The sequence below is a fragment of the Methylobacterium sp. TK26 genome, assembly GCF_055361565.1.
Window position 1 is genome coordinate 3,879,724 of sequence record NZ_CM143965.1, and the last position, 108,958, is coordinate 3,988,681.

Genomic DNA, 108,958 nt, shown 5'->3' on the forward strand with positions numbered 1-108,958 from the left:
ATCGTCGTGTGGGACACCCTCGCCATCACCGCCTACCTGCACGAGACCTTCCCGGAGGCCGGCCTGCTGCCGGAGGGGCGGGCCGAGCGGGCGCATTGCTTCTCCATCGCGGGCGAGATGCATGGGGGCTTCGTGAACCTGCGCTCGGCCCTGCCGATGAACCTGAAGGCGTTCCACCCCGGCTTCCGGGTGTTCAACGGCGCCAAGGCCGACATCGAGCGCATCGTCACGATCTTCGACGATTGCCTCGACCGCTACGAGGGCCCGTACCTGTTCGGCAAGACGCCCTCCCTCGCGGACGCGATGTTCGCCCCCGTCTGCACCCGCTTCCGCACCTACGACGTGACGCTGCCGCCGGGCGCTGCCGCCTACCGCGACACGATCCTACACTGGCCACTGATGGTCGAGTGGGCCGAGGCCGCCGCCCAGGAGCCGGAGGAGATCGAAGAACTCGACATGGAGTTCTGAGCGATGGCATTTTCCTGCATGTCTCGCGGCAAGCTCGACAGCCTTTCGCCGTGACCGGCGACGCCGGCAGCCCGCTGGAAACGCTCGCGAAAGGTTTCGTCAGCACTGGCGCCCGCTGAGGGCGGACGGACCGATCGGTCGCCCGCAAGGTAACAGTTCAACAGACGTCCTTTGTCGGCCCACCGGACAGCGCGATTGAAGCGCACCTGCAATTCTGTTCCACTTCGACTTAGAACAGGAACAGACTGGGCAGGAAACCTATGCCGCGTCACGAGCCCTGGAGCCACGAGCGGGCCTCGGGCATCATCGCCGAGCACAGCCATCTCGAAGGCGCCACGCTGCCGATCCTGCACGCGCTGCAGGAAACCTTCGGCTACGTGGATCACGGCGCGATCCCCCTGATCGCCGATGCCCTGAACATGTCGAACGCCGAGGTGTTCGGCTGCGTCAGCTTCTACCACGACTTCCGCAAGGCGCCGGCCGCCGGCCGCCACGAGGTGAAGCTCTGCCGGGCCGAGGCCTGCCAGGCGATGGGCTCGGACTCCCTGCACCGCGAGATCCTCGGCCGCCTCGGCTGCGATTGGCACGGCACGGCCACCGACGGCTCCGCCACGGTGGAGCCGGTCTATTGCCTCGGCCTCTGCGCCAACGGCCCGGCCGCCCTGGTCGATGGCGAGCCCGTCGCGCATCTCACCGCCGACGCCCTGGAAGCCGCCCTGACGGAGGTGCGCCAGTGAGCGTCACGCTTTACGTTCCCCGCGATGCCGTGGCCCTCGGGCTCGGCGCCAACAAGGTCGCCCGCGCGCTGTTCGCGGGCGCCGAGCGGCGCGGCCTCGACGTCACCATCGTCCGCACGGGCTCGCGCGGCCTGTTCTGGCTGGAGCCGATGGTCGAGGTGGCCACGCCCGAGGGCCGCGTCGCCTACGGGCCCGTGACCCTGAAGGACGTGGACGCCCTCCTCGATGGCGGCCTCCTGACCGGCGGCGAGCATTCGCTTCGCCTCGGCAACCCGGAAGAGATCCCCTTCCTCGCCAAGCAGCAGCGCCTGACCTTCCACCGCTGCGGCGTCATCGATCCGGTCTCCGTCGAGGATTACCGGGCCCATGGCGGCTATCGCGGCCTCGACGCGGCGCTGAAGCTCGACGCCGAAGGCATCGTGACGGCGGTGCGCGAGTCGGGCCTGCGCGGGCGCGGCGGCGCCGGCTTCCCGGCGGGCATCAAGTGGAACACGGTGATGCTGGCCAGGGCGGACCAGAAATACGTGGTCTGCAATGCCGACGAGGGCGATTCCGGCACCTTCGCCGACCGGATGATGATGGAGGGCGACCCCTTCAACCTCATCGAGGGCATGACCATCGCCGCCGTCGCCACCGGTGCGACCCGGGGCTACATCTACCTGCGCTCCGAATATCCGCAGGCCTTCGAGACCCTGAAGAAGGCCATCGCCAACGGCGTGAAGGCGGGGGTGCTCGGCGAGAACATCCTCGGCTCGGGCAAGACCTTCCACCTGGAAGTCCGCCTCGGGGCCGGCGCCTACATCTGCGGCGAGGAGACCTCGCTGCTGGAGAGCCTTGAGGGCAAGCGCGGCATCGTGCGGGCCAAGCCCCCGATCCCAGCCCTCAAGGGCTTCCTCGGCAAGCCGACGCTGGTCAACAACGTCATGACCTTCACGGCCGTGCCGTGGATCCTGGAGAACGGCGCCAAGGCCTATGCCGATTACGGCATGGGCCGGTCGCTCGGCACCCTGCCGATCCAGCTCGCGGGCAACATCAAGCATGGCGGCCTGATCGAGCTGGCCTTCGGCATCACCCTGCGCGAGGTGATCCAGGAATACGGCGGCGGCACCCGCTCGGGCCGTCCGGTGCGGGCCGTGCAGGTCGGCGGGCCGCTCGGGGCCTACTTCCCCGATCACCTCCTCGACACGCCCCTCGATTACGAGGCGATGGCGGCCAACAAGGGCCTCGTCGGCCATGGCGGCATCGTCGTGTTCGACGACACCGTCGACATGGCCTCCCAGGCCCGCTTCGCCTTCGAGTTCTGCGCCACCGAATCCTGCGGCAAGTGCACCCCCTGCCGCATCGGCGCGACGCGCGGCGTCGAGACGATGGACAAGGTGATCGCCGGCATCCGGCCCGAGGCGAATCTCAAGCTCGTCGAGGACCTCTGCGAGGTCATGACCGACGGCTCGCTCTGCGCCATGGGCGGCCTGACGCCGATGCCCGTGATGAGCGCCATCACCCACTTCCCCGAGGATTTTCGCCGCGCGGGCTTGCTGCCTGCGGCGGCTGAGTGAGGAGGCTTCCATGGCCCTCATCAAAGAGATCGACTACGGCACCCCGATCCGGGTCGCCGAGCAGACGGTCACGCTGACCATCGACGGCATGGAGGTCACGGTTCCGGCCGGCACCTCCGTCATGGCCGCCGCCATGACCGCCGGCACGCAGATCCCCAAGCTCTGCGCCACCGACAGCCTGGAGCCGTTCGGCTCCTGCCGCCTCTGCCTCGTGGAGATCGAGGGCCGTCGCGGCACGCCGGCCTCGTGCACCACGCCGGCCGAGAACGGCATGGTCGTGCGCACGCAGACCGACAAGCTCGCCAAGATGCGCAAGGGGGTGATGGAGCTCTACATCTCCGACCACCCGCTGACCTGCCTCACTTGCGCCGCCAACGGCGATTGCGAGTTGCAGGACATGGCCGGTGTCGTGGGCCTGCGCGACGTGCGCTACGGCTACGAGGGCGACAACCACGTCGTGCCGAGCGCCGAGAAGTACCTGCCGAAGGACGAGTCAAACCCGTACTTCACCTACGATCCGTCGAAGTGCATCGTCTGCAACCGCTGCGTGCGCGCCTGTGAGGAGGTGCAGGGCACCTTCGCCCTGACCATCGCCGGCCGGGGCTTCGACAGCCGCGTCGCCGCCGGGCCGACGAACTTCATGGAATCGGAGTGCGTGTCCTGCGGCGCCTGCGTTCAGGCCTGCCCGACCGCGACCCTCCAGGAAAAGTCGATCCACGAGTTCGGCCAGCCCGAGCATGCGGAGCTGACGACCTGCGCCTATTGCGGCGTCGGCTGCTCGTTCAAGGCGGAGATGCAGGGCACCCGCGTGGTGCGCATGGTCCCCTACAAGGGCGGCAAGGCCAACGAGGGCCATTCTTGCGTGAAGGGCCGCTTCGCCTACGGCTACGCCACCCACAAGGACCGCATCACCAAGCCGATGATCCGCGAGAAGATCACGGATCCGTGGCGCGAGGTCTCCTGGGAGGAGGCGATCGGCCGGGCGGCCTCCGAGTTCAAGCGGATCCAGGCCCAGTACGGCAAGGATTCCGTCGGCGGCATCACCTCGTCGCGCTGCACGAACGAGGAAGCCTACCTCGTCCAGAAGCTGGTCCGCGCCGCCTTCGGCAACAACAACGTCGACACCTGCGCCCGCGTCTGCCACTCGCCGACCGGCTACGGCCTGATGTCCACGCTCGGCACCTCGGCCGGCACGCAGGACTTCAAGTCCGTCGAGCATTCCGACGTGATCCTCGTGATCGGCGCCAACCCGACCGACGGCCACCCGGTCTTCGGCTCGCGGATGAAGAAGCGCCTGCGCCAGGGCGCGAAGCTGATCGTCGCCGATCCGCGCAAGATCGACCTCGTGAAGTCGCCCCACATCAAGGCGGACTTCCACCTGCCGCTGAAGCCCGGCTCGAACGTCGCCTTCATCAACTCGATGGCCCATGTCATCGTCACCGAGGGCCTGATCGACGAGGCCTACGTCCGCGAGCGCTGCGACCTGCCGGAGTTCGAATCCTGGGCGCGCTTCGTCGCCGAGGAGCGGCATTCGCCGGAGAGCCAGGAGCAGTTCACCGGCCTCGACCCGCAGGCCGTGCGCGGCGCGGCCCGGCTCTACGCCAAGGGCGGCGCGGCCGGCATCTATTACGGGCTGGGCGTCACCGAGCACAGCCAGGGCTCCACGATGGTCATGGGCATGGCCAACATCGCCATGGCCACCGGCAACATCGGCAAGCTCGGCGCGGGCGTGAACCCGCTCCGCGGCCAGAACAACGTGCAGGGCTCCTGCGACATGGGCTCGTTCCCGCACGAGCTGACCGGCTACCGCCACGTCTCGGACGACGCCACCCGCGAGAGCTTCGAGGCCCTGTGGGGCGCCAAGCTCGACAACGCGCCGGGCCTGCGCATCACCAATATGCTGGACGAGGCCGTCGAGGGCGCGTTCAAGGGCATGTACATCCAGGGCGAGGACATCGCGCAGTCGGACCCCGACACGCACCACGTCACCGCCGGCCTGATGGCGATGGAATGCATCGTCATCCAGGACATCTTCCTGAACGAGACGGCGAAATACGCCCACGTCTTCCTGCCGGGCGCGTCGTTCCTCGAAAAGGACGGCACCTTCACCAATGCCGAGCGGCGGATCAGCCGCGTGCGCAAGGTGATGCCGCCGATGGGCGGCTACGGCGACTGGGAGGGCACGATCCTGCTCGCCAAGGCGCTCGGCTACGAGATGCATTACGATCACCCGTCTGAGATTATGGACGAGATCGCGAGCCTCACCCCGAGCTTCACCGGCGTGTCCTACGCCAAGCTCGATGAGCTCGGCTCGATCCAGTGGCCGTGCAACGAGAAGGCGCCGCTCGGCACCCCGATGATGCACGTCGACCGCTTCGTGCGCGGCAAGGGCCGGTTCATGATCACCGAGTTCGTGCCGACCGAGGAGCGGACGGGGGCCAAGTTCCCGCTCATCCTCACCACGGGCCGCATCCTGTCCCAGTACAATGTCGGCGCGCAGACGCGGCGCACCGAGAACTCGCGCTGGCACGAGGAGGACGTGCTGGAGATCCACCCCTTCGACGCCGAACTGCGCGGCATCGTGGACGGCGATCTCGTCTCCCTGGAGAGCCGTTCGGGCGACATCGCCCTGAAGGCCAGCGTGTCCGAGCGGATGCAGCCGGGGGTGGTCTACACGACCTTCCACCACGCCAAGACCGGCGCCAACGTCATCACCACCGACTATTCGGATTGGGCGACCAACTGCCCCGAATACAAGGTGACGGCGGTGCAGGTGCGGCGGACCAACCGGCCCTCCGACTGGCAGGCGAAGTTCTACGAGGAGGACTTCTCCCTCACGCGGATCGCTCAGGAAGCGGCGGAGTAGGCCCGATGGCGGCGGCAACCCAGGAAGACAAGCTCCTGCGCATGGCGAACCAGATCGCCTCCTTCTTCCGGTCCTACCCGGATGACGAGGCGGTGGCGGGCATCCACAAGCACATCGAGGCGTTCTGGACGCCGAAGATGGTCCACAAGCTCGAAGCGGCCCTGCCAAGCTTCGGCGAGAAGGCGGACATCCTCGTCCGCCGGGCGATGCAGATCGACGAGCCGGTGGCCGAGAGCCCGATCCGCGCGGCCACCCGCGATCCGCAGAAGCTCGGTGAGGGCGCCAGCGACGCCGGTTGAAATGACGCGCCGCCATGCAATCGCTGGCGGCGCGATCGGCGAAATCTCGTTTCCCCGTGGGATTGACCCCGGGATGTCATTCGTAAGCTAGCCTCGTCTTGGCCTCTGCGCTAAGCGCATTTCGTATGACGGCCCGTTCAACGAGGCCGTTACGAGAGGCGACGGATGACGACTGGGTTTGCGGGTGCTGTCGCGCCCGGTGAGACGCATGGCGTCCTGTCGCGAGAGCGCATCGTCGCCAAGCCCGGCTTCAACCGCTGGCTCGTTCCCCCCGCCGCCCTGGCCATCCATCTCTGCATCGGCATGGCCTACGGCCTGTCGGTGTTCTGGCTGCCCCTGAGCCGCGCGCTCTCCGTGGGCAAGCCCGCGGCGGCCGCCTGCCCCGACATGGGCGTGATGACCGCCCTGTTCACCACCACCTGCGATTGGCGAGTGAGCGACCTCGTCACCGTCTTCTCCATCGGCATCGTGGTGCTCGGCCTCTCGGCGGCCCTGTTCGGCGGGTGGCTGGAGCGGGCGGGCCCGCGCAAGGCTGGACTCGTGGCGGCCCTGTGCTGGGGCGGCGGCTTCCTGCTCGGCGCGCTCGGCGTCTACATCCACCAGCTCTGGCTGGTCTGGCTCGGCATGGGCCTGATCGGCGGCGTCGGCCTCGGCCTCGGCTACATCTCGCCGGTCTCGACGCTCATCAAATGGTTCCCCGACCGGCGCGGCATGGCCACCGGCATGGCGATCATGGGCTTCGGCGGCGGCGCGATGATCGGCTCGCCCCTCGCCGACCTGCTCATCAAGACCTTCCGCACCCCCGACACGGCCGGCGTCTGGCAGACGCTGGCGGTGTTGGGCGTCGGCTACCTGCTGTTCATGACGGCGGGCGCCTTCGGCTACCGCGTGCCGCCGGCCGGCTGGAAGCCGGAGGGCTGGACGCCGCCCGCCGCGTCCACCAACGCGATGATCGCCGCCGGACACGTCCACCTGCGGGACGCGCACAAGACCGTCCAGTTCTGGATGATCTGGCTGGTGCTCTGCCTCAACGTCTCGGCGGGTATCGGCGTGCTGGCTCTCGCCTCCCCGATGCTGCAGGAGATCTTCGGCGGCGCGCTCATCGGCCAGCCGGGCACGGCGCTCGCCGCCCTCGACGGCGGCCAGAAGGCGCAGGTCGCGGCCATCGCGGCGGGTTTCGTCGGGCTCCTGTCCCTGTTCAACATCCTCGGCCGGTTCTTCTGGGCCTCCCTCTCCGACCGGATCGGCCGGAAAGTCACCTACGCCACGTTCTTCCTCCTCGGCGCCGTCCTCTACGCCGCCGCGCCCTCCGCCGCGACGGCCGGCTCGCAGGCGCTGTTCGTGGCGATCTTCTGCGTCATCCTCTCGATGTATGGCGGCGGCTTCGCCACCATCCCGGCCTACCTCGCCGACATCTTCGGCACGCAGTTCGTGGGCGCCATCCACGGGCGGCTGCTCACCGCGTGGTCGACGGCGGGCATCGTCGGGCCCTTCGTGGTGACGAAGATCCGCGAGGTCCAGGCGGCGGCCGGCGTGCAGGGCGCCGACCTCTACGGGCGCACCCTCTACGTGCTGGCGGGCTTCCTCGTGGCCGGCTTCGTCTGCAACCTCGCCGTCCGGCCCCTGGCCCAGTGTTGGTTCATGGCGGATGCGGAGGTCGCCGCGCTCGGCGCCGGCCCCGGCGCCCGGCCGCTGCCGTCGGGCTCCTTCGGCATCGGCCGGGGCGGGTTCAGCCTCGGCGCACTGCTCGCCTGGGCGGTGGTCGGCATCCCGATCCTCTGGGGCATCGGCATCACGCTCTCCAAGGCGCTGATCCTGTTCCGGTAAGGGGGCCGGCGCCCGCCGCATTGTGCCGGGGCGGGCGGGCGCTTACCTCCCTGGAGGACGGGGGCCGGGAATGACGGCGTGATCGACAAGCTCGACTTCCTGCTCGCGCTGGCCCGCGAGCAGCATTTCGGCCACGCGGCCGAGGCCTGCGGCGTCACGCAGCAGACGCTCTCGGCCGGGGTGAAGCAATTGGAGAACCGGTTCGGCGTGCAACTGGTGCTGCGCGGCTCGCGCTTCCAGGGCTTCACGCCGGAGGGCGAGCGGGTGCTGGCCTGGGCGCGGCGGATCGTGGCCGATGCCCGCGCCATGCACGAGGAGGTCACCGGCCTGCGCCGGGGCCTCACGGGCCACCTACGCATCGCCGCCATCCCCACCGCCCTGCCGATGGTCGCGCGGCTGACGACGCCCTACCGGGAGCGCCACCCGGACGTGCGGCTGACGATCGAGTCCGCGACCTCGACCGACATCTTCTCCCTGATCGAGAACCTGGAGGCCGATGCCGGCCTCACCTACCTCGACAACGAGCCGCTGGGCCGCGTCGTCTCGGTGCCGCTCTATCAGGAGCGCTACCGCTTCGTGACGGCGGCGGGCGGGCCCTACGACGGGCGCGAATCGGTGACTTGGGCCGAGACCGGCCGCGTGCCCCTCTGCCTGCTGACGCCGAACATGCAGAACCGGCGGATCATCGACCAGCAGATCCGCGCCGCCGGGGGCGAGCCCGCCGCGACCCTCGAATCGAACTCGATGATCGTGCTGATGAGCCATGTGCGCACGCTGCGCTGGGCGTCGATCATGCCGGCGGTGCTGGTCAACGCGCTGGGCTCCATCGAGGGGCTGCAGGCGATCCCGATCACCGCCCCCGACGTCGTGCACACGATCGGCCTCGTCGCGCCCCGGCGGGAGCCGTCCACGCCGATGGTGACGGCGTTGGTCTCGGTGGCGCGGCAACTCGCCCAGTCCATGGCGCAGGAGGCGGAGGCCTGAGGCCAAACAAAAAGGCCGCCCCAGAGGGACGGCCCGTCGTGCGGCGCGGTGAGGCGCGCTTACTTGATCTTGCTTTCCTTGAAGTCGACGTGCTTGCGCGCGACCGGGTCGTACTTGCGCATCGTCAGCTTCTCGGTCTGCGTCCGCGAGTTCTTCTTGGTGACGTAGAAGTAGCCCGTGTCGGCGGTGGAGACGAGCTTGATCTTGACGGTGACGGCCTTGGCCATGGCGGTTGCTCCTGAGCGGGTGGCATTCCGCCGCGTGAGCGAAACGCAAAAGGGCCGGGGAGGCCCGGCCGAATACGGCGGGTGGCATGCCCGATCGGGGCGGTCAGGTCAAGGGGAGCGACGCCTCAGGGTCCCGGCCAGGGGCAGGGCGTAGGCCAGGAACAGGCCGAGCAGGGCATAGGCGAAACCGTCCGGCGGGATCAGGTCGAGCCCGCCGCCGATGACCGGCGGGCCGAGGATCAGGCCGACATTGTAGAGCACCACGAAGGTCGCGTTGGCGCCCGCCAGATCCGCCGCCGAGACCCGCGCCCCGAGGGCGGCGAGCCCCACCGTGTAGAGCGTGCCCGCGAGCCCGCCCCACAGGAACAGCAGGACCGCGAGGGCCGTCGCGGACCCGGAGGCCGCCGGGATCAGGGCCGAGCCCACGGCGCAGCCGAGGCTGGTGCCGAGGAGGACGAGGGTCCGGTCGAAGCGGTCGGCGAGCCAGCCGAAGGGGATCTGGAACAGCACGTTGCCGAGCGCGATCAGGCTCAAGAGCCCCGCCGCCCCCTGTGCGTCGTAGCCGATGCGCAGCCCGTAGAGGGGCAGGATCGCGAAGATGCCGGTCTCGACGGCGCCGTAGAGCAGGGCGGCGCAGAGCGCCGCGGGGGCGAAGCGGACATAGCCGAACACCCCGCGCCCGGTCCCGCCCTCGACGGCGGGCGACAGGCCGCGCGCGAGGAGCACGGGCAGGAGGCCGGCGAGCACGAGGAGCGCGCCGGTCAGGTAGGGCCAGACCCCCGTGGTGCCGACGAGGGCGATCAGCACCGGGCCGGTGGCGAAGCCCAGCGCCAGCACGGTGGTGTAGATGCCGAGCACGAGGCCCCGCCGCTCCGGGGGCGCGGCCGCGTTGATCCAGTATTCCGACAGGACGAACAGCGCCCCGAGCCCCGCCGAGAACACGAAGCGCAGGGGGAACCACGGCCACAGGCCGGGCAGGAGCGGGAAGGCGACGAGGCTCACCGCCGAGACGACGAGCGACAGGGTCAACAGGGGCACGACCCCGATCCGCGAGGCCACGCGCGGCACGAAGGGTACGACCAGAATGCTGCTGATGCCGGCCATCGCCGTGTTGAGGCCGATCAGCGTGCTCGACGCCCCCCGCCGCTCCATCTCCAGGGAGAGGAGCGGGATCGACAGGCTGAGGCCGATTCCCACCACCGCGACGCAGGCGATGGCCGCTGCGATGGCCGCGACGCGCTCCCGTTCGGTCGGCATCCAGCCGCCGCGCCCTCCGGCCGCCGCGACGGGGCCGGATCCCTCGACCTGTGTCACAGAAACTCCCGCTCGCGGCGGCCGTAGCGCTCGTAATGGAAGGGGATCTGCCGGTGGGGCGCGAAGTCCACGGCGATCTGCGCCTCCAACTCGTCGAGGATGGCGCCGGTGATATAGGGCAGGTCGAGCTTGCGCGCCGCATCGAGGCGCACCCAGGCGAGTTCGGTGAACTCGCTGTCCTCGCTCACCCGGCCGGTCTCCTCGGCGGCGACGCCGGTGCGGTCCACCGCGAAGAAGCGGGTGTCGAACCTCCGCACGCGCTTGGGCGGCGTGATCGCGCGGGCGACGAGGTGAAGGGCTTCGAGGTCCGGCAGCACCCCGTGCCGCTGGAACGCCTCCCAGCCCTCCGGCACGTCCTCCGGCGGGCCGTACTCGGCGGTGCCGAGCATCAGGCCGGTCTCCTCGTAGGTCTCGCGGATCGCCGCGAGCGCCAGGGCGCGGCCGAGATGGTGCGGCGGGCGGGAGATGCGGCGGGCCAAGGCGGCCTCCGCGTAATCGGGCAGGGCGCCGGCCACGGTCATGGAGCGGTCGCCGAGTTCGATGCGGCCACCGGGGAAGACGAACTTGCCGGGCATGAAGGCGAGCCGGGCGTTGCGCCGGCCCATCAGCACCTTCGGCCCGCCCCGTCCGCGCCGGTCCAGGACGATCATCGTCGCGGCGTCGCGGGGGCGCAGGCTCGCGGCCGGACGGGGGGCCTCAGGTGCGGCTTGCGGGGCCGCCGGGTCCGGCTGGGGCAAGGCGTGTCTCCTCCCGCCCCGGTGCGGGGCGGGCCTGCGGTAGCGCGGCGAAGCCGTGCATGCCAAGGGCGTATTGCAGGCCGACGACCGCCCCCTTCACCGGCTGCAGCAGCCCGAGGGCGAGCACCAGGGTGAAGACCGGCCAGACGCCCATCTCCACCCACAGGGGCACCTCGTAGGCGCTCTCCGTCTCCAGGATCAGGTAGCCCACGATGTGGGCGACGATGAAGATCACCACGTAGGGCGGCAGGTCGTCGGCGCGGTGGTGGTGCAGTTCGAGGCCGCACGCCTCGCAATCCGGCCGCACCTTCAGGAAGCGGCCGAACAGCTTGCCTTCCCCGCAATAGGGGCAGCGGCCGATGAAGCCGCGCGCCAGGGAGCGGATCAGCCCCGTGCGGGCGGGCGTCTGCGTCGTGGGCATTCTTTCATTCCCAAACGAACTCAGCGGCGCGAGCCGCGATGGCGCGTGCCGGTGTTGCGGATGCCGGAGGGGCGTCCGGGCGAAGCCGCCTTGAACGGCCGTCCGGGGCTCCGCGTCGTCCCGCCGCCGCCCCTCTTCCTGCCCTCGCTCAGCAATTCGAAGCGAAGCGCGCCGGCCACGGGCGCGGCCTCCACGAGGCGGACCTCCACCCGGTCGCCGAGGCGGAAGGTCTCGCCCGTGCGCTCGCCGACGAGGGCGTGGCGGCCCTCCTCGTGGCGGAAGTAGTCGGCGCCGAGCTGCGAGATCGGCACGAAGCCGTCCGCCCCGGTCTCGTCGAGCTTGATGAACAGGCCCGCGCGGGTCACGCCGGAGATCTGCCCGGCGAAGGTCGCGCCGACCCGGTCGGCGAGATGGCCCGCGATGAGCCGGTCGATGGTCTCGCGCTCGGCGGCCATGGCCCGGCGCTCCGTCGCGGAAATGCTCTCGCCGATGGCGGCGAGGTCTCCCACGGACACGTCTGACGAGAGCCCGCCCGATCCGAGCCGGCAGGCCGAGATCAGCGCCCGGTGGACGATGAGGTCGGCGTAGCGCCGGATCGGCGAGGTGAAATGCGCGTAGCGGCGCAGGTTCAGGCCGAAATGGCCGAGGTTCTCGGAGGCGTAGACGGCTTGCGCCTGCGAGCGCAGCACGACCTCGTTGATGAACACCGCGTGCTCCGTCTCGGCCACCGAGCGCAGGATGCGGTTGAACAGGTCGGGCCGCAGCGCCCCCTCCTTCGGCAGCTTGACGCCCACCGAGGCCAGCACCTCGCCGAGCGCGCGCATCTTCTCCAGGGCCGGCTCGTCGTGCACCCGGTAGATCAGCGGGTGCTTGGCCGCCTCCAGGGTCTCGGCGGCGGCGACGTTCGCCTGGATCATGAACTCCTCGATCAGCCGGTGGGCGTCGAGGCGCTGGGGCACGACCACCCGGTCGACGCCGCCCTCCGGCGTGAGGAGCACCTTGCGCTCGGGCAGGTCGAGGGCGAGCGGCCCGCGCCGGTCGCGCGCCGTCCGCAGGGCCGCGTAGGCGGTCCAGAGGGGCTTGAGCGCCTTGTCGAGGAGCGGGCCGGTCTTCTCGTCGCCATGGCCGTCGATGGCGGCCTGGGCCTGCGCGTAGGAGAGCTTCGCCGCCGAGCGCATCATCACCCGGTGGAACGTGTGCTTGCGCTTCGTCCCGTCGGCGGCGATCACCATGCGGACGGCCAGCGCCGGGCGGTCCTCGCCCTCGCGCAGGGAACACAGGTCGTTCGAGATGCGCTCGGGCAGCATCGGCACGACGCGGTCGGGGAAATAGACCGAGTTGCCCCGCTCCAGCGCCTCCCGGTCGAGGCTGGTGCCGGGGCGGATGTAGGCGGCCACATCCGCGATGGCGACCGTCACGACGAAGCCGCCGGCATTGGCCGGGTCCTCGTCGGGCTCGGCCATCACCGCGTCGTCGTGGTCCTTGGCGTCGGGCGGGTCGATGGTCAGCAGCGGGCGGTCGCGCCAATCCTCGCGGCCCTTCAGCGTGGCGGGCTTCACCGCGTCGGCCTCGGCCAGCGTCGCGTCGGCGAAGACATGCGGGATGCCATGGATGTGCAGGGCGATGAGGCTCACCGCCTTCTCGGAGCCCAGCGAGCCCAGCCGCTCCTTCACCCGGCCCCTGGGCAGGCCGAAGCGGGTCTCGCGTTCCAGGGCGACGCTCACGAGGTCGCCGTCGCGGGCCTCGCCTTCCTCGCCCGGCGGGATCAGGATCTCCTTGCCCTGGGCCTTCTTGTCGACGGGCACGATCCGTCCGCCCTGGGCGCCGGCCCGGTAGACGCCGATGATCTCGGCCCTGTTCTTCCCGATGACCTTGATGACCCGGCCGGAATAGCCGCCCTCCGCATCGCGCTCGACGCGGATCAGGGCGCGATCACCGATGCCCGGCGCCGGGCGCTTGGCGCCCCGCCCGCCGCGCACGGGCATGAGCACGATGGAGGGCGGCTTGCCCTCGCCGGTCCATTCGGCGGGCACCGCCAGGAAATCGCCGTGGCGGTCGCGGGAGCGGATGTCGGCGAGCACGACGGGCGGCAGGCGCCCGGCCGCCGCGAGGCCGCCGCGCCCGCGCTCCAGGGCGCCCTCGCCCTCGATCTCCTTGAGGATCGCCTTCAGCTCGATCTTCGCCGCGCCGCCCTTCACGCCGAAGGCCTTGGCGATCTCGCGCTTGCCGACGCGTTCCTTCGATTCGGCGACGAAGGCGAGGATCTGCTCGCGCGTGGGGAGCGTCTGGGGGAGGGCGGTGTCCGCCTTCGCGCGGGTGCGGGGTGCCAAAGATCCGTGCCGTATCTTGAGAAAGGACGAGCGGGCCGTGCGGCCCGCGCTTCCCCCCGAAGGTGGTGGCGCAGACGGCGCACGGCAACGACTCATCCGTGTTCGTCAACAGATGCCGCAGGTTGGCTCCGGTCAAGTCGCCGCGTCAGCCGGTCGAGGCCGACTTGCGGATGGTCTCCACCGCGCCGTCGATGTCGAAGCCCGGCGCCAGCAGGTCGCCGAGGGCGAACGGGCACTGGCGCGGCAGGGTGAGGTTCACCTGTCCCTCCTCGTCGGCGAGGTCCGGCGTCTCGGCCGCCTGGATGGCGAGCGTCCAGGCGCCGTCGATTCGGACATGGGCCGGGTCCGGCGGGTTCGCGGCCAGCGCCTTCAGCCGGGCGGCCCCTTCCTCCCGGCAGGCGAGGCTCTTGGCGTCGTCCGAGAACAGGGCCGCCTTGATCAATTCGGCCAGGGCATCCCTGACCCGTTCCACATCCGCGTTCATGCCTTGTCCCGGTGAGTGACTCCTGCGACGGACTGGCAAGGGCGGTGCCAGCCGCCTCGGCTTCCCTCGCGGGCCGCCGGGTGTAGAACGCGCGGCATGATCCCGGTTCTCACCCGCACCGCCGACGCGGTTCCCCTCTACGAGGCCGCCTGCGCCGAACTCCTCGCGCGCGGCTTCGCGGGCGACCTGTCGCTGACGCCGGCCGACCGGACGGTCTTCTCCACGGACAACTCGATCTATCAGGTCGAGCCCGGCGCCGTCGCCTTCCCGCGAAGCCGCGACGACCTCGTGCGGATCGCGCGCCTCCTCGACGATCCGCGCTTCACGGAGATCGTCATCCGCCCGCGCGGCGGCGCGACGGGGACCAACGGGCAGTCGCTGGGCCATGGCCTCGTGGTCGACACCTCCCGGCACATGAACCGCATCCTGGAGATCGACGTCGCGAACCGGGTGGTCCGCGTCGAGCCCGGCGTGGTGAAGGACCAGCTCAACCGCGAGTTGGCCAAGCACGGCCTGTTCTTCGCCCCCGAACTCTCGACCTCGAACCGCGCCACCCTCGGCGGGATGATCTCGACGGATGCCTGCGGCCAGGGCTCCTGCCTCTACGGCAAGACCCGCGACCACGTGCTGGCGCTGACCTGCGTGCTCACCGACGGCACCGTCTGGACCGCCGAACCCCTCGACGCCGAGGGCCTCGCCGCCGCCAAGGCGCAGCCGGGCCGGGTCGGGGACATCCACCGGACGGTGGATGCGGCGATCACCGCGAATGCCGCACTCATCGCCGAGCGCTTCCCCAAGCTCAACCGCTGCCTCACCGGCTACGACCTCGCCCATGTGCGTGACGGACAGGGGCGTTTCGACCTGAAGAGCCTGATCTGCGGATCGGAGGGGACGCTCGCCCTCATCGCCGAGGCGCGGCTGAACGTTCTGCCGATCCCGAAGGCGGCGGCGCTGGTCGCCCTGTCCTACGTCGATTTCGACGCGGCGCTCCGGGACGCGCAGGCGCTGATGCCGTTCGGCGCAGCCTCCGTCGAGACCATCGATTCGACGGTGCTCGGCCTCGCCCGCAAGGACCCGATCTGGGCCGAGGTGCGGGCCTTCTTCCCGGACGATCCGGCGGGCCGCACGGTCGAGGGCATCAACCTCGTGGAGTTCGTCGGCGACGACGAAGGGGCCGTCGCGGCGGCATTGAGCCGGCTCACGAGCGTTCTCGACGCGGAGCGCGAGAGCCACGGCAAGCGCGTCGGCTACACCATCGCCCGGGGCGCGGCGATCGAACGGCTGTGGACCATGCGCAAGAAGGCGGTGGGCCTGCTCGGCGCGGCGAAGGGCGAGGCACGGCCGATCCCCTTCGTCGAGGACACGGCGGTGCCCCCCGAGGTGCTGGCCGATTACATCGCCGAGTTCCGCGCCCTCCTCGATGCCAAGGGCCTGCGCTACGGCATGTTCGGACATGTCGATGCCGGCGTGCTCCATGTCCGCCCGGCCATCGACCTGAAGGACGAGCGCCAGGGCCCCCTGATCCGCGAGGTGACGGAGGGGGTCGTGGCGCTGACGAAGCGCTACGGCGGGCTGCTCTGGGGCGAGCACGGCAAGGGCTTCCGCTCGGAATTCGTGCCCGAGACCTTCGGGCCGCTGATGCCCGTGCTGGAGACGGTGAAGCGCGCCTTCGATCCCGGCGACCGGATGAACCCCGGCAAGATCGCCTCCGCCGCCGGCCGGTCGCTCACGCGGATCGACGGCGTACCCCGCCGGGGCGAGGCCGACCGGACGATTCCCACCCCCGTCCGGGCCGCGTTCGATGCGGCGCTCCATTGCAACGGCAACGGCGCCTGCTTCTCCTACGACACCGACGAGGCCATGTGCCCGTCCTGGAAGGCGACCCGCGAGCGGCGCCATTCGCCCAAGGGCCGCGCCTCGCTGATGCGCGAATGGCTGCGGCTTGCCACGGCCGCCGGGGCGGACCCCGCCGCCGCGCTCCGGGCCGAGCGCCCGAACTGGCTCGGCGATCTCCTTCGCAGTTTGCGCCCCGCCGGCCACCGGGACGACTTCTCCCATGCGGTGAAGGAGGCGATGGACGGCTGCCTCGCCTGCAAGTCCTGCACGGGCTCCTGTCCGATCAAGGTCGATGTGCCGAGCTTCCGGGCGAAGTTCCTCGCGCTCTACCACCAGCGCTACCCGCGTCCGCTGAAGGACCATCTGATCGCGGCCCTCGAACCGCTCCTGCCTCTGGCCGCGCGGGCGCCGCGGCTCGGCAATCGGCTCGCCGCCAACCCCCTCGCGCGGTCGGTGCTGGCGCGGCTCGGGCTGGTAGCGATTCCCGCCCTCTCGACCTTCGATCTCGCGGGGGCGCTCGGCCGGCTCGGCGTCGCCACCGCGACCCCGCTGGCCCTGCGCGGCCTCGGCGCGGAGGAGCGCAAGAAGTCCGTGGTGATCGTACAGGACGCCTTCACCACGCATTTCGAGGCGGAGCTCGTCGCCGACCTCTGCGCCCTGCTGGTGGAACTCGGCTTCCGGCCCTGGCTGGCCCCCTACCGGCCGAACGGCAAGCCGCTCCATGTCCACGGCTTCCTCGCCCGGTTCGGTCAGGTCGCAGCCGAGGGCGCGGCCTCCCTGCGGGCGCTCGCGGCAGAGGGCGTGCCCCTCGTCGGGATCGACCCGTCGATGACGCTCACCTACCGTTCGGAATACGCCGCCGCGCTGCCCGCCGGGGCGGTGCCGAAGGTCGAGATGGTGCAGGAATGGCTCTCCGGCCGGCTTGGGGAGATCGCCCCGCGCCAGGGCGGTCAGCGCTACCGGCTGCTGCCCCATTGCACCGAGCGCACCAACGCCCCCGGCGCGGTGAAGGACTGGCAGGCGGTGTTCACCCATCTCGGCCTGAGCCTCGACGTGCCGGCTTCCGGCTGCTGCGGCATGGCCGGGACCTACGGCCACGAGGCGAGCCACCGGACGACCTCCGAGACGATCTACCGGCAAAGCTGGGCGCACCACGTCGCCGCGTCGGCGGGCGATCTCCTGGCGGATGGCTATTCCTGCCGCTCCCAGGCGAAGCTCGTGGACGGCATCCGCCTGCGCCATCCGGTGCGGGCGCTCCTCGACCATGTGCGGACGAGCGCCGTCGCGGCACCCCGGAAGGCGGCGGCATGAGCGAGGCCCGCACGATGCGCGTCGCCGTGATGGGGGCGGGGGCGGTCGGCTGCTATTACGGCGCCGTGCTGGCCAAGGCCGGGCATCCGGTCACGCTGATCGGCCGGCCGGCCCTCGCGGAGGCCGTGGCCGAGCGGGGCCTTGTCCTCGACACCGCGCAAGGACGCGAGACCATCGCGCTCAACGCCGTCACAGGGCCGGAGGGCGTGGCCGGGGCGGATCTCGTCCTCGTCTGCGTGAAGTCGGGGGACACGGACGAGGCCGGGCGGTCGATGCGGCCGCATCTGACGCCCGGCGCCGTGATCCTCAGCCTGCAGAACGGCGTCGACAACGGCGAGCGGCTGGCCTCCATCCTCGGGCGGCCGGTCGTGCCGGTGGCGGTCTACGTCGCCACCGCGATGGAGGGGGCGGGCCATGTCCGCCATCACGGGCGCGGCGACCTGATCCTCGGGACGGGCGGCGAGGAGGTCGCGGCGCACCTGAACGCGGCCGGCATCCCGGCGACGATCTCCGAGCGGGTGCGGGACGCCCTCTGGGCGAAGCTCACGATCAACTGCGCCTGGAACGCCCTCTCGGCGCTGGGCGGCCAGCCCTACGGGCGGCTCTTCGCGGGCGAGGGCGTGACGGCTTTGCTGGCCGACGTCACCGCCGAATGCGTCGCGGTGGCAAGGGCGAGCGACGTGCGCCTGCCGGAGGACATGCTGGATCAGGTCCGCGCCATCGCGCGCACCATGGCCGAGCAGCGCTCCTCGACGGCCCAGGACCTCGCCCGGGGCCGCCGGACGGAGATCGACCATCTCAACGGCCTCGTCGTCCGCGAGGGCGAGCGATTGGGCATCCCGACCCCGGCGAACCGGGTGCTGCACACGCTGGTGAGGCTGGTGGAGCCCTGAGGGGCGCTACCCCTTCGCGGTCCCGGCCTTGGCCCGGCCCGATCCGCCGGGATGCTTGCCGCCGCCGTCGTCCTTGTTGACGGTCGCCCAGGCGCGGGCCTCGGCTTCCTTTTCCGGAACGCCCCGGCTCTCGTAGGACTCGGCGATGTGCTCGGCCTTGCGCTTCTGCTTGTCCGTGTATTTCGACTTGTCGCCCTGGGACATGGCGCGTCCTCCCGATGGAAGCGGCGGCCTCACGAGACTCCGGTGGGGCCGTCGAGGATCGCCCGCACCCGCCGGATCAGCTCCGTGCGGCGATAGGGCTTGTTCAGAATGTCGAATTCCGAACCCCCCACATCGGTTCGCTCCAGGCTCGCCTCGGCGTAGCCGGTGGCGAGCAGCACCTTCAGGCGCGGCTGGCGGCGGCGGGCCTCGCGGGCGAGCACCACGCCGTTCATGCCGCCGGGCATGATCATGTCGGTGAAGAGCAGGTCGATGCGCTCGCTGGAATCGAGGATTTCCAGCGCCTCCTTGCCGCTGCCGGCCATCAGCACCGTGTAGCCGAAGTCGCGCAGGATGGTGCGGGCGAGTTCGGCCACGTCCTGCCGGTCGTCCACCACGAGGACCGTCTCTGTGCCCGGCCGGTCGATGGTGCGCAGGGCGACCTTGGCGGGCATGGCCTGCTCGCCCTCGACCGCCGGGAAGGACAGCTTCACCGTCGTGCCGGACCCCACGGCGGATTCGATCTGTGCCGCCCCGCCCGATTGCTTGGCGAAGCCGTAGACCATGGAGAGGCCGAGCCCGGTGCCCTTGCCCTCCTCCTTGGTGGTGAAGAACGGGTCCATCACCCGCGCCAGCACGGCGGGGGGCATGCCGGTGCCGGTGTCGGTGACGGCGATGGAGGTGTAGCGCCCCTCGCGCAGGGGGCCGACCTCGTGGTCGGCATTCACCGTCACGGTGCGGTTGGCGGTGGCGATGCGCACGGTGCCGCCGCCCGCCATCGCGTCGCGGGCGTTGATGAGGACGTTGAGGAGCGCGACCTCGGCCTGGGTCGGGTCCACCCGGCAGTTCCAGAGGTCGTCCGCGAGGTCGAACTCCACCTGCACCGCGTCGCCGACCGAGCGGTCGATCATGTCCCGCATCCCCTCGACGAGGGTGTTCAGGTTCACCGAGCGGCCTTCCAGGCGCTGCTTGCGGGCGAAGGCCAGGAGCTGCTGCGTGAGGGTGGTGGCGCGCTCCGCCGCCTGCCGGATGTTGTCCGTGGCGCGCCCGAGCCGCGCCCGGTCGGCATCCGGCTTCTCCAGCCCGGCGGCGAGGATGTCGACGTAGCCGACGATCACCTGCAGCAGGTTGTTGAAGTCATGGGCGATGCCGCCGGTCAGCTGGCCGAGCGCTTCCATCTTCTGCGCCTGCCCCAGCGCCTCCTCCGCGTCGCGGCGGCGGGAGACGTCGAGCTGCGAGCCGAAATAGTAGACGAGTTCCCCTTCCGTGTTGTGCACGGGCGAGACGAACAGGGCGTTCCAGAAGGTCGAGCCGTTCTTGCGGTAGTTCAGGATCTCGGTGGCGAATTCCCGCCGCTCCGCGATGGCCGTGCGCACCTGGGCGATGGTCGCCCGGTCGGTCTCGGGCCCCTGGAGGAAGCGGCAATTGCGGCCGATCAGTTCTTCCGGCGTGTAGCCGGTCATCGCCAGGAAGGCGCGGTTGGCGAAGATGATCGGGTTGTCGGGCTGGCGCGGGTCGGTCACGATCATCGGCATCCGCGTCGTCTCGACGGCGGCGAAGAAGATTTCGCTCTTGGGGTCGGACACCTCCGCCGGGGCGTCGTCGTGGACGCGTGTCCCTTGGGACTCGGACATCTGTTCGGTCTCGCGCATCCCGCCGGTCGTCGGCGACGGTGGGAATCGCTCTGCCGACGCCAACGGTTCCCCCTAGCTTGGGCGGAAATCTGCGCAAGTGCGAAAGGGGATGCCGGCCCTCAGGCGAGGGCCAGCGCGGGCTCCTGCGGCGCCGGCTTGGCCAGGGTCGGGGCGGGCTGCGGCGCCCGGCTCGCCGCCAGAGCGGCCGAGAGGGCGTCGCTCAGCGAGGTGACGAGATAGTCCGCCGAGGTCGCCCGGCGCAGGCGGTCGAGGCTCGCCGGGTCGCGCTCGCGCCAGAAGCCCACGAGCACCTTCACGCCGGGTATGGCGGCGCGGGCCTGCCGCACGGTGAAGCGCACCTGCGAGAGGCTGACGGGTTCGAGGTAGGAGAAGCACACCATCGCGATGCCCTCCTGCTCCTCCGGCCGCTCGCCCGCGCGGATCGCGGTCATGGACAGGGTCTGTGAGGCGAGGCCGTGCCGGGCCAGGATCTGGCTCAGCATCAGCGTCGCCGCCTCGTCGAACGGGCCCCGGCTCGACACGCAGAGCACCGGCTTGGCGCCGCGCCACGCGGGGGCGAGGTCTTCGCGCCCGAGCACGATGGCCGCCTCCTGCCGGTCGGGGCCGACCGCGTCGAGGGCCGCCGCCGTCTCGGTGTCGGCGCCCCGGCTGGTCTTGCGCCGTGCCCGCCGGGCGACGGGGAGGGTGCCGAGCCGGGCGACCACGGCGCGGATCGCCGTGCCGACCTCCTCCTGCCGCTCGCGCACCAGCGTCCCGCGCGAGAGATCGTCCTGCGCCAGCAGCAGCCCCGCCTGCACCACCTGATCGTAATAGGTGACGAGGGCGCGCTCCTTCAGGAATTGCCGCCCCTGCTCGATGGCCTCGGCGGGGTCGTTCGCCAGCATCCGCTGGTAGAAGATCTCGGAGGGCGCCAGCGCCGGCCGGTCGCCGAGCAGCACGTCGAGGTACCAGAGCCGGTCGACATGGCGGCCGAGCACCACGAGGCAGACGGTGAGCGGCGTCGCCAGGACGAGGCCGATCGGCCCCCACAGGAAGGTCCAGATCGTCGCCGAGAGGATGACCGCGATGGGCGAGATGCCGGTGGAATGGCCGTAGAGCAGCGGCTCGATCACATGGCCGCACAGGGGCTCGACCACCAGGAACAGCGCCACGGTGGAGATCACCATCGACCAGCCGGGGTCCACCGCCGCCGCCAGGATCACCGGCAGCAGGGCGCTGATCGCCGCGCCGATATAGGGGACGAACCGCAGGATCGCCGCGAGCACGCCGAACAGGGTCGGGCTCGGCACGCCGATGAAGCCCAGCCCGAGGCCGATCACGAGGCCGAAGGCGATGTTCAGGGCGAGCTGCGCCAGGAAGAACTTGGAGAGCCGGCTCGTGGCGTCGTCGATGGCCGCCGTGGTCCGCCGCAGGTCTCCGGGGCCGATGAGGCGGATGGCGCGGTTCCGCAAATCCTCGCGCTGCATCAGGATGAAGATCGTGAAGATCAGGATCAGGCCGGTCGTGGCCAGCGGATGCAGCACCGGGCCGGCGAAGGTCTGGAGCGTGTCGAGGACGCTCGCCCGCGCGGGGCTCAGTTCCACGGTCAGCGGATGGGTGGGGGTGCCGGGCTCGCCCTTGTACTCGGCGGCCGGCGGCGGCGAGATCGCCGCGCCGAGGTCCTGCACCATGTCCACGAGGCGCGACAGGGAGCTCGACCCGTCGGTGGCCCCGCGCAGGTCGCGGATCTTGTCGCGCATCGTCAGGGTGTAGCGGGGCAGGTCGGAGGCGAGTTGCGATGCCTCGCTGGCGATGAGGCTCCCGATCCCGAACAAGGCGCCGAACACGATCACCACGACGAGCATCACGGCGGGCGCGCGCGGCACCCGCGCCCGGCGCAGCAGCCGCACGAAGGGCGCCAGCACGAAACTCAGGAGGATCGCCAAGGTGACGGGCACGAGGATCTCGCGCCCGAAATAGAGCGCGGCCATCACCCCCACGACGAGGAGGAAGGAGGCGAGCGCCACCATGATCGGCAGGCCCTGCCTCAGGCGCTGCGCCGTGACGGGATCCTCGCTCACTGACACCCTTCCCTCACCTCAGTGCTTCACTTGCGAAGCCGGCCTCAGCCGGTCTGCGCCGTCTCTCCGAGCGCCGTGCTGATCTGGCTGAGCAGCTTCGAGAAATCGACCGGCTTCGGGTGGTAGTCGTCGCAGCCCGCCTGGATCGCCTTGTCCCGGTCGCCGGACATGGCGTGGGCGGTCAGCGCGATGATCGGGATGGTGCGGGTGTCCGCCCCGGCCTTCAGGGCGCGGGCGGCCGACCAGCCGTCGAGGACGGGCAGGTTCATGTCGAGGAGAATCACGTCCGGCTGCCCGGCACGGGCCTGCCGCACGCCGGCTTCGCCGTCATGGGCCAGGATCACCTCGTAGCCCCGCCGCTTGAGGCGCCGGGACAGGAAGTCCCAGATCTCCTCATGATCCTCGACGAGCAGTATCTTCGCCATCCCCATCCCCCATCGCCCCGATCCTGCTCTGCGCCATCGCGCGGCGATGCACAATGCTCCGACTTCCTCCAACGTCCGCCGAGCCAATCCGGTCCCTCGATCCGTGACGGTTCCGTGCGGCTGAATTGATTATTCAGCGGTCGGGGGCGTCCGGCGCCTCCCACGATCCCGTCGCGGCGGTCTGGGGGCCCGGCTCCGGCACGCTCCAGCGGAAGGGCAGGGCGCCGGGCCGGCGCCAGCCCCGCGCGACGTCGAACCGCCAGGAGCGCTCGGCCCCTCCGAAGCGCGCGGCCTCGTTCCCGCTCCAGTCGATCTCGGCGCGGCCCTGGAGGACGAGGAGGTCGCCGGTCTCGAAATCCGGGATCAGGAGGGAGGCGCGCGGGTCGCCGAGGAGGTTGCCGAACGTGTTGAAGAAGCGGTTGCCGGAGAAGTCCGGCACGCTCAGCCCGTCGCCCTCCACGCGGACGAAGCCCGGCCGTCCGCCCCGGTGGGAGATGTCCACGCCCCCGCCCAACTCCTCGCGGGACCGGCTGGCGACGAACAGCGTGTCGGCGGCCCCGATGACCGCGCGGGCGGCCGCATCGAGGCCGGTGAGCGGCGTGCTCCGGCCCGTCCGCCGCAGGAGGGGCGTCGCCTCCCGGCGCTGGATGTATTTCGGGCAGTTCCCGAAGCTCTCCGCGACGTGGACCGTGAAGCCGTCCCCGTCGCGGGCGACGACCGTGCCGTTGGCGCGGTTGCGGCGGCGGTTCGACAGGTCGAGCCCGAGCAGGCCGACGGGGCGTCCCGCCACGAGGTGGCGGCCGGCGGGGTCGTCGGGGGCCGGCGTGTCGGCGATGCGCAGATGCGTCGCGTCGGGCGAGCGGATGAAGCCCGGCGCGCCGGTCGCCATCGTGGCGACGGGCCAGCCCGCCTCATCGACTGTCCCGACGAACAGGTAGGGCAGGCTGGCGAAGAAGCTCCGGTGCTGATCCGGCATGAAGGACCGGATCGCCGGGATGTCGCCGAGGACGTGGCCGGCAAGCGCCTGCGCCGCGCGCTCGTCGTCGTGGAAGGTGGCCATGGCGCTCACTCCTCCGGGATGGGCGAGGCGGGCATGGCGACGAAGCCCGGCAGGGCCTCGATCCGGCCGATCCAGGCGCGGATCGCCGGATAGGGCGCGAGCGAGACGCCGCCCTCCGGCGCATGGGCGACGTAGGAATAGCAGGCGATGTCGGCGAGCGTCGGGTGGTCGGCCGCGAGGAAGGCCCGGTCCGTCAGGTGCCGGTCCATGAAGGTCAGGACACGCTCGGCCGTCGCGTGGACGGTCTCGCGATCCGCCTTGGCGCCGAAGACGATCATCAGCCGGGCGAGTGCCGGGCCGGTGCGCACCTCCCCCGAGGCGATCGACAGCCAGCGCTGCACGGCGGCGGCCCCGACGGGATCGGCCGGCATCCAGCCGCTGCCAGGCGCGTAACGGGCCGCCAGATAGACGAGGATGGCGTTGCTGTCAGGGACGACCACCTCGCCATCCGTGAGCACCGGCACCTGCCCAAGCGGGTTGAGGCGGCGCAGCTCCGGCGTCGGCGGCAGGGCCTGCATGAAGCGGTAGGGCAGGCCGAGCAGCGACAGGAACAGCTCGGCGCGGTGCGAGTGACCCGAGAGGCGCAGGCCGTAGAGGGTGATATCGGGATCGGACATGGTGGATCCTCCTTCCACCGGTAAGATCGCCCTTGCACACGCCGCGCGAAACCGGGTCTCTTCGGCATTCAGAATTTCAGATGCCGCAACGATCATGGACCGCCTGGACGAACTCTCCCTCTTCGTCGCGATCATCGACGCCGGCAGCCTTGCCGGTGCGGCGCGACGCCTGAACCGCTCCGCTGCGGCCGCGACGCGGGCGCTCGCCGCGTTGGAGGCGCGGGTCGGGGCGCGGCTCGTGGCGCGCACCACCCGCCGCCTCGCGCCAACCCCGGCGGGGCTGGCGCTCGCCGAGCAGGCGCGGGGGCTCGTCTCAGGCTACGAGGCGGCGATCCTCGGGGCGGGCGAGGGGCTGGTGCGGGGCCTCGTGCGCATCACGGCCCCGGTCCTGTTCGGGCGGCGGCACATCGCGCCGGTCGTCGCCTCCTTCCTCGACGCCTACCCCGAGACGCAGGCCGAGCTTGTTCTGGCCGACCGCAACGTCGATCTCGTGGAGGAACGGCTCGACGTGGCCCTCCGCATCGGGGCGCTCGCCGAATCGCGCCTCGTCGCCCGCCGGGTGGGTCAAGTCCGCCGGATCCTCGTGGCGAGCCCGGCTTACCTTGCCGCCCGTGGTGCCCCGCGGAAGCCGGGCGATCTGGCCGCCCACGATACGATTCTCGGCCAAATCCGCTCCGGTCCCCTCGAATGGCAGTTCGGCCGCACCCGCGTCCGCCTCGCCCCGCGCCTCATCGTCAACGAGGTCGAGGCCGCGCTCACGGCGGCGCGGGCCGGGCGGGGCATCGCCCGCGTCCTGTCCTATCAGGCCGCCGAGGACATCGCGGCAGGACGGCTGGTGCGCCTCCTCCCCCGCCACGAGCCGCCGCCGGTGCCGGTGCAACTCGTCACCCCCGGTGCCGACCACCGCCCGGCACGGGTGAACGCCTTCCTCGACCACGCGAGCGCGGCCCTGCGGGCGCTGCCCGTGCTGCACAGCGAGGGAGGCAACAGCGGGGCGGAGATGTCCTGACTCCCGGGCGATGTGTGCCGCAGCACACTTTTGCTCCCCGCGCTGGCATGCCAAGGCGGCCCTCGCGCTTTCGCCGGGTCCCGCTGCGATGTCCGCCCCCTCCGCCTCGGCCGATCCGATCCCGAGGCTCATCGTCGTCCTCGCCTGCGCCGGATTCGGCAGCACCTTCGCGCTCCGGTCGTTCGAGCCGCTGGTCGGCGTCATCGCCCGCGACCTCGGCGGCGATCCGCACCGGGTCGCCCTGCTCTCCACCGCCTTCGCGCTGCCCTACGCCCTCATCCAGCCCATCCTCGGCCCGGTGGGCGATGCGCTGGGCAAGGCGCGGGTGATGACCGGCTGCCTCGCGGTGCTGGGTCTCGCCCTGGCACTCTGCGTCGTCGCGCCGGACCTGTCCTCGCTCTTCGGCCTGCGGATGCTCGCCGGGGCGGCGGCGGGCGGCTGCATCCCCCTGTCCCTCGCCCTGCTCGGCGACCGGGTGCCCATGGCGGGCCGTCAGGTCGCCATCGGGCGGTTCCTCGTGGCGGTGATCCTCGGGCAGCTCTCCGGCTCGACCGTCGCGGGCCTGATCGAGACCTCCATCGGCTGGCGGGGCGTGGCGGGGGTGACGGCCATCGTCGCCGGCCTCGCCTGCGCCGCCCTGGCCCTGGGCTTCCCCGCCGGGGACCGTGCCCCCGCCCGCCGCCCGGAATTCGGCGCGGCGCTCACGAACTACCGGACGATCCTCGCCAATCCGAGGGCGCGGGTGCTGTTCGGCGCCGTCTTCGTGGAGGCCATCGCGATCTTCGGGGTGTTCCCCCACCTCGCCCCCCTGCTCGAAGCGCGGGAGGCCGGGGGGCCGCGCGAGGCGGGGCTGGCGCTCGCGGGCTTCGCGGTCGGCGGGCTGGTCTACGCGGCCCTCGTCGGCGTGATGGTGCGCCTGCTCGGCATGGCGCGGATGCTGATGGTCGGCGGTGTGATCTGCGCCGTCGCCCTGTCGATCATCGGCCTCGCCGGGTCCTGGCAGGCGGATTGCGCCGCCCTGACGGTGATGGGGCTCGGCTTCTACATGCTCCACAACACCTACCAGACGCAGGTCACGGAGGTCGCGCCCAAGGCGCGCGGCTCGGCCGTGGCGCTCCACGCCTTCTCGTATTTCGGCGGGCAGGCGGTCAGCGTCGCCATCGTCGGCGAGGGGTTGCAGGTCTTCGGGCAGTTCTGGGCGCTCGCCGCCTGCGCGGCGACCATCGTCGCGCTGGGCTTCACCACCGCCACGTTGCTGTCGCGGCCGGTGGTCAGCCCCGTCCCATCGCCAGCGCCTTGAGGTCGAGGGCCGGGTCGGCGGCCTGATCGGGGGTGAGGGGCGTGCCGGCGCTCAAGAGGCGCCGGGCGATCATGTGGTCGCCCGCCCGGTTGACGGATTCCACCGCGCTCAGCCGCCCGTCCCGGAAGCGGAACACCGAGAACGCATTCCCCTCGCCCCGCATGACCGCCGCATCCCCCGGCGCCGAGAGCCCGGCGATCTGCAGCTTGTGCGCGCCCTGGTCGCTCCAGAACCACGGCAGCGCGGCATAGGCCGCCGGCTTGCCGGTGAGCCGGGCGGCGAGGCAGCGGCCCTGGTCGATGGCGTTCTGCACCGATTCGATGCGTACGGTCCCGTCCCCGTTGAGCCCGTGGGCGAAGGGGCTGGGGAAGCGGGCGCAATCGCCGATGGCCGAGATCGCCGGATCGGACGTGGCGAGGAAGGCGTCCACCCGCACCCCGTCGGCGGCGGGCAGGCCGGCCTCGGCCGCCAGATCCGCGTTCGGCAGGACGCCGATACCGATCAGGACGAGATCCGCCGGCAGTTCGCGCCCGTCCGCCAGGGTGACGGCGCGGACGCGGCCCCCCTCTCCGGCGATGGCCGTCACCCCCGCCGCGAAGGCGAAGCGCACGCCCAACGCTTCCTGTGCCGTGCGGAAGAAGGCGGCGGTCTGGGGCGAGACGGCCCGCGCCATCGGCCGGTCGGCGGCCTCCACGACGGTGACGTCGAGCCCCCGCCCGGCGGCCACCGCCGCGAATTCGAGGCCGATGAAGCCCGCCCCGATCACGACGATGCGCGGCCCCCCTTCGAGCGCCACCTTGAGGGCGTCCGCATCGGTGAGGCCGCGCAGCTGGCGCACCCCGTCGAGGTCGGCGCCCGGCACCGGCAGGGGCCGGTTGCGCGAGCCCGTGGCGAGGACGAGGTGGGCGAAGGAAAGCGCGGTGCCGTCCGCGAGGACGAGGCGGCGCCCCTCCCGGTCGATGGCCCTCGCCGGGCTCGCCGCGTGGAAGGTGATGCGGTGGTCCGCGAAGAACGAGGCGGGCCGTAGGGCGAGGCCGTCCGCGTCGGTCTTGCCCGCGAGATAGGCCTTCGACAGGGGCGGGCGCTGGTAGGGCAGGGCGGTCTCGTCGCCCACGAGGGTCAGGGGCCCGTGATACCCACCCTCCCGCAGCGAGGCGGAGGCCTGGAACCCCGCCTGCCCGGCGCCAACGATGACGATGCCCGGTTCCACGTCTAGGTCTCCCGCGCCGCCACGGGCGGCTTGACGAGGTCGAGGCCGGGGAGCCAGCGCGCCCCGTCGCTCATCAGGTAGCTCCACACCGCCGAGGCGGCGGGGCCGAGCACCTTGTCGGCGCGGCGCACGGCGTACCAGTCGCGCCGGATCGGCAGGCCCGCCACGTCGAGGACGGCGAGGCGCCCCGTCTCCACCTCGGCGGCCACGGAATGGGCCGAGAGCAGGGCGAGGCCGAGCCCGGCGATCACCGCCTGCTTGATCGTCTCGTTCGAGCCGGTGTCGATGTCGAGGAGGGCGCGCTTCACCAGCACGCCGCTCATGAATTCCTCGAACACGGTGCGCGTGCCGGAGCCCTCCTCGCGCATGAAGAAGGCTTGGTCCGCGAGGTCCGTGCGGGCGAGGTTCCTGCGGCCGGCGAGGGGATGGTCCGGCGCGGCCACCAGCACCAGCGGGTGCGGGCCGAAGGTCGCGGCCTCGATGGGGAAGTCGCGCGGCGGGCGGCCCATCACCGCGAAGTCGATCTCGTAGCCGCGCAGGGCTTCCACCGTCTGGCCCCGGTTGCGCACCGACAGGCTGATCTCGACGCCGGGATGCAGCTTGGAGAAGCCGGCGATGACTTGCGGCGCGAAGTACTTCGCCGTCGTCACCACGCCGAGGGCGACGCGCCCGCCGGAGATGCCGCGCAGGGAGCGCAGCCGGTCGGTGCAGGTTTCGAGGATGGTGTTGATGCTGTCGATCGCCCACAGCATCTCGCGGCCGGCATCCGTGGGCTTCAGGCCCGAGGGCGTGCGGTCGAACAGGAGGAGCCCGGCCTCCTCCTCCAATTGCCGGATGCGCGCGTAGAGCGCGGCCGAGGTGACGTTGAGCTCCTGCGCCGCCCGCGTCATGGTCCCGAGCTTGGCCACCGCAGCGACCGCCTGGAGCTGTTTCAGAGACAGGTTGCGCATGGCGGGCTTCTCGTTTTTTTTGACCCGGGCCGCAAGGCCGTGCACATTTCTTGACGAGTGCGTCCGCGGGTTCTTATCGATCCTCCCGCATGGCCGTCTATGATGGACGGCCCTGGACGGCTACAGATCCGATCCCGAACGTAACAGCCGTAATAAAGAAGGACAGGCCGATGGCGGATCTAGCGGTCGGGACACCCCTCGACGCCTATCTCGCGCAGGTGGTGCAGGCCGATGCGGGCCTGCGGGACACCGCCGCCGTGGTCGCGGCCGTGGCCGAGGCCTCCATCGAGATCAGTGCCGTCATCGGGCGCGGGGCGCTCGGCGGCGACCTCGCCGCCACCGGCGACCAGAACAGCGACGGCGACGTGCAGAAGGCCCTCGACGTGATCGCCCACGAGCGCGTCACGGCGGCCCTGCGCGGCGCCCCCGTCGCCACCGTCGCGTCGGAGGAGGCGGCCGACGTCATGGTGCTGAATCCGTCCGCGCCGCTCGCCGTCGCCATCGATCCGCTGGACGGCTCGTCCAACATCGGCGTCAACATGGTGGTGGGCACCGTGTTCGGCATCCGCCCGGCGGTTCCCGGAGACGACGTCGAGGCGAGCTTCCGCACGCCGGGCACGGCGCAGCTGGCGGCGGGCTTCGTGAATTACGGGCCGGCGACCACGCTCATCGTCACCTTCGGCCAGGGCACGCAGACCTTCGTCCTCGACCGGGAGGTGGGCCAGTTCCGCCTCACCGTCGCGGCCATGAAGATCCCGGCCTCGGCCAAGGAATACGCCATCAACGCCTCGAACGCCCGCTTCTGGGATCCGCCGGTCAAGGCCTTCGTGGAGGATTGCCTGCGCGGGACGGAAGGCCCGCGCGACAAGGACTTCAACATGCGCTGGCTCGGCTCCATGGTGGCCGACATGCAGCGGGTGCTGACCCGTGGCGGCGTGTTCCTTTATCCCGGCGATTCCCGGAAGGGCTACGCCCGCGGCCGCCTGCGGCTGCTCTACGAGGTCGCCCCCGTGGCCATGCTCATCGAGCAGGCCGGCGGCACCGCCACGGACGGGCAGGAGCGCATCCTCGACCTCGTCGCCACGGGCATCCACGAGCGCGCCCCGCTGATCTGCGGCTCGACCGAGGAAGTCGCCTGCGTCGGCACCTACTATGCCGGCGGCAAGCCGGATGCGGGCCGCTCGCCGCTCTTCGGCCAGCGTGGCCTGATGCGGCCCTGAGGGCGGATCCGTCCGGTCCAAGGCGATGTCCGCACGCCATCCCATCATCTCCGTGACCGGCTCCTCGGGGGCCGGCACCACCTCCGTCCGCAATACGTTCGAGCAGATCTTCCGCCGGGAGGATGTCCACGCCGTCTTCATCGAGGGCGACGGCTTCCACGCCTTCGACCGGGACACGATGCGCCAGATGATGGCGCGGGAGGCGACGCTTTCCCATTTCGCGCCGAAGGCGAACCTCCTGCCCGAACTGGAGGAGGTGTTCCGCGCCTATTCCGAATCGGGCGGCGGGCGCACCCGCCACTACGCCCACGACGCCCACGATGCGCGGCTCTACGGCATCCCCGAGGGCACCTTCTCCGAGTGGGAGGAGTTCCAGCCGGGCTCGGACCTCCTGTTCTACGAGGGGCTCCACGGCTGCGTCGTGAACGATCAGGTCGACATCGCCCGCTATGCCGACCTGAAGATCGGCGTGGTGCCGGTGATCAATCTCGAATGGGTGCAGAAGCTGCACCGGGACCGCTCGTTCCGGGGCTATTCCACCGAGGCGGTGACGGACGTGATCCTGCGGCGCATGCCCGATTACGTGCAGACCATCTGCCCGCAATTCTCGTGGACGGACATCAACTTCCAGCGGGTGCCGACGGTCGACACCTCGAACCCGTTCATCGCCCGCTGGATTCCCACCGCCGACGAATCGCTGGTGGTGATCCGCTTCAAGAACCCGAAGGGGATCGACTTCTCCTATCTCGTGTCGATGATCCACGACTCGTTCATGAGCCGGGCGAATTCCATCGTGATCCCCGGCGGCAAGCTCGATCTGGCGATGCAGCTCATCCTCACGCCGATCATCATGCAACTCGTGGAGCGGCGGCGGCGGCTCGCCTGAGCGCCCCCGCCCGATACCGGACCAGCCCCGAAAGACGCGACCCCATGCTTCCTCCCGTCATCGCCCCCTCGATCCTCTCGGCCGACTTCTCGCGGCTCGCGGAGGAGGTGCGCGCCATCGAGGCCGCCGGCGCCGACTGGATCCACCTCGACGTGATGGACGGGCATTTCGTGCCCAACATCACCTTCGGCGCCCCCGTGGTGAAGGCCCTGCGGCCGCACACGCAGAAGTACTTCGACGTCCACCTGATGATCGCGCCGGCCGATCCCTACCTCGCCGCCTTCGCCCAGGCCGGGGCGGACGGCATCACCGTCCACGCCGAGGCCGGGCCGCATATCCACCGCTCGCTCCAGACCATCCGCGATCTCGGCAAGCGCGCCGGCATCGCGATCAACCCCGGCACCCCGGCCTCCGCCGTCGAGCCGCTCCTCGACATCGTGGACCTCGTGCTGGTGATGACCGTGAATCCCGGCTTCGGCGGGCAGAGCTTCCTGAAATCCTCGATGGAGGCCGTCGCCCGGGTGCGGGCGATGATCGCGGGCCGCGACATCCGCATCGAGGTCGATGGCGGCATCGACGCCGAGACGGTGCGGCTCGCGAGCCGGGCCGGCGCCGACACGTTCGTGGCCGGCAACGCCGTGTTCGGCGGCGGCGAGGCGGCCTATGCCGAGCGCATCGCAGCGATCCGCGCGGGCGCGGAGGGGGCCTCCGGCTACAGCCTGTCGGTGTGAGGGCGAGCCCACCGCTCCTCCTGCCCGTCGCGGCCCTGCTGACGGGGATGGTCTCGCTTCAGGGCGGGGCGGCCATCGCGAAATCCCTGTTCCCCTCCGTCGGCGCGGCGGGGACGGCGAGCCTGCGCGTCGGCTTCTCGGCCCTCGTCCTGCTCGCCGTCTGGCGCCCGTGGCGGCGCAGCCTGACGCTGCGCGATGCCGGATGGATCGCCCTCTACGGCGCGGCGCTCGGGGTGATGAACCTGCTGTTCTACCTCGCCCTGACGCGGCTCCCCATCGGCCCGGCGGTGGCCATCGAGTTCACCGGCCCCCTCGTCCTGGCCATCGCCGGCTCCCGGCGGAAGGCGGATCTGGCCTGGATCGGCCTCGCCGTCCTGGGGCTCGGCCTGCTCCTACCCCTCGGGGGCGTGGGCGGGCTCGATCCCCTCGGCATCGCCCTGGCCCTGGCAGCGGGGGCGGCCTGGGCGCTCTACATCCTGTTCGGGCAGCGGGCGGGGCGCGTCGATGGCGGGCAGGCGGTCGCCTGGGGCATGCTCGCCGCCGCCCTCGTCGTGGCCCCGGCGGGCCTCGCGGAAGCGGGCACGGCCCTGTTCGCGCCCGCGACCCTGCTGCTCGGCCTCGCGGTGGCGCTCCTGTCGAGCGCCCTGCCGTATTCGCTGGAGATGGTCGCCCTGCGCCGCCTCGACCGGACGACCTTCGGCGTGATGATGAGCGTGGAGCCGGCGATCGCCGCCCTGCTCGCCTATGTCCTGCTCGGTGAGGCGCTGACGCCGGTGCAGTGGCTCGCCATCGGCTTGGTGATCGCGGCCTCGGCCGGCATCACCGCCACCCGCCGCCCTCAGCCGGCGGCCCTGCTCACTTCCCCGCCAGAACCCGCGACGCGACGTTGATGTACTTGCGCCCCGCCTCCTGGGCGTGAAGCACCGCGTCGCTGAGGCTTTCCTCGTCGCGTACGCTGGCGAGCTTGATGAGCATCGGCAGGTTGATCCCCGCCACCACCTCCACCGAGCCGCCGTTCATGCACGACAGGGCGAGGTTCGAGGGGGTGCCGCCGAACATGTCGGTCAGCACGACGACGCCCTCGCCCGTATTCACGCGGCATACCGCGGACATGATGTCCCGGCGCCGCAGTTCCATATCGTCTTCCGGCCCGATCGTGATCGTTTCGATCTGATCCTGGGGGCCGACCACGTGCTCGAGTGCGGCCTTGAACTCGGTCGCGAGCAAACCGTGGGTGACGAGCACCATGCCAATCATCGACACGTGTTCCGACATCCTGTGCGGACCGCCATGTTGTGCATCGCACAGTATCTCACAAGGCGATCGCGACTCTTTGCCCGCGCAATCATGGAATCATGCCATGGTACGCAGGCCGACGCTACGGGCTGCGGGGCAATTAAGCAAAACGCCGGACGTGTGCGGCTGCGAAGTCACGCTCCCCTCCCGCGCAGGGCGGCCCGCACGAGCATCGGCGCGAGCCCCGACGCTCTGGCGCCCCTGTCGAGGATTAGCCGGGGCAGGCCTATCCCCAGGATTCGCGCCTCCTCCGGCGGCTCGGGCAGGCGCGGCTGCGTCTCCACGAGGTCGATGGCGAGGCTCAGGACCGCCTCCGGCCGCCGCGCCAGGCCGAGTGCCTCGGCGGTCAGCAGCCCCTGGCCCCGGATCTCCACCCGCCCGGCCTCGGCGGGATGGGGACAGGCGACGAGGCGCCCCTCCCTGGACAGGACCCGCACCCGGTCGTCGGCGACGAGCGCCCCGCCGGGCGAATCGGCGAGCATGAGGGCGAGCGTCGACTTGCCCGCCCCCGAGGGTCCGAGAATCAGCACGCCCGCCTCGCCCAGCACGATGCAGGCGGCGTGCAGGCTCTGCATCAGGCCGCGTGCTGCGACAATTGCCGGGGCGCGGCCGGCAGGCGGACGATGAAGCGGGCGCCGCGCACGGTGGGCTCGCCCTCCTCGTTGGGGGCGCCGGGCCGGTTCTCGGCGCGGATCGTGCCGCGATGGGCCTGCACGATCTGGCGGGAGATCGAGAGGCCGAGGCCGGAATTCTGCCCGAAGCCCTGCTCGGGACGGTCGGTGTAGAAGCGCTCGAAGATCCGCTCCAGGGCGTGTTCGGGGATGCCCGGCCCCTCGTCCTCGCAGACAAGCTCGATCTCGTTGCGCACCCGGCGGAGGGCGACGCGCACCTTCGCGTCCGAGGGCGAGAACGAGCGGGCATTGTCGAGGAGGTTGTTCACCACCTGCCCCAGCCGGCTGTCATGGCCGATGATCGCGTAGGCGCCCTCGGGGTCGTTGGGGTCGAGGTCGAGCTGGATCAGGCAATCCTTCGGCCGCCGCCGCTCGTTCGCCACCGAGACGACGGTGGAGAGGAGCTTCTTGAGATCGACCCGCCTCGCCTCGGCGCGGGCGAGCTCGGCATCGAGGCGGGAGGCGTCGGCGATGTCGCTGATCAGCCGGTCGAGGCGCTTCACGTCGTGCTGGATGATCGCCATCAGCCGCCCGCGCGAATCCTCGGTCTTGGCCAGCGGCAGGGTCTCGACGGCGCTGCGGAGCGAGGTCAGCGGGTTCTTCAACTCGTGGCTGACGTCGGCGGCGAAGTTCTCGATGGCGTCGATGCGCCGGTAGAGCGCCTGGGTCATGTCCCGCAGGGCGCCGGAGAGGTGGCCGATCTCGTCGGTGCGCTCGGTGAAGTCGGGGATCTCTTCGCGGGTCTTGATGCCCATGCGCACCTTCTCGGCGGCCTCCGCAAGGCGCCGCACCGGCCCGGCGATGGCGCCCGCCAGCAGGAAGGAGAGCACCACCATCACCACGGCGGCGATCAGGAACACCTGGAACAGGCCGAATCGCTCGGAGGCGATCACCCGGTCGATGGCGTCCCCTTGCGTGGAGATGAGCAGCGCGCCGCGCACGGCGCCGGCCTTGTGGATCGGCACCGCCACCGAGACCGTGGTCTCGCTGAGGGCGTTGCGGCGCACGAGGCTGCCGCGCGCGCCGTTCAGGGCGGCCTGGACCTCGCGCAGGGAATGGCCGTTGACGGGGCCGGCCTCCTCCTGCGGCGTCGCGCGCCCGAACAGGCCGGTGAGCTTGGCGTGGACCGTGTCGAAGGCCGATTCGAGCAGCCCCGCCTTGTGCGGGCGTCCCGCTGCCGGCTCGGAGCGGACGGCATCGCCGCGCTTGAACAGGGTGCGGGTGTCGAAGAGCAGCCCGCCTTCCTGATCGTAGACGCGGGCACGGTTGCCGGTGGGCGTCACGAGGCGGGCGAGCAGCGGCGCCACCCGCTCCGGGTTCAGGGAGAAGGCGAGCGACTGCGCCTCCTCGTCGCCCTCGCCGGCCTGCTGCTGGAGCAGCTTGTCGGGGTCGATGCGGATCGTGTCCGGGTCCACCGAGGCCGAGGCGGCGATGGCGCCCGCGATGATCTCGCCCTGGATGGCGAGGCTCTGGACGCGGGCCTGGATCAGGCCCTGCCGGAACTGGTTCAGGTAGAGGAAGCCGACGAGGAGCGCGATCAGCCCGACGAGGTTGAGGACGACGATGCGCCGCGTGAGGCTCGACGAGGCGCGCTGGCCCACCCCGTCCCACAGGGCGCGCGGCAGGCGCAGCGGGTAGGACAGGGCGTGGCGGGTCCAGGGTCGGGAGGGGACATCGTCGGTGGCAACGTCGTGAGCCTGGGAGGCGTGCGGTGGCGACACGGGTGAGCGATCCATCCTGGCCCGGCCTACGCCTCCTTGAACCGGTAGCCGACGCCGTAGAGCGTCTCGATCATGTCGAAGCTCTGGTCGGTCGCCTTGAACTTCTTGCGCAGGCGCTTGATGTGGCTGTCGATGGTGCGGTCATCGACATAGACCTGATCGTCGTAGGCCGCGTCCATCAGGGCGTTGCGGCTCTTCACGACGCCGGGCCGGTGGGCGAGCGCCTGGAGAATCAGGAACTCGGTCACGGTCAGCGTCACCGGCTCACCCTTCCAGGTGCAGGTGTGCCGCTCGGGGTCCATCATCAGGGCGCCGCGCTCCAGGGAGCGGGCGGCGGCCTCGGCCTCGCCGCGCGGCGGGGCGCCGGGGGCTTCCTTCGCGAAGCGGCGCAGCACCGCCTTCACCCGCTCCACCAGAAGCCGCTGCGAGAACGGCTTATGGATGAAATCGTCCGCGCCCATCTTCAGGCCGAACAGCTCGTCGATCTCCTCGTCCTTCGAGGTGAGGAAGATGACCGGCAGGTCCGATTTCTGGCGCAGCCGCCGCAGCAGCTCCATCCCGTCCATGCGCGGCATCTTGATGTCGAAGATCGCGAGGTCGGGGGGCGAGTGGCGCAGACCGTCCAGGGCCGAGGCCCCGTCGGTGTAGGTCTGGATCCGGTAGCCTTCGGTCTCCAGGGCGATCGACACGGAGGTCAGGATGTTCCGGTCGTCGTCGACGAGGGCAATGGTCGGCATGCGCGGATCCCTGGCTGAACGGGGTCGGGCGCGGCCGCGCAAACGGCCGCGTCGCATCCCGGCCCCATCGGGGCTGGCTGTAGGCGCGAGGGCATTCCGCCGCGGGAAGCGGTTCCGGCTCGCGCCGAGGGGGACGGGTGCTTTAATATGTTCCCTGGGAAAAAGCGAGCGGCGGTCATAGCTTGGCCGTAATCTTCCAGATCGCTCGGGTCACGGAGGCGTGTGCATGGCTGACACTGGCGGCGTATCCGAGGGACCGCGGGGCCCGGCCCGGCCCCTGCCGGCGGCGGAGGCGCCCTTCGACGCGATCGGCCTCGCGCGGATGCTCCTGCGCACCATCCGCTCGGGGGCGCTGGCGACCATCGACGCGGAGGGCATGCCCTTCGCCTCCCTCGTCACGATGGCCACCGACGTGGACGGCACGCCGCTGATGCTGTTGTCGCGCCTTTCGGCCCACACCCGCAACCTCCTGGCCGATCCGCGCTGCTCCCTGCTGTTCAGCCAGGGCGGCAAGGGCGACCCGCTCGCCCATCCCCGCCTGACGGTGAACGGCCGTGCGATGCAGAGTGCCGAGCCCCGCGCTCGCGAGCGATTCCTGGCCCGCCACCCCAAGGCGAAGCTCTATGCGGACTTCCCGGACTTCGCCTTTTTCGCCCTGGCGCCGGAGGCGGGCCACCTCAACGGCGGCTTCGCCAAGGCTGCGACGCTGACGCCCGCCGAACTCCTCCTCGACCTGACGGGCAGGGAGGCCATCGTGGCGGGAGAGGGCGGCGCCGTCGCCCACATGAACGCGGACCATGCGGATGCCCTCGCCCTCTATGCGGCGGCGGCGGGTGAGGCGGAGGCGTCCTGGCGGCTCAGCGGGCTCGATCCCGAGGGCATGGACTTGATGGCCGGCGACCGGACGGCGCGGGTTCTCTATCCCGAGCCGGTCTCGGACATGGGTGGCTTGCGCAAGAGTCTCGTCGCCATGGCCACGCGCGCACGGTCGGGCAGTCCTGCGGAGGGTTCAACCGGCGCGTGAGAGGAATGCGTTGCCGGGATGGCAAAAGGTGGCGATCCGCCCCATATGGGCAGCATGAACGATACGCACTCCGACACCTTTCCCTTCAGCCTCGAGGTTCATCCGGTCGGCGAGAGCGGCGCGCTCTACCAGTGGAGCATCCGAAAGCACGGCAAGCTTCACCAGCGGTCGGACCGGAAGCACCCGACCGAGGCTAAGGCACGCTCCCACGGCGAGGCCGAGATCGAGCGACTGATCCGCGACCGCGGCCGGTAACGCTCGACCCGAACGAAACGCAAACCGCCCGGAGCCGCCCGCTTCGGGCGGTTTCGTTTGCGTGCTCGGACGTCCCGCGATTCCCTTGCGCTCGACGCTGTGGCCCGGCGCTGCTATCTCGCAGGCGCCCGGTCGGCCCCTGGCCCGACCATCGCGATTTGCCGGCATGCGCCCGCCTTGGCCGTGCGCCCGAACGGAACATCGATGACCGCCCCGATCGACACCATCCGCAACTTCTCGATCGTCGCCCATATCGACCACGGGAAATCGACCCTGGCCGACCGCCTGATCCAGGCCACCGGCACCGTCGCGCTCCGCGACATGAGCGAGCAGATGCTCGACTCGATGGACATCGAGAAGGAGCGCGGCATTACCATCAAGGCGCAGACCGTGCGCCTGGAATACTCGGCCAAGGACGGCCGGACCTACATCCTCAACCTGATGGACACGCCCGGCCACGTGGACTTCGCCTACGAGGTCTCGCGCTCGCTCGCCGCCTGCGAGGGCTCGCTGCTGGTGGTCGATGCCTCGCAGGGCGTCGAGGCGCAGACGCTGGCCAACGTCTATCAGGCGCTCGACGCCAATCACGAGATCGTGCCCGTCCTCAACAAGGTCGATCTCCCCGCCGCCGAGCCGGACCGGGTGAAGGAGCAGATCGAGGAGGTGATCGGCCTCGACGCCTCCGAGGCGGTGCCGATCTCGGCCAAGACCGGCCTCAACATCGAGGCGGTGCTGGAAGCCATCGTCACCAGGCTGCCGGCGCCGAAGGGCGACCCGGCCGCGCCCCTCAAGGCGCTCCTCGTGGATAGCTGGTACGACGCCTATCTCGGCGTCGTGGTGCTGGTGCGCATCGTGGACGGGGTGCTCAAGAAGGGCATGACCATCCGCATGATGGGCGCCGACGCGGTCTACGGCGTGGACCGGATCGGCGTGTTCCGCCCGAAGATGTCCGAGATCGAGGCGCTGGGCCCCGGCGAGGTCGGGTTCTTCACGGGCTCGATCAAGGAGGTCGCCGACACCCGCGTCGGCGATACGATCACCGAGGACAAGCGCCAGACGAGCGGCATGCTGCCGGGCTTCAAGGAAGTCCAGGCGGTGGTGTTCTGCGGCCTGTTCCCGGTGGACGCGGCCGAGTTCGAGAACCTGCGCTCGGCCATGGGCAAGCTCCGGCTGAACGACGCCTCGTTCTCCTACGAGATGGAGAGCTCGGCGGCTTTGGGCTTCGGCTTCCGCTGCGGCTTCCTCGGCCTGCTGCACCTGGAGATCATCCAGGAGCGGCTGGAGCGCGAGTTCAACCTCGACCTGATCTCGACGGCGCCGTCCGTGGTCTACCGCCTGCAGATGCGCGACGGGACCACGAAGGAGCTGCACAATCCGGCCGACATGCCGGACGTGATGAAGATCGAGATTATCGAGGAGCCGTGGATCCGCGCCACGATCCTCACGCCGGACGAATATCTCGGCGGCGTGCTGAAGCTCTGCCAGGACCGGCGCGGCGTCCAGATCGACCTCAACTACGTCGGCAAGCGCGCCATGGTCATCTACGACCTGCCGCTCAACGAGGTGGTGTTCGACTTCTACGACCGGCTGAAGTCGATCTCGAAGGGCTACGCCTCGTTCGACTACCATGTGTCCGACTACCGCGAGGGCGACCTTGTGAAGATGTCGCTGCTCGTCAACGCCGAGCCGGTCGACGCCCTCTCGATGCTGGTCCACCGCACCCGCGCCGAGAGCCGCGGCCGGGCCATGTGCGAGAAGCTGAAGGACCTGATCCCCCGCCACCTGTTCCAGATCCCGGTCCAGGCGGCGATCGGCGGCAAGATCATCGCCCGCGAGACGATCCGGGCGCTCTCCAAGGACGTGACCGCCAAGTGCTACGGCGGCGACATCTCGCGCAAGCGCAAGCTCCTCGACAAGCAGAAGGAGGGCAAGAAGAAGATGCGCCAGTTCGGCCGGGTGGAGATCCCGCAGGAGGCGTTCATCGCCGCCCTGAAAATGGACGATTGAGGTCGTCTATCCCGGCGGCAGCACGTCGATCTGGATGCCCGCGTAATACGCCGCGAGGTTCGCGATATCCGCGTCGGACAATTCCTTCGCGACGACGTTCATGATCTCGTTCTGGCGCTTGCCCTCGCGGTACTCGGTGAGCGCCTTCACCAGATAGGGTTCGATCTGGCCGGCGAGGTTCGGCGCCTCCGGCAGCTTCGAGAGGCCGTCCATGCCGTGGCAGGTCTGGCAGGCGGTCGCGCGCTTCTTGCCGAGGGCGGCATCGCCCGCCTGCGCGCTCAGTGGCACCAGCATGGCGGCGAGGATGAGGATCGGGCGGGTCATCGTCACGGGCTACTTGTCCTGATGGTGTTTCGTCTCCCAGCCTTTTCCTGCCCACCCCCCTCATCCTGAGGTGCCCGCCTCGGCGGGCCTCGAAGGAGGGCTCCAGGGATGACAGCGCTGGCTGGAACCCTCCTTCGAGGCCGCTTCGCGGCACCTCAGGATGAGGGGGAGGGATGGATGGTGGGTGGAACAGGCCCCTCCCAAGAGAGGGACCCGCTCCCAAAAACCTACTTCTCGTAGGAGATCCGATACACCGCCCCGGCGGAATCGTCGGAGACGAGCAGCGAGCCGTCGAGCATCACCGCCACGTCCACGGGGCGGCCGAGATACTCGCCGTCGCCGGTCAGCCAGCCCTCCGCGAAGGGCTTCACCGATTCGACCTTCCCGTCCGCGCCGAGCTTGGCAAACATCACCCGCGCGCCGATCGGCTGGGTGCGGTTCCACGAGCCGTGTTCGGCGATGAAGATGCCGCCCTTGTACGAATCGGGGAACGACTTCCCGTTGTAGAAGGTCATGCCGAGATCGGCCGCGTGGGGCGGCAGTTCGGCCATCGGCGGCACCGCGTCGGCGGGCGGGGTCTCGTCCTTGTACTCGACCGTGCGCACCGCGCCGCCGCCGAACCACGGGAAGCCGAAGTTCTGCCCGGCCTTGGTGGCGTGGTTCAACTCGCCCGGCGGCTTGTCGTCGCCCATCCCGTCGACTTGGTTGTCCGTGAACCAGAGGCTCTTGTCGGTGGCAAAGTCTATGCCCACCGAGTTGCGGATGCCGGTGGCGTAGACCTCGCGGTTCTTGCCGTCGGCGTCCATGCGGATGATCCCGCCGATGCCCTGCTTCCTGTACAGGTCCATCTTGGCGGCGGGCGGCACGTTGTAGGGCTGGCCGAGCGCGATGTAGGTCTTGCCGTCCGGCCCGACGCGGCAGACGCGGGCCGTGTGGTTGAAGCTTTCCTCGGCGGTGGGGATCAGCTCACCCTGCTTCACCAGCACGCCGGCGGCCACATCCGGGTTCTCGTAGAAGAACTCGGCCGCCGGGAAGGCCAGCACGCGGTTCTGCTCCACCACCGTCAGCACGCCGTCCCGCGAGAAGCAGACGCCGTTGGGAATCTTGAAGTCGATACCCGGCGCGAAGGCGCGGACCTCGTCGGCGACCCGGTCCTTGTCCCGGTCGGTCACGGTGTAGACCTTCGACTTGCGGGTGCCGACGAACAGCACGCCGGCATTCGGCCCCACCGCCAGGGCACGGGCATCCGGCACGATGGCGTAGAGGGCGATCTTGAACCCGTCCGGCAGCTTCACCTTGGCGAGGTTCTTGGCGATCGCGTCGGCCTTGCGGCCGGTCTGCGGGATCTCCGGCGCGGGCTGCGTCGAGGTGCTGCGGAAGCTCTCGAGCTTCTCAAGGTCGTCGGTCTTGGCCTTGGTCTCGGCGGGCGCGGCCCCCTGAGCCAGGGCGGGCATGGCCACGCCCGTCAGCAGCGCGGCGAGGATCAGCGTTCGCATGGGCGGTCTCTCCCGATCCGCCCTGTCACACGGGCGGCTGCATAAAGGATAGATCGCTGTAAATCGGGCACAAGGGAGTTGCGTGACGGGATGTGCGCTTCGTGATCCCTACCAGTTCCATTCCTCGAAGCCGGGCTCGCGGCAGCGGTAGCCGATCGGGCATTGCGGGTTGTCCCGCGTCGGCACGAATCGCAGCTCCGCGATGTCCGACAATTCGCACTGGTTGCGGTTGCGGACGAGGCGTTCCGGCGCGGCGCCGGCGGCGATCATGATGTCGCCCTCGTGCTGCACCAGCGCCATCGCCTCGGCACAGGTCATCCGGGCCGTCACGGAGCCCCGGGGCATGCGCGGGGGCTCGGCGCGGGCTGTGAGCCCGGTCGCGATCGCGGCGAGGGGGGCCAAAAGCAGGGTGAGGACCAACGGCCTCATCGCAGGTCGCACCGGATCCGGGTTACGCACGCCCCGCGAAGGGTCGCGGGTCTGGTTATCCTGCACGGGCGGGTGCCCGGCGACTGTCACCGGAATGCGCCACCCCACCGCTTTCGCCGTCTGACCGCCGCATTCAGCCGCCTAAATAGCCGGCGCGGGCACGGCGGCCCTAACAATTTGTGAACGTGATCCGCTTGCGAGGACACGCACCGCGTGATTCCCGTTCCGTACAGCGCGACACCCAGGGACACCCAGCGATGACGGCTCTCTCGATCCTCGACGTTCAGGCGATTCGCGCCGCGCCGCTCTCGCGGGAGCCCTATCCGTACACCCTCGGCACGAACGTCCTGAACCGCGAATCGATCGAGGAGATCCGGCGCGACTTCCCCGAGATCGGCAAGCCCGGCTACCTCACCGTGGACGAGGTCTCCCTCCAGGGCCGGTTCAAGGCGCTGATCGACGAACTGGAGAGCGACGAGTTCTCCCGCATCCTCGGCGAGAAGTTCGGGATCGATCTCGTCTCCTGCCCGCGCCTCACCACCATCATGAAGCGCAGCCAGCTCAAGTACGGCGCCATCCACACGGACGGCCCGTCGAAGGTGCTGACGCTCCTCGTCTACATGAACGACGCCTGGGACGCCCCGGCCGCCGGCCGCCTGCGTGTGCTCTACGACGGCAAGAACTTCGAGCCCTTCGCCGTCGAGGTGCCGCCGACCATGGGCACGATGTTCGCCTTCCTGCGCGCCGACAATTCCTGGCACGGTCACGAGCCCTTCGAGGGCGAGCGCCGGGTGGTGCAGGTCGCCTGGATCAAGGACGCCTCGGAACTGGAGCGCAAGCGCAAGCGCAACCGCACCGCCCAGTTCCTGAAGGGCATCTTCGGGCGGTGATGCCATGGAGATGAGGCTCGACAGGGCCCAGTGGCGGGACAACCCCCTGACCGCCGCCACCTTCCCCACGCCGCTCGCCCTCGGCGAGCCGGGGATGAGCGCCCTCGTCGTGCCGCCGCCTCCGCCCGAACCGGACGCCCCCGCCAGGAAGGGCGGGGCGCGCTACGCGATCCCGGCCCTGCTCGTCGCGGGCTGGGGCGGGCTGTTCGCCTATTGCGCCACCTATCTGCGGGAGGATTTGCCCTTCCGCCCCCTGGTCTCCGCCGAGGCGTCCCACCGGGCCGACGAGCCGCCCAAGCGCGTCACCGTGCTGCCCGAACTGCCGCCGGAGGCGATGCCGGCGGTCGCGCAAGCCCCCGCTGAAGTGCCGGCCGTCGCCGCCGCCATGCCCGCCCCGGCCGCGATCCAGGCCGTCGCCCCGAAGCGCCCCGGATTGCCGGTGGCGGAGTTCGTCGGCACCTGGGGGCCGACCCCGGCCGCCTGCCTCAGCCCCTCGCGGCGGCGCGGCTACCTGCCGGCGACGATCTCGATGGAGAAGGCGCGGGCGGGCAAGACCCTCTGTAGCTTCCGTGACGGCCACCGTGCCGGCGGCGCCTGGGTGATGGGGGCCGAGTGCAGCGACCGCGGCCGCCGCTGGTCGTCCCAGGTCCGCCTCCTCGTGGAGGGCGACCGCCTGACCTGGACCAGCAGCAAGGGCACCTCGACCTATGTCCGGTGCGGGCGCCGCGCCGGCTGAACCCGTCGCGGCCGCCGGGTGACGTAGGACACGCGAGACCCCTCGACGCTGCCGCGCGCCTGCGCGAGACGACAGGCACCTTCCCCGACACGGACGCCTTGCGGCGCCGCAGGAGCGCCCAGCATGGCCGAGACCGCCGCGCCGCAACCGCAGGACGGGTTGCCGCTGCGCGAGCGGAGGCTCGCCATGGCCGCCATCGCGCTGGCCATGACCATGGCGGTGCTCGACGGGGCCATCGTCAACGTGGCGCTGCCGGTCCTGGCCAAGGACCTCGCGGTGAAGCCGGCCGACGCGATCTTCGTGGTCAACTCGTATCAGGTCGCCGTCACGGCGAGCCTCCTGCCCTTCGCCGCCCTCGGCGACATCTTCGGCTTCCGGCGCGTCTATCTGCCGGGGCTCGCGGTGTTCGTGGCCGCCTCGCTGGCCTGCGCCCTGGCGCCGAGCCTCGGCCTGCTCGTCGCCGCGCGGATCGTGCAGGGGCTGGGCGCCGCCGCGATCATGAGCGTCAACATCGGCTTCGTGCGCTTCATCTACCCGCACAAGATCATCGGGGCGGGGGTGGCGAACGTCGCGCTGGTCGTGGCGGTGGCCTCGGCGGCGGGGCCGACCGTCGCCGCCGCGATCCTCTCCGTGGCGACCTGGCCGTGGCTGTTCCTCGTGAACGTGCCGGTGGGGCTGCTAGCGCTGGCCGTCGCGACCCGCACCCTGCCCGCGACCCCGGAGAGCCGCCGGCCCTTCGACGGGTTGAGCGCGCTTCTCAACGCCCTGACCTTCGGCCTGCTGATCGTCGGCATCGACGGGCTCGGCGATCCCGGCGGGGTCGTCCGGGGGGCGGCCGAGATCGCCGCCGCCCTCGTGTTCGGGGTGATCTTCGTGCGCCGCCAGATCCGCCTGCCGGCGCCGCTCCTGCCGGTCGACCTGCTGCGGATCCGCGCCTTCGCCCTGTCGATGGCCTCCTCGATCTGCGCCTTCGCGGCGCAGATGGCATCCTACGTCGCCCTGCCGTTCTACTTTCAGGACGTGCTCCACCTGTCGAGCACGCAGACCGGGTTTCTCATGACCCCCTGGCCCATCGCCGTCGCGGTGATGGCGCCGATCTCGGGGCGGCTCGCGGACCGCTACCCGCCGGGGCTGCTCGGCGGCGCCGGCCTCGCGGTGATGGCGGCCGGGCTCGCCCTGGTCGCCGCCCTGCCCACGGGGGCGCCGGTCCTCGACATCGTGTGGCGGCTCACCCTCTGCGGCCTCGGCTTCGGCCTGTTCCAGTCGCCCAACAACCGGATCATCGTCACCTCGGCCCCGCGCGAGCGCAGCGGCGGCGCCAGCGGCATGCAATCGACCGCGCGGCTCACCGGGCAATCCCTCGGCGCCGCCCTGGTGGCGGTGCTGTTCGGGCTGACCCATGGCAGCGGCGCGGGCTCGGCGGTAACACTCTCCCTGTCAACGGCCGTGGCGCTTTCCATGGTCGGCGCCTGCACCAGTGCCCTGCGCTGGCAGCGGAACGGGTAGGAGTGGTCTCCGGCCCGGCCGACCCCACCTTCGCGTCACGGGGTGAATGGCACAGGGAAAGCCGATCATGGATCTCGATCTCAGTGGACGCAGGGCCCTCGTCACCGGCTCGACCGGCGGCATCGGCTACGCCATCGCCCGGGCGCTCTGCGACCTCGGCGCCGAAGTGGGCATCAACGGGCGCACGGCCGAGCGGGTGGACGCCGCCCTGGCGAAGCTGCGCGGCGAGGCGAGCGGCGGGCGCGCCTTCGCGGCGGTGGGGGACGTCTCCGACGCTGCGGGCGCCGAAGCCCTGGTGACGGCCAACCCCGGCATCGACATCCTCGTCAACAACACCGGCATCTTCGAGCCGAAGCCGTTCTTCGAGATCCCGGACGCGGATTGGCAGCGCTTCTTCGACGTGAACGTGATGAGCGGCGTGCGCCTGTCCCGCGCCTACACGCCGGCCATGGTCGAGCGCGGCTGGGGCCGGGTGATCTTCATCTCGAGCGAATCCGCCCTCAACGTCCCGACCGAGATGGTGCATTACGGGATGACGAAGACGGCGCAGCTCTCGATCGCGCGTGGCCTCGCCCAGACGGTGGCCGGCAGCGGCGTCACCGTGAACAGCGTTCTGCCCGGCCCGACCCTCTCCGAGGGCGTCGAGACCTTCCTCAGGCAGATGAGCGACGGCGCGACCGGCGATAGCGAGGAACTCGGTCGCCAGTTCGTGACGCAGCACCGGCCGACATCGCTGATCCGACGTCTCGCCAAGGTGGACGAGGTCGCCAACCTCGTCGCCTATCTGTGCAGCCCGGCCGCGAGCGCGACCACGGGCGCGGCCATGCGGGTCGATGGCGGCGTCCTGCAATATCTCGCATGACGCCAGGATCTGCCGCGACCGGCCCGCGGGCCGGTCCGGCAAGAAGCGCCGTTACGACTTCAGGTGCGCCGCGAGGTGCTTGTTCATCTCGAACATGGAGCACTTGTCCTTGCCGAAGACCTTCTTCAGCTTGTCGTCGGCAACGATCTCGCGCTTGTTCTCGGGGTTCTGCAGGTTGTGCTTCTTGATGTATTCCCACACCTTGCTCACCACCTCGCCGCGCGGAAGCGGGCTGGTGCCGACGATGGCGCCAAGCTCGGCCGAGGGCTTCAGCGGCTGCTGAAGGGCGTTCGGCTTCGCGGCCGCCGCCTTCGCAGCTGGCTTGGCGGTCTTGGCGGGAGCGGACTCAGAAGCAGCCTTGGTGGTCTTGGCCGCCTTCGGCGCAGCCTTCTCCGTCTTCGTCGCCATCAATATCCTCCGATGCTCGGACCGCGCCGGGGCGAACCGCGCCCCGTCGCCGCGTCAGCATAGCAGCATCAACTAAGCGGTGACGCGCCCGTTCCAAGGGGAAAGTAGGTGCTAACCGCTTCAATCCACAGGGCGGACCGGCCTTCGGCCCGTTCGGCAAGGGTGCCGAAGCAGAATCTTATCGCATAGGTTGGGATATGAAACATTATCGTAACCGCGATTTGCAAGACTCGGTGACATGTTCGCACCGATCTTCTCCCTCGCGCTGGTGCTCTCCGTGGCGCTGGTCGTCGCCCTGGCGGCCGGAACGCGGTGGGACGACACCGGCCGGGCGCCGGAAGCCCGCGTCCTGATCTGACCGGGCTCCGCCCGCTCCCCCCGCGAATCACACGAACGCCGCGACGGAACCGGTTGCGGCGGTGCTCGTAACCCCTCCATCACCCCCGCCGCGTTTCCGCGGGGCGCCAGAGGAGGGACCATGCCCACCGATCTGCCGACCGAACGCGCCGTCAGGAAGCCGGGCACGCTGGAACTCGATCCGGCCGCCGAGGGCGTCGCCCTCGACGAGACGCCGCGCCTGATCGCCTCGAACAAGGTCGAGGGAACCGCCGTCTACGACAGCGAGGGCCGCCATCTCGGCACGGTCCATAATTTCATGGTCGACAAGGTGTCGGGGCAGGTGGCCTACGCCGTCCTGGCCTTCGGCGGCTTCCTGGGCCTCGGGGAGAACCACCACGCGCTCCCCTGGCGGGCCCTGCGCTACAGCACGGACCTCGGCGGCTACGTGGTGGACATTGACCCCGGCTCCCTGGCGGGTGCGCCGACCCACGGGCCGGGCGAGGACAGTTTCGCCGACCCGAACTACAAGAAGCGGCTGGACGAATATTACGGCAGCCGCCTCGCCTCCGCTTAGAACTTGCCGCCGAGGCCGACGCTGCCGCCGGGGGTGAGCGACGGAGCCATGCCGTTCGAGCCGCTGCCGCCGCGGGCGTCGCTGCCTTCCAGCTCGTCGCGGCGGATCCGCCGCTCGCTCGCATCGGCGGAGCGGCTCGCCGCGCCGGCGCTCTTCGGGATGTCGATGTTGCGGGTCGGGGCGGCCGGCAGCGGGCGGCCTTCGTCGTCCAGGGTCGCCGTCCGCGCCTGCCGGCCGGGGATGGTGCCGCGCATGGAGGGCGGCAGGCCGACATCGGTGTCGGGCATCACGCCATTCGTGCCGCCCAGCGCCTGACATCCCGCGAGGCCGCCGGCGGCCAGGGAGACGGCGAGAAGCAGGGCGGGCACGGGGGCCGGGAACGGGGTGCGGGACATTGACGGTTCCTCGCGCGGGCCGTGCAATGCCAGGGCCCACGAACTGTTTGGTGGGATCTAAGCCGGGGTTGCGGCGAAAAACAGACGCGCCGGGCGCGGGCGGGCCGCCCGCAGCCACGCCGGACGGGGAATGTGGCGCGGATCTCGCACCCTGTTGCCCTCAGCCCACAGACCTGATCCATAACTTCGCCCAGGTCGGACGGTATCGCCGTCATGCCGCTCCGGATTCGGGCGGCAGGGCTTCCGGCCTGGCCGCCCATTGGATTTCGCAGAGGACGACGCGTGCGTACTACCAGTCGGATGATCGCAGCCCTGGTGCTCGCCCTGGGGGCGACGGGGGTTGCCGCCCAGACGCCGCCCGCCGGCGGTGAGGGCGCCTCCGGCCCGGGCGCCTCACCCCCGCCTCCGCCCATGTCACCCGCCCCGACGCCCGCGCCGGCCGCGCCCCCCGCCGCCACGCCTGCGCCGCCGCCTGCGAACCCTCCGGCGCCCGCCGCCGGGGCGCAGCCGCAGCAGGGCACGCCCGCCACGGTCCTCGACACCTCGGATTACGAGAGCCTCCTCGGCCGCAGCGTCCGCAGCGCGCAGGGCGACGAACTCGGCCGGGTGATCGACGTGATCATCGACAAGGAGGGGCATCCCCGCGCGGCGATCATCGATTTCGGCGGCTTCCTCGGCGTCGGCACCCGCAAGATCGCCGTCGATTGGCGCGCCCTGCGCTTCGCGTCGGACGGCAAGGAGCGCCGTCTCTCGGTGGCGCTCACCCGCAATCAGGTCCGCGTCTCGCCGGAATACAAGTCGGGCGAGCCCATCGTGGTGCTCGGCCCGGCGAGCGGCATGCCGCCCGAGGGCGAGCAGGCCGGCGTGGCTCCGGCGGGACCGCCGGCCCCCGCCGTGCCCCCCGCTTCGATGTCACCGTCCGTGCCCCCTGCCGCGCCCCCTGCCGCGCCCGCTGCCGCGCCCGCCGCCGCACCCGTCGCGACGCCGGCCGCCCCTCCCGCTGCGCCCGCGCCCGAAAAGGCTCCGGATAAATGACGGTGGCCGGATTGAAGGCACGGCCCCCCGTTCCCGCGACACCGGCCCGAGACGTCCACCGCCCGGACGCGCGCAAGGAATCGGTGGCCGAGGCGCGCCAGCGGCTCGCGACGGTACCGGAAGCGGCTGCGGCGTCCGGGGCTCCCGCCCCGGCCGAGGCCGTCGTCTCCCGGGGGAGCCGGCGGGGCCTCGATGCCTTCGCCTTCTTCGTGGCCAACCTTCAGACCGGATTCGGGCCGTTCCTGGCCGTCTACTTCTCGCAGGCCAAGTGGACCCAATCCGACATCGGCTTCGCCCTCACGGTGGGGAGCCTCGTCGGCCTGCTCGGGCAGGTGCCGGGGGGCGCCTTCGTGGATGCCGCGCGCTCCAAGCGCTTCGCGGCGGCGGTGGCCACCCTCGCCGTGGCGGGCAGCGCCCTCGCGCTCGCCGTCTGGCCGAGCTTCCTCGTCGTGCTCCTCGCCATGGCGCTGCACTCGGCGGCGAGCTGCGTGCTCACACCGGCCATCGCCGCGATCAGCATCGGCCTCGTCGGCCATGCGCGGGCCGGCGAGCGCCTGGGGCGCAATGCCAGCTTCCAGGCGTTGGGCAACGCCGTCGCCGCCGCCGGGATGGGCGCCTGCGGCTACTACCTCTCGAACGGCGCCGTCTTCTACCTCACGGCCGCCCTCGGCATTCCCGCCGTCATGGCGCTCTCGGCGATCCGTGCCGACGAGATCGATGCCAGCACGCGCGTCCAGGCCGCCGCCGAACCCGCCGCCGCCTCGACCGGTGGGCGCGGGGCGCTGCGGGCGCTCCTCGGCAACCGGGGCCTCATGAGCTTCGGCGCCTGCATGCTGCTGTTCTTCCTCGCCAACGCGGCGATGATGCCGCTGGTCGGCAGCGTCCTGACGCTCCGCGCCAGCGAGACCGCGACCGCGCTGGTCGCAGCCTGCATCATGGTTCCGCAGGCGGTGCTCGCCGTCTGTGCACCGGCGGTCGGGCGGGCCACGGAGCGGTTCGGCCGTTACCCCGTCCTGCTCGTCGGTTTCGCGGCCCTGCCGCTGCGCGGCCTGCTGCTCGCCTCCACCACGAATCCCTACGCCCTGGTCGCGATCCAGGTGCTCGACGGCGTCTCGGCCTCGGTGCTCGGCGTGATGGTGCCCCTCGTCGTGTCCGACCTGACCCGCGGCACGGGCCGGTTCAACCTTGCCCTCGGGGCGGTGGGCACGGCCATGGGCATCGGCGCCGCCCTCTCGACCTCCCTGGCGGGCATCATGGCCGACCGGCTCGGGAGCCACAGCGCCTTCCTCGGCCTCGCCTTCCTGGGCTTTGCCGCCTTCATGCTGGTGGCACTGATCATGCCCGAGACCCGCCGGTCCGGCGGCAAGGAGCGGGAGATAGCGGGGCCCGCCTGACGGGCGCGGCATCGCTTTCGCTTATGCGAGACGATCAAGCTATGTTCAGCTTGAGCCGCTAAAAGCGCGCGATCCAGAGACTCACACTGCAACGTATGGCAACGCTGCTGCGTTGGCGCTACGGGACGGACTTGCCTTTAGAACCGCATGCTCGCACGGCTGCCGCCGGCCGGTCACGCGAGAACGGGATGGTCGCCACGATGGAAGAACTCCACCGCTACGCCGAACGGCCCTTCGCCTTCGTCGGACGGTACCTGCGCCGCCGCTGGCTACCGCACCTTGTCATCCTGATTTCGGTGCTCGGTGCGGTCGGGTTCTCGGTCTCGACCGACTACGCCCTGAAGGGCGTGGTCGACGCCCTCACGAAGGGGCCGGGGCCGGAGAACACCGGCATCTGGAGCGCGCTGACCGTCCTCATCGTCTTCATCGCCATCGACAACGCGCTCTGGCGCGTGGCCGCGCTGACGGGCGCCTTCACCTTCGTCGGGGTGACGGGCGATATCCGCCGCGACCTGTTCCGGCACATGACCGGCCATTCGCCGACCTTCTTCTCCGACCGCCAGCCCGGCACGCTGGCGAGCCGCATCACCGCGACCTCGAACGCGATCTTCACGGTCGAGAACATGTTCGTGTTCAACGTGATGCCGCCGACCGTCGCCGCCTTCGGCTCCATCGCCTACATCGCCTCGGTCAGCCTCACGATGGCGGGGATCCTCGCCGGCATCTTCGCGGCGGTCGTCGTGCTGATGTTCAAGATGGCCTCGGCCGGCAAGCCGCTGCACCACGACTTCGCGGCCAAGGCCGCGAGCGTGGACGGCGAGATGGTCGACCTCGTGGGCAACATGTCCCTCGTGCGCGCCTTCTCGGCCTTCAAGCGCGAGGGCGCCCGCTTCGAGGGCACCATCGCCACCGAGATGCGCGCTCGTCGCTCGTCGCTCCTCTACCTCGAGAAGCTGCGCATCGTTCACGCCATCCTCACCGTGCTGGCGATCCTCGGCCTGCTCTACTGGTCGATCCGGCTGTGGGAGGCCGGGCAGGCGACGAACGGGCAGGTGGTGCTCGTCTGCACGCTGGGCATCCGCATCCTGGCGGCGACCCGCGACCTCGCCGTCGCGCTGGTGGACGCCACGCAGCACACGGCCCGCCTCGCCGAGGCCCTGCACACCCTGCTGCAGCCGCACGACCTCGTGGACCACCCGGAGGCGAAGCCCCTCGCCGGCCAGGGCGCCAGGATCGAGTTCGAGCACGTCGCCTTCCATTATCCGGACGGGCGCACCGTGTTCGGCGATTTCGATTTGACCATCGAGCCCGGCCAGCGGGTCGGCCTCGTGGGCAAGTCGGGCGGGGGCAAGTCGACCCTGTTCTCGCTGATCCAACGCTTCTACGACGCGCAATCGGGGGCGATCCGCATCAACGGCCAGGATATCGGCCGCATCACCCTGGAATCGCTGCGCGAGGCCATCACGGTGGTGCCGCAGGACGTGTCGATGTTCCACCGGACGCTCCGGGAGAACATCCGCTACGGCCGGCCGGAGGCCACCGACGAGGAGGTCTGGCAGGCGGCCGAGGCGGCCCATTGCACCGACTTCATCAAGGCCCTGCCGGAAGGCTTCGACACCATCGTCGGCGACCGGGGCGTGAAGCTGTCGGGCGGCCAGCGCCAGCGCATCGCCATCGCCCGCGCCATCCTGAAGAACTCGCCGATCCTGCTCCTCGACGAGGCGACCTCGGCGCTGGACGCGGATTCCGAGCAGGCGATCCGCCACGCGCTGGCGAACCTGATGAAGGGGCGCACGGTCATCGCCATCGCCCACCGCCTCTCGACGCTCCAGGACTTCGACCGGATCGTCGTGCTGGAAGGGGGGCGCATCGCGCAGGACGGCTCGCCCGAGAAGCTCACGCATCTCGACGGCTTCTTCCGCGAGCTGATGAAGAAGGAATCGATGGGTACGGCCCTCGTGGCCGCGTGACGTGGGGCCCGGTCCTTGCTTAAAGGGCCGGGGTTCCGCAGGGCGCCGTCCTGCACCCCCAAAAGGTCCCGGACCTTTTGAAACCACGACTGGCCATGCCCGATCTCGATACCGTCGTCCGTGACATCGCGGAGGAAATGGCTGCGCGCACGGATCGCGGCACGGTCGCCGATTACATCCCCGAACTCGCCCATGTGGATCCGAACCGCTTCGGCATGGCGGTGATCGACCGGGACGGGCGCGTCAGCGCGGGCGGCGACAGCGAGACGCTGTTCTCGATCCAGAGCATCTCGAAGGTCTTCACCCTCACGCTGGCCATCGGCATGATCGGCGACCGCCTGTGGCGGCGCGTCGGGCGGGAGCCCTCCGGCAACCCGTTCAATTCGATCGTGCAGTTGGAGCGGGAGCGCGGGGTGCCGCGCAACCCCTTCATCAATGCCGGCGCCATCGCGGTGACGGATGTAATCCTCTCCGGCCACGCGCCGCGCGAGGCCCTGGGCGAGATCCTGCGCTTCATGCAGTTCCTCTCGCAGGATCCGAGCGTCTTCATCGACGAGACGGTGGCGGCCTCGGAGCGGCGCACGGGGTTCAGGAACAGCGCGCTCGCCTATTACATGAAATCGTTCGGGGTGATCGAGAACCCGGTCGACTACACGCTGGGCGTGTACTTCCACCATTGCGCCCTCGCGATGAACTGCCGCCAGCTCGCGACGGCGGGGCAGTTCCTGGCCCATAACGGCCTGAACCCGGCGACCGGCTTCAACGTGGTGTCGCCGGAGCGGGCGCGCCGCATCAACGCGATCATGCTGACCTGCGGGCACTACGACGGCTCGGGCGAGTTCGCCTACCGCGTCGGCCTGCCGGGCAAGAGCGGGGTGGGCGGCGGCATCCTCGCGGTGGCCCCGGGCAAGGCCTCCATCGCGGTGTGGTCCCCCGGGCTCGACGCCGCCGGCAATTCCCATCTCGGCCGCGTCGCGCTGGAACAGCTGACCCAGCGCATGGGGTGGTCGGTGTTCGGGGTGTGAGGGGCATCAGCCCGTCGTCGTGACCGCGAGGTTCACCCCGGCCGCCTTCTGGACGCTGCGGAGGATCGCGAACAGATTGCCCGCCGTGGGATTGCCGGCGGGGCCGAGCATCCGCATCAGGCTCTTCGAGGACGAGCCGGTCTCCTGCGCCAGTCGCTCGAAGCCGATCGTGGCGTTCACGCAGTCGCGCAGGACCGCCTTGCCGGTCTCGACTTCGCCCGCGAGCATCAGGTCCACCGCCTCGGTGAGCAGCGCGGCCCGGAAGGCGGGGTCGCTGTCGGCCCTGGCCTTGATCGTTTCCTTGAAGCTGCGCGTCAGAGCCATCATCCCTCCTTGCGGCGGCGTTTGTACGAGGCCCACAGGGCCTGAGCCTCGGCGATGTCGTCCTGTTGCCGGCGCTTGGTGCCGCCACAGAGCAGAATGATCAGCGTGGCCCCGTCGCGGCCGAAATAGAGCCGGTAGCCCGGCCCCCAGTCCATCCGATACTCCTCGACGCCGCCGCCGACGGATTTGGCATGGGCGAAGTTGCCCCCCTCCATCCGCACCAGCGCGACCGCGACCTTCGCGGCGGCCTGGGCATCCAGGCGTGAGAACCATTCGGCGAAGGGGCTCCTGTCGCGCTCATCGACGTACTCGCGGACGTCCATTTATGATAGTACCATATACGCTACTTTCAAGGTCGTCCGACGGCTGGGCCGAAGGACGGTAAACTCTTGCGCAGCCGCCCTTTCCAGGGCAAGCGGCGCGGCGATCCCACGAACGAGCCCTCCCCATGACGACCAGCGCGGCTTCCCATGATCCGGGCCTGATCGTCGCCCGGCTCGACCGGCTGCCCGCGACGCGGAGCGTGTGGCGCCTCGTGGCCCTGCTCGGCCTCGGCTTCTTTTTCGAACTCTACGATCTGCTGTTCACCGGCTACGTCGCGCCGGGCCTCGTGAAGGCCGGCATCCTCACGCCGACGACGCCGGGCCTGTTCGGGGCGACGGGCGTGGCGGGGTTCGTGGCCGCCCTGTTCACCGGCCTGTTCATCGGCACCGTCGCCTGCGGCTGGCTCGCGGACCGGTTCGGGCGGCGGGCGATCTTCACATGGTCGCTCCTGTCCTACACCGCCGCCAACGTCGTGATGGCCTTCCAGACGGACGCGTTCGGCCTGAACCTGTGGCGGCTCATCGCCGGGATCGGGCTGGGGCTGGAGATGGTCACGATCGGCAGCTACCTCTCCGAACTGGTGCCGAAGGCGATCCGGGGGCGGGCCTTCGCCCTCTGCCAGGGCATCGGCTTCTGTGCCGTGCCGGCCGTCGCCTTCCTGTCCTACCTGCTGATCCCGCTGTCGCCCTTCGGCCTCGATGGCTGGCGCTGGGTCGCGCTCATCGGCGCCTCGGCGGCGGTACTGGTGTGGTGGATGCGCTCCGGCCTGCCCGAGAGCCCGCGCTGGCTCGTGGAGCGCGGGCGCTTCGCCGAGGCCGAGGCGGTGATGGCCCGCCTGGAAGCGCGGGTGCAGGCGGAGTACGGCCGCCCCCTGCCGCCCCCCGGCCCGCCGCAGCCGACGCAAGGTCGCGGCGCCTTCCGTGACATGTGGGTGCCGCCCTATCGCCGGCGCACGCTGATGATGGCCGGGTTCAACGTGTTCCAGACGGTCGGCTTCTACGGCTTCGCCAACTGGGTGCCGACCCTGCTGATCGCGCAGGGCGTCACGGTCACGTCGAGCCTCGCCTACACGGCGCTGATCGCGCTGGCCGCGCCGGTCGGGCCGCTGATCGGGCTCCTGATCGCCGACCGGTTCGAGCGCAAGCACGTCATCGTAGCCGCGGCGTTCGTCTACATCGCCTGCGGCCTCGCCTTCGCGCAGGTGCGGGACGTGGCCGCCATCGTGGCGCTCGGCATCGGGCTGACGCTCGCCTCGAACGTGATGTCCTACAGTTTCCACGCCTATCAGGCGGAGCTGTTCCCCACCGGCATCCGGGCGCGGGCGGTGGGCTTCGTCTATTCGTGGAGCCGCTTCTCGGCGATCTTCACGGGCTTCATCATCGCCTTCGTGCTGCGCGAGGCGGGCGCGCCCGGCGTCTTCCTGTTCATCTCCGCCGCCATGCTCATCGCGGGGGGCCTCGTCGGCCTCCTCGGGCCGCGCACGCGGGACGTGGCGTTGGAGGAGATCGCGGGGTGAGGGCATCGTAAAGCCTTGATCCTGCGGACGGCCAATGCCACAGCCGCCGCAATCATCGGCAGACGGATCCTTGCATGAGCGCTTCCCTCGACCTCCTCGTCCTCGGCAACGCCATCGTCGACGTCATCGCACGCACCGACGAGTCCTTCCTCGAGAAGGAGGGAATCGCCCGGGGGGCGATGACGCTGATCGACGAGCCCCGCGCGGAAGCCCTGTTCCAGGTGATGGGCCCGGCGACGATCGTGTCGGGGGGCTCGGGGGCCAACACCGCCGTCGGCGCGGCGATGCTCGGCACGAAGACCGGCTTCGTCGGCCGCGTCCGCGACGACGAACTGGGCCAGCTCTTCCGCCACGATCTGAAGGCCACGGGCGTCTCCTACGAGGTCCCCGCCGCCACCGACGGCCCGGCCACGGCCCGCTGCTTCGTGCTGGTGACGCCGGACGGCGAGCGCACCATGAGCACCTATCTCGGCGCCTGCCAGGGCCTGGGGCCGGACGACATCCACAAGGAGACGGTCGCCGCCGCCCGCGTCGTGTATCTCGAAGGCTACCTCTGGGATCCGCCGGCCGCCAAGGAGGCGTTCCGCAAGGCCGTCGAGATCGCCCACCGGGCCGGCAACGCCGTGGCGCTGACCCTCTCCGACGCCTTCTGCGTCGGCCGCTACCGCGACGAGTTCCTGGGCCTGATCCGCGACGGCAGCATCGACATCCTGTTCGCCAACCTCGGCGAGTTGAAGAGCCTCTACGAGACCGACGACGAGGAAGCCGCCGTGGCGGCGCTCCGCGACGAGCGCAACGGGCGCGGCCTGCACATGCTCGGCCTCGTCACCCGCTCGGAGAAGGGCGCCCTCGTCGTCAACGGCGGCCATGTCCGCGAGGTGGCCGCGAGCCCGGTGGAGCATGTCGTCGACACGACCGGCGCGGGCGACCTGTTCGCCGCCGGCTTCCTCGCCGGCCATGCCCGTGGCCTCGACCACGCGACCAGCGCCCGCCTCGGCGCCCTGGCCGCGGCGGAGGTGATCCAGCATATCGGCGCCCGGCCGCAGGCGGATCTGGTGATGCTGGCGCGGGAGCAGGGGCTCCTCTGAGCCCCGCCTACACCCGCAGCAGCACCTTCCCCACGGCCTCCCGCCGGATGAGCACCCCGAACGCCTCGCGGTACTCGTCCAGCGGATAGACCCCGTGGACCTTGGCGCTGAGCTTGCCCTCCGCCACCCAGGCGAGCAGCTGTTTCTGGTCGGCCCGGTGGCCCTCCGGGTCTCGCTCGGTGAAGGCGCCCCAGTGGACGCCCTGCACGTCGAGTTCCTTGAGCAGGATCAGGTTGAGGGGCAGGCGGGGAATCGCGCCCGCCGCGAAGCCGATCACGAGGTAGCGCCCCCGCCACGCTAGCGCCCGAAGCGCCGGCTCGGCGAAGGCATCGCCCACCGCGTCGTAGACCACATCGACCCCGGCCCCGCCGGTGATGCGGCGCAAATCGTCCTTCAGGGTCTCGGGCGAGTAGACCAGCCCCTCGGCGGCGCCATGGGCGCGGGCGGCGGCGACCTTGTCCTCGGACGAGGCGCAGGCGATGACCTTCGCCCCCATCAGCGCCCCGAGCTCCACCGCCGCGAGCCCGACCCCGCCCGAGGCGCCGAGCACGGCGAGCCATTCGCCCGCCCGCAGCTTCGCCCGGTTGGCGAGCGCATGGAGGGTGGTGCCATAGGTGATGGTGAGGCCCGCCGCCTGTTCGTCCGGCACCCCGTCCGGCACGGGGGTGAGCTTCGTCGCGGCGATGGCGATCCGCTCGGCGCAGCATCCGTAGCCGGCATGGATCACGACGCGCTGGCCGACCGCGAGCCCGGTGACGCCCTCGCCCAGGGCCTCGACGACGCCCACGCCCTCGCCGCCCGGCGAGAAGGGCAGGGGCGGCTTCACCTGATACTTCCCGGCGACGATCAGCGTGTCGAAGAAGTTGAGCGCGGCCAGCGTGACGCGCACCAGCGCCTGCCCGGCGGCGGGGGAGGGCGTGGGCCTCTCCGCGATGGCAAGGGCGTCGGCCCCGTCGAGGGTGCTGCAGAGTAGGGCGCGCATCGTTGCCTCCCGGTCGGGCTCTTCCTGGTTGTCAGGATCGGCTGTGTCTTAGGGTCGAAGCCGCGCGCCTCAATGCGCCTCCTGCCAGTTCAGCGCCGCCTTGGCCTCCACCACCAGCGGCACCCGGAGCGTCAGGGCGGGGGCGGGGGCCTCTTCCATCACGGAGGCGATGATCGGGATCGCCGTGTCGACCTCATCCTCGCGGGCCTCGAAGACCAGTTCGTCGTGCACCTGCAGCAGCATCGTCACGCCGAGATGCTTGGCCTTCAGCGCCGTCTCCATGCGGGTCATCGCCCGGCGGATGATGTCGGCGGCCGAGCCCTGGATCGGGGCGTTGATCGCCTGACGCTCCACACTCGCCCGCTCGTTGGGGTTGTTGGAGCGGATCTGCGGGTAGTGGCACACCCGCCCGAACAGCGTGGTGACGTAGCCCTTGTCGCGGCAGCTGCGCTTCGTCGTGTCGATGTAGTCCCGGATGCCGGGGAACTGCTCGAAATACTGCTTGATGAAGGCCGAGGCCTCCTCCCGGCCGATGCCGAGGCGGTCGGCCAGCCCGAAGGCCGAGATGCCGTAGATGATGCCGAAGTTGATCGTCTTGGCCCGGCGGCGCAGATCCGGCGTCATCTCCTTGAGGGGCACGCCGAACATCGCCGAGGCCGTCGCCGCGTGGATGTCGATCCCGTCCTCGAAGGCTTTGCGCAATTCGGGGATGTCGGCCATGTGGGCGAGCAGCCGCAACTCGATCTGCGAGTAGTCGGCCGAGATCAGCTTCATGCCCGGCGCCGCCACGAAGGCCCGGCGGATGCGCCGTCCCTCCTCCGTGCGCACGGGGATGTTCTGCAGGTTGGGCTCGGAGGACGAAAGCCGGCCCGTCGTCGTCGCGGCCAGCGAGAACGAGGTGTGGACCCGCTGCGTCTCCCGGTCGGCATGGGTCTGGAGCGAGTCGGTATAGGTCGATTTCAGCTTCGAGAGCTGGCGCCATTCGAGGATCTTCTTGGGCAGCTCATGCCCGGCCTGGGCCAGCTCCTCCAGCAGCGTCGCGGGCGTGGCCCATTGGCCGGAGGGTGTCTTCTTGGCGCCGGGCAGGCCCATCTTGCCGAACAGGATGTCGCCGATCTGCTTCGGCGAGCCAACCGAAAACTTCTCTCCCGCGTCCTCCTGGATCTCCTCTTCGAGCCGCACGAGGATCTGCGAGAAATCGCCCGAGAGCCGGCTCAGCATGTCGCGGTCGACGCGGATACCGGCCATCTCCATCCGGGCGATGATCGGCAGGAGCGGCCGTTCCAGGGTCTCGTAGACCGCCACCCGCCGCTCGGCCGCGAGGCGCGGCTTCATCATCCGCCACAGGCGTAGGGTGACGTCCGCGTCTTCGGCGGCGTAGGCGGTGGCCTTGTCGAGGGCGACCCGGTCGAACGTCACCTTGGCCCGGCCGGTGCCGGCGACGTCCGAGAAGGTGATCGGCTGGTGGCCGAGATGGCGGCGGGCAAGCTCGTCCATGCCGTGCCCGCCCTTGCCGGCATCGAGCACGTAGGAGATCAGCATCGTGTCGTCCAAGGGCGCGACCTCGATGCCGTAGCGCGAGAACACGACCCAATCGTATTTCAGGTTCTGCCCGACCTTCAGCACGCCGGGATTTTCGAGGAGCGGCTTCAGCCGCGCCAGCGCCGCGTCGAGGGGGATCTGGCCGGGCAGGGGCTCGACCAGATCGGTCGCCGCCGCGCCTTGACCGAACAGGTCGCCGGCATCGGCGGGGGCGGAGACCGCCTGCACATGCGCCAGCGGGATGTAGCAGGCCCGGCCCGGCGCCACCGCGAGCGACACGCCGACGAGCCCGGCGCGGAAGGAATCCAGCGCATCGGTCTCGGTGTCGACCGCCACCACGCCGGCCTCCTCGGCCTCGGCGATCCAGGCGTCGAGATGTTCGAGGGAGAGGATCGTTTCATAGGCGGCGGTGTCGAACGGCTTCACCGACTCGCCCGCCCGCGCCGCCACAAGCCCGCCCGGCGTCGGCTCGGCGGGGCCACGGGGCTTGGGCGCCGCATCCGGCAGGTTGAGGTCGGCGAAGGGATCGACCTCGCCGCCCTCGGGGGGCGCGTCGCCCGGCGGGCGCTCCGAGCCGGCGGCGGCTTTCTCCGGGTCCGGGGGCACGCTGTCGCCGAAGAAGGGCACGGGCTCGCCCGCCGCGCCCTTGGCGCCCGGCAGGAGAGCCGGGTCCGGCTTCACCTTCTCCGGGTCTACATGCAGCATCTGCGCGATGCGCCGGGTGAGGGTGTTGAACTCCATCGCCTTGAGGAAGCCGACGAGCTTCTCCGGGTCGGGCTCCGGCACGGTGAGATCGTCGAGCGCGACGGGGACCGGCACGTCCTCCATCAGCGCCACGAGTTTTCGCGAGAGGCGGGCCTGATCGATGTTGGCAAGCAGGGTCTCCCGGCGCTTCGGCTGCTTGATCTCGCCTGCCCGCTCCAGCAGGGCCTCCAGGGAGCCGAATTCCTTGATGAGGGCGGCGGCGGTCTTCAGGCCGATGCCGGGCACGCCCGGCACGTTGTCCGACGTGTCGCCGATCAGCGCCAGCGCGTCGCCGATCTGGTTGGGGCTCAAGCCCTCCCACTTGGCGATGATGGCGTCCACATCGAGGTTGCGCTCGGGCCGGTAGCCCGGCTTGCCCTTGGCGCCCGATTCGAAATCGTAGAACCGCACCAGCGGCCCGACGAGCTGCATCAGGTCCTTGTCGGAGGAGACGATGATGACGCCCGCGCCCCGCGCCTCGGCCTGCCGGGCGTAGGTGGCGATGAGGTCGTCGGCTTCGTAGCGTTCCAGTTCGATGGCGTGCAGGCCGAAGGCCCGCACCGCGTCGCGCATCAGCGGCATCTGGCGCTTGAGGTCGTCCGGCGCGTCGGGGCGGTGGCCCTTGTAGTCCGGGAACATCTCCTTGCGGAACGAGCCCTCGGACTTGTCGAAGACGATGCCGAGATGCGTCGGCATGGTGCCGGCCGCGCCGTCCTGCAGGAATTGGGCGATCTTGGTGCAGAACAACCGCACCGCCCCGGTCGGCAATCCGTCCGAGGGACGGGAATTGTACTTCTGGTCCTGGTTGATCGACTGGAAATAGGCCCGGAAGATGAAGGACGAGCCATCGACCAGGATCACCTGATCGCCGGGGCCGACGGGCTTGGGGGTGGAGGCGGTCGTTTTTGAAGTCACGCTGTGTGCCGAATGTCCGAGGATGCCGAGGGGCGAGCGAGTTCAATGACGAACGATACGTTCAGTCGGGATGGCTCAACTCAACCTTACACACGACGATCAGATCTGACATTCTATGGCGCGCGACGCGCCAGACCATCTCGGCGGTGACGTTCTTGTAGGCGTGCCGGTAGACGTTGCCGGCATCCGCGATCTGCCGCCAGGGGATGTGGGGATGGCGGGTTCGGGTCCCGTCATCGACACGACGGCTCGCCTCCGAGATGATCTCCAGGCAGCGCGTCACGGCGTAAAGCCTCATGCGATCGTGGGCGAACGCATCTGCATCGATGCCGGCCGTGAATTCAAGCGCGGCTTCCGCATTGTCCAGGATACCGAGAAGCGCGTCTCGCCCCCGCTCAGAAAGCATGGATCGCGTCCCGTTCGGCCGACGGCCTCACGTAGGGCTTCAGCATCTCCCGGTTCGCGATATCGACCTTGATTGAGAATAGATCGCTGATGAAGCCGATCACACCAGCGTAATCGTAGACATCTTGAACGACCGATGTGTCGATATCGATCATGATATCGAGGTCGCTGTCAGGTGTTGCTTGGTCGCGGGCGACCGAGCCGAAAAGGGATGCATGGCTCACGCCACGACGGTGCAGCTCTTCTCGATGGGCGCGCAGGATAGCGAGGGCGTCGTCGCGGTTCATCGTATGAGACCGTCGGAGTCGTGTCAGCTCTGATCCATACCAAAAAACAAGCGGCGGGGCACTCGGGCCCCGCCGCCTCATGCCTGGGCGTTGGTGTGGGTCTCAGCAGCGGTTGCCGCCGGTGGTCTGGCCGTATTGCTTCACCGGCCGGGTCTGCTGGTTGGCGTTGCCCTCGGCGGCCGAACTCGGGCGGCAATAGCCGGGGTGGGCCTCGTAGAAGGGGGTGTCGTGGACGCCGATGGAGCCGGTGGTGAGCGGGCCCCTGTCATGGGAGACGGGGTAGGCCATGGCGGAGGTCACGGGGGCGGCGGCACCGATCACGAGGGCGGCGACGGCGGCGGCGATACGAGTCTTCATCTCTATTTCTCTCTCCTTGCGCAGGGCGGATCGGCTATTTTCGTCCGCTTCATCTGTCATGAGAGAGATATAGGATCGTCTTTCCCGGAGCGACGTGCCTCGTCGCACGCAGCTCAAGGGATTAAAACGCGCGCCTCATGCGGCGAGCTCGGCCCCAAGCGTGGCAATACGCTTCAGGTCGGTGATGAAGGCGGCATAGGCCTCCTCCTTGGCTTCGTCGGGCAGGCGCAGCAGGTAGGAGGGGTGGACGGTGATGTAGCCCTGGAAGCGGTTGTCCAGCCGGTCGAACCGGAACGGGCCGCGGGCGCGGGTGATCGGGATCGCCTTGCCCGTCAGCGCCAGCACCGCCGTCGCGCCGAGCGCCACGACGAGCTTCGGCGCCACGAAGTCGAGTTCGCGGTCGAGCCACCAGCGGTAATGGCTCACCTCGCCCGCCGTAGGCTTCTCGTGGATGCGGCGCTTGCCGCGCAGGGTGAATTTGAAGTGCTTCACCGCGTTGGTGAGGTAGCTCGCCTCGCGGTCGATGCCGGCTTCCGCCATGGCGCGGGCGAGGAGTTGCCCCGCCGGCCCGACGAAGGGGCGGCCCTTCAGGTCCTCCTGGTCGCCGGGCTGCTCGCCCACGAACGCGACCGTGGCGCCGATTGGGCCCTCGCCCAGCACGGCCTGGGTCGCGCCGGGCACCAGGGGCTCGGTCTTGCGGATGATGGCGTTGAGTTCGTCGAGGCTCTTCGGGTCCTGGTCCGTCATCGCGGCGACGGCTCGGGCGGGTTCGCGGCGTGCGGGCAAGGTGGGTTCCCTCTCGATCATCTGCGCGGTCCGGTCCGCCGCGCCCCGCAGCAGGGCGGGGATGGCGGCCGTCTCCGGCATGTTGCGCCAGTACTTCTTCGGCATCTCCGCGCGCATCGCCTTCGGGTTCACGCGGGCGGGGTTGAACGTCGTCTCGTAATAGGTCTGCCAGCCGGCCTCGAAGCCGTCGCCCTCGGGCACGTCGGCGCGCGAGCCCGGCGGCCCATAGGCGAGGGTGTCCCCGTCCCAGACGGCCCGGCCCTCCGGCGTCAGGATCGTCCAGCGCATGCCGGCGAAGCGGCGCACGAAGAATGGCGCGGCGGCTTCCAGGATGTGATGGTCGGGCTCGAACCACGCGACGTAGCGCTCGCCCGCCGGATCCTCGACCCGGCGGAAGCGCAGGAAGGCGTGCATCTTGTGCAGGTCGCGGCCGATGGCCTTGGCCATCCGGGTGAGGCGGTGGACCAGCGGGTCGCTCGCCACCTCCATCAGGTGCCGCTCCCCGTGGAGGACGCGCCAGATCAGGGCGTAGAGCAGGCCGTAGCGTTCGGGGTCGCGGTGGGGGACCACGCCCGGGATCAGCGACGCGACCGCCCGGGGCAGGACGAGGGGCGTGTCCGCACCCGGTGATGCGCCGTCGCCGAACAGGCTCGGCGCGGACTCGACGGAGAAGGTCACGGCCTCCGGCGGCACGTTCCCGGCGGCGAGGCGGCGGGCGGCATCGCGAAAGCCGGCGAGGTCGGCGCCGGGCCGTAGGAGGATGGTACGCCCGGACGCGGCGAGGGAGGGCGCGCCCGCCATCAGAACAGGCTCAATTGCTGGGCCGGCTCCACGAGGCGGGCGCGCAGGTCGGCGCGGTCGGTGAGCGCCACCGGCCGATGGTCGGCGGCGACGAGGAAGGGCCGCGCCCGCTTGAGGCTGGAGGTCAGCCGCGCCACGTCGTCGAGGCGCAGGGTCGTGTGCTTGCGCGCCTTCACGATCCGGTCCACCGCCCGCGCCCCGAGGCCGGGGACGCGCAGCAGCATCTCCCGGTCGGCCTTGTTCACGTCGACGGGGAAGCGCTCGCGGTTCTTGAGCGCCCAGGCCAGCTTCGGGTCGATGTCGAGGGCGAGCATCCCGCCTTCGGAGGCCGAGGCGACCTCCTCGGCCGAGAACTCGTAATACCGGAGCAGCCAGTCGGCCTGATAGAGCCGGTGCTCACGGGCGAGCGGCGGGGCCTTCAAGGGCAGGATCTGCGAGCCGTCCGGGATCGGGCTGAAGGCCGAGTAATAGACGCGCTTGAGCCCGACGCTGCCGTACAGATTCTCGCTTTTGGCGATGAGGGCGGCGTCGGTCGTGTCGTCGGCGCCGACGATCACCTGCGTCGAATGCCCGGCCGGGGAGAAGCGGCGGCGCTCGGCCTTGGCCTCGACGATCCGCTCGCCGATCTGCGCCATGGCGTTCTGAATGGCCGCGCCGTCCTTCTCGGGGGCGAGCCGGCCCAGGCTCGCCTCGGTCGGCAGCTCGACGTTGATCGACAGGCGGTCGGCATAGAGCCCTGCCTCCTCGATCAGCCACGGGCTCGCCTCGGGGATCGACTTGAGGTGGATGTAGCCCGCGAAGCCGTGGTCCCGGCGCAGGGACTTCGCGACGCGGGTCAAGAGCTCCATCGTGTGGTCGGGCGACTTGATGATGCCCGAGGACAGGAACAGCCCCTCGATATAGTTGCGCTTGTAGAAGTTGATGGTGAGGTTCACCACCTCCTCGACGGTGAACTTCGCCCGCCGGACGTTCGAGGAGCGGCGGTTGACGCAATAGGCGCAATCGAACAGGCACCAGTTGGTCAGCAGGATCTTGAGGAGCGACACGCAGCGCCCGTCGGGCGTGTAGGCGTGGCAGATCCCGGCCCCCGTGGTGGAGCCGATCCCGTCCTTGCCGGCCGCGCGCTTGGGCGCCCCGGACGAGGCGCAGGACGCATCGTATTTCGCGGCATCGGCCAGGATGCGGAGCTTCTTAGCGAGGGCGTCATCCATGGAACGGAAGATGAACGTTTCGGGGGCGGATACAAGGGCACCGCGCCCCTGCTCCCTAGCCGCAACGCCGCACCCCGTCAGACGGGTTCCTCGTCGGCCTCGACGATCCGCCGGGCCAGGCCGTAGGGGAAGCCCTGCCGGGCGAGGCTGCCGAGGTCGCGCTCCCGGTAGTCGGCCCGCCGGTCCGGCTGGCGGAAGGGGCCGAGGCGGCGGCGCTTGGCATAGGCCCAGGCCGCCTTCTCCTCGCTGTCCTCCTCCGGCGAGGCCTCGCGCTCGGCCTCCATCACCGCCGCGACCACCTCGCGCGGCACGCCCTTGGCGGCGAGCTTGAAACCCGCACCCCGGCGCGAGGTGCCCCGGCGGCGCAGCGCGGCGAGGCGCCCCTCGGCGAAGCGGGCATCGTCCACGAGCCCGGCCGAGAGGGCGCGGGCCACCGTCGCCTCGATCATCTCCGCGAAGGCGGCGGGCTCCTCCCCCCGCGCCCGCGCCCGCTTCTCGACACGCCGCGAGAGGGTGCGGCGGAGCATCTCGGTCGAGGCGCTGTAGCGCTGCAGGTAGTCGAGGGCGGCCCGCTCCAGCCATGCCGCGCTCACCGGGCGCGGCGGGGGCTTGGGTGTCTCCGGCCCGGAAGATGCAACGGAGGGAGGCTTCACGTGTTCTTCACGATCTGGACAGGTTTGCGCTTCATGAACGACCCATGGAACGCGCGCAACGCGACAGGCCGGGCGATGTCCCACCTCCTGATTCCAAACTCGGGGCACTGCAGCGAAAGCTGTGGGCGGCCGCCTCCGTCCTGATGCGGCGCGAATGGCTCCTCGTCCTGGTGGCGCTCGGCTTGATCGCGCTCGCGAGCGGGGTCGCCTACCTGTGGCGCCCGAACACCCTCACGGTGGCGGTCGGCCCGCAGGACGGGCCGGAAGCCGCGCTGATCGAGGCCTACGCGGCGGCCCTCGACCGGGCCCGCGAGGATGTGCGGCTGAAGGTGGTGCGCTACGAGGACGTGCGCGACAGCGGCCTCGCCCTCCAGCGCAACAAGGCCGACCTCGCCGTGGTCCGCCCCGACGTGTTCCTGCCGGAGAACGGCCTGACGCTGGCGATCCTGCACGACGAGGCGCTGGTGGTCGCCCGTCCCGAGCACAGCGACATCGACGAGTTTCCCGATTTCGCCCGCAAGCGCCTCGGCATCGTGGTGCGGCACGGGGCGGACATCCCCTTCCTCACCAACGTCCTCTCCTTCTACGATCTCCTGCCCGACACGCCCGCCGGCGACGACACCGCCGAGCCCGCGCCCGGCCACGTCCTCGTGGTGCCCCTGAAGTTCGGCGAGATCACCCAGGCCATCGCGGACAAACGCGTGGATGCCGTGGCGATCATCGCGAGCCCCGCCTCGAAGATGGCCGGCAGCGTGATCCGCGCCGTCGAGGCGGGCTCGCCCGAGCGCAAGATCGGCTTCGTCTCGATCCCCGATGGCGACGCGATCCTTCAGCGCTTCCCCGAACTCCAGGCCGTCACCATCCCCGCCGGCACGTTCGGCGGCCGCCCGAAGCGGCCGGACGAGGAGATCCGCACGGTCGGCGCCTCCTACCGGCTGATGGCGCGGGGCACGGTGAGCCGCGTCGCCGTCGCCTCGGCGACCCAGCACCTGTTCGAGTGGCGCTCGCGGCTCGCCGCCGCCGCGCCCATCGCCAAGCTGATGAAGGCGCCCGATTTCGACACCACCGTCGCGGCGACCTCGGCGCGCCTGCCGAACCACCCCGGTGCGGTCGATTATTTCGAGCGCGAGCAGCAGACCTTCCTCGACCGCTACGAGGATTACATCTACCTCGTCGCCTTCTTCGGCGGCACGATCGGCTCCGGCTTCGCGTGGCTCGGCCAGCGCCTCGCCCGCAAGCGGCGGGAGCGGATCGACATCGTCCTCGACCGGCTGCTCGACATCCTGCGCGAGATCCGCGCCGCCACGAATGTCGAGCAACTCGACGCCATCGTCCTGGAGATCGACGACCTCATCGCCGACGTGGTCTCGCATACCCGCAAGCGCACCATCGACCTTCGGACGGTGAGCGCGCTGATCCTGGCGGTGGACGGCGTCCACGAGGCGGTGGGCGATGCGAGGCGGCGGATCGGGGTGCCGCCCGAGGGCGAGCGCCGCCGCTCGGCCCAGCTCATGGCGCTCCACCTGCCCGCCGCCGAATAGGGCCGGGCACAGAACGGGTTCCGCCGCGTTTGGCCTGCGCACGACCGCAGGACCGAACCCCATGGCCGCGTTGACCCAGTTCCTGATGCGCCGGGACGTCCTGCTCGCGGCCAGCGCCCTGCTGCTCTGCCTCGGCGGCGCGGCGGTGTGGTACCTGCTGCGCCCGACGACCCTCACCATCGCGGTGGCGCCCAAGGACGGCACCGAGCCGGGCCTCATCAAGGCCTATGCCGACGCCCTCGACGCGAGCGGCGAGGGCATCCGCCTGAAGATCCTCTCCTTCGACGACGTACGCGAGAGCGCCGCCGCCTTGCAGGACGGGCGGGCCGACCTCGCCGTGGTGCGGCCCGACGTGCTCCTGCCGACCAACGGCCTTACCCTCGCCATCCTGCGCGATCAGGCGATGATCGTCGCCTCGCCGGAGCAGGCCGGCATCAAGTCCTTCGCCAAGCTCGGCGGCAAGCGCCTCGGCATCGGTGCGCAGAAGGACGCCGATTACTGGCTGCTCAAGAACCTGCTCTCCTATCACGGCCTCGCCCTGGAGACGGCCCCCGCCGCCGGCCCGGTGCCCGCCGGCACGGTGCAACTCGTGCCCGTGGACGAGGGCGCCGTCGCCGCGGCCTTCAAGGAGAAGCGGATCGACGCCTTCCTCAGCATCATCGCCCCCTCGGCGCCGAAGGCCATCGCCCTCGTCGGCGCGGTGCGCTCGGTGGCGAAGGACGGCAAGGTCGAGTTCGTCGCCGTGGAGGACGACGACGCCATCATCGAGCGCTTTCCAAAACTTCAGGCCGTGACGATCCCCGGCGGCCTGTTCGCCGGCCGCCCGAAGCTGCCCGCCGACGACGTGAAGACGGTCGGCGCCTCCTACCGGCTGATGGCGCGGGGCTCGCTCAGCCGGGTGATCGCGGCGGATTTCACGCAGCAATTGTTCGAGAAGCGCACGGCGGCGGCCCAGCAGACCGATGCCGCCGAATACGTCCTGGCGCCGGCCTACGAGACCACCGTGGCGGCGACCAGCGCCCGCATCCCGATCCATCCCGGCGCCATCGACTATTACGAGCGCGAGCAGCACGGCTTCGTGGAGCGCTACGGCGACACGCTCTACCTGCTCGGCGCCCTGGCGGGCGGCCTCGTCTCGGTGCTGGCCTGGGTGCGCCAGCGCCTCACGAGCCTCGGCCGGGAGCGGATCGACGACGTGATCGACCGGCTGATCGCGATCACCCAGGAGGCCCGCCGCCTCAAGGACCCGGAGGCCATCGAGGCGCTGACCATCGAGGTCGACGGGCTGGCGGCGGACGTGGTGCGCTATGCCCGCGAGCGCGAGCCGGAGCCCTCCACCCTCTCCGCCGTCTCCATCGCCATCGAGACGGCACGGGCGACGATCCACGATTGCCGGATCGCCGCCGCCGGTTCTCCCCGGGGGCGGGAGGAGGCGCCGCTCAGCGCGCCGCTGGCGGGTTGAAGGCCGTGTCGATCAGCCCGTCCACGGCGGAGGCCACGTTCACGTCCGCCGCGATCACGCCGGCCTGCTGCAGCGCCACGCCGGCCGCGCGGATCGCGTCGGCCTGGGTCGGGCCGATGGCCGGCTGGGACAGGTCCGTGCGCTCCAGCTGGCGGGCGACGACGGGCTCGGGCAGCTTCGTCGCGGTGACGAGCGCCGCCTTGAGGGCGGCTGGGTCCTTCAGCGCCTCGGCGCGCACCCGCTCGTAGGCAGCGATCACCGCCTTCACGAGGTCGGGATTCTCCTTGGCGAAGGCCTCGCGCACGTCGAGCACGCCCCAGGTGTTGGCGGCGGGGTCGCGGAAGAACAGCACGTCGCCATTCTCGATCTCGGCCGAGGCCATCATTGGGTCGAGCCCGGCCCAGGCGTCCACGTCGCCCCGGTCGAGGGCGGTGCGCCCGTCCGGGTGCTGCAACAGGACGAGCTTGGCGTCCTTCTCGGTCAGCCCGGCACCCTGCAGGGCGCGGATCAGGAAGATGTGCGGGTCCGTGCCCCGGGTGACGGCGACCCGCTTGCCCTTCAGGTCGGCGGGCTTGGTGATGCCGGTGTCCTTGCGGGTGACGAGGGCGGTCCATTCCGGCCGCGAGAAGGCGTAGATCGCCTTGATCGGGTTGCCGTTGATCCGCGCCACCAGGGCGGCGGCGCCGGCCGTCGAGCCGATGTCGATGGCCCCGGCATTCAGGAATTCGAGCGCCTTGTTCGAGCCGAGGGACTGCACCCAGCGGACCTTGATTCCCTTCGGCTTCAGGGCCTCCTCGACATAGCCGCGCTCCTTCAGGAGAAGGCTCAGGGGATTGTAGGTCGCCCAATCGAGCCGCACTTCCGTCGGCTCGGCGGCTTTCGCCGGGCCGGTCGTGCACAGGGCCAGGGCGAGGGCGGCTCCCAGGACGGAGCGGCGGGCGAGCGGCATGGAATCGTCTCCTCGGCTTATCTTTGACGCCGAGCTAAACCCATCCGTTCTTTATGTCAAACGAAACGTCCGTCTTGCAGGACGCCGGGGGCATTGCCGCCTGCGGCACGCCGGCACGACTGGCATCGTAGGCATATCATGCTAACGGACATCATGCTCGATCCCGTCGCAGAGCTCGAACCCATCATCGCCGGCCTCGACCGGGACATCCGCGAGCCGACACGGCTGCGCGCGGCCCTCGTGCCCGAACTCCGGCGCGTCCTCGAAGAGGGGCACCGGGCGGCGGAGGCGCAGCTCCTGGCCGACCGCAACGGCATGGCCTGCGCCCAGAGCCTGTCGCGCCTCACCGACGCGGTGGTGCGCGCCATCCACGATGCCGTGGTCTGGCGCCTCTACCCGAACGACAATCCCACCACGGGCGAGCAACTGGCGGTGGTCGCCACCGGCGGCTACGGCCGGGGGACGATGGCGCCGGGCTCGGACATCGATCTGCTGTTCCTGCTCCCCTACAAGCAGACCGCGTGGTCCGAGAGCGTCGTGGAGGCGATGCTCTACGTCCTGTGGGACCTGAAGCTGAAGGTCGGCCACGCCACCCGCTCGGTGGAGGAATGCCTGCGCGAGGGCCGCGCGGACATGACGATCCGCACCGCGCTGCTCGAAGCCCGCTACCTGTTCGGCTCGCGCGTCCTCTACGAGGAATTGGTCACGCGATTCGATGCCGAGGTCATCGTCGGCTCGGCCTCCGAGTTCGTGGAGGCGAAGCTGCGCGAGCGCGACACCCGCGTCGCGAAGGCCGGCATGTCGCGCTATCTCGTGGAGCCCAACGTTAAGGACGGCAAGGGGGGGCTGCGCGACCTCAACACCCTGTTCTGGATCGCGAAATACACCTACCGGGTGCGCGATCAGAGCGAACTCGTCGGCGCCGGCCTGTTCACGCAGGAGGAATACGCGCTGTTCGAGCGCTGCGACGAGTTCCTGTGGCGGGTGCGCTGCCACATGCACTTCGTGACCAAGCGCGCCGAGGAGCGCCTGTCCTTCGGCCTGCAGCCGCGCATCGCCGAGCGCCTGGGCTACGAATCGCGGGGCGGCCTGTCGGGCGTCGAGCGGTTCATGAAGGCGTATTTCCGCGTCGCCAAGGATGTGGGCGACCTCACCGCCATCGTCAGCGCCGAGATGGAGGCGCGCCACGCCAAGCGCACCCCCGTGCTGGACCGCTGGATCGGCAAGTTCCGCGACCGCTTCCGCGCGACCTCCGTGGAGGCCGAGGATTTCTGGATCGACCACGGCCGGGTGAACCTGCGCGCCGAGGACGCGTTCGAGCGCGACCCCGTGAACCTCATCCGCCTGTTCTGGCTGGCGGACCGCCACAACGTGCCGATCCACCCGGATGCCAAGCGGCTCGCCACGCGCTCGCTGCGCCTCATCACGCCGTCGCTGCGCGGCGACGAGGAGGCGAACCGGCTGTTCCTGGAGATCCTGACCTCGCGCAACGCCCCCGAGGAGGCCCTGCGGGAGATGAACGAGGCGGGCGTGCTCGGCCGGTTCATCCCGGATTTCGGCCGCGTCGTCGCGATGATGCAGTTCAACATGTACCACCACTTCACGGTGGACGAGCATCTCCTGCGCACGATCGGCGTGCTCTCGTCCATCGAGAGCGGGCGGGTGGAGGAGACCTACCCGCTCGTCACGCGGCTGATCCATTCCATCCACAACCGGCTGGCGCTCTACGTCGCGATCCTGCTGCACGACATCGCCAAGGGCCGGCCGGAGGACCATTCGGTGGCCGGCGCGCAGATCGCCAAGAAGCTCTGCCCGCGCTTCGGCCTCAGCCCGGCCGAGACGGAGACCGTGGCGTGGCTGGTGGAGCACCACCTGCTCATGTCCATGACGGCCCAGAGCCGCGACCTGTCCGACCACAAGACGATCGAGCGCTTCGCCTCCATCGTGCAGACCCTGGAGCGGCTGAAGCTCCTCACCCTCCTCACCGTCGCGGACATCACCGCCGTGGGGCCGGGCGTCTGGACCGCGTGGAAGGGCACCCTGCTGCGCACCCTCTACGACGAGACCGAGGTGTACCTCTCCGGCGGCCATTCCGAGATCGCCCGCACCGACCGGGTGCGGCTGATCCAGATGAGCCTGCGCGAGCAATTGCCCGATTGGGAATCGGACAGGTTCGACACCTACGCGGCCCGGCACAAGCAGGCCTATTGGCTGAAGGTCGACGGCAACCGGCAGATCAAGAACGCGCGCCTGCTCCGGCGGACGACGGAGGAGGGCCGCACCAGCGCCACCGAGGTCGGGCTCGATCCGGTGCGCGGGGTGACGGAGGTCACGGTCTATTCGCCGGACCATCCGCGGCTGCTCGCCATCGTCACCGGAGCCTGCGCGGCGGCGGGGGCGAACATCGTCGATGCGCAGATCTTCACCACGGCGGACGGGTTCGCGCTGGACACCTTCGTCATCTCCCGCGCCTTCGACCGGGACGAGGACGAGTTGCGCCGGACGAAGCGCATCACCGACGTGATCGACCGGGCGCTCAAGGGCGAGATCCGCATCGCGGAACTCGTGGCCGACAAGCACCCGCCGACCAGCGCCCGCGCCAAGACCTTCCTCGTCGCCCCCGACGTGACCATCGACAACGCCCTGTCGAGCCGCGAGACGGTGATCGAGGTGACGGGTCTCGACCGTCCCGGCCTGCTCTTCGACCTGACGAGCGCGCTCGGCGCCCTGAACCTCAACATCACCTCGGCGCATGTGGCGACCTTCGGCGAGCGGGCGGTGGACGTGTTCTACGTGACCGACCTCACCGGCACCCGCGTCACCCAGCCCGACCGGCAGGTGGCGATTCGCAAGACCGTGCTGCAGGTCTTCGCCGCCGACGTGGCGATGCTGAAGGCGGAGGGGCTGGAAGCCCTCGTCACCACCCCGCCGCTGCGGGAGACGTGAGGCCCCCGCAGGGCGAACATCCGCGAAAGCGCAACGGCTTGGGTTGATTTCACGGGGACGCGGCCTGATATCACGCCCGGTTTATCCCCGGACCATCACTCACCCGAAGATGCGATGACGAACGACGAAAAGCCTCAGGACGTCCACGCCCGGCCCGAGGACGAGGCCGCGCCGAAGCCCGCCGACGCCTCCGTCGATCCCGTGGCCGAGGCGCTGGCCCTGCTCACCGCCGAGCGCGACGAGTTGAAGGATCGGATGCTGCGCACGCTCGCCGAGATGGAGAATCTCCGTCGCCGCACCGAGCGCGAGGTCGCCGATGCGCGGACCTATGCCGTGACGAACTTCGCCCGCGACATGCTCAACGTCGCGGACAACGTCCACCGCGCGCTGGAGAGCGTGCCCGCCGACCAGCGCGACGCCGCCGAGGGCTCCTTCAAGGGCCTGATCGACGGCATCGAGCTGACCGAGCGCGACCTCGTGAAGAACCTGGAGCGCCACGGGGTGAAGCCGGTGGAGCCGCAGGGCCAGAAGTTCGACCCGAACCGCCATCAGGCGATGTTCGAGGTGCCGAACCCCGACGTACCGGCGGGCACCGTCGTGCAGGTCGTGCAGACCGGCTACGTCATCGGCGACCGGGTGCTGCGCCCGGCGCTCGTCGGCGTCGCCAAGGGCGGCCCCAAGGCCGCGCCGAACCCCGCCGACGCCGCCTGAACCCGAACGGCCCCGCGATGGATCATCGCGGGGCCGTTCCGGTCAGTGGCCCAGGGGCTCGCAGGGCATGGCGGCCGCGAGGTCGGCGATGAACCGCGCGGTCTGCCGTGTCTCGTCCGGGGTGCGGGGGTCGCGCGCCACGCGCCCGGCCTCGACATGCAGCCGCTCGTTGCAGCGACAGGCCGGCAGCATCGCCGGATCCGCCGGCCAGCAGGCATCGTGATGCATGCACGCGGCGTCGAGGGCGTCGATCGGCTTGAAGGCGGGGCCGCGATTGCCCGGCCCGCAATAATTGCCGTGAATGAGCAGGCCGGGGCCGCGTGGGGTCTGGATCAGTTCCTGCGCCCCGGCGGCGGGCGCTCCCAGGATCGCGAGAACGGCGAGACTCGATAATCGGGTGCGAAGGTTCGGCACGGCTGGTTCTCCGGTGCGCCCACTCCCGCTGCGAGCTAGGCCGGACCGAATCAGCGGCAACGACGTGCGGCCGGCTAACCGACTGTTTCGCACATTTCGTGAATGGATCCTGCGTCAAAAGACATTCCGCCGGCAGTCGTGAAGCCGGCGAAATGCGTAGCGGAAGGGTCAGAACCGGTAGTTCAGGCCGGCGCGGACCAGGGCGAAGCCGGCGTCGGACTTGCCGGCTCCGTAATAGGCTGGGACCGAGGCGTCGTAATAAGCCGCGCCGCTGAAACCGCGCCCCAGATGCATGTAAAGCGCCTCGACCTTCGCCGAGATCTTCTGCGTGAAGGCGTATTCCACGCCGCCGCCGACCGCGTAACCGGTGCGCGTCGTGCCCGGCAGGCTGTAGGGATAGGCCGAGGCCGCCGAGGGCAGGGAGCCGCCGCCATAGGCGAAGCCGCCCGTGCCGTAGATCATTACCCGGTCGAAGGCGTAGCCGACCCGGCCGCGCACCGTCCCGAAGTAATCGAGGCTTGGGCGGATGCTGTAATAGGGCGTGCCGCCGATATAGGCCGCGTCGGCCTTTCCGAAGGCCGCCCCCTGGATGTCCGTCTCGACGCCGATCACGAAGCCGGAGCCCGGCGTGAACTGGTAATTGTAGCCGACCTGCCCGCCCCCGGCGAAGCCGCCGGAGCGGCCCCCGCTCGTCGCGGTGCCGTAGGTCGGGTCGGTGAAGCCGCCGCTCCCCGTGGAGAAGCCGTAGCCGGCGTTCACGCCGGCATAGAAGCCGGTCCAGGTGAAGACCGGCAGGGCCGGCGGCGGGGGCGGAGGAGCCTGCCGGGGCAGGTCGGCCGCCTGCGCGGCGACGGCGAAGGACATCGCCGCCGCTCCGGAGAGCGCGGCCTTGAACACATGACGCATGGAAGAGCCTCGATGGGCGAAGCGGGCGGCGTCCTCAGAGGGCGAGGAGCAGCAGGCCGGTGACGGCGACCGCGAGGATGAGGCAGAGCGCGAGGTCGAGGACCTGGGCGCCGCCGCAGGGTTCCGTGTTCCGCTGTCCGGGGGCGGTGAGGGGGGTCATCCGCGCAGCGCCCGGTTCGGACGGTGGGGGGACGCCATCCCCAGCCGGATGGCGGGGATGGCGTCCGATGAAACCGCAGCCCCGACTGAGGGGGAGGGCGGGGCGGCGGCCTGCGTCGCCTCCGGGTCAACGGCGCGATGGACCAGATCCGCGACGGTGAGCCCGAGGACGGGCAGCGAGAACGCGGCGAGGAGCCAGGCGAGGCGCCCGAGCCGCGGAAGGGGGTTGTCCCGCTGGCGGCGTGGGGCGCCGAGCCGGGGAAGGATCATGGGCGGAACGGAGGGGGCGACGAGGATGCGCTGGTCGTCGGTCATCGGTATCGCTCCGCTCCTCTTCAGTTCGTGGGAAATTTGACCACGCAGATTACCTACGTGTGCAAAAATCCCACGTCAATCGGAATAGCGCAGCTTCCGGTGCGCGGACGCACAGCGTGGGATTGTCTCCCACGGCACCGGGACGCTATGGACGGGGCATGTCCGACAGCCGCGATACGCCGCCGGAGGGGGGAGGGCTTCACGCGCCGCTGGCGCGGCTGCTGCGTCCCCTGATCCGCCTCCTCGTGGCGCGGGGAATCACCTTCCCGGCGCTCACCGATCTGTTGCGGGAACTCTACGTGAACGTCGCGGAGTACGACTTCGTCCTGCCCGGCAAGGAGCAGACGGACAGCCGGGTCTCGCTGCTCACCGGCATCCACCGCAAGGAGGTCCGGCGCCTGCGCGGAGCCGGGGCGCCCGTGAGCGCGGTGCCGGCGACGGTTTCGCGCACAGGGCGCATCGTGGCGCGCTGGCTGGCGGATCCGGCCTTCACCGATGCCAAGGGCCAGCCGCTGCCCCTGCCGCGCAACGCCGAGCCGGGCAGGCCGTCCTTCGAGAACCTCGTCGCCGGGGTGACGCGGGATGTCCGCCCCCGCGCGGTGCTCGATGAATGGCTCGACCGGGGGCTGGCCTTCGCGGATGCGCAGGACCGGATCGTCCTGGCCGAGGCCGCCTACCTGCCCCGCGCGGACGGCGACGCGGAAGCGCAGCTCTATTATTTCGGGCGCAACCTGCACGACCATCTCGCGGCGGCGGCGGAGAACATCCTGAGGCCCAGCCCGCGCTTCCTGGAGCGCGCGGTGCATTACGACGGGTTGTCGGAGGAGCTGGCGGGCAAGCTCGAGGCGCGGGCGCGGGAACTCGCCATGGAGGCACTGACCCAGGCGAACCGCGAGGCCCATGCCGCCTGCCGCGACGATGCCGGCGGGACGCATCGCTGGAATTTCGGCCTCTACGTCTATCGCGAGGCGGAGGGCCGGGCACCGGGTCCCGCAGAGCGCGCGGACAAGGGCTGAGGGACCGCGCCGTGGCCCTTCCCCCGCACCGCCGGCTCGTTCTGCAACTGCTCGCCGGCGCGACCGGGCTGGCGCCCTTGATGGCGCGCCCGCAGGACGCCCCGCGTGACCAGGGCATCGGCGGAACCGGCGCCCGGCCGGAGCCGGCGCCCGCCGAGCCGCCGCTGGGCGGCGGCGACCGGGGCATCGGCGGCACGGGGGTGATCGGCACGATCCGACGCTTCGGCTCGATCATCGTCAACGACCTGCGCATCGCCTACCCGAAGGACGTGGCCGTGCGGATCGACGACGCGCCCGCCACCGCCGAGGCGCTGAAGATCGGGCAGGTGGTGCATGTGGTGGCCCGCCCCGGCGAGGCCGGGCTCTCGACGCAGCGCATCGACGTGACCAGCGAGGTGGTCGGCCCGGTGGAGTTCGCCGCGCCCGGCCGGCTCGTGGTGCTCGGGCAGCGGGTGATGACGACGGGGCTCGCGGGCGAGTGGGCGCAGGGCACCCGCGTCGCGGTGAGCGGCCTGCGCCGGCCGGACGGGGTGATCGTCGCGAGCCTCGTGGAGCCGCGCCCCACCGGCCCGGACCGCGTCGCGGGGCCGGTTCGCCGGGAGAAGGGCGGGCTCGCCATCGGCGGGCTGCGGCTCCAGGGGGCCGACGCCCTCGTGCCCGGCAAGCGCGCCCTCGTCACCGGAACGGCCGAGGCGGGCACGCTGCGCGTCACCATGGCTGCGTTCAACGGCACGCCCTTCCCGCCGGGCCTCAGCCACGTCTCCATCGAGGCCTATATCGGCCGCGCCGGGCCGGGCCTTGCGCTGGGCTCCGGCCTTGCCGTCACGGGGCGACCCAACACGACGGTGCCGCGCGAGGGCAGCGTGCGGGCGGTGGTGACGGCGAGCGTCGCCCCGGATGGCGGGCTGACGGTGGAGCGCCTGCGCGCCGACGGGCGCCTCGCGCCGCAGCCGCAGGAACCGCAGGCGCCCCGTTTCGAGCGCGAGCGCGACCGCCTCGATAGGCGCGTCCTGCCGGAGGACGGGCCGGGCCGGTTCGGGCCGGAGACCGGCGGGCGCTTCGGCGGCTTCGAGCCGCGCGGTCCCTCCATCGACACCCGCCCCGGCTCGGGGGACATCCCCGGCCTGGGCGGCCCCGGACGCGGTGACGGCTTCGGCCGACCGGGCGGAATGCCCGGCGGCGGTCCCCCTGGCGCTGGTCCCCTTGGCGCTGGTCCCCCTGGCGGCGGTCCCCCCGGTGGGGCGCCCCCCGGTGGGTTCGGCGGGCCGGGCGGCGGCTTCGGCGGCCCCGGTGGGCCGGGTGGTCCGAGGCGGTAAGGTTTACGGAACCCCCTCGCGGGTGAGCAGGTCGCGCTTGCGAGCGACGCCCCAGCGGTAGCCGGAGAGGGTGCCGTCCGAGCGCACCACCCGGTGGCAGGGAATCGCCACGGCGATGGCGTTGGCGCCGCAGGCCAGCGCCACCGCCCGCGACGCGCCCGGTGCGCCGATGGCGCGGGCGATGTCGGCATAGGTCGCGGTGGTGCCGGGCGGGATCGCCCGCAGGGCCTCCCAGACCCGCTGCTGGAAGGCGGTGCCGCCGATATCGAGGGGCAGGTCGTGCGCCCGGCCCGGCGCCTCCACGAGGCCGATGGCCCGCGCCATCCACTCCTCGAACGCCGCATCGCCGCCGATCAGGTCGGCGGCGGGGAAGCGGTCCTGAAGGTCGCGGACCAACACGTCGGGATCGTCCCCGAGCAGGATTGCGCAGAGTCCCCGCTCCGTCGCCGCCACGAGGATCGCCCCCAGGCTGCACGCGCCGACCCCGAAGCGGATCCGCGCCCCGGCGCCGCCCTTGCGGTAGCGCGAGGGCGCCATGCCGAGGCGTTCGCCGGCCTCGGCATAGAAGCGGCTCGGCGCCCCATAACCGGCATCGTAGATCGCCCCGGTGACGGTGGGCGCGCGCGCCAGGGCGTCTTCCAGGCGGGCGGCCCGGCGGGCGCGGGTGAAGGCGGCGGGCGTCACGCCCGTCACCTCGCGGAACACCCGGTGGAAATGGAAGGCGCTCATCCCCGCCGCCCGGGCGAGGTCGGCCAGGGCGGGGGGCGTCTCGGCGGTCTCGATCAGCTGGCAGGCGCGGGCGACGGCCTCGCGGCGGCGCTCGGCCGGGGGCGGATCGTCGGGCCGGCAGCGCAGGCAGGCGCGGAAGCCCGCCGCGCGGGCCGCCTCGCCCGTCGCGTGGAAGGTCACGTTCTCCCGGCGCGGGATGCGGGCGGCGCAGCTCGGGCGGCAATACACGCCCGTGGTGCGCACCGCGTAGACGAAGCGCCCGTCCGCCCCCGCATCGCGCGCGAGGACGGCCTCCCAACGCTCATCCAGGGCATCGGGGAGGAGGGTCGGGGGCATGGCGCGGGCTCCGTGAAGGGCTGCCGCCATGGTGCGCCGGCCCTCTTGCGTCGGCATCCCGCGCCTTGCTCCGCAATTCGCGGAAGGCTCAGGCTTCGAGCTTGGCCATCAGCGCCGGGGACAGGGCGAAGTTGACGTACACGTTCTGCACGTCGTCCTGGTCCTCGATCACCTCCACGAGGCGGATCAGCTTCTCGCCGGTCTCGTCGTCCACGTCGATCGTGTTCTGCGCCTTCCAGATCAGGCCGGTGCGGGTCGGATCGCCGAACTTGGCTTCGAGCGCCTTGGCGACCTCGCCGTAGGAATCCTGCGCGCAGATGATCTCGTGGCCCTCCTCGCCGGAGGACACGTCGTCGGCGCCAGCCTCGATGGCGGCCTCCAGCATCGCGTCCGCGTCGGCGACGCTCGCGGGGTAGGCGATCACGCCCACGCGGTCGAACATGAAGGCCACGGCGCCGGTCTCGGCGAGGCTCCCGCCGGACTTGGTGAAGGCCGAGCGCACGTCGGAGGCGGTGCGGTTGCGGTTGTCGGTCTGCGCCTCGACGATCAGCGCCGCGCCGCCGGGGCCGTAGCCCTCGTAGCGGATGTCCTCGTAGTTCTCGCCGTCGGCCCCCGTCGCCTTCTTGATGGCGCGCTCGATGTTGTCCTTCGGCATGTTCTCCGCGCGGGCGGCGAGCACGGCGGCGCGCAGGCGCGGGTTCATCGCCGGATCGGGCGTGCCGAGCTTGGCCGCCACCGTGATCTCTCGGGCGAGCTTGCCGAAGATCTTGGACCGGACCGCATCGACGCGGCCCTTGCGGTGCATGATGTTCTTGAACTGGGAATGACCGGCCATGTGCCTTCGGACTTGCGAGTAGCGCGGCGCGGGAGGGCCACCCCCCGACGCCGCTGACGGAACTGCGGTTTTTATAGGCCCTCGGGCTCGGGCGAGGCAACGCGCACATTCCCGGCGCAGGCGGTGGAAAGAACGATCCCCGCAGGCGTTGGAGCGCGGAAGTCATTTTCCCGGAGCCCCGATGCCCACCCCTTCGTCCCAACGCCGTACCGTCGTGGTGACTGGCGCCAGTGCCGGCGTCGGCCGCGCCATCGCCTGCGAATTCGCCCGGCACGGCTGGAATGTCGGCCTTGTGGCGCGGGGCGAGGTCGGGCTGGCGGCGACGATCCACGATGTGCGGCGCCTGGGCGGCAACCCCATCGCCTTCGCCGCCGACGTCGCCGACGCGCAGGCCATGGAAGAGGTGGCCGACGCCGTCGCCCGGACCTGCGGCGGCCTCGACGTGTGGGTCAACAACGCGATGGTGACGGTCTACGCCCCGGTGCAGGAGACGAGCCCCGAGGAGTTCCAGCGCGTCACCGACGTGACCTATCTGGGCCAGGTCCACGGCACGCTCGCCGCCCTGCGGCACATGGTGCCGGCGGACCGGGGCACCATCGTCCATATCGGCTCGGCGCTCGCCTACCGCTCGATCCCCCTCCAGGCGACCTATTGCGCGGCCAAGGCGGCGGTGCGCGGCTTCGTCGATTCCCTGCGCTCGGAACTGCTGCACGACGGCAGCCGGGTGCGCCTGACGATGGTGCAATTGCCGGCGGTGAACACGCCGCAATTCGATTGGGCGCGCTCGCGCCTGCCGCGCAAGCTCGAACCCGTCCCGCCGATCTACCAGCCGGAGGCCATCGCCCGCCACGTCTACCGCGCGGCCCACGAGGCGCCCCGCGAACTCTGGATCGGCGGATCGGCCTGGAAGGCGATCATCGGCACGATGCTGATACCGGGCTGGATCGACGGCTACCTCGCCCGTCACGGCTACCGGGGGGAGATGACCAGCGTGCAGGCGAACAAGAACCGTCCCGACAACCTCTACGAGCCCGTCGACACCGATCCCGGCGCCCATGGCCGGTTCGATTCGCGCTCGCGCTCCCAGGTCACGGCGGCCGATCCGAAGTGGCTGAAGCTCGGCATCGCCGCGGCCCTGGGGCTCGCGGCGGGCACGATGCTCTTCGCCACCGAGGCCCATGGCCGCGACGAGGAGAAGCGGCGCCTGCGCCGCCGCGCCCCTACAGAATGAACCGGCTGAGGTCCGCGTTGGCGGCGAGGTTCTCGACCCTCTCGCGGACATAGGCCGCGTCGATCGTCACCGTCTCGCCGGAGCGGTCGGTGGCGGTGAAGGAGATCTCGTCCAGCACCCGCTCCAGCACCGTCTGGAGCCGGCGCGCGCCGATGTTCTCGACCGAGCCGTTCACCTCCACGGCCACCCGCGCCAGGGCGTCGATGGAATCGTCGGTGAAGTCGAGGGTCACGCCCTCCGTCGCCATCAGGGCGAGGGTCTGCTTGATGAGGCTCGCCTCGGTGGCGGTGAGGATCTGCTTGAAATCCTCCACCGTCAGGGGCTGCAGTTCCACCCGGATCGGCAGGCGGCCCTGCAATTCGGGCAGGAGGTCGGATGGCTTCGAGACGTGGAAGGCGCCGCTGGCGATGAACAGCACGTGGTCGGTCTTCACCGGCCCGTGCTTGGTGGCCACCGTGGTGCCCTCGATCAGCGGCAGCAGGTCCCGCTGCACGCCCTCGCGGGAGACGTCGGCGCCGGAGCGGCTTTCGCGGGCGCAGATCTTGTCGATCTCGTCGAGGAAGACGATGCCGTTGTCCTCGACCTCGCGGATCGCCTCGCGGGTCAGGGCCTCGTCGTCCACGAGCTTGTCGGATTCCTCGGCGAGGAGGGGCGCGTAGGCATCGCGCACGGTGACGCGGCGCGGCTTGCCCCGCTGGCCGGAGAGCGCCTTGCCCAGCATGTCGCCGATGTTGATGGCGCCCATGGAGGCGCCCGGCACGCCGGGAATCTCGAACATCGGCAACCCGGACGGCGCTCCGGCGGCGAGCTCGATCTCGACCTCCTTGTCGTCCAGCTCGCTGTTGCGCAGCTTCTTGCGGAAGCTGTCGCGGGTGGCGGCGCTGGCGGTGGGGCCGACGAGGGCGTCGAGGATGCGGTTCTCGGCGGCGGCTTCCGCCTTGGCCTTCACCGCCTCGCGCTTGGTCTGGCGGGTCAGGCCGATCGAGACCTCCACGAGGTCGCGCACGATCTGCTCGACGTCGCGGCCGACATAGCCCACCTCGGTGAACTTCGTGGCCTCGACCTTCAGGAACGGGGCGTTGGCGAGCTTGGCGAGGCGCCTCGCGATCTCGGTCTTGCCGCAGCCGGTCGGGCCGATCATCAGGATGTTCTTGGGCGCCACCTCCTCGCGGAGCGGCCCGGTGAGTTGCTGGCGCCGCCACCGGTTGCGGAGCGCAATGGCCACCGCCCGTTTGGCCTCGTTCTGCCCGACGATGAAACGATCGAGTTCGGACACGATCTCGCGCGGAGAAAACGTCGTCACCGCCTGGCTCTTCCCTGATCCCCGACCCCTGTGCCGGTCAGCCGGGAATGGGGTCCCGGCCGGCGCGGCGCAAGGGGGCGTGGTGGCACGCGGGCCGTTCAGTGATGCGCGAGCGGCGTCGCGCCCGCCTTGTCGTGGGTGCCGAAGCGCTCGACCAGGGTCGCGCTCGCGGCGTTGAGGCCGCGCACCTCGACGTTCCGGCCGCGCTCGCGGGCCTTCAGCACCACCCGGTCAAGGGCGGCGACCGCCGAGATGTCCCAGAAATGCGCGGCCCCGACATCGATCACGAGGCGCTCCACCGGCTCCAGCAGGTCGATGGACTCCGAGAAGGTGCTCGCCGAGGCGAAGAACACTTGGCCGGCCACGGTGTAGGTCCGGATCGTGCCGTCCGGCGATAGGGCCGAGTCGATGCGGCTGAGGCGGGCGACCTTGCCGGCGAAGAACACGCCGGAGAGCAGCACGCCGACGAGCACGCCGATGGCGAGGTCGCGGGTCGCCACCACCACCGCCACGGTGGCGAGCATCACCACGGAGGAGGGCAGGGGGTTGGTCCGCAGTCGGGCCAGCGAGCGCCAGGAGAAGGTGTTGAGCGACACCATGATCATCACCGCCGTCAGCGCCGCCACCGGCACCACCGCCAGCAGGTCCTGCAAGGCGACGAGGAGGAGGAGCAGGAAGGCCCCGGCCACGAAGGTCGAGAACCGCCGCCGCGCGCCCGACGACACGTTGATGACCGATTGGCCGATCATCGCGCAGCCGCCCATGCCGCCGAACAGCGCCGAGGCGATGTTGGCGAGCCCTTGGCCGTGGCATTCCCGGTTCTTGGAACTGCCCGTGTCGGTCATGTCGTCCACGATCTGCGCCGTGAGCAGGCTTTCCAGCAGGCCCACCGCCGCCAGCGTCGCCGCGTAGGGCAGGAGGATGCGCAGGGTATCGAGGGTGAACGGCACCTGCGGCAGGGCGAAGCTCGGCAGGGACGAGGGCAGGGCGCCGAGATGGGCGACCGTGCGCACGTCGAGATGGAGCCACGCCGTCAGGGCGGTGAGCACCGCGATCGCCACCAGCGGCGAGGGCACGGCGCGGGTGAGGAGGGGCAGGCCGTAGATGATCGCGAGCCCCAGGCCGATGAGCCCGTAGGTCGCCGAGCTGACGCCGGTCAGTTCCGGCAGCTGTGCCATGAAGATCAGGATCGCCAGGGCGTTGACGAAGCCGGTCATCACCGATTGCGAGACGAAGCGCATCAGCCGGCCGAGCTTCAGGAAGCCCGCCGCGATCTGGATGACGCCCATCAGGATGGTCGCGGCGAAGAGGTATTGCACGCCGTGGTCGCGGACGAGGTCGGTCATCACCACGGCGGTGGCGGCGGTGGCGGCCGAGATCATCGCCGGGCGTCCGCCGGTGAAGGCGATGGTGCAGGCGATCACCACGGAAGCGTAGAGGCCGACCTTCGGGTCGACGCCCGCGATCACCGAGAAGCCGATGGCCTCCGGGATGAGCGCGAGGGCGACGACGATGCCGGAGAGGATTTCGACGCGGGCGTCACGCAGGCGCGCGCCGAGTCCCGCCGCAGGGGCGGTGGTGGAGGGAGATGTCATGAGAAAAACCGCAGGGAGACCTCCGCAAGGGCAGGGGCCGGTCTCGAATGCGTGGTCCGGCGGATCGGCGGCCGGAAGAGCCACCCGGGCTTGCACCGGGTCCTAGCGAGTGCCGCCTTGTTAGACGCGTGCGTGCTGCATTGCAACGGAGCGGCGGGGTCGTCTCAGAGTCCCGGCCCCTTCGCCGCGCCGATGATGCGCCCCGGGCGCCCCTCGCGGGAATGCTGCAGCAGCACCACCCAGCCATCCGCCTCGGGGATCGCGGCGGCGGAGAGGGGCACCTCGAACCGGGCGGGCTGCCCGGTCCAGGTGCCGAGGCGCTGAAGGCCGCGCACGACGTTCACGTAGGACGCGACCCGGCCGCGATTCTCGCCGGTCTCGATCGTGGTGTCCCGCGCCTTCAGCAGCGGCACCAGCCATACCTCGTCCCGCGTATCGGGCTTCGGCTCCTTGGGGGAGGGGCGGGCGCCGACCTCCACCACGATCCGGCTGTCCTGCACCTCCGCGCTCACCGGCACGGAGAGCGGCGCCGTCCGGGCCGCCTCCTGCAGCAGGCGTTCGAGGGCCGGGCGGTTCGAGCCGATGGTGGTCTGCGCCCCGTCCACGACGGCCTGCGGCGTCACCACCTGCCGGGCGCCCCGGGCGCGGGCATAGGCGCGCTGGCGCTCGGTGAGGGCGCGCAGGCCGAGGGTGTCGTGCCAGCCGAGATAATCCCAGTAGGTGACGGGCAGGGTCAGGGCGAGGATGCCGGGCCTGCGGGCGAGGTCGCGCATCACCGGGTCGGCGGTGCGGCAGGCGGCGCAGCCCTGGGCCGTGAACATCTCGACCACCGCCGCAACCGGCTCGGCCCGCGCCGGCACGCAGCCGAGCCAGGCCAGGGCGCATGCCACGGCGCGGCAGGCTGACAGGGGGATGCGGGCGCGGGCGTGCCTCATGCCGTAGGATCAGAGCGCGGTCGTCTCGGCCTGGGAAGTCACGTTGCCTTGAGACGGGCCTTGAGACGGGGCCGTCTTCGGGGCCGCCTTGGGCAGCATGTCCGGCCGCCAGCGGCGGTGCATCCACAGCCACTGGCCGGGATTCTCGCGCACCCAGCCCTCGATCACGTCGGTCATCGCCTGCATGGCGCCGGGCACGTCGATGGTGCCGTCCGCGCCGCGCGGCAGGGTGAGGGGCGGGGTGAGTTCCAGGCGGAACCGCTCGCCGGGCAAGCGCACCACCCGCGCCCCGTGGACAGGGCATTCGTAATGGCGGGCGAGCTTGGCGAGCAGCGGGTTCACGAGGCAGGGGCGGCCGAAGAAATTCACCACCACGCCGCGGGTGAAGTGCTGATCCACGAGCTGGCCGAGATGACCGCCCCGCTCCACCACGCCCTGCATGGCGAAGGCCGAGCCGGGGCCGGAGGCGGCGAGCCCGCCCATCGTGCTGCGGCGGACCTCCTCCACCAGCCGCTTGGCGGCCGGGTTGTTCGGCGGGCGAAACACGGCGGTCGCCTCCAGGCCGAACTTCGCCGCGCAGATCGCCGGCAATTCCCAGTTGGCGAGGTGGGCCGAGAAGATCAGGCCGGGCTGCCCGTCGTCGCGCAGGGCGAAGAAATGCTCGATGCCCTCGACCTCGCTGCGCAGCGGCCCCGTCGCGGCGGGGTCGTAGTCGAGCAGCGTGTCGAGATGGGCGTATTCCGCCCCCGTCCGGCCGAGATTGTCCCAGGCCGAGAGGGCGATGGCCCGCACCTCCGCCTCCGGCAGGCCGGGGAAGGCGGCGCGGATGTTGGCGAGCGCCGTCCGGTGCGCCGGGAGCAGCGGCCCGACCGTCCGCAGCAGCCCGCCCCCGAAGGCGGCCGCCCGCTCCGGCCCGAGCAGGCGGGCCAGGGCGAAGATCAAGCGGATGAGCGGGATGCTGGCGAAGCCGGCAAGTCGCGGATAGGACCGCTTCAGGATGAGGGCGAGGCGCAGCAAAGGAGTCGGCTTCCGGAGCGAAGGGGCGCCCTTAGATCATGTTTCGCGCTGCGGTGCGAACAATGCGCTTAGACTTATCAGAGCGCGACGAGAATCTTGCCGAACACCTTGCGGGATTCGAGCCGTTCCAGCCCTTCGGTGAAGTCCGCCATCGGGTAGACCGTATCGACCACCGGCCGGATGCCCTGCGCCATCTTGTCGAGGGACTGGGCGATGTTGGCCAGCGTGCAGCCGAACGAGCCGGTGATGCGGTATTGCTGCTGGAACAGCTGCATCAGGTTCATCGTCGCCGTGGGGCCGGAGGTGGAGCCGCAGGTGACGAGCCGCCCGCCCCGCTTCAGGCAGAGCAGCGAGCCGTTCCACGTGTCGGCGCCGACATGCTCGAACACCACGTCCACGCCCTTGCGCTTCGTCAGGCGGCGCACCTCGCCCTCGAACCGCTCGGTGCGGTAGTTGACGACGTGGTCGGCCCCGAGGTCGGCGGCCTTGGCGCCCTTCTCGTCGTCGCCCACCGTCGTGTAGACGGTGCAGCCGATGGCCTTGGCCATGCGGATCGCCGCCGTGCCGATCCCCGACCCGCCGGCATGGACGAGGACGCTCTCACCCGGCTCAAGCTTGGCGTTGTCGAACAGCATGTGCTGCACCGTGCCGAAGGCGATGCCGGCGCAGGCCGCCTCCGCATCCTCGACGCCGTCCGGCACCGGCACCACGAGGCGGGCCGGCAGGGTGACGAGTTCGCGGGCGAAGCCGTCGATGTGGAAGCCCATCACGCCGCCGACGTCCTCGCAGAGGTTGTCGCGGCCTTCCCGGCAGGCGCGGCATTGCCCGCAGGTGAGCGCGCCGTAGGGCACGACGCGGGTGCCGACCGCGAGGCCGGTGACGCCCTCACCGACGGATTCGACCTCGCCCGACGCCTCGGCGCCGACGATGAGGGGCATCTTGCGCTTGGCGAAGGCCATGCCGCGAAAACCCCACACGTCGATGAAGTTGAGCCCCACCGCGCGGATGCGCAGCCGCACCTCGCCGGGGCCGGGGGGCGGCGGCGGCTCGACCTCGGTCAGGCGCAGGTCGCGGTCGCCGAAGAGTTGCAGGGCTCGCATGGGCATGTTCGCTGGTGTGGATCGGGTCGACGTGCAGTTCGCCCCGTGATGGCGGCGGAGGCAGTTAGCACGGCGCCGCGACCACGGCATCCCGGCTCAATCCGGCGACAGATACCGCCGCCGTGCCCAGCCCACCGTTCGGCCGACGCGGACGCGGCACCATGTGGTGCGGCTCGGCGTATCGTTGGTGCAGCCGAAGACCAGGGCGCGCTGGCGGATCTCGCCCACCACCTCGGCGGCGGCATCGGGCTCGGCGCGGATGCTCAGCGGCTCGCCGGGCGCGAGGCCGGTGACGCGGTAGGGTTCCGGGTCGGCATGGGCCACACCGACGCCGAGGGTCAGGAACGCGAGGAGCAGGGCGGCGAAGGGGCGCATCGGCAGGATCGCAGGAGGGTCAGGAGCGGTGGACGCCCATCATCGCGGTCAGACCGCCATCGACGGGCAACACGGTCCCGGTGATGTAGCCCGCGCCCGCGCCCATCAGGAAGGTCGCCAGCGCCGCGACCTCCTCCGGCTTCGCGAAGCGGCCGGCGGGGATCTGGCGCTCCATGCCGGCGCGGTGGGCGGCGTAAGGCGCGAGCATCGCCGTGTCGATGAAGCCGGGGGCGATCACGTTCACCGTCACGCCGCGCTTGGCGGTCTCGATGGCGAGAGTCCGGCAATAGGCGATCAGCGCGCCCTTGGTGGCGGCGTAGGCCGCGTTGCCGGCATTGGCGCGGAGCGCCGCCACCGAGCCGATGGCGACGATCCTGCCGGAGCGGGCGCGGGTCATGCCCCGGACGAGGGACTTCGCGAGGCGGGTGAGGGAGAAGAAGTTCACCTGCATCGCCGCCTCGGCCTTGTCCTGGTCGAGCATGGCGGCGAGGCCGTCGCTCGACTGGCCGGCATTGTGAATGAGCCCGTGATAGCCGATCTCCTCGGCGGTCTCGCAGAAGGCGTCGAGGGCCGCGCGGTCCGCGAGGTCGAGGGCGTGGGCGCGGATACCGAGGCCGGGATGGGCCTCGTTCAGCTCGGAAGCCAGGGCCGAGGCCGCCTCGCCCGAGGCGCGATAGGTGAAGTCGACGGCGTAGCCCGCCCCCGCGAGCGCACGCACGATGGCCGCGCCGAGCCCGCTGCCGCCCCCGGTGACGAGGACGCGCTTGTTGTCCTGCCCCTCGCTCATGCCGGCTCCGCCGCGAGCACGAGGCAGGTGTTCTGGCCGCCGAAGCCGAAGGAGTTCGACAGGACGGTGCGCACGGTCAGGTCCCGCGCTTCGCCCACGATGTCGAGGCCCAGCGCCGGGTCCGGGTTGCGGTAGTTGATCGTCGGCGGGATCCGCCCGTGGCGGATCGAGAGCAGCGAGGCCGCCGCCTCGATCGCCCCGGCGGCGGTCAGGGTGTGGCCGATCATCGACTTGTTCGAGGTGACGGGCAGGGTCGCGGCGCGCTCGCCGAACACGGCGGCGATGCCCATCGCCTCCATCCGGTCGTTCTCCGGCGTCGAGGTGCCGTGGGCGTTCACCGTGTCGATGGCCTCCGGCGCGAGGCCGGCATCGTCGAGGCTCGCGCGGATCGCGGCGAGGATCGGCGCGCCGTCCGGGCTGGAGCGGGTGCGGTGGAAGCCGTCGCCCTTCTCGCCGCAGCCGAGCACGTAGCCGAGGATCGTCGCGCCCCGCGCGACGGCGGCGGCGGCATCCTCCAGCACCAGGGCGGCGGCGCCCTCGCCCATCACGAAGCCGTCCCGGTCCTTGGAGAAGGGGCGGGAGGCCTCCTCGGGCACGTCGTTGCGGGTCGAGAGGGCCGAGAGCAGCGAGAAGCGGATCAGCGATTCGGGATTCACCGAGCCGTCCGTGCCGATGCACAGGGCGGCTGTCGCCTCGCCCCGGCGGATCGCCTCGACGCCGAGCTGGATCGCGGTGGCGCCGGAGGAGCAGGCGGTGGAAAGGGAGATCGGCGAGCCGCGGGTGCCGAACCGCTCGGCGATCCGGTCGGCCACGGTGCCGAACAGGAACAGGTCGTGCCACGCATCGAACCGGCCGGTGGCAACCGCGCGGAGCAGGCCCGCGTAATCGACCGCCTCGGCGCCGCCGGCGGCCTCCGCGATGGCGCGGCGCTGCGGCCATTCCATCTCGACGGGCGGCACGGCGATGAACAGCGGCCCGGGGAAATCGCCCTTCGGGCCGAGGCTCGCCTGCTCCAGCGCCTCCTCGGCCGCCACGGCGGCGAAGCGCTCCGACAGGAGCGGGGCCACAAGCGGATCGGTGTCGAGGAAGTCGACGGTGCCGGCGATCCGCGTGCGCAGCCCTTCCGTGGGGAAGCGGGCGATCTCGCGGATCCCGGAGCGGCCCTCGGTGAGGGCGGCCCAGGTGTCGGCCTGGCCCCGGCCGAGGGAGGAAACGAGGCCGAGGCCCGTCACCGCGATGAGCGGCCGGCCCCTGGCGTCGCGATAGGCGCGTGCGGTCATGGGAGCGTCCTGTACGGGATTTTTCGGCTCCGCACAGCCGGGTGGAACGAAAAGGGGCTCAGCGCTTCTGATCCTCGGCCAGCCGGCGTTCCATGTATTGCCGGAGCACGGCGTTCATGCGGCTCTGGTAGCCCTTGCCGCCGCGCTTGAAGAAGGCGACCACGTCACCGTCGAAGCTGGCGTGAACGGAGACCTTGGCGGGCGGGAGGCCGACGAACGCGTCGGCCCATTCGCCGTCCGCAACCGTCGCCGGGTTGTCGCGATCCGCGTCCGCGATGCGCTCGACCTCGTCCTCCGGAATCGCGCGCAGGCGCGCCCAATCCGTCCGGTCCCGCGTTGGTTCAGGTCGCTTGCCGGTGGCCATGGTACACTTGCCTTTCCTTCCGGTTCGCACGGCGCGCCGAGATGATCCTCTGCTTACCATCCCTGGGCGTGAAGGTGATGTTGAGGACGACATCGTTGACTTCGACGAGGGCGTTGTAGCGCGCCTCGCCGTAGTCGAACCTCCTGTCCTCGCGGGTCAGGAGGAAGCGGCCGTCGAAGACCGCGTCGAGGCCGGCGAAGTCGATGCCGCGCAGGTCGAGGTTGGCATCGCTCTTCCGGTCATCCCACGTGGTGTGCTCACCCTCACCCACGTTCCGGTCTCCGTGAGACCTAGGCTCGCTCGCCCTCGGCTGCCTACGGCGCGTCGGCCAGCCGCAGCACCGTCTGCAGCAGGACGTCGGCGCCGGCCGCGCAATGCTCTTGCGTGGCCGATTCGGATTCGTTGTGGCTCACCCCGTCCTTGCACGGCACGAAGATCATCGTGGACGGCACCTTGGTTGCCAGGTTGCAGGCGTCGTGGCCCGCGCCGGAGACGATCCGGCGGCGGGACAGGCCGAGCCCTTCCGCCGCCGCGTCCACCGCCGCGACGAGGCGGGGATCGAACGGCACCGGCTCCTTGCGCCAGATCCGCTCCAGCACGATCGACAGGCGACGCCGCTCGCCGATCTCGGCCGCCGCCTCGCGCAATTCCTTCTCCACCGCGTCGAGGGTCTCCGCGCGGGGATCGCGGGTGTCGACGGTGAAGGCCACGCGGCCCGGCACGACGTTGCGCGAGGGCGCGAGGATGGTGGTCTCGCCGATGGTCGCCACCGCGCTCGGCCCGTGGGCCAGGGCGATGCGCTCCGCCGCGAGGGCGAATTCCGACAGGCCAAGCAGGGCGTCCCGGCGGCGGGGCATCGGCGTCGTGCCGGCATGGCTCTCGAAGCCCTCCACCGTGCCGTCGAACCACGCGATGCCCTGGCCGCCTTCCACGACGCCGATGGTCTTGCCCTCGGCCTCCAGGATCGGCCCCTGCTCGATATGCAGTTCCACGAAGGCTCCGATGGTGCGCTCGCCCACGCTCTCGCCGCCGCGATAGCCGATCGTGTCGAGGGCCTGCGCCACGGTGGTGCCGGCGGCGTCGGTCTTGGCCAGAATCTCGTCGGTGGTGAACTCGCCCGCATAGGCCGCCGAGGCCATCATCGCCGGGGCGAAGCGCGAGCCCTCCTCGTTGGTCCAGTTCACGAGCATCAGCGGCGCCCGCGTCTCGATTCCCGCATCGGCCAGGGTGCGCATCACCTCCAGGCCGGCGAGAACGCCGAGCACCCCGTCGAACTTGCCCCCGGTCGGCTGCGTATCGAGGTGGGAGCCGAAGGCGATGGGCGGCAGGCTCATGTCCTTGCCGGGGCGCACCGCGTATTGCGTGCCCAGCGCATCGACGCCCACCGTCAGGCCCGCCGCCTCGCAGGCCTCGCGGAACCAGTCCCGCACCGCGCCGTCCTCGGCGGAGAGGGTCAGCCGGTTAATGCCGCCCTTGGGCGTTCCCCCGAATCGCGCCGTCTCATGGATCGTCGCCCACAGGCGCGAGCCATCGGAGCGCAGGTTGTGGGTGCTGCTGGGGCTGCTCTCGCTCATTCCGGGTCCTCGTGATCGGGGCGGCGGAAGCATGACGGCAAGCGGGCGCCGTGTCAGCCCTGCGATGCCTGCATGGCCGGAAGAATGACTGCGTTTCTCCGTGAGAATTCCAGCTGAGAAATTGCAACGCGGCTCAGCCAGACACGGACGGGCAACATGGCGGGCGCATGATGCCCATCAGTCGCGCTTCCCCCCTCGCGCGGCTGACGGGGCGGACCCACTCATACCCTACCCGGGTTGGGTCCGCCCTCGTCGCGTCAGCGCCGGAACGGTATGCGGTGAGCCCCAGAGCCGCCTCCGTTCCGGTGCTTTCGTGCGCCCGGCTCAGTGCCAGAACGGCTTCACGTCGAGCAGGTCGGTGCGCGCGTCCGCCGCCTTGTCGAGGAGGTCCTTCACCCGCTTCTCGTCCACCTCCGGCATGGCCGGGCCGTCCTCGCTCGCGATGTCGAGGGGCAGGGTGCGGGCGGTCTCGATGTCGTTGAGCGCGCCGAGATGGTCCTGCAGGTCGGAGAGCGCGTCCCCGAACGCCTTCTGGCGCTTCTGGGCCTTGGATTTGGGGAACAGCCCCGCGAAGAACTCGGCGCCGTAGCGCAGCTTCTTGGCCGAGATGCGCGCCCGGTGGCGGGTGTGGGCGTCGAGGTGGCGCAGGCCCTTCCCGCGCTTCTTCACGCGGCGGCGTGCCTTGTCGAGGATGCCGGCGGCGAAGTGCCGTCCATCCTGCCGCGCCGCATCCTGCTCGCTCCACGGGCCCGCCTCGACCCAGCCGGCGATGTCGAGGAGGAGGCCGCGCCATTGCGGGCTCGTCAGGATCTCCTGCACGGCGGCATAGGCGTGCTCGCGGGCCTCGTCCGCGCCCCGTCCGATCTCGGCCATGCCGGGATGGTCGGGGTTGTGCTCGGCGAGCACGGGCAGCGTGTCGTGGATGAACACGTCGAGGTTGCGGGCGTGGCCGAAGGGCTCGGTCACGCGCTTGATCTCGTCAGCGAGGGCCGCCGCCTTGGGGTCATTCTCGAACAAGGGCGCGAACAGCGACAGGGCCGAGCGCAGCCGCCGCAGGGCGACCCGCATCTGGTGCAGGGCGCTCGGGTCGCGGGGGCCCTGGAGGAAGGCGGTCTCGTTGATGCGCAGGTGGCGCAGGCACGCACGGGCGACGGTGCGGAACACCGTGCCGGCGTCGTCCTCGGGGTCCAGGGCGATCGCCTCCGCCTTGGCCGGGGCAGGCACCTCGCGGTCGAGGGCGGCGAAGCCCCGCGCGCTCTTCGAGAGCACGCCGAGGCGCAGCGGCACGGTCTCGGTGAGCGTCTGGGCGAAGGCGAAGAGGTCGGCCACCCGCCCGCGTTCCAGTTCGAGTTCCAGCTCGCACAGGAGGGCGTCGCCGGAGGCGGTCTCGATGCGCCCGTCGTCGAGGGTGACGGCGATGCGCGATTCGCCGAACTCCACCGAATGGACCCGGCGCATGATGACGGAGGTGAAGAGCGGTTCGAGGGCGGCGCCCGCCTTCTCCAGCACCGGCTCGGCGGCGGTGCCGGCCCAGGCGGAGGGCTCCGGCGCGTCGCCCGGCACGTCGCTCTCCCATTCCGCCCGGTCGAACAGGCCGATCTGGTCCGCGCCTGCCTTCACCGTCTGGATATGGCGGCCCTCCGTGCTGCGGATCCGCAGGGTGAGGCCCTCGTCCCGGAGCGCCCTGTCGGGCGTGTCGTAGTAGCGGGTGCGGAGCAGCTTCGGCTCGGTCGCCGCGACGTCCTTCAGCTGGGGATGGCTGCTCAGGGCCGTGAGATCGGGGCCGTCGCATTCGAGCTTCAGCTCGACCTCGCGCGGTTCCTCCGTCCCTTCCTGCGCATCGCTCATGTATCACCCACCTCGAAATTGCGTGCCGGCCCAGCGAGGGACCGCTCTACCACGTCCTGCGGAGTGCGTCCGCAAGGCTCATCCTCCTACGCTTGACGCGTTGAAGCGATCCGCTGTTATCGGCGGGCTTCGCGACACTCCCATGAAGTCCCGTGTTCAGGCCAAAAATCATTTTGTCACACTAAATCGCTTGCAATTCAATTGCACAACCTAGTATCGCCATCGGCAAACTGCGCCTGCCCGTTCGCTCCGTCCGATGGAGCGGGACTCCTTCGCGGCGGTTATGCGGTCGTCCCGTCACTCGAGCCCTCCCCGTGACTGCCTTGAAGACCCTCCTCGTCGGCGTCATCGGCCATGTCGATCATGGCAAGACCGCCCTCGTGCGCGCGCTCACGGGCGTGGAGACGGACCGGCTGAAGGAGGAACAGGCCCGGGGCGTGTCGATCGTGCCGGGCTTCGCCCTGCTCGCCGGCGAGGCGGGGGAGATCGACCTCGTGGACCTGCCGGGGCACGAGCGGTTCGTGCGCGCCATGGTCTCGGGCGCGACGGGCATGCGGGCGGTGCTGCTGGCGGTGGATGCCAACGAGGGCATCAAGCCCCAGACCGTCGAGCATCTGGAGATCGCCCGGCTGATCGGCGTGCGCCGGGGCGTGCTGGTGCTGACCAAGGCCGACCTCGCCACCCCGGAGACGATCCGCGCGCGATCCGCCGAGATCGCCGCCGCCGCCGCGCGGGCCGGGCTCGACACGGGGCCGGTCATCGCCACCTCGACCCTCACCGGCATCGGCATCCCCGCCCTCTCGACGGCGCTGCTCGGCTTGCTGGCCGAGGCCAACGGCGGCACCGACGACGGCTTCCCCTACCTGCCGGTGGACCGGGTCTTCACCCGCGCGGGCTTCGGCACGGTGGTCACGGGCACCCTGCGCCGGGGCAAGCTGGCGGTGGGCGACACGATCGAGATCGCCCCCGGCGGGCGCCGCGCCGTGGTGCGCGGGCTTCAGATCCATGGGCGCCCGGTGGAGGCGGCCGAGCCCGGCCGCCGCACGGCGGTGGCGCTGCGTGGCGTCGGCCTCGACGAGATCGCGCGGGGCCAGGCGCTCAGCCTGCCCGACCTGCTGGTCCCCACCCGCTGGCTCGACGTGGCCGTCACCGCTGCCGCGAGCGCGGAGGCTGCCCTGCCGAGCGGCCTCGCCTGCCGCCTGCTGTTCGGCACCACCGAGGTCGAGGCGCGGCTGCGGCTCCTCGACCGGCAGAGCCTCGAACCGGGGCAGACGGCGCAAGGCCAGCTCCACCTCGCGGAGGAGGTGGCGGTGCCGGCGCGGGAGCCCTTCGTCCTGCGCCTCGATTCCCCCGCCGCCACCGTGGCGGGCGGGCGCATCCTCGATCCGGCGAGCCGCCGCCGCCGCCGCAACGATCCGCGCGTCACCGCCGACCTCGCGGCCATCGCCGCCGGCCGCCCGGCCGAGGCGCTGACCGTGCGGCTGGGTCAGGCCGGGGCGCTGGGCGCGCCGCTGGCGGAACTCGCCCGCCTCGCCGGTACCACCCCGGAGCGCGTCCGGCGCCTCCTCACCGCCGCGGGCGCGCGGGAGATCGCGGAACGGTTCGTCGGGGCACCGGCCTTCGCGGCGCTGCGATCCGGGACGATGGGAACGCTGGCGCAGTTCCATCGGGAGCGCCCGATGGATCACGGCGCCGCCCTGGATCAGGTGGCCCGCTCCCTCGCCCTGCCGGAATCGGTGACGGGCGCGGTGCTGCGCGATCTCGCGGGCGCGGGAGAGGTGACGCAGGTCGGCACTCTGTGGCGCCGGGCGGATTTCGACCCCGCCCGCAACGAGACCGAGACGGTGCGCCGGCTGGAGCAATCGTTCCGCAAGGCCGGGCTGAGCCCGCCCGACGAGGCCGAGGCCATCGGGCGCGACATCCGCCGCCGGGACGCGCTGAATTATCTGATCGGCTCGGGCACGATCATCCGCGCGGTCGATCGGGTGCAGCGTCGGGCGGTGCTGTTCCACCGGGAGGCGGTGGCGAGCGCCCGGTCGCGCCTCCTCGACGCCTTCCCCGCTGCCGCCGACGCCGAGACCGGCTTCCTCGCCCGCGAGGCGGGGGCGGCGCTCGGCATCTCGCGCAAATTCTCGATTCCGCTCCTGGAGCACCTCGACGCCACGGGCTTCACCCGCCGCGCCGGGGACAAGCGGATCATCGTCTCCCTCGAAAAGAACGCGCCTCAGAAATCGCTGCCCGGCCAGTCGTCCCGGCTCGGCTCGTAGCAGGTGTAGCCGATCAGGCAGGCGGCGGTGTCGCGCGTCGGCCGAAAGGCCCGGCGGGCGATCTCGGTCGGCTCGCAGAACGAGCGGTCGCGGACGAACCGGTCATAGGTCTGGCCCCCCGTGCCCAGCACGATGGCCCCCTGCGCGGCCACGAGCCGCGAGGCCTGGGCGCAACTCATCGCGGTGGTGGAGGGGCGCCCCTGAGCCAGGGCGGGCGAGGCCGCCAGCAGGGCGGCGGACAGGGCAAGCAACCGCTTCGGCAAGGGAGCCTCCATGATGCCGGTTCAAGCCGGTACGCGGAGGCGCGGTTCCTGGGGCGGTGGGCTCAGGCCCGGCGCGCCTTGTCGCGGCAGGCGCCGCAATCGCCCTCGACTTCGAGGATGCTGTGGGCGGGGGTGAAGCCCGCGCGCTTGAGGGTCTTGCCGAGGCCGCTCTCCACCTCCGGCGAGGTCGTCTCGTCGATGCCGCCGCAGGTCCGGCAGATCAGGAACACCACGTTCTCGCTCGCGCCGTGGGCATGGGCGCAGGGCACGAAGGCGTTGCGGCTGGCGATGCGGTGGACGAGGCCGAGTTCCATCAGGAAATCGAGGGCGCGGTAGACCGAGACCGGCGCCACCCGCCGTCCCGGCCGGCTCAGGCGCTCGGCGATGTCGTAGGCGCCGGGGGGCTTCTCGCTCGCCACCACCGCGTCCAGCACCTCCCGCCGCAGGGCGGTGAACTGCACCGCGCGCTCCCGGCACAGCTCCTCCGCCCGGGCGAGGATCGCCGCCGGCTCGGCCCTGCAGGCATGGCCGTTGGCGTGATCGTGGGCGTGATCGTGGGAATGTCCGGCGGCTGACACGATGGCGGCTCCCGAAAGGGCGACCGGCGTTGGCGGCCGGGCGGCGCCGGTTGTGCGGCGGCTTTGTTACAGTGTATCACTTCCGGCCGGGACCGTACCAGGGGCCGCCGCACCGCATGCCCCGTCCCGATCCGTCCTTCAAGAAGCCTGCTCCCGTGCCGCGCCGCCCGTCCGCCCCCCTCCGCCCGACGCTGTACCGCAGCGGGCTCGCCCCGCGCCTCGGCCTCGCGGCGGGTCTCGCCGGCCTGGTCTGGGTGGCCATCGCCTGGGCGCTCGCCGCGTGAGCGCGCCCGCGCCGATCCGGCTGCACGGGCTGACGCTCGGCTACGACAGGCATCCGGCCGTCCACCATCTCGACGGGACGATCCGGGCCGGCGACCTCCTGGCGCTGGCCGGGCCGAACGGGGCCGGCAAGTCGACCCTGCTGAAGGGCCTGACCGGCGAGATCCCGGTCCTCGACGGCCGGATCGAGCGGCCGGACGACATCGCCTACCTGCCCCAGGCCGACGCCATCGACCGCAGCTTCCCCGTGAGCGTCATGGACCTCGCCGCCATGGGCCTGTGGCGCCGCCTGGGTCCGTGGCGCTCCCTGCGCCGCGCGGCCCCCGCCCTGCGCGACGCGCTGGAGGTGGTGGGCCTCTCCGGCTTCGAGGCGCGGCCCATCGGCACCCTCTCGGGCGGCCAGTTCCGCCGGGCGCTGTTCGCCCGCCTGATCCTGCAGGATTGCCGGACGATCCTCCTCGACGAGCCCTTCACGGGCATCGACGCGCGGACCACCGACGATCTCCTGGCGCTCGTCCGCCGCTGGCACGGCGAGGGCCGCACCGTGGTGGCGGCCCTGCACGACTTCGCGCAGATCCGCACCCATTTCCCCACGACGCTGCTGCTCGCCCGCGAACCGGTGGCTTGGGGCCCGACCGCGCGGGTGATGACGGCGGACAACCTTGCCCGTGCCCGGTCGCTCTCGGAAGCCTGGGACGAGGATGCGGCCATCTGCGACGGCACCCGCCACGCCGCCCCGCCGCGCGAGGCGCGCGCGCATGCCCATGCGCATGACCACGGCCAAGATCATGGCCAAGCCCACGGCCAAGACCACGGCCAAGCCCACGGCCATGAGGATGCCGCGTGATCGACCCCTTCGCGCCGTTCGTCGAATTCGGCTTCATGCGCCGGGCGCTCGCGGGGTGCCTCGCCCTGTCGGTCTCGGCGCCGCCGGTCGGCGTGTTCCTCATGCTCCGGCGCATGAGCCTGATGAGCGACGCCATGGCCCACGCGATCCTGCCCGGCGCGGCGGCGGGGTTCGTGGTGGCGGGCCTGTCCCTGCCGGCGATGACGATCGGCGGTCTCGTGGCGGGTCTCGCGGTGGCCCTGCTGGCGGGCGCCGTCACCCGCACGACGGTCCTGCGCGAGGATGCGAGCCTCGCCGCGTTCTACCTGATCTCCCTCGCGGGCGGGGTGCTGCTCGTGTCCCTGCGCGGGTCGCAGGTAGACCTGATGCACTTCCTGTTCGGCTCGGTCCTCGCCCTGGACGATCCGGCGCTCCTGCTCCTCGGGGGCATCTGCACCCTGACGCTTGCGACGCTGGCGCTGATCTACCGGCCGCTGGTGATGGAATGCGTGGACCCGCTCTACCTGCGCAGCGTCGGCCGGGCGGGCGGGCCGGTGCATTTCGCCTTCCTCGGCCTCGTGGTGGTGAACCTCGTCGGCGGCTTCCAGGCGCTCGGCACCCTGCTCGCCGTGGGGCTGATGCTGCTGCCGGCCGTCGCCGCGCGGTTCTGGGCGCGGGAACTCGGCGCCACCATGGCGGCCTCCGTGGTCCTCGCCGTGCTCGCGAGTTTCGCCGGCCTCAGCCTGTCCTACCGGTTCGACCTGCCGACCGGCCCGGCCATCGTGCTGTCGGCCGGAACGCTCTACCTCGTCTCCATGCTGGCCGGGCCGCAGGGCGGGCTGCTGCGCCGCCTCCTGCGGCCCCGGCACCTCGAAGCCTGAGGCGGCCCTACTCGTCCGCCAGGGCGGCGAGCCCCTCGCGATAGGTCGGGTAGGCGAGGCTGACCCCGAGTTCCTCGCGGATCAGCCGGTTCCGCACCCGCTTGTTCTCGCCGTAGAAGCTGCGCGCCATGGGCGAGAGGTCGGCGGTCTCGAAATCCACCTCGGGCGGCGGCGGCAGGCCCGCCAGCGTCGCGGCATGCTCGATCACCACCTGCGGCGGCGTCGGCTCGTCGTCGGTGACGTTGTAGATCGCCCCGTTGCGCGGCCGGTCGAGGGAGGCGAGCAGCGTGGTGGCGATGTCGTCCACATGGATGCGGTTGAAGACCTGACCCTTCTTCACGATCCGCTGGGAGCGCCCCTCGCGCACCTTCACGATGGGGTTGCGGCCCGGCCCGTAGATCCCCGACAGCCGGAACACCTGAACCGCCTTGCCCGTGCGCGCGCCGAGGGCGAGCCACGCCTCCTCCGCCACGAGGCGGGAGCGGGTGCGCCCGCTGCGGGCGGCGGGCGGGGTGGTCTCGTCGATCCAGGCGCCGCCCTGGTCGCCGTAGACGCCGATGGTGGAGAGGTAGCCGATCCAGCCGATGCGGCTTCCCGCGATGGCCTCAGCGTAATGCGGCAGGATTGGATCGCCCTCGGCATCCGGCGGGACCGAGACGAGAAGCGCGTCGCTGTCCGCGAGATCGGCCGCGATGTGGGGATCGGCCGCCTTCGGCCCGAAGGCCCGCATGGTGAAGCCGGTCTCGGCGGCGATGCGCCGTGCCGCCTCGTCCTCGGTGACGGTGCCCCGGATCGTACTGACGCGGCCTCGCGCCGCCTCGGCGAAGCGGCGGCCGGTGAAACCGAGCCCGAAGACGAAGAGATTCATGGGCCGGGTGTCCGGGAGGCAGGGGCCTCCGTCAAGCCGGGCCGGCGACTATTCCGCCACCGCCTGCGTCACCTGCACGGGGCCGGCGTCGCGCAGGATCGATTCGGCCGCCGCCGCCGCGAGGAGGGCATAGCCCCGGTCGGCCATGTGCAGGCCGTCGGACGCGAAGAGCTGCTTCGACGTCACCTTCCCGTCGCGGACCCAGCCATGCATCAGGTCGGCCCGGCGGATCACCGGCACGTCCAGCTCGGCGCCGATGTCGCGCACGGCGTCACGGAAGCGGTTGGCGCCCGGCGTCGATTCGAGCTTCGGGCACCATTGCGGCTCCATCAGCACCACGTCGATCCCGGCGTCGCGGATCCGGCGCAGGCCCTCCAGGGTCGCCACGCGGAAATGATCGAGGGAGACGCCGCGCAGCGGGTCGTTGCTGCCGGTCTGCCAGATGACCAGTTGCGGCTCGGGGCCGATCACGTCGCGGTCGAGGCGGGCGAGCATGTCGTCCACATGCTCGCCGCCGATGCCCCGGTTGATCACCGTGACCTCGACGCCGTGAAGCTTGGTGCGAAGGTCGGTCTGAAGGCGGGCGGGATAGGCGTTGGCCGGGCTCGACGCGCCGATGCCTTCCGTCGAGGACGAGCCGAAGGCGATGATGCGGAGCGGGGCGCCGATGGCAAGTTGCCGCGCCACATGCGGCAGGTCCGGCGTCTCGTGCATGTCGATGCCCAGGAGATCGAGGGATTCCGGGAGCAGGTCCGCGTAGGCCAGGACGGCGGTGGGGATGACGAGCAACCCGGCGGCCAATGCGACACGCCTGAACCAGCGGTGGGCGAGGTCGCGGACGGGGCTTGCGGAGGATGGCGTCGACACGGGCACCGTTGGGTTCGGCGAGCGGCTACAATGGATACATTGTGCAGGATCACCGCGGAAGGATCGGTTCCGGAAACGCGGTGAAAGCGAACTGAATTCGTAACTCATTGTAAACGAATTCGTCGCCCGACACAAAGCGGATCCTGGCTTATCCTCGTGGCCGGATCGGGGCGCTCCCCCTTCGAAAAGCCCCCATCCGGTGGGGATGGGGGCGGCCGTGCTCAGTCGTTCTTGCGCTTCACGATCGCCAGGGTATTCGGATCGAGCTTGAGATCCACCTTCTTGCCGGCCGAATCGATGGCGTCGTCCACCTCGATCATGCCGTCATCGAGCTCGATTTCGCCCCACTTGGTGAATCCTTCCTGGCGGAGCATCGTCTCGACCTTGGCCTGCTGGTCGGCCGGCAGCGGCGTGTCGGCATAGGCGGCTGGCGCGAGCGTCAGGGCGAAGGCGAGGGCGGCGAGGCTGGGGGCGAGACGCATGGCGGGCTCCGTTTCTGGTTTATGACAGAGGCCGAACCGCCTGGACCGACGCTGGTTCCAGACGGCCGACCCGCTTGAGCCGGCTCCGGTTTTCCCGCACAGGTGCGACACCCGGTCGCGGGTCGTTTTCACCGGAGCCCGGCCACGATGGTCACGCGCGTCGCCACCGTCGCCTTCGAGGGGATCGAGGCGCGCGCCGTCGATGTCCAGGTGCAGATCCTCCCCGGCTCGGTGCATTTCTCCGTCGTCGGGCTCGCGGACAAGGCGGTGGCCGAATCGCGGGAGCGGGTGCGCGGGGCGCTCATCGCCTCGGGCCTCGCCCTGCCGGCCAAGCGGATCACCGTGAACCTCGCCCCGGCCGACCTGCCGAAGGAGGGTTCGCATTACGACCTGCCCATCGCGCTCGGCGTCATGGCCGCCATCGGGGCGATCCCGGCGGATGCGCTGGCGGGCTATTGCGTCCTCGGCGAACTCGCCCTGGACGGGACGCTCTCCCCCGTCAGCGGCGTGCTGCCGGCGGCGCTCGCCGCCGCCGAGCGCGGCCTCGGCCTGATCTGCCCCGCCGCGACGGGGCCGGAGGCCGCCTGGGCCGGGGGCGACCTCGACGTCCTGGCGCCGCGCTCGCTCATCCAGCTCGCCAACCACTTCAAGGGCAGCCAGGTGATGGCCCGCCCCGTGCCGGCCCTGGCGGCGGCGGACGAGGCCCTGCCCGACCTCGCCGACATCAAGGGCCAGGAGGGCGCCAAGCGCGCCCTGGAGATCGCGGCGGCCGGGGGCCACAACCTGCTGTTCAACGGGCCACCGGGGGCGGGCAAGTCGATGCTCGCCGCGCGGCTGCCCTCGATCCTGCCGCCGCTGGGCCCCCGCGAACTGCTCGACATCGCCATGGTGCGCTCGGTGGCGGGGGGCCTGAAGGGCGGCGCCCTGTCGAACCGGCGGCCGTTCCGCCAGCCGCACCATTCCGCCTCCATGGCGGCCCTCGTCGGGGGCGGCCACGGCGTCCGGCCGGGGGAGGTGTCCCTCGCCCATGGCGGGGTGCTGTTCCTCGACGAGTTGCCGGAATTCAGCCCGCAGGTGCTCGATTCCCTGCGCCAGCCCCTGGAGACGGGCACCGTGATGATCGCGCGGGCGAACCACCGCGTGACCTACCCGGCCCGGTTCCAGCTTGTGGCGGCGATGAATCCCTGCCGGTGCGGGCACGGGCTCGATCCCGGGTATGCCTGCCGCAAGGGCCCGAACGAGCGCTGCATGGCGCAGTATCAGGCCCGCCTCTCCGGCCCGCTCCTCGACCGGATCGACCTGCGCATCGAGGTGCCGGCGGTTTCGGCGGCGGATCTGATCCTACCCGCGCCCGCCGAGGGGTCGGCCGAGGCGGCATCCCGCGTCGCTGCCGCCCGCGCCCGGCAGACGGCGCGCTACGCGGAGCACGGCCTGCCGCCGGAGACGACGAACGCGACCTGTCCGGCCAAGGTGATCGAGGCGGTGGCGAGCCCGGACGCGCAGGGTACGGCGCTCATCCGGCAGGCGGCCGAGACGATGCGCCTCTCGGCCCGCAGCTTCCACCGGGTGCTGCGGGTCGCGCGCACCCTCGCCGATCTCGACGGCGAGGGGCAGGTGCGGCGGCTGCACCTCGCGGAGGCGCTGTCTTACCGGGGGAGGAGCGAGGGAACGGCGTGAGGGGCCGGCTTACTCCGCCGGGGCGGCATCCTCGGCGCCGGCCTTCTCGGCCGGCGGCTCGGCACTTGCCACGGCCTTGCGCTCCAGCATCGGCTGAAGCCGCTCGGCGAGCTGCTTGTCGAGATGCTTGGCGTAGGCGCCCTTGAAATAGCGCTCGCCGGTCTTGGCGCCGAACAGGCGGTCATGCGCCTGGATCATCGCCGCGACCTCGGGCCGGCACAGGAAGCCGGTGACGGACGCAGCCTCGTACCAATGGCCGGCGCGGGCCTCGCGGATCGCCTTCGGGTTCGACATCACCGTCTCGGCGAAGCAATCGGTCGCGGCCTGCCGCAGGGGCGACATCACCGATTCGGCCTCGGCGCGGTCGGGCGCCTTCACGGCCCGCTGCGGGCGGGCCTCCGCGCCCGTCACGGCGGTGAGAACGGCGAGCGTGGCGAGGATCGGGAACTTCATGCGGGGCGGCCTCGTCGGGTGTCCGAACCGGGTGTCAGATTCCCCCCGGATTGCGTCGGGAACAGGGCCGGGGCGCGGTCCCGCCGTGACGGAGGGCGCAAGAAACGCGCCGCCTCAGCCGCGCTTCTCGGCGCTCCAGCGGCCCCGGCATTCGAGGGAGCCGGAGGCGACCCAGGTGCCCTGGCCGAACCCGTTGGCACCGAGCCGGCCGACGACCATCGCGGTGGAGAGGCCGGAGGAGATCGAGCCCCGAAGCGCCCCGTTGCGGGCAACCTGCCCGTTCACGGTGAAGGCGGTGCCTATGAACCGGGCTTGCCCGTTCTCGATGCGTACCGGGTAGCGGTAGGCCCGGTCGCAGGCGCCGGATTCGGTGATGATCTCGACGCTCCATGTCCCGTCGTAGCGGGGCGGCGCGGCGAGGGCCGGGACGGAACAGACGAGGGCTGTCGCCAGAAGAATCGAACGGATCATGGGATCGACCGGGTCACACTCAGCGTGGAGCAGAGCGAAGTCCGCGCCGGATCGCCTCGTCCAGAAGCGCCAGAAGGTCGCACCCCATGAACAGGAAGGCATGGACGCCCGCCGCCTTCAGGGGCGCCTCCAAGTCGGCCGGGCGCCCGGCGAGGTAGATCGTCCCGGCGCCGGCCGCCGCCAGCGCCTCGGCGGCCTCCACCGCCTTCTCGGCATAGACCGCATCCGACGAGCACAGGCAGACGAGGGACGCGCCCGACGCCTTGTAGGCCTCGACCAGGGAGGCGGTGTCCGCGAAACCCTCGTTCGACAGGGCCTCGATGCCGCCCGCCGCGAAGGCGTTGGCGGCGAAGGTTGCGCGGGTGTTGAAGGCCGCGAGGGGCCCGAGATTGGCGAGGAACACGCTCGGCCGGCGCCCGGCCTTGGCCAGCGCCGCGTCGGAAGCGTCGCGCAGGGTCTCGAACGGCTCCGCGAGGCGCTGCGAGGGCAGGGGATCGCAGGCCACCGCCGCGCCGGCCCCGAAATTCGCGGGCTTGCCCGGCGCGACCGGGGGCACGTCGAGGACGGCGACCGGCTTCTCGGCGAGGTTCGGGAACTCGGTGGCGCCGGTCAGCGGCATCCGCCGCGTGGCGATCGCCTTGGTGCGGGCCTCGCGCACGGCCTCGATCCGGCGCTGGATCTTGCCCACGCTGAGGGAGGCGACGATGCCGCCCTCGCCCTCGATGGCGCGGAAGGCGTCCCAGGCGGCTTCCGCGATCTGGTCGGTCAGGGCCTCGAACCCGCCCGCGCCCGCCGCCGGATCGCTGACTCGGCCGAGATGCGATTCCTCCAGGAGGACGATCTGGCTGTTGCGGCCGACGCGCCGGGCGAAGGCGTCCGGCAGGCCGAGCGCCTGGGTGTAGGGCAGCACGCAGACGGCGTCGGCCCCGCCCATCCCGGCGGCGGCGGCGGCCATGCCGGTGCGCAGGATGTTGGTGAAGGGGTCGCGCTTGGTCATCATGCGCCACGCCGTCTCGGCGTGGATGCGCAGGGGCTTGGGATCGAGGCCGCAGGCCTGCTCCACCCGCGCCCAGAGCCGGCGCATGGCGCGGAACTTCGCCAGCGTCACGAACTCGTCGGCATCGGCCACGAGGAGCACGGCGATCCGGTCGCGGGCCGTGTCGAGGTCGTGGCCGGCGGCTTCGAGGGCCCGCAGATAGGCAAGCGCGGTGGCGAGCACCGCGCCGAGTTCGGCGGCCTCGCCTGCCCCGGCCTCGTGATAGGGGCGCCCGTCCGCCAGGAAGGCGCGGCCGGTGAAGCCGGCCTCGTGCAGTTCGGAGACGGCGGCGGCGAGTTGGGGGGCGATGTCCTTCCACCCGGCGCCGAGGCTGCCGGTGGCGGCCAGCACGCCCACGGGGTCGATGCCGAGGTCGAGATCGTAGGAGGACAGGTCCTCGCCCCGCGCGGCGGCGAGGTCGCGGACCCAGCGGGCGGCGTCGAGGCCGCGCCCGCCCGCGTCGAGGCGCAGGCTCACGATGGGCAGCATCACGCCCGCGAGCGCCGCGTCGAGCCCGGCGGCGTCGGTCACGGTCAGGCCGTAGCCGCGCGCGCCCGGCGCTCCGGCGAAGGCGAGGACGAGGGCGTCCGCGCCGCCTTCGAGGTCCGTCATCACCTGACGGGCGGCGGCGGCGGGATCGGGATGGTCGACGCGCTGGGCGATCTTCCAGGGGCCCGGCGCCCGCACCGGCTGCGCGGTCGCCTCGGCGGCGCCGTAGAGCGGCTCGATGCGCAGCCCGTCGGCGGTCTTGGAGACGAGCTTCTTCTCGAAATCCGCGCCCTTCAGCGCGGACTCGACCAGGGAGAGCCACCGCTTGCGGTCGGCCGGCTCGAAAAGATCGGCGAGCGGTTTGTCTTCCATCGGTTCGGCCGAGCCCCCCTCAAGGCGCCCCGAACCGGCATTCGGCCGGTGGGGAGCGCGTCGCAGCGTGGTTGCCGCGGTTCAGGCGCCGCGGTCTCCGCGCTGCGTGACACGAGAACCCGTTCCGATGCAATTCCCCTCCTGGCCGCTCCCGTCTCAGCCCAGGATGATGAGCCCCGCGAGGCCCAGCGCGCCGACGATGATGCGCCACCACGCGAACAGCCGGAACCCGTGCCGCGACACGTAATCGAGCAGCACCCGCACGACGAACAGGGCCGAGATGAAGGAGACGACGAAGCCGATCACGATCAGCCCGACATCGTTGCTCGACAGGTTCTTGTAATTGTCGAACAGGTCCTTCGCGAAGGCTCCGGCCATGGTCGGCATCGCGAGGTAGAACGAGAATTCGGTGGCGGAACGCTTGTCCGCGCCCATCAGCATCGCGCCGACGATGGTGGCGCCCGAGCGCGACACGCCGGGGATCATCGCGAGGCACTGGAAGATGCCGATCTTGAAGTCCATCGGCAGGGTGAAGTCGTAGACGTCGGTCTTCTTCACCTCCAGGTCGGTGTCGTCGATGACGAGGAGGACGAGGCCGCCGGCCACCAGGGTCGCGCAGACGATCCACGGGTTGAACAGGTAGGCCTTGATCAGCTTCGAGAAGAGGCCGCCGATGATCGCCGCCGGGAGGAAGGCGATGAGGATGCCGAGGATGAAGCGGCGCGCCTGCGGGTTGTGCGGCGCGGCGGTGGCGATGTTCAGGAGCCGGCGGAAATACACCGCCAGGATCGCCAGGATGGCGCCGAGCTGGATCAGCACCTCGAAGGTGTTGTTCGGCGAGTGGAAGCCGATGAAGTGCCCGACGAGCAACTGATGGCCGGTGGACGAGACGGGGATGAACTCCGTCGCGCCTTCCACGAGGCCGAGCAGAATTGCCTTCCCGATGCTGATCGGATCCATGCCTGTCCTCGCGCCTTCCGGCGCACGCACGAGGCGCCGCCCACACCCCTGTCCGCCCGGTGGCATCACCGATCGCGGTTGACGGGCGGTTACCGTGCTTGGCGGCGCGTGTTAAGGGGGCGGCAAGAAACCGGCAATAACGCTCGGATCGAGGCCCTGCCGCCGGGGCGGACGGCGCGAGAGGGAGCCTCACTGCGGCTTCGATGGCGAACCTCTATCATTTCCCCTTCTGCGCGAATTCCCGCTTCGTCCGGCTGGTCATGGCCGAGATGGGCCTGGAACCGCTTCTCATCGAGGAGCGCAGCTGGGACCGGCGCGACGAATTCCTGCTGATCAACCCGGCCGGCACCACGCCCGTCCTGCTGGAGCAATCGGGCACGGTCGTCCCCGGCGCGGGCGTCATCGCGGAATATCTCGATGAGACCAGGGGCCTGGGCCTCAGCGGGCGCCGCCTCCTGCCGGAGGACCCCACCGGCCGCGTCGAGGTGCGCCGCCTGCTCGACTGGTTCCTCGTGAAGTTCGAGGGCGAGGTCACGGGCTATCTCGTGGCCGAGAAGATCGCCAAGCGCTTCATGACCACGAGCCAGGGCGGCGGCCCGCCGGACATGAACGCCATCCGCGCCGCCCGCACCAACGTGCGCTACCACTTGAAATACATCGGCTATCTCATCGCCCGGCGGCGCTGGCTCGCGGGCGACGACCTGTCCTATGCCGACCTCGCGGCGGCCGCCCATCTCTCCTGCGTCGACTATCTCGGCGACGTGCCGTGGGAAGAGGATGAGATGGCCCGCAACTGGTATGCGCGGGTGAAGTCGCGGCCCTCCTTCCGCGCCATCCTCGCCGACCGGGTCGCCGGCATGCCGCCGGCCGCCCATTACGCGGATCTCGATTTCTGAGCGACAAGCGGTTCTTCCACGGCGAACGGTTGCGCCGGCTGGTCGAGGACAGGGCCCGCCACCTGGGCTTCTGCGGCCTGCGCATCACCCGGCCCGACCGCGTCCCCCATCTGCCCGAACGCCTCGCGCACTGGCTCGCCGAGGGCGCCCACGGCTCCATGGATTGGATGGAGGAGCGCGCGGACCAGCGCGCCCGCCCCGTCGCCCTCTGGCCGGGGGTGCGCAGCATCCTCGTGGTCGCCATGAGCTACCGGCCGGAGGAGGATCCCCTGGCGCTCGTCGCCCGGCGCGGGCACGGCGCCATCGCGGCCTACGCCCAGCGGCGCGATTATCACGAAGTGTTGAAGGGCAAGCTGAAGGAGCTGGGCGGCTACCTGTCGGCCAAGGCCGATGCGCGGGTGAAGGTCTTCTGCGACACCGCCCCCGTGATGGAGAAGGCGCTCGCCGAGGCGGCGGGGCTCGGCTGGCAGGGCAAGCACACGGTGCTGATCTCCCGCGAGGCCGGCAACTGGCTCCTCCTCGGGGCGATCTACACCAGCGCCGAATTCGAACCCGACGTGCCGGGCGTCGACCGGTGCGGATCCTGCCGGGCCTGCCTCGACATCTGCCCCACCGACGCCCTGCCCGAGCCCTACCGCCTCGATGCGCGGCGCTGCATCTCCTACCTCACCATCGAGCACCAGGGGCCGATCCCGGCCGCGTTCCGCGTCGCCATCGGCAACCGGGTGTTCGGCTGCGACGATTGCCTCGCGGTCTGCCCCTGGAACAAGTTCGCCAAGCAGGCCGCCGAGACGCGCCTGTCCGCCCGCGACGACCTCGCCGCGCCGGACCTGCGCGTCCTCGCCGCCCTCGACGAGGCCGGCTTCCGCGCCTTCTTCGCCGGAACGCCCGTGAAGCGCACGGGGCGCGACCGCTTCCTGCGCAACGTCCTCATCGCGGTGGGCAATTCGGACGAGCCCGGCCTCGCGCCGAGTGCCGTCGCGCGCCTCGCGGACGCCTCGCCGCTGGTGCGCGGCATGGCGGTCTGGGCGTGCGGCCGGCTGCTGGACGCCGACGCCCTGCGCGACCTCCACCGCCGCTTCGGGGCGGACGAGGCGGACGGGCATGTCCGCGAGGAATGGGCCTTCGCCCTCACCGCTGGACGCGAGGGGAAAAGCTCCCCATCTGCGCCGCATCACGAGACAGGAGCGCAGACGTGAGCCACGACGAGCGGGGCGGCATGCCCAGCATGCACGCCACCACGATCCTGATGGTGCGGAAGGGCGGTCGCGTCGTCATCGGCGGCGACGGGCAGGTGAGCCTCGGCCAGACGATCGTGAAGGGCAATGCCCGCAAGGTGCGCAAGCTCGCCAAGGGGGCGGTGATCGGCGGCTTCGCCGGGGCGACGGCCGACGCCTTCACCCTGTTCGAGCGGCTGGAAGCCAAGCTGGAGCAGTATCCCGGCCAGCTCACCCGCGCCTGCGTGGAGCTGACGAAGGATTGGCGGACCGACCGCTACCTGCGCCGCCTGGAGGCGATGATGCTGGTGGCCGACCGCGAGGTCAGCCTGCTGCTGTCGGGCTCCGGCGACGTGCTGGAGCCGGAGAGCGGCGTGATGGCGATCGGCTCTGGCGGCAATTATGCCCTCGCCGCCGCGCGGGCGCTCGAGGACAGCGCGCTGGATGCCGAGGCGATCGTCCGCAAGGCGATGGGCATCGCGGCGGAGATCTGCGTCTACACCAACGGCAACCTCGTCATCGAGGCGCTGGACGAGGCGACGCGGTAGCCCCGCGCCGGACGGTTCAGGCGACGGCGCGCGACCAGCGGATGTCGCCGAGCCCTTCGCGGAAGGCAAAGCGCAGGAGATGGTCCGAGACCACGTTCTCCAGGCGGGTGAGGTTCACCGGGTCGGCGCTCTCGATGCGCATCACGAGGGCGTCGGGCTCGGCGTTCAGGGTGCAGACGCGGTCCGCGCCGAAGGGCACCTTGCCCTGGTCGGCGGTGGCCTCGACGTCGAACTTGTGGCTCCAGTGGCGGCAGAGCTGCTGCAGGTAGCGGCTAGCTTCGGTGGTCTGCACGCGGGCCAGTGAAGAGGGCATCGGATGACTCCGGATCGGTGGCGCTCGACGGTTTGTCTCGCAACTGCGAAACGCCCGACGGCGAGAAGCAAGGGGCGGGCCTTTTCCCGTGGATCGTGGCCGCGTCCTCACCAGAAGGTCCAATCGACGCCTTAGCAGCAGGTTAACGCCAAGGTTCGATTGCGGCGGGTGTGTCCGCCGCGTCCCGGTTCTCTGCCGTCAGGGGAGCCGAATTATGGCGCGGCGCACAAAAGTCGACCCGTTCTACGCAGTCGCGTCCGCCGGCGGCACGACCTTGCCGGGGTTCAGCAGGCCCTTCGGATCGAGGGCCGCCTTGATGTCCCGCATCAGGTCCAGGGCGACGGGCGGGGCGTAGCGGGCGAGTTCGTCGCGCTTGATGAGCCCGACTCCGTGCTCGGCCGCGATGGAGCCGCCGAGTTCGTGCACGATGTCGTGAACGATCCGGTTGAAGCGGGTCCAGTGGTCGAGGAACGCGGCCTTGTCCATGCCCACCGGCTGGCTCAGGTTGAAGTGGATGTTGCCGTCGCCGAAATGGCCGAAGCCGCAGGGGCGCAGGCCCGGCATGGCGGCGATGCAGGCGGCGTCGGCCCGTTCCAGGAACTCGGGCAGGCGGGCGAGGGGCACCGACACGTCGTGCTTGATCGAGCCGCCCTCGCGGGTCTGGGCCTCCGGCACGGCCTCGCGCAGGTCCCACAGGGCGTTCGCCTGCACCCCGCCCCACGCGATGGCGGCATCGCCGATCATCCCCGCCTCCAAGGCCGCGCCGAGGGCCGATTCGAGGTCCTGCCGCGCCTCGGAGCCCGGCCGGCAGGACGAGAACTCGACGAGGGCGTAGGCGCCGTGATCCCCGGAGAGCGGGCGCACCGTGCCCTTCCCGTGCCGCAGGGCGAGGTCGAGGGCGAAGGGCGGCAGGTATTCGAAGGCGGTGAGGTCGCGGTCGGCCCGGTCGCGCAGGAACACGAACAGGTCGAGGGCGGCCTGCGCCGAATCGAGGCCCACGAAGGCGACCCCCGTGGAGCGCGGCTTCGGGAACAGCCGCAGGGCGACGGCGGTGACGATGCCGAGGGTGCCCTCCGAGCCGATGAAGAGCTGCTTCAGGTCGTAGCCCGCGTTGTCCTTGCGCAGGGCCTTCAGCCCGTTCCAGATCCGCCCGTCCGCCAGCACGACTTCGAGGCCGAGGGTCAGTTCGCGGGCATTGCCGTAGGCCAGCACGTTGAGCCCGCCCGCATTGGTGGCGATGCCCCCGCCGATCCGCGCCGAGCCGCGCGAGGCGTAGGTGAGGGGGAACAGCATCCCCGCCGCGTCGGCCGCCGCCTGCACGGTCTCGAGGATCGCGCCGGCCTCCACGATGAGCGTCGCGCCGATGGGATCGACCGCCCGCACGGCCGTCAGCCGTTCCAGGGAGATCACCACGCCGCCCTGCGGCACGCCCCCGCCGGTGAGGCCGGTATTGCCGCCGAGCGCCACGACGGGCACCCCCGCCCCGTCGCAGAGGCGCACGGAGGCCGCGACCTCCTCCGTCGAG

Annotated in this window: 106 protein-coding genes, 1 pseudogene and 1 other annotated feature (2 of these 108 running past the window's edge); of the genes and pseudogenes, 44 read left to right on the forward strand and 63 right to left on the reverse strand. The window is 71.0% G+C overall.

Annotated features, from left to right (window positions below; all coding sequences use genetic code 11):
* The 7 genes from ACXJ1Y_RS18875 to ACXJ1Y_RS18905 form a co-directional block, all read left to right on the forward strand.
* Positions 1–468: the 3' portion of a glutathione S-transferase family protein gene (locus ACXJ1Y_RS18875; RefSeq protein ID WP_463847651.1), read on the forward strand. The gene continues 189 nt to the left of window position 1, outside the view; only the last 468 of its 657 coding nucleotides appear in the window; its start codon lies off the left edge, out of view; it ends in the stop codon at positions 466–468.
* A gap of 260 nt (positions 469–728) precedes the next feature.
* Positions 729–1,205: a formate dehydrogenase subunit gamma gene (locus tag ACXJ1Y_RS18880; RefSeq protein ID WP_463847652.1), complete on the forward strand. Its 477-nt coding sequence runs from the start codon at positions 729–731 to the stop codon at positions 1,203–1,205.
* Entirely contained in the window at positions 1,202–2,761 is a 1,560-nt protein-coding gene (locus ACXJ1Y_RS18885; RefSeq protein ID WP_463847653.1) for a formate dehydrogenase beta subunit, read from the forward strand. The genes ACXJ1Y_RS18880 and ACXJ1Y_RS18885 overlap by 4 nt, the downstream gene beginning before the upstream one ends.
* 10 nt (positions 2,762–2,771) lie before the next feature.
* A complete protein-coding gene (gene fdhF, locus ACXJ1Y_RS18890) occupies positions 2,772–5,627 on the forward strand; it encodes a formate dehydrogenase subunit alpha (RefSeq protein ID WP_463847654.1) in 2,856 nt (951 codons plus the stop codon).
* A gap of 5 nt (positions 5,628–5,632) precedes the next feature.
* Entirely contained in the window at positions 5,633–5,926 is a 294-nt protein-coding gene (locus ACXJ1Y_RS18895; protein WP_463847655.1) for a formate dehydrogenase subunit delta, read from the forward strand.
* A 165-nt stretch (positions 5,927–6,091) separates the two neighbouring features.
* Positions 6,092–7,753 (forward strand): OFA family MFS transporter, encoded by a 1,662-nt coding sequence (locus tag ACXJ1Y_RS18900; RefSeq protein ID WP_463847656.1) that lies wholly within the window; start codon positions 6,092–6,094, stop codon positions 7,751–7,753.
* 78 nt (positions 7,754–7,831) lie between these two features.
* Positions 7,832–8,737: a LysR family transcriptional regulator gene (locus tag ACXJ1Y_RS18905; RefSeq protein WP_463847657.1), complete on the forward strand. Its 906-nt coding sequence runs from the start codon at positions 7,832–7,834 to the stop codon at positions 8,735–8,737.
* A 59-nt stretch (positions 8,738–8,796) separates the two neighbouring features.
* On the opposite strand, the gene rpmG is transcribed toward ACXJ1Y_RS18905, so the two are convergent.
* The 6 genes from rpmG to ACXJ1Y_RS18935 form a co-directional block, all read right to left on the reverse strand.
* Complete coding sequence (rpmG, locus tag ACXJ1Y_RS18910) at positions 8,797–8,964, reverse strand: 50S ribosomal protein L33 (RefSeq protein WP_238252163.1); 168 nt, start codon at positions 8,962–8,964, stop codon at positions 8,797–8,799.
* Between the two features lie 108 nt (positions 8,965–9,072).
* Positions 9,073–10,221, reverse strand: a complete 1,149-nt coding sequence (locus tag ACXJ1Y_RS18915) for an MFS transporter (RefSeq protein ID WP_463850170.1) — start codon at positions 10,219–10,221, stop codon at positions 9,073–9,075.
* Positions 10,222–10,274: 53 nt separating this feature from the next.
* Positions 10,275–11,015 carry an NUDIX hydrolase gene (locus ACXJ1Y_RS18920; protein WP_463847658.1) on the reverse strand — a complete coding sequence of 247 codons (741 nt, stop codon included), beginning with the start codon at positions 11,013–11,015 and terminating at the stop codon, positions 10,275–10,277.
* Entirely contained in the window at positions 10,975–11,436 is a 462-nt protein-coding gene (locus ACXJ1Y_RS18925) for a DUF983 domain-containing protein (protein ID WP_463847659.1), read from the reverse strand. The genes ACXJ1Y_RS18920 and ACXJ1Y_RS18925 overlap by 41 nt, the downstream gene beginning before the upstream one ends.
* Before the next feature lie 20 nt (positions 11,437–11,456).
* Positions 11,457–13,766, reverse strand: a complete 2,310-nt coding sequence (gene rnr / locus ACXJ1Y_RS18930) for a ribonuclease R (protein WP_463847660.1) — start codon at positions 13,764–13,766, stop codon at positions 11,457–11,459.
* 145 nt (positions 13,767–13,911) lie between these two features.
* Positions 13,912–14,250, reverse strand: a complete 339-nt coding sequence (locus ACXJ1Y_RS18935; RefSeq protein WP_463847661.1) for a hypothetical protein — start codon at positions 14,248–14,250, stop codon at positions 13,912–13,914.
* Positions 14,251–14,346: 96 nt separating this feature from the next.
* Between ACXJ1Y_RS18935 and ydiJ the strand changes: the two genes are divergently transcribed.
* Complete coding sequence (gene ydiJ / locus ACXJ1Y_RS18940; protein ID WP_463847662.1) at positions 14,347–17,397, forward strand: D-2-hydroxyglutarate dehydrogenase YdiJ; 3,051 nt, start codon at positions 14,347–14,349, stop codon at positions 17,395–17,397.
* Complete coding sequence (locus ACXJ1Y_RS18945; protein ID WP_463847663.1) at positions 17,394–18,290, forward strand: ketopantoate reductase family protein; 897 nt, start codon at positions 17,394–17,396, stop codon at positions 18,288–18,290. Before ydiJ ends, ACXJ1Y_RS18945 begins: the two co-directional genes overlap by 4 nt.
* A gap of 27 nt (positions 18,291–18,317) precedes the next feature.
* On the opposite strand, the pseudogene ACXJ1Y_RS18950 reads toward ACXJ1Y_RS18945, so the two are convergent.
* The 6 genes and pseudogenes from ACXJ1Y_RS18950 to ACXJ1Y_RS18975 all read right to left on the reverse strand — a co-directional run.
* Positions 18,318–18,494, reverse strand: a pseudogene (locus tag ACXJ1Y_RS18950) (plasmid stabilization protein); the annotation flags it as partial.
* A 29-nt stretch (positions 18,495–18,523) separates the two neighbouring features.
* The gene (locus tag ACXJ1Y_RS18955) at positions 18,524–20,125 is read right to left on the reverse strand and encodes a hybrid sensor histidine kinase/response regulator (RefSeq protein WP_463847664.1); all 1,602 of its coding nucleotides are present in this window, start codon (positions 20,123–20,125) and stop codon (positions 18,524–18,526) included.
* 119 nt (positions 20,126–20,244) lie between these two features.
* The gene (locus tag ACXJ1Y_RS18960) at positions 20,245–22,206 is read right to left on the reverse strand and encodes an AI-2E family transporter (protein WP_463847665.1); all 1,962 of its coding nucleotides are present in this window, start codon (positions 22,204–22,206) and stop codon (positions 20,245–20,247) included.
* A gap of 44 nt (positions 22,207–22,250) precedes the next feature.
* On the reverse strand, positions 22,251–22,631 hold the full coding sequence (locus tag ACXJ1Y_RS18965) for a response regulator (RefSeq protein ID WP_243959128.1): 381 nt from the start codon (positions 22,629–22,631) through the stop codon (positions 22,251–22,253).
* A gap of 133 nt (positions 22,632–22,764) precedes the next feature.
* Positions 22,765–23,691, reverse strand: a complete 927-nt coding sequence (locus ACXJ1Y_RS18970; protein ID WP_463847666.1) for a pyridoxamine 5'-phosphate oxidase family protein — start codon at positions 23,689–23,691, stop codon at positions 22,765–22,767.
* A gap of 5 nt (positions 23,692–23,696) precedes the next feature.
* Positions 23,697–24,308, reverse strand: coding sequence for a glutathione S-transferase family protein (locus ACXJ1Y_RS18975; protein ID WP_463847667.1), 612 nt, complete (start codon positions 24,306–24,308; stop codon positions 23,697–23,699).
* A 94-nt stretch (positions 24,309–24,402) separates the two neighbouring features.
* Here ACXJ1Y_RS18975 and ACXJ1Y_RS18980 point away from each other — a divergent pair, with 94 nt between their 5' ends.
* Together ACXJ1Y_RS18980 and ACXJ1Y_RS18985 are read left to right on the forward strand one after the other, a co-directional pair.
* Positions 24,403–25,317 carry a LysR family transcriptional regulator gene (locus ACXJ1Y_RS18980; protein ID WP_463847668.1) on the forward strand — a complete coding sequence of 305 codons (915 nt, stop codon included), beginning with the start codon at positions 24,403–24,405 and terminating at the stop codon, positions 25,315–25,317.
* A gap of 88 nt (positions 25,318–25,405) precedes the next feature.
* On the forward strand, positions 25,406–26,617 hold the full coding sequence (locus ACXJ1Y_RS18985; protein ID WP_463847669.1) for an MFS transporter: 1,212 nt from the start codon (positions 25,406–25,408) through the stop codon (positions 26,615–26,617).
* On the opposite strand, the gene ACXJ1Y_RS18990 is transcribed toward ACXJ1Y_RS18985, so the two are convergent.
* Positions 26,589–27,827: an NAD(P)/FAD-dependent oxidoreductase gene (locus ACXJ1Y_RS18990; protein ID WP_463847670.1), complete on the reverse strand. Its 1,239-nt coding sequence runs from the start codon at positions 27,825–27,827 to the stop codon at positions 26,589–26,591. The two genes, ACXJ1Y_RS18985 and ACXJ1Y_RS18990, sit on opposite strands and share 29 nt — an antisense overlap.
* A gap of 2 nt (positions 27,828–27,829) precedes the next feature.
* Positions 27,830–28,777 (reverse strand): LysR family transcriptional regulator, encoded by a 948-nt coding sequence (locus tag ACXJ1Y_RS18995; RefSeq protein WP_463847671.1) that lies wholly within the window; start codon positions 28,775–28,777, stop codon positions 27,830–27,832.
* A gap of 170 nt (positions 28,778–28,947) precedes the next feature.
* Between ACXJ1Y_RS18995 and ACXJ1Y_RS19000 the strand changes: the two genes are divergently transcribed.
* From ACXJ1Y_RS19000 to ACXJ1Y_RS19015, 4 genes are read left to right on the forward strand one after another with little or no spacing between them, the layout of a single operon-like run.
* Complete coding sequence (locus ACXJ1Y_RS19000; RefSeq protein WP_463847672.1) at positions 28,948–29,997, forward strand: class 1 fructose-bisphosphatase; 1,050 nt, start codon at positions 28,948–28,950, stop codon at positions 29,995–29,997.
* Between the two features lie 25 nt (positions 29,998–30,022).
* Positions 30,023–30,883 (forward strand): phosphoribulokinase, encoded by an 861-nt coding sequence (locus tag ACXJ1Y_RS19005; protein ID WP_463847673.1) that lies wholly within the window; start codon positions 30,023–30,025, stop codon positions 30,881–30,883.
* 44 nt (positions 30,884–30,927) lie between these two features.
* Positions 30,928–31,614, forward strand: a complete 687-nt coding sequence (gene rpe, locus ACXJ1Y_RS19010) for a ribulose-phosphate 3-epimerase (protein ID WP_463847674.1) — start codon at positions 30,928–30,930, stop codon at positions 31,612–31,614.
* A gap of 47 nt (positions 31,615–31,661) precedes the next feature.
* Entirely contained in the window at positions 31,662–32,504 is an 843-nt protein-coding gene (locus ACXJ1Y_RS19015; RefSeq protein WP_463850171.1) for an EamA family transporter, read from the forward strand.
* Here ACXJ1Y_RS19015 and ACXJ1Y_RS19020 read toward each other — a convergent pair.
* The 4 genes from ACXJ1Y_RS19020 to ACXJ1Y_RS19035 all read right to left on the reverse strand — a co-directional run bounded on the left by ACXJ1Y_RS19020 (position 32,470) and on the right by ACXJ1Y_RS19035 (position 36,039).
* Positions 32,470–32,871, reverse strand: coding sequence for a PTS sugar transporter subunit IIA (locus tag ACXJ1Y_RS19020; RefSeq protein ID WP_378975367.1), 402 nt, complete (start codon positions 32,869–32,871; stop codon positions 32,470–32,472). The two genes, ACXJ1Y_RS19015 and ACXJ1Y_RS19020, sit on opposite strands and share 35 nt — an antisense overlap.
* A gap of 173 nt (positions 32,872–33,044) precedes the next feature.
* Positions 33,045–33,485 (reverse strand): HPr kinase/phosphorylase, encoded by a 441-nt coding sequence (locus tag ACXJ1Y_RS19025; protein WP_463847675.1) that lies wholly within the window; start codon positions 33,483–33,485, stop codon positions 33,045–33,047.
* Positions 33,485–35,302 (reverse strand): sensor histidine kinase, encoded by a 1,818-nt coding sequence (locus tag ACXJ1Y_RS19030; protein WP_463847676.1) that lies wholly within the window; start codon positions 35,300–35,302, stop codon positions 33,485–33,487. Before ACXJ1Y_RS19030 ends, ACXJ1Y_RS19025 begins: the two co-directional genes overlap by 1 nt.
* Positions 35,303–35,328: 26 nt before the next feature.
* Complete coding sequence (locus tag ACXJ1Y_RS19035) at positions 35,329–36,039, reverse strand: response regulator transcription factor (protein WP_238201179.1); 711 nt, start codon at positions 36,037–36,039, stop codon at positions 35,329–35,331.
* A gap of 226 nt (positions 36,040–36,265) precedes the next feature.
* Between ACXJ1Y_RS19035 and ACXJ1Y_RS19040 the strand changes: the two genes are divergently transcribed.
* From ACXJ1Y_RS19040 to lepA, 3 genes are all read left to right on the forward strand, one after another.
* Positions 36,266–37,063, forward strand: coding sequence for a HugZ family pyridoxamine 5'-phosphate oxidase (locus ACXJ1Y_RS19040; protein WP_463847677.1), 798 nt, complete (start codon positions 36,266–36,268; stop codon positions 37,061–37,063).
* A 54-nt stretch (positions 37,064–37,117) separates the two neighbouring features.
* Complete coding sequence (locus ACXJ1Y_RS19045) at positions 37,118–37,318, forward strand: hypothetical protein (RefSeq protein WP_238201181.1); 201 nt, start codon at positions 37,118–37,120, stop codon at positions 37,316–37,318.
* A gap of 204 nt (positions 37,319–37,522) precedes the next feature.
* The gene (gene lepA / locus ACXJ1Y_RS19050; protein ID WP_463847678.1) at positions 37,523–39,325 is read left to right on the forward strand and encodes a translation elongation factor 4; all 1,803 of its coding nucleotides are present in this window, start codon (positions 37,523–37,525) and stop codon (positions 39,323–39,325) included.
* A gap of 6 nt (positions 39,326–39,331) precedes the next feature.
* Here the strand turns inward: lepA and ACXJ1Y_RS19055 are convergent, their stop codons facing one another.
* The 3 genes from ACXJ1Y_RS19055 to ACXJ1Y_RS19065 all read right to left on the reverse strand — a co-directional run bounded on the left by ACXJ1Y_RS19055 (position 39,332) and on the right by ACXJ1Y_RS19065 (position 41,574).
* The gene (locus ACXJ1Y_RS19055) at positions 39,332–39,649 is read right to left on the reverse strand and encodes a c-type cytochrome (protein ID WP_463850172.1); all 318 of its coding nucleotides are present in this window, start codon (positions 39,647–39,649) and stop codon (positions 39,332–39,334) included.
* 227 nt (positions 39,650–39,876) lie between these two features.
* Positions 39,877–41,145: a PQQ-dependent sugar dehydrogenase gene (locus tag ACXJ1Y_RS19060; protein WP_463847679.1), complete on the reverse strand. Its 1,269-nt coding sequence runs from the start codon at positions 41,143–41,145 to the stop codon at positions 39,877–39,879.
* Positions 41,146–41,253: 108 nt separating this feature from the next.
* Positions 41,254–41,574 (reverse strand): hypothetical protein, encoded by a 321-nt coding sequence (locus ACXJ1Y_RS19065; RefSeq protein WP_463847680.1) that lies wholly within the window; start codon positions 41,572–41,574, stop codon positions 41,254–41,256.
* A gap of 257 nt (positions 41,575–41,831) precedes the next feature.
* On the opposite strand from ACXJ1Y_RS19065, the gene ACXJ1Y_RS19070 reads away from it, so the two are divergent.
* The 4 genes from ACXJ1Y_RS19070 to ACXJ1Y_RS19085 all read left to right on the forward strand — a co-directional run bounded on the left by ACXJ1Y_RS19070 (position 41,832) and on the right by ACXJ1Y_RS19085 (position 45,568).
* Entirely contained in the window at positions 41,832–42,464 is a 633-nt protein-coding gene (locus ACXJ1Y_RS19070; RefSeq protein ID WP_463847681.1) for a 2OG-Fe(II) oxygenase, read from the forward strand.
* A gap of 10 nt (positions 42,465–42,474) precedes the next feature.
* The gene (locus ACXJ1Y_RS19075) at positions 42,475–43,200 is read left to right on the forward strand and encodes a peptidase inhibitor family I36 protein (protein WP_463847682.1); all 726 of its coding nucleotides are present in this window, start codon (positions 42,475–42,477) and stop codon (positions 43,198–43,200) included.
* A 123-nt stretch (positions 43,201–43,323) separates the two neighbouring features.
* On the forward strand, positions 43,324–44,706 hold the full coding sequence (locus tag ACXJ1Y_RS19080) for an MFS transporter (protein WP_463847683.1): 1,383 nt from the start codon (positions 43,324–43,326) through the stop codon (positions 44,704–44,706).
* Between the two features lie 67 nt (positions 44,707–44,773).
* Positions 44,774–45,568 (forward strand): SDR family NAD(P)-dependent oxidoreductase, encoded by a 795-nt coding sequence (locus ACXJ1Y_RS19085; protein ID WP_463847684.1) that lies wholly within the window; start codon positions 44,774–44,776, stop codon positions 45,566–45,568.
* 51 nt (positions 45,569–45,619) lie between these two features.
* Here the strand turns inward: ACXJ1Y_RS19085 and ACXJ1Y_RS19090 are convergent, their stop codons facing one another.
* Positions 45,620–45,976, reverse strand: a complete 357-nt coding sequence (locus ACXJ1Y_RS19090; protein ID WP_243959087.1) for an SWIB/MDM2 domain-containing protein — start codon at positions 45,974–45,976, stop codon at positions 45,620–45,622.
* A 478-nt stretch (positions 45,977–46,454) separates the two neighbouring features.
* Here ACXJ1Y_RS19090 and ACXJ1Y_RS19095 point away from each other — a divergent pair, with 478 nt between their 5' ends.
* Positions 46,455–46,889: a PRC-barrel domain-containing protein gene (locus ACXJ1Y_RS19095; RefSeq protein WP_463847685.1), complete on the forward strand. Its 435-nt coding sequence runs from the start codon at positions 46,455–46,457 to the stop codon at positions 46,887–46,889.
* Here the strand turns inward: ACXJ1Y_RS19095 and ACXJ1Y_RS19100 are convergent.
* Positions 46,886–47,284, reverse strand: a complete 399-nt coding sequence (locus ACXJ1Y_RS19100) for a hypothetical protein (protein ID WP_463847686.1) — start codon at positions 47,282–47,284, stop codon at positions 46,886–46,888. The genes ACXJ1Y_RS19095 and ACXJ1Y_RS19100 overlap by 4 nt on opposite strands.
* Before the next feature lie 300 nt (positions 47,285–47,584).
* Here ACXJ1Y_RS19100 and ACXJ1Y_RS19105 point away from each other — a divergent pair, with 300 nt between their 5' ends.
* The 4 genes from ACXJ1Y_RS19105 (at position 47,585) to ACXJ1Y_RS19120 (ending at position 52,708) form a co-directional block, all read left to right on the forward strand.
* Entirely contained in the window at positions 47,585–48,319 is a 735-nt protein-coding gene (locus tag ACXJ1Y_RS19105; protein ID WP_463850173.1) for a PRC-barrel domain-containing protein, read from the forward strand.
* Complete coding sequence (locus tag ACXJ1Y_RS19110) at positions 48,316–49,713, forward strand: MFS transporter (RefSeq protein WP_463847687.1); 1,398 nt, start codon at positions 48,316–48,318, stop codon at positions 49,711–49,713. Before ACXJ1Y_RS19105 ends, ACXJ1Y_RS19110 begins: the two co-directional genes overlap by 4 nt.
* A 200-nt stretch (positions 49,714–49,913) precedes the next feature.
* Positions 49,914–51,683 carry an ABC transporter ATP-binding protein gene (locus tag ACXJ1Y_RS19115; RefSeq protein WP_463850174.1) on the forward strand — a complete coding sequence of 590 codons (1,770 nt, stop codon included), beginning with the start codon at positions 49,914–49,916 and terminating at the stop codon, positions 51,681–51,683.
* Positions 51,684–51,778: 95 nt separating this feature from the next.
* Positions 51,779–52,708 carry a glutaminase gene (locus ACXJ1Y_RS19120; RefSeq protein WP_463847688.1) on the forward strand — a complete coding sequence of 310 codons (930 nt, stop codon included), beginning with the start codon at positions 51,779–51,781 and terminating at the stop codon, positions 52,706–52,708.
* Positions 52,709–52,714: 6 nt separating this feature from the next.
* Here ACXJ1Y_RS19120 and ACXJ1Y_RS19125 read toward each other — a convergent pair whose 3' ends face one another.
* Complete coding sequence (locus ACXJ1Y_RS19125) at positions 52,715–53,032, reverse strand: helix-turn-helix domain-containing transcriptional regulator (RefSeq protein WP_243959074.1); 318 nt, start codon at positions 53,030–53,032, stop codon at positions 52,715–52,717.
* The gene (locus tag ACXJ1Y_RS19130; protein WP_463847689.1) at positions 53,032–53,355 is read right to left on the reverse strand and encodes a type II toxin-antitoxin system RelE/ParE family toxin; all 324 of its coding nucleotides are present in this window, start codon (positions 53,353–53,355) and stop codon (positions 53,032–53,034) included. The genes ACXJ1Y_RS19125 and ACXJ1Y_RS19130 overlap by 1 nt, the downstream gene beginning before the upstream one ends.
* 125 nt (positions 53,356–53,480) lie before the next feature.
* On the opposite strand from ACXJ1Y_RS19130, the gene ACXJ1Y_RS19135 reads away from it, so the two are divergent.
* Together ACXJ1Y_RS19135 and ACXJ1Y_RS19140 are read left to right on the forward strand one after the other, a co-directional pair.
* On the forward strand, positions 53,481–54,872 hold the full coding sequence (locus ACXJ1Y_RS19135; RefSeq protein WP_463847690.1) for an MFS transporter: 1,392 nt from the start codon (positions 53,481–53,483) through the stop codon (positions 54,870–54,872).
* A gap of 74 nt (positions 54,873–54,946) precedes the next feature.
* A complete protein-coding gene (locus tag ACXJ1Y_RS19140) occupies positions 54,947–55,960 on the forward strand; it encodes an adenosine kinase (RefSeq protein ID WP_463847691.1) in 1,014 nt (337 codons plus the stop codon).
* Between the two features lie 7 nt (positions 55,961–55,967).
* Here ACXJ1Y_RS19140 and ACXJ1Y_RS19145 read toward each other — a convergent pair whose 3' ends face one another.
* The 8 genes from ACXJ1Y_RS19145 to ACXJ1Y_RS19180 form a co-directional block, all read right to left on the reverse strand.
* The gene (locus ACXJ1Y_RS19145; RefSeq protein WP_463847692.1) at positions 55,968–56,942 is read right to left on the reverse strand and encodes an NADPH:quinone oxidoreductase family protein; all 975 of its coding nucleotides are present in this window, start codon (positions 56,940–56,942) and stop codon (positions 55,968–55,970) included.
* Between the two features lie 69 nt (positions 56,943–57,011).
* The gene (gene polA, locus ACXJ1Y_RS19150; protein WP_463847693.1) at positions 57,012–60,143 is read right to left on the reverse strand and encodes a DNA polymerase I; all 3,132 of its coding nucleotides are present in this window, start codon (positions 60,141–60,143) and stop codon (positions 57,012–57,014) included.
* Positions 60,144–60,204: 61 nt separating this feature from the next.
* Positions 60,205–60,549, reverse strand: a complete 345-nt coding sequence (locus ACXJ1Y_RS19155; protein ID WP_463847694.1) for a HepT-like ribonuclease domain-containing protein — start codon at positions 60,547–60,549, stop codon at positions 60,205–60,207.
* Positions 60,539–60,835, reverse strand: a complete 297-nt coding sequence (locus tag ACXJ1Y_RS19160; RefSeq protein ID WP_463847695.1) for a nucleotidyltransferase family protein — start codon at positions 60,833–60,835, stop codon at positions 60,539–60,541. Before ACXJ1Y_RS19160 ends, ACXJ1Y_RS19155 begins: the two co-directional genes overlap by 11 nt.
* Positions 60,836–60,937: 102 nt before the next feature.
* Complete coding sequence (locus tag ACXJ1Y_RS19165) at positions 60,938–61,192, reverse strand: hypothetical protein (RefSeq protein ID WP_463847696.1); 255 nt, start codon at positions 61,190–61,192, stop codon at positions 60,938–60,940.
* A gap of 135 nt (positions 61,193–61,327) precedes the next feature.
* Positions 61,328–62,779: a UdgX family uracil-DNA binding protein gene (locus ACXJ1Y_RS19170; RefSeq protein ID WP_463847697.1), complete on the reverse strand. Its 1,452-nt coding sequence runs from the start codon at positions 62,777–62,779 to the stop codon at positions 61,328–61,330.
* Positions 62,779–63,990 (reverse strand): putative DNA modification/repair radical SAM protein, encoded by a 1,212-nt coding sequence (locus ACXJ1Y_RS19175; protein ID WP_463847698.1) that lies wholly within the window; start codon positions 63,988–63,990, stop codon positions 62,779–62,781. Before ACXJ1Y_RS19175 ends, ACXJ1Y_RS19170 begins: the two co-directional genes overlap by 1 nt.
* Before the next feature lie 77 nt (positions 63,991–64,067).
* Positions 64,068–64,583: a regulatory protein RecX gene (locus tag ACXJ1Y_RS19180; RefSeq protein WP_463847699.1), complete on the reverse strand. Its 516-nt coding sequence runs from the start codon at positions 64,581–64,583 to the stop codon at positions 64,068–64,070.
* Between the two features lie 203 nt (positions 64,584–64,786).
* On the opposite strand from ACXJ1Y_RS19180, the gene ACXJ1Y_RS19185 reads away from it, so the two are divergent.
* Both ACXJ1Y_RS19185 and ACXJ1Y_RS19190 read left to right on the forward strand, forming a co-directional pair.
* Positions 64,787–66,184 (forward strand): TAXI family TRAP transporter solute-binding subunit, encoded by a 1,398-nt coding sequence (locus tag ACXJ1Y_RS19185; protein ID WP_463847700.1) that lies wholly within the window; start codon positions 64,787–64,789, stop codon positions 66,182–66,184.
* Positions 66,185–66,245: 61 nt separating this feature from the next.
* Entirely contained in the window at positions 66,246–67,646 is a 1,401-nt protein-coding gene (locus tag ACXJ1Y_RS19190) for a TAXI family TRAP transporter solute-binding subunit (protein ID WP_463847701.1), read from the forward strand.
* On the opposite strand, the gene ACXJ1Y_RS19195 is transcribed toward ACXJ1Y_RS19190, so the two are convergent.
* Positions 67,624–68,595: an aliphatic sulfonate ABC transporter substrate-binding protein gene (locus tag ACXJ1Y_RS19195; protein WP_463847702.1), complete on the reverse strand. Its 972-nt coding sequence runs from the start codon at positions 68,593–68,595 to the stop codon at positions 67,624–67,626. The genes ACXJ1Y_RS19190 and ACXJ1Y_RS19195 overlap by 23 nt on opposite strands.
* A 153-nt stretch (positions 68,596–68,748) precedes the next feature.
* Here ACXJ1Y_RS19195 and ACXJ1Y_RS19200 point away from each other — a divergent pair, with 153 nt between their 5' ends.
* Together ACXJ1Y_RS19200 and grpE are read left to right on the forward strand one after the other, a co-directional pair.
* Entirely contained in the window at positions 68,749–71,541 is a 2,793-nt protein-coding gene (locus ACXJ1Y_RS19200) for a [protein-PII] uridylyltransferase (RefSeq protein WP_463847703.1), read from the forward strand.
* 114 nt (positions 71,542–71,655) lie between these two features.
* A complete protein-coding gene (gene grpE / locus ACXJ1Y_RS19205; RefSeq protein WP_463847704.1) occupies positions 71,656–72,252 on the forward strand; it encodes a nucleotide exchange factor GrpE in 597 nt (198 codons plus the stop codon).
* Between the two features lie 42 nt (positions 72,253–72,294).
* Here the strand turns inward: grpE and ACXJ1Y_RS19210 are convergent, their stop codons facing one another.
* The 4 genes from ACXJ1Y_RS19210 to ACXJ1Y_RS19225 all read right to left on the reverse strand — a co-directional run bounded on the left by ACXJ1Y_RS19210 (position 72,295) and on the right by ACXJ1Y_RS19225 (position 74,046).
* A complete protein-coding gene (locus tag ACXJ1Y_RS19210; RefSeq protein ID WP_463847705.1) occupies positions 72,295–72,666 on the reverse strand; it encodes a phospholipase A2 family protein in 372 nt (123 codons plus the stop codon).
* Between the two features lie 168 nt (positions 72,667–72,834).
* On the reverse strand, positions 72,835–73,572 hold the full coding sequence (locus ACXJ1Y_RS19215) for an outer membrane protein (protein WP_463847706.1): 738 nt from the start codon (positions 73,570–73,572) through the stop codon (positions 72,835–72,837).
* A gap of 34 nt (positions 73,573–73,606) precedes the next feature.
* Positions 73,607–73,732: a hypothetical protein gene (locus ACXJ1Y_RS19220; protein WP_463847707.1), complete on the reverse strand. Its 126-nt coding sequence runs from the start codon at positions 73,730–73,732 to the stop codon at positions 73,607–73,609.
* Complete coding sequence (locus tag ACXJ1Y_RS19225; protein WP_463847708.1) at positions 73,729–74,046, reverse strand: hypothetical protein; 318 nt, start codon at positions 74,044–74,046, stop codon at positions 73,729–73,731. The genes ACXJ1Y_RS19220 and ACXJ1Y_RS19225 overlap by 4 nt, the downstream gene beginning before the upstream one ends.
* A gap of 158 nt (positions 74,047–74,204) precedes the next feature.
* On the opposite strand from ACXJ1Y_RS19225, the gene ACXJ1Y_RS19230 reads away from it, so the two are divergent.
* A complete protein-coding gene (locus tag ACXJ1Y_RS19230; RefSeq protein ID WP_463847709.1) occupies positions 74,205–75,062 on the forward strand; it encodes a DUF6502 family protein in 858 nt (285 codons plus the stop codon).
* Between the two features lie 11 nt (positions 75,063–75,073).
* A complete protein-coding gene (locus ACXJ1Y_RS19235; protein ID WP_463847710.1) occupies positions 75,074–76,378 on the forward strand; it encodes a DUF5666 domain-containing protein in 1,305 nt (434 codons plus the stop codon).
* Between the two features lie 3 nt (positions 76,379–76,381).
* On the opposite strand, the gene ada is transcribed toward ACXJ1Y_RS19235, so the two are convergent.
* Both ada and ACXJ1Y_RS19245 read right to left on the reverse strand, forming a co-directional pair.
* Positions 76,382–77,443, reverse strand: coding sequence for a bifunctional DNA-binding transcriptional regulator/O6-methylguanine-DNA methyltransferase Ada (gene ada, locus ACXJ1Y_RS19240; RefSeq protein ID WP_463847711.1), 1,062 nt, complete (start codon positions 77,441–77,443; stop codon positions 76,382–76,384).
* An 88-nt stretch (positions 77,444–77,531) separates the two neighbouring features.
* Positions 77,532–78,278, reverse strand: a complete 747-nt coding sequence (locus ACXJ1Y_RS19245; RefSeq protein ID WP_463847712.1) for a YebC/PmpR family DNA-binding transcriptional regulator — start codon at positions 78,276–78,278, stop codon at positions 77,532–77,534.
* A gap of 181 nt (positions 78,279–78,459) precedes the next feature.
* Between ACXJ1Y_RS19245 and ACXJ1Y_RS19250 the strand changes: the two genes are divergently transcribed.
* Positions 78,460–79,509 carry an SDR family oxidoreductase gene (locus ACXJ1Y_RS19250; protein ID WP_463847713.1) on the forward strand — a complete coding sequence of 350 codons (1,050 nt, stop codon included), beginning with the start codon at positions 78,460–78,462 and terminating at the stop codon, positions 79,507–79,509.
* On the opposite strand, the gene hslU is transcribed toward ACXJ1Y_RS19250, so the two are convergent.
* The 12 genes from hslU to ACXJ1Y_RS19310 all read right to left on the reverse strand — a co-directional run bounded on the left by hslU (position 79,499) and on the right by ACXJ1Y_RS19310 (position 91,687).
* Positions 79,499–80,812, reverse strand: coding sequence for an ATP-dependent protease ATPase subunit HslU (hslU, locus tag ACXJ1Y_RS19255; protein WP_463847714.1), 1,314 nt, complete (start codon positions 80,810–80,812; stop codon positions 79,499–79,501). The genes ACXJ1Y_RS19250 and hslU overlap by 11 nt on opposite strands.
* Before the next feature lie 98 nt (positions 80,813–80,910).
* Positions 80,911–82,407: a SulP family inorganic anion transporter gene (locus ACXJ1Y_RS19260; protein WP_463847715.1), complete on the reverse strand. Its 1,497-nt coding sequence runs from the start codon at positions 82,405–82,407 to the stop codon at positions 80,911–80,913.
* A gap of 50 nt (positions 82,408–82,457) precedes the next feature.
* Positions 82,458–82,513 (reverse strand) — a sequence feature (sul1 is cis-regulatory element that is thought to sense ions involved in sulfur or methionine metabolism; They are found in Alphaproteobacteria).
* Positions 82,514–82,571: 58 nt separating this feature from the next.
* Positions 82,572–83,342 carry a DUF1223 domain-containing protein gene (locus ACXJ1Y_RS19265; RefSeq protein ID WP_463847716.1) on the reverse strand — a complete coding sequence of 257 codons (771 nt, stop codon included), beginning with the start codon at positions 83,340–83,342 and terminating at the stop codon, positions 82,572–82,574.
* 9 nt (positions 83,343–83,351) lie between these two features.
* Positions 83,352–84,359 carry a lipid A biosynthesis lauroyl acyltransferase gene (locus ACXJ1Y_RS19270; RefSeq protein ID WP_463847717.1) on the reverse strand — a complete coding sequence of 336 codons (1,008 nt, stop codon included), beginning with the start codon at positions 84,357–84,359 and terminating at the stop codon, positions 83,352–83,354.
* Positions 84,360–84,436: 77 nt separating this feature from the next.
* The gene (locus ACXJ1Y_RS19275) at positions 84,437–85,459 is read right to left on the reverse strand and encodes a zinc-binding dehydrogenase (protein WP_463847718.1); all 1,023 of its coding nucleotides are present in this window, start codon (positions 85,457–85,459) and stop codon (positions 84,437–84,439) included.
* Between the two features lie 96 nt (positions 85,460–85,555).
* Positions 85,556–85,834 carry an SH3 domain-containing protein gene (locus ACXJ1Y_RS19280; RefSeq protein WP_463847719.1) on the reverse strand — a complete coding sequence of 93 codons (279 nt, stop codon included), beginning with the start codon at positions 85,832–85,834 and terminating at the stop codon, positions 85,556–85,558.
* Positions 85,835–85,853: 19 nt separating this feature from the next.
* Complete coding sequence (locus tag ACXJ1Y_RS19285) at positions 85,854–86,621, reverse strand: SDR family NAD(P)-dependent oxidoreductase (protein ID WP_463847720.1); 768 nt, start codon at positions 86,619–86,621, stop codon at positions 85,854–85,856.
* Positions 86,618–87,901 (reverse strand): beta-ketoacyl-ACP synthase, encoded by a 1,284-nt coding sequence (locus tag ACXJ1Y_RS19290; RefSeq protein ID WP_463847721.1) that lies wholly within the window; start codon positions 87,899–87,901, stop codon positions 86,618–86,620. The genes ACXJ1Y_RS19285 and ACXJ1Y_RS19290 overlap by 4 nt, the downstream gene beginning before the upstream one ends.
* 58 nt (positions 87,902–87,959) lie before the next feature.
* Entirely contained in the window at positions 87,960–88,265 is a 306-nt protein-coding gene (locus ACXJ1Y_RS19295) for a BrnA antitoxin family protein (RefSeq protein WP_463847722.1), read from the reverse strand.
* Complete coding sequence (locus tag ACXJ1Y_RS19300; protein ID WP_463847723.1) at positions 88,243–88,536, reverse strand: BrnT family toxin; 294 nt, start codon at positions 88,534–88,536, stop codon at positions 88,243–88,245. The genes ACXJ1Y_RS19295 and ACXJ1Y_RS19300 overlap by 23 nt, the downstream gene beginning before the upstream one ends.
* Positions 88,537–88,579: 43 nt before the next feature.
* Positions 88,580–89,839 carry a Zn-dependent hydrolase gene (locus ACXJ1Y_RS19305; protein ID WP_463847724.1) on the reverse strand — a complete coding sequence of 420 codons (1,260 nt, stop codon included), beginning with the start codon at positions 89,837–89,839 and terminating at the stop codon, positions 88,580–88,582.
* 324 nt (positions 89,840–90,163) lie between these two features.
* Positions 90,164–91,687, reverse strand: a complete 1,524-nt coding sequence (locus ACXJ1Y_RS19310; protein WP_463847725.1) for a CYTH and CHAD domain-containing protein — start codon at positions 91,685–91,687, stop codon at positions 90,164–90,166.
* A 314-nt stretch (positions 91,688–92,001) separates the two neighbouring features.
* Between ACXJ1Y_RS19310 and selB the strand changes: the two genes are divergently transcribed.
* Positions 92,002–93,954 carry a selenocysteine-specific translation elongation factor gene (gene selB, locus ACXJ1Y_RS19315; RefSeq protein ID WP_463847726.1) on the forward strand — a complete coding sequence of 651 codons (1,953 nt, stop codon included), beginning with the start codon at positions 92,002–92,004 and terminating at the stop codon, positions 93,952–93,954.
* Here selB and ACXJ1Y_RS19320 read toward each other — a convergent pair.
* Positions 93,912–94,229, reverse strand: coding sequence for a hypothetical protein (locus tag ACXJ1Y_RS19320; RefSeq protein ID WP_463847727.1), 318 nt, complete (start codon positions 94,227–94,229; stop codon positions 93,912–93,914). The genes selB and ACXJ1Y_RS19320 overlap by 43 nt on opposite strands.
* Positions 94,230–94,279: 50 nt before the next feature.
* Positions 94,280–94,795, reverse strand: a complete 516-nt coding sequence (locus ACXJ1Y_RS19325) for a Fur family transcriptional regulator (protein WP_463847728.1) — start codon at positions 94,793–94,795, stop codon at positions 94,280–94,282.
* Between the two features lie 116 nt (positions 94,796–94,911).
* Here ACXJ1Y_RS19325 and ACXJ1Y_RS19330 point away from each other — a divergent pair, with 116 nt between their 5' ends.
* Genes ACXJ1Y_RS19330 through ACXJ1Y_RS19340 form a run of 3 tightly spaced genes read left to right on the forward strand, consistent with a single transcriptional unit; the run spans position 94,912 to position 96,784 of the window.
* Positions 94,912–95,079: a hypothetical protein gene (locus ACXJ1Y_RS19330; protein ID WP_463847729.1), complete on the forward strand. Its 168-nt coding sequence runs from the start codon at positions 94,912–94,914 to the stop codon at positions 95,077–95,079.
* Positions 95,076–95,924 (forward strand): metal ABC transporter ATP-binding protein, encoded by an 849-nt coding sequence (locus tag ACXJ1Y_RS19335; protein ID WP_463847730.1) that lies wholly within the window; start codon positions 95,076–95,078, stop codon positions 95,922–95,924. Before ACXJ1Y_RS19330 ends, ACXJ1Y_RS19335 begins: the two co-directional genes overlap by 4 nt.
* A 35-nt stretch (positions 95,925–95,959) precedes the next feature.
* Positions 95,960–96,784, forward strand: coding sequence for a metal ABC transporter permease (locus ACXJ1Y_RS19340; protein WP_463850175.1), 825 nt, complete (start codon positions 95,960–95,962; stop codon positions 96,782–96,784).
* A gap of 7 nt (positions 96,785–96,791) precedes the next feature.
* Here ACXJ1Y_RS19340 and ACXJ1Y_RS19345 read toward each other — a convergent pair whose 3' ends face one another.
* The 3 genes from ACXJ1Y_RS19345 to ACXJ1Y_RS19355 all read right to left on the reverse strand — a co-directional run bounded on the left by ACXJ1Y_RS19345 (position 96,792) and on the right by ACXJ1Y_RS19355 (position 99,001).
* Positions 96,792–97,652, reverse strand: coding sequence for an SDR family oxidoreductase (locus ACXJ1Y_RS19345; protein WP_463847731.1), 861 nt, complete (start codon positions 97,650–97,652; stop codon positions 96,792–96,794).
* Positions 97,653–97,700: 48 nt separating this feature from the next.
* Complete coding sequence (locus tag ACXJ1Y_RS19350; protein WP_463850176.1) at positions 97,701–98,453, reverse strand: SGNH/GDSL hydrolase family protein; 753 nt, start codon at positions 98,451–98,453, stop codon at positions 97,701–97,703.
* A 287-nt stretch (positions 98,454–98,740) separates the two neighbouring features.
* Positions 98,741–99,001: a PepSY domain-containing protein gene (locus tag ACXJ1Y_RS19355; RefSeq protein ID WP_463847732.1), complete on the reverse strand. Its 261-nt coding sequence runs from the start codon at positions 98,999–99,001 to the stop codon at positions 98,741–98,743.
* Positions 99,002–99,148: 147 nt separating this feature from the next.
* On the opposite strand from ACXJ1Y_RS19355, the gene ACXJ1Y_RS19360 reads away from it, so the two are divergent.
* Positions 99,149–100,678: a YifB family Mg chelatase-like AAA ATPase gene (locus ACXJ1Y_RS19360; RefSeq protein WP_463847733.1), complete on the forward strand. Its 1,530-nt coding sequence runs from the start codon at positions 99,149–99,151 to the stop codon at positions 100,676–100,678.
* 9 nt (positions 100,679–100,687) lie between these two features.
* Here the strand turns inward: ACXJ1Y_RS19360 and ACXJ1Y_RS19365 are convergent, their stop codons facing one another.
* From ACXJ1Y_RS19365 to ACXJ1Y_RS19380, 4 genes are all read right to left on the reverse strand, one after another.
* Positions 100,688–101,131, reverse strand: coding sequence for a hypothetical protein (locus tag ACXJ1Y_RS19365; protein WP_463847734.1), 444 nt, complete (start codon positions 101,129–101,131; stop codon positions 100,688–100,690).
* A 114-nt stretch (positions 101,132–101,245) separates the two neighbouring features.
* Positions 101,246–101,602: a hypothetical protein gene (locus tag ACXJ1Y_RS19370; protein ID WP_463847735.1), complete on the reverse strand. Its 357-nt coding sequence runs from the start codon at positions 101,600–101,602 to the stop codon at positions 101,246–101,248.
* Positions 101,603–101,621: 19 nt separating this feature from the next.
* Positions 101,622–103,499 carry a methylmalonyl-CoA mutase family protein gene (locus tag ACXJ1Y_RS19375; RefSeq protein ID WP_463847736.1) on the reverse strand — a complete coding sequence of 626 codons (1,878 nt, stop codon included), beginning with the start codon at positions 103,497–103,499 and terminating at the stop codon, positions 101,622–101,624.
* Positions 103,500–103,655: 156 nt separating this feature from the next.
* Positions 103,656–104,459 carry an undecaprenyl-diphosphate phosphatase gene (locus ACXJ1Y_RS19380; RefSeq protein ID WP_463847737.1) on the reverse strand — a complete coding sequence of 268 codons (804 nt, stop codon included), beginning with the start codon at positions 104,457–104,459 and terminating at the stop codon, positions 103,656–103,658.
* Positions 104,460–104,662: 203 nt separating this feature from the next.
* Between ACXJ1Y_RS19380 and ACXJ1Y_RS19385 the strand changes: the two genes are divergently transcribed.
* Genes ACXJ1Y_RS19385 through hslV form a run of 3 tightly spaced genes read left to right on the forward strand, consistent with a single transcriptional unit; the run spans position 104,663 to position 107,120 of the window.
* Positions 104,663–105,355, forward strand: a complete 693-nt coding sequence (locus ACXJ1Y_RS19385; RefSeq protein ID WP_342162638.1) for a glutathione S-transferase family protein — start codon at positions 104,663–104,665, stop codon at positions 105,353–105,355.
* A 29-nt stretch (positions 105,356–105,384) separates the two neighbouring features.
* On the forward strand, positions 105,385–106,554 hold the full coding sequence (queG, locus tag ACXJ1Y_RS19390) for a tRNA epoxyqueuosine(34) reductase QueG (RefSeq protein WP_463847738.1): 1,170 nt from the start codon (positions 105,385–105,387) through the stop codon (positions 106,552–106,554).
* A 20-nt stretch (positions 106,555–106,574) separates the two neighbouring features.
* Complete coding sequence (hslV, locus tag ACXJ1Y_RS19395) at positions 106,575–107,120, forward strand: ATP-dependent protease subunit HslV (RefSeq protein ID WP_463850177.1); 546 nt, start codon at positions 106,575–106,577, stop codon at positions 107,118–107,120.
* A gap of 16 nt (positions 107,121–107,136) precedes the next feature.
* Here the strand turns inward: hslV and ACXJ1Y_RS19400 are convergent, their stop codons facing one another.
* Positions 107,137–107,433 (reverse strand): DUF2218 domain-containing protein, encoded by a 297-nt coding sequence (locus ACXJ1Y_RS19400; protein WP_243958971.1) that lies wholly within the window; start codon positions 107,431–107,433, stop codon positions 107,137–107,139.
* Between the two features lie 243 nt (positions 107,434–107,676).
* A protein-coding gene (locus tag ACXJ1Y_RS19405; RefSeq protein WP_463847739.1) for an FAD-binding oxidoreductase crosses the window boundary here: on the reverse strand, positions 107,677–108,958 show its 3' portion. Its footprint extends 152 nt past the window's final position; 1,282 of the gene's 1,434 nt are visible here — the last part of the coding sequence; the start codon falls outside the window, past its right edge; the stop codon is at positions 107,677–107,679.

Bases quoted from the DNA above. Each gene is read 5' to 3' on its own strand.
- ACXJ1Y_RS18880 (WP_463847652.1), top strand. From the start codon at position 729: ATGCCGCGTCACGAGCCCTGGAGCCACGAGCGGGCCTCGGGCATCATC.
- fdhF (WP_463847654.1), top strand. From the start codon at position 2,772: ATGGCCCTCATCAAAGAGATCGACTACGGCACCCCGATCCGGGTCGCC.
- ACXJ1Y_RS18895 (WP_463847655.1), top strand. From the start codon at position 5,633: ATGGCGGCGGCAACCCAGGAAGACAAGCTCCTGCGCATGGCGAACCAG.
- ACXJ1Y_RS18900 (WP_463847656.1), top strand. From the start codon at position 6,092: ATGACGACTGGGTTTGCGGGTGCTGTCGCGCCCGGTGAGACGCATGGC.
- rpmG (WP_238252163.1), bottom strand. From the start codon at position 8,964: ATGGCCAAGGCCGTCACCGTCAAGATCAAGCTCGTCTCCACCGCCGAC.
- ACXJ1Y_RS18915 (WP_463850170.1), bottom strand. From the start codon at position 10,221: ATGCCGACCGAACGGGAGCGCGTCGCGGCCATCGCAGCGGCCATCGCC.
- ACXJ1Y_RS18925 (WP_463847659.1), bottom strand. From the start codon at position 11,436: ATGCCCACGACGCAGACGCCCGCCCGCACGGGGCTGATCCGCTCCCTG.
- ACXJ1Y_RS18935 (WP_463847661.1), bottom strand. From the start codon at position 14,250: ATGAACGCGGATGTGGAACGGGTCAGGGATGCCCTGGCCGAATTGATC.
- ydiJ (WP_463847662.1), top strand. From the start codon at position 14,347: ATGATCCCGGTTCTCACCCGCACCGCCGACGCGGTTCCCCTCTACGAG.
- ACXJ1Y_RS18945 (WP_463847663.1), top strand. From the start codon at position 17,394: ATGAGCGAGGCCCGCACGATGCGCGTCGCCGTGATGGGGGCGGGGGCG.
- ACXJ1Y_RS18955 (WP_463847664.1), bottom strand. From the start codon at position 20,125: ATGTCCGAGTCCCAAGGGACACGCGTCCACGACGACGCCCCGGCGGAG.
- ACXJ1Y_RS18965 (WP_243959128.1), bottom strand. From the start codon at position 22,631: ATGGCGAAGATACTGCTCGTCGAGGATCATGAGGAGATCTGGGACTTC.
- ACXJ1Y_RS18970 (WP_463847666.1), bottom strand. From the start codon at position 23,691: ATGGCCACCTTCCACGACGACGAGCGCGCGGCGCAGGCGCTTGCCGGC.
- ACXJ1Y_RS18975 (WP_463847667.1), bottom strand. From the start codon at position 24,308: ATGTCCGATCCCGATATCACCCTCTACGGCCTGCGCCTCTCGGGTCAC.
- ACXJ1Y_RS18980 (WP_463847668.1), top strand. From the start codon at position 24,403: ATGGACCGCCTGGACGAACTCTCCCTCTTCGTCGCGATCATCGACGCC.
- ACXJ1Y_RS18985 (WP_463847669.1), top strand. From the start codon at position 25,406: ATGTCCGCCCCCTCCGCCTCGGCCGATCCGATCCCGAGGCTCATCGTC.
- ACXJ1Y_RS18995 (WP_463847671.1), bottom strand. From the start codon at position 28,777: ATGCGCAACCTGTCTCTGAAACAGCTCCAGGCGGTCGCTGCGGTGGCC.
- ACXJ1Y_RS19000 (WP_463847672.1), top strand. From the start codon at position 28,948: ATGGCGGATCTAGCGGTCGGGACACCCCTCGACGCCTATCTCGCGCAG.
- ACXJ1Y_RS19005 (WP_463847673.1), top strand. From the start codon at position 30,023: ATGTCCGCACGCCATCCCATCATCTCCGTGACCGGCTCCTCGGGGGCC.
- rpe (WP_463847674.1), top strand. From the start codon at position 30,928: ATGCTTCCTCCCGTCATCGCCCCCTCGATCCTCTCGGCCGACTTCTCG.
- ACXJ1Y_RS19015 (WP_463850171.1), top strand. From the start codon at position 31,662: ATGGTCTCGCTTCAGGGCGGGGCGGCCATCGCGAAATCCCTGTTCCCC.
- ACXJ1Y_RS19020 (WP_378975367.1), bottom strand. From the start codon at position 32,871: ATGATTGGCATGGTGCTCGTCACCCACGGTTTGCTCGCGACCGAGTTC.
- ACXJ1Y_RS19025 (WP_463847675.1), bottom strand. From the start codon at position 33,485: ATGCAGAGCCTGCACGCCGCCTGCATCGTGCTGGGCGAGGCGGGCGTG.
- ACXJ1Y_RS19035 (WP_238201179.1), bottom strand. From the start codon at position 36,039: ATGCCGACCATTGCCCTCGTCGACGACGACCGGAACATCCTGACCTCC.
- ACXJ1Y_RS19040 (WP_463847677.1), top strand. From the start codon at position 36,266: ATGGCTGACACTGGCGGCGTATCCGAGGGACCGCGGGGCCCGGCCCGG.
- ACXJ1Y_RS19045 (WP_238201181.1), top strand. From the start codon at position 37,118: ATGAACGATACGCACTCCGACACCTTTCCCTTCAGCCTCGAGGTTCAT.
- lepA (WP_463847678.1), top strand. From the start codon at position 37,523: ATGACCGCCCCGATCGACACCATCCGCAACTTCTCGATCGTCGCCCAT.
- ACXJ1Y_RS19055 (WP_463850172.1), bottom strand. From the start codon at position 39,649: ATGACCCGCCCGATCCTCATCCTCGCCGCCATGCTGGTGCCACTGAGC.
- ACXJ1Y_RS19060 (WP_463847679.1), bottom strand. From the start codon at position 41,145: ATGCGAACGCTGATCCTCGCCGCGCTGCTGACGGGCGTGGCCATGCCC.
- ACXJ1Y_RS19065 (WP_463847680.1), bottom strand. From the start codon at position 41,574: ATGAGGCCGTTGGTCCTCACCCTGCTTTTGGCCCCCCTCGCCGCGATC.
- ACXJ1Y_RS19070 (WP_463847681.1), top strand. From the start codon at position 41,832: ATGACGGCTCTCTCGATCCTCGACGTTCAGGCGATTCGCGCCGCGCCG.
- ACXJ1Y_RS19075 (WP_463847682.1), top strand. From the start codon at position 42,475: ATGAGGCTCGACAGGGCCCAGTGGCGGGACAACCCCCTGACCGCCGCC.
- ACXJ1Y_RS19080 (WP_463847683.1), top strand. From the start codon at position 43,324: ATGGCCGAGACCGCCGCGCCGCAACCGCAGGACGGGTTGCCGCTGCGC.
- ACXJ1Y_RS19085 (WP_463847684.1), top strand. From the start codon at position 44,774: ATGGATCTCGATCTCAGTGGACGCAGGGCCCTCGTCACCGGCTCGACC.
- ACXJ1Y_RS19090 (WP_243959087.1), bottom strand. From the start codon at position 45,976: ATGGCGACGAAGACGGAGAAGGCTGCGCCGAAGGCGGCCAAGACCACC.
- ACXJ1Y_RS19095 (WP_463847685.1), top strand. From the start codon at position 46,455: ATGCCCACCGATCTGCCGACCGAACGCGCCGTCAGGAAGCCGGGCACG.
- ACXJ1Y_RS19100 (WP_463847686.1), bottom strand. From the start codon at position 47,284: ATGTCCCGCACCCCGTTCCCGGCCCCCGTGCCCGCCCTGCTTCTCGCC.
- ACXJ1Y_RS19105 (WP_463850173.1), top strand. From the start codon at position 47,585: ATGATCGCAGCCCTGGTGCTCGCCCTGGGGGCGACGGGGGTTGCCGCC.
- ACXJ1Y_RS19110 (WP_463847687.1), top strand. From the start codon at position 48,316: ATGACGGTGGCCGGATTGAAGGCACGGCCCCCCGTTCCCGCGACACCG.
- ACXJ1Y_RS19115 (WP_463850174.1), top strand. From the start codon at position 49,914: ATGGAAGAACTCCACCGCTACGCCGAACGGCCCTTCGCCTTCGTCGGA.
- ACXJ1Y_RS19120 (WP_463847688.1), top strand. From the start codon at position 51,779: ATGCCCGATCTCGATACCGTCGTCCGTGACATCGCGGAGGAAATGGCT.
- ACXJ1Y_RS19125 (WP_243959074.1), bottom strand. From the start codon at position 53,032: ATGGCTCTGACGCGCAGCTTCAAGGAAACGATCAAGGCCAGGGCCGAC.
- ACXJ1Y_RS19130 (WP_463847689.1), bottom strand. From the start codon at position 53,355: ATGGACGTCCGCGAGTACGTCGATGAGCGCGACAGGAGCCCCTTCGCC.
- ACXJ1Y_RS19135 (WP_463847690.1), top strand. From the start codon at position 53,481: ATGACGACCAGCGCGGCTTCCCATGATCCGGGCCTGATCGTCGCCCGG.
- ACXJ1Y_RS19140 (WP_463847691.1), top strand. From the start codon at position 54,947: ATGAGCGCTTCCCTCGACCTCCTCGTCCTCGGCAACGCCATCGTCGAC.
- ACXJ1Y_RS19145 (WP_463847692.1), bottom strand. From the start codon at position 56,942: ATGCGCGCCCTACTCTGCAGCACCCTCGACGGGGCCGACGCCCTTGCC.
- ACXJ1Y_RS19155 (WP_463847694.1), bottom strand. From the start codon at position 60,549: ATGCTTTCTGAGCGGGGGCGAGACGCGCTTCTCGGTATCCTGGACAAT.
- ACXJ1Y_RS19160 (WP_463847695.1), bottom strand. From the start codon at position 60,835: ATGAACCGCGACGACGCCCTCGCTATCCTGCGCGCCCATCGAGAAGAG.
- ACXJ1Y_RS19165 (WP_463847696.1), bottom strand. From the start codon at position 61,192: ATGAAGACTCGTATCGCCGCCGCCGTCGCCGCCCTCGTGATCGGTGCC.
- ACXJ1Y_RS19170 (WP_463847697.1), bottom strand. From the start codon at position 62,779: ATGGCGGGCGCGCCCTCCCTCGCCGCGTCCGGGCGTACCATCCTCCTA.
- ACXJ1Y_RS19175 (WP_463847698.1), bottom strand. From the start codon at position 63,990: ATGGATGACGCCCTCGCTAAGAAGCTCCGCATCCTGGCCGATGCCGCG.
- ACXJ1Y_RS19185 (WP_463847700.1), top strand. From the start codon at position 64,787: ATGCGGCGCGAATGGCTCCTCGTCCTGGTGGCGCTCGGCTTGATCGCG.
- ACXJ1Y_RS19190 (WP_463847701.1), top strand. From the start codon at position 66,246: ATGGCCGCGTTGACCCAGTTCCTGATGCGCCGGGACGTCCTGCTCGCG.
- ACXJ1Y_RS19195 (WP_463847702.1), bottom strand. From the start codon at position 68,595: ATGCCGCTCGCCCGCCGCTCCGTCCTGGGAGCCGCCCTCGCCCTGGCC.
- ACXJ1Y_RS19200 (WP_463847703.1), top strand. From the start codon at position 68,749: ATGCTCGATCCCGTCGCAGAGCTCGAACCCATCATCGCCGGCCTCGAC.
- grpE (WP_463847704.1), top strand. From the start codon at position 71,656: ATGACGAACGACGAAAAGCCTCAGGACGTCCACGCCCGGCCCGAGGAC.
- ACXJ1Y_RS19215 (WP_463847706.1), bottom strand. From the start codon at position 73,572: ATGCGTCATGTGTTCAAGGCCGCGCTCTCCGGAGCGGCGGCGATGTCC.
- ACXJ1Y_RS19220 (WP_463847707.1), bottom strand. From the start codon at position 73,732: ATGACCCCCCTCACCGCCCCCGGACAGCGGAACACGGAACCCTGCGGC.
- ACXJ1Y_RS19225 (WP_463847708.1), bottom strand. From the start codon at position 74,046: ATGACCGACGACCAGCGCATCCTCGTCGCCCCCTCCGTTCCGCCCATG.
- ACXJ1Y_RS19230 (WP_463847709.1), top strand. From the start codon at position 74,205: ATGTCCGACAGCCGCGATACGCCGCCGGAGGGGGGAGGGCTTCACGCG.
- ada (WP_463847711.1), bottom strand. From the start codon at position 77,443: ATGCCCCCGACCCTCCTCCCCGATGCCCTGGATGAGCGTTGGGAGGCC.
- ACXJ1Y_RS19245 (WP_463847712.1), bottom strand. From the start codon at position 78,278: ATGGCCGGTCATTCCCAGTTCAAGAACATCATGCACCGCAAGGGCCGC.
- ACXJ1Y_RS19250 (WP_463847713.1), top strand. From the start codon at position 78,460: ATGCCCACCCCTTCGTCCCAACGCCGTACCGTCGTGGTGACTGGCGCC.
- ACXJ1Y_RS19260 (WP_463847715.1), bottom strand. From the start codon at position 82,407: ATGACATCTCCCTCCACCACCGCCCCTGCGGCGGGACTCGGCGCGCGC.
- ACXJ1Y_RS19265 (WP_463847716.1), bottom strand. From the start codon at position 83,342: ATGAGGCACGCCCGCGCCCGCATCCCCCTGTCAGCCTGCCGCGCCGTG.
- ACXJ1Y_RS19275 (WP_463847718.1), bottom strand. From the start codon at position 85,459: ATGCGAGCCCTGCAACTCTTCGGCGACCGCGACCTGCGCCTGACCGAG.
- ACXJ1Y_RS19280 (WP_463847719.1), bottom strand. From the start codon at position 85,834: ATGCGCCCCTTCGCCGCCCTGCTCCTCGCGTTCCTGACCCTCGGCGTC.
- ACXJ1Y_RS19285 (WP_463847720.1), bottom strand. From the start codon at position 86,621: ATGAGCGAGGGGCAGGACAACAAGCGCGTCCTCGTCACCGGGGGCGGC.
- ACXJ1Y_RS19290 (WP_463847721.1), bottom strand. From the start codon at position 87,901: ATGACCGCACGCGCCTATCGCGACGCCAGGGGCCGGCCGCTCATCGCG.
- ACXJ1Y_RS19295 (WP_463847722.1), bottom strand. From the start codon at position 88,265: ATGGCCACCGGCAAGCGACCTGAACCAACGCGGGACCGGACGGATTGG.
- ACXJ1Y_RS19305 (WP_463847724.1), bottom strand. From the start codon at position 89,839: ATGAGCGAGAGCAGCCCCAGCAGCACCCACAACCTGCGCTCCGATGGC.
- ACXJ1Y_RS19310 (WP_463847725.1), bottom strand. From the start codon at position 91,687: ATGAGCGATGCGCAGGAAGGGACGGAGGAACCGCGCGAGGTCGAGCTG.
- ACXJ1Y_RS19320 (WP_463847727.1), bottom strand. From the start codon at position 94,229: ATGGAGGCTCCCTTGCCGAAGCGGTTGCTTGCCCTGTCCGCCGCCCTG.
- ACXJ1Y_RS19330 (WP_463847729.1), top strand. From the start codon at position 94,912: ATGCCCCGTCCCGATCCGTCCTTCAAGAAGCCTGCTCCCGTGCCGCGC.
- ACXJ1Y_RS19340 (WP_463850175.1), top strand. From the start codon at position 95,960: ATGCGCCGGGCGCTCGCGGGGTGCCTCGCCCTGTCGGTCTCGGCGCCG.
- ACXJ1Y_RS19345 (WP_463847731.1), bottom strand. From the start codon at position 97,652: ATGAATCTCTTCGTCTTCGGGCTCGGTTTCACCGGCCGCCGCTTCGCC.
- ACXJ1Y_RS19355 (WP_463847732.1), bottom strand. From the start codon at position 99,001: ATGCGTCTCGCCCCCAGCCTCGCCGCCCTCGCCTTCGCCCTGACGCTC.
- ACXJ1Y_RS19360 (WP_463847733.1), top strand. From the start codon at position 99,149: ATGGTCACGCGCGTCGCCACCGTCGCCTTCGAGGGGATCGAGGCGCGC.
- ACXJ1Y_RS19365 (WP_463847734.1), bottom strand. From the start codon at position 101,131: ATGAAGTTCCCGATCCTCGCCACGCTCGCCGTTCTCACCGCCGTGACG.
- ACXJ1Y_RS19370 (WP_463847735.1), bottom strand. From the start codon at position 101,602: ATGATCCGTTCGATTCTTCTGGCGACAGCCCTCGTCTGTTCCGTCCCG.
- ACXJ1Y_RS19375 (WP_463847736.1), bottom strand. From the start codon at position 103,499: ATGGAAGACAAACCGCTCGCCGATCTTTTCGAGCCGGCCGACCGCAAG.
- ACXJ1Y_RS19380 (WP_463847737.1), bottom strand. From the start codon at position 104,459: ATGGATCCGATCAGCATCGGGAAGGCAATTCTGCTCGGCCTCGTGGAA.
- ACXJ1Y_RS19385 (WP_342162638.1), top strand. From the start codon at position 104,663: ATGGCGAACCTCTATCATTTCCCCTTCTGCGCGAATTCCCGCTTCGTC.
- hslV (WP_463850177.1), top strand. From the start codon at position 106,575: ATGCCCAGCATGCACGCCACCACGATCCTGATGGTGCGGAAGGGCGGT.
- ACXJ1Y_RS19400 (WP_243958971.1), bottom strand. From the start codon at position 107,433: ATGCCCTCTTCACTGGCCCGCGTGCAGACCACCGAAGCTAGCCGCTAC.